General features: G+C 38.5%; 106 protein-coding genes and 1 pseudogene. 62 read left to right on the forward strand and 45 right to left on the reverse strand.

The features are described from left to right. Positions 1 to 293 precede the first annotated feature (293 nt). The 5 genes from F580_RS0119695 to F580_RS25710 all read right to left on the reverse strand — a co-directional run bounded on the left by F580_RS0119695 (position 294) and on the right by F580_RS25710 (position 5,238). A complete protein-coding gene (locus F580_RS0119695; protein ID WP_019029474.1) occupies positions 294 to 1,163 on the reverse strand; it encodes a hypothetical protein in 870 nt (289 codons plus the stop codon). A 2-nt stretch (positions 1,164 to 1,165) separates the two neighbouring features. Beyond that, positions 1,166 to 1,777, reverse strand: a complete 612-nt coding sequence (locus F580_RS0119700; RefSeq protein ID WP_019029475.1) for a hypothetical protein — start codon at positions 1,775 to 1,777, stop codon at positions 1,166 to 1,168. A gap of 12 nt (positions 1,778 to 1,789) precedes the next feature. Further along, positions 1,790 to 2,659: a TIGR04255 family protein gene (locus F580_RS0119705; protein ID WP_019029476.1), complete on the reverse strand. Its 870-nt coding sequence runs from the start codon at positions 2,657 to 2,659 to the stop codon at positions 1,790 to 1,792. 429 nt (positions 2,660 to 3,088) lie between these two features. Continuing rightward, positions 3,089 to 4,228 (reverse strand): hypothetical protein, encoded by a 1,140-nt coding sequence (locus F580_RS0119710; protein WP_019029477.1) that lies wholly within the window; start codon positions 4,226 to 4,228, stop codon positions 3,089 to 3,091. A 170-nt stretch (positions 4,229 to 4,398) separates the two neighbouring features. Further along, a complete protein-coding gene (locus F580_RS25710; RefSeq protein WP_019029478.1) occupies positions 4,399 to 5,238 on the reverse strand; it encodes a restriction endonuclease in 840 nt (279 codons plus the stop codon). A 409-nt stretch (positions 5,239 to 5,647) separates the two neighbouring features. Between F580_RS25710 and F580_RS0119720 the strand changes: the two genes are divergently transcribed. The 3 genes from F580_RS0119720 (at position 5,648) to F580_RS27165 (ending at position 7,587) form a co-directional block, all read left to right on the forward strand. Next, complete coding sequence (locus tag F580_RS0119720; protein WP_019029479.1) at positions 5,648 to 6,034, forward strand: hypothetical protein; 387 nt, start codon at positions 5,648 to 5,650, stop codon at positions 6,032 to 6,034. A gap of 512 nt (positions 6,035 to 6,546) precedes the next feature. Further along, positions 6,547 to 6,753 (forward strand): hypothetical protein, encoded by a 207-nt coding sequence (locus tag F580_RS0119730; RefSeq protein WP_019029480.1) that lies wholly within the window; start codon positions 6,547 to 6,549, stop codon positions 6,751 to 6,753. A 708-nt stretch (positions 6,754 to 7,461) separates the two neighbouring features. Beyond that, positions 7,462 to 7,587 (forward strand): hypothetical protein, encoded by a 126-nt coding sequence (locus tag F580_RS27165; RefSeq protein WP_281167232.1) that lies wholly within the window; start codon positions 7,462 to 7,464, stop codon positions 7,585 to 7,587. A 273-nt stretch (positions 7,588 to 7,860) separates the two neighbouring features. Here the strand turns inward: F580_RS27165 and F580_RS0119740 are convergent, their stop codons facing one another. Then, positions 7,861 to 8,244 (reverse strand): hypothetical protein, encoded by a 384-nt coding sequence (locus tag F580_RS0119740; protein ID WP_019029482.1) that lies wholly within the window; start codon positions 8,242 to 8,244, stop codon positions 7,861 to 7,863. A 210-nt stretch (positions 8,245 to 8,454) separates the two neighbouring features. Here F580_RS0119740 and F580_RS0119745 point away from each other — a divergent pair, with 210 nt between their 5' ends. The 10 genes from F580_RS0119745 (at position 8,455) to F580_RS0119790 (ending at position 18,269) form a co-directional block, all read left to right on the forward strand. Next, on the forward strand, positions 8,455 to 8,592 hold the full coding sequence (locus F580_RS0119745) for a hypothetical protein (protein WP_157443189.1): 138 nt from the start codon (positions 8,455 to 8,457) through the stop codon (positions 8,590 to 8,592). Positions 8,593 to 8,690: 98 nt separating this feature from the next. Further along, complete coding sequence (locus tag F580_RS26485; RefSeq protein ID WP_019029484.1) at positions 8,691 to 8,843, forward strand: hypothetical protein; 153 nt, start codon at positions 8,691 to 8,693, stop codon at positions 8,841 to 8,843. 456 nt (positions 8,844 to 9,299) lie between these two features. Continuing rightward, positions 9,300 to 10,517 carry a serine hydrolase domain-containing protein gene (locus F580_RS0119755; protein ID WP_019029485.1) on the forward strand — a complete coding sequence of 406 codons (1,218 nt, stop codon included), beginning with the start codon at positions 9,300 to 9,302 and terminating at the stop codon, positions 10,515 to 10,517. 298 nt (positions 10,518 to 10,815) lie between these two features. Then, entirely contained in the window at positions 10,816 to 11,172 is a 357-nt protein-coding gene (locus F580_RS0119760) for a nucleoside triphosphate pyrophosphohydrolase family protein (protein WP_019029486.1), read from the forward strand. Positions 11,173 to 11,813: 641 nt separating this feature from the next. Continuing rightward, positions 11,814 to 12,671, forward strand: coding sequence for a TolB-like translocation protein (locus tag F580_RS0119765; RefSeq protein WP_019029487.1), 858 nt, complete (start codon positions 11,814 to 11,816; stop codon positions 12,669 to 12,671). A gap of 340 nt (positions 12,672 to 13,011) precedes the next feature. After that, the gene (locus tag F580_RS0119770; protein WP_019029488.1) at positions 13,012 to 13,560 is read left to right on the forward strand and encodes an RNA polymerase sigma factor; all 549 of its coding nucleotides are present in this window, start codon (positions 13,012 to 13,014) and stop codon (positions 13,558 to 13,560) included. Continuing rightward, positions 13,560 to 14,411, forward strand: coding sequence for a HEAT repeat domain-containing protein (locus F580_RS0119775; protein WP_019029489.1), 852 nt, complete (start codon positions 13,560 to 13,562; stop codon positions 14,409 to 14,411). The genes F580_RS0119770 and F580_RS0119775 overlap by 1 nt, the downstream gene beginning before the upstream one ends. Positions 14,412 to 14,443: 32 nt before the next feature. Continuing rightward, positions 14,444 to 15,307 (forward strand): DUF4097 family beta strand repeat-containing protein, encoded by an 864-nt coding sequence (locus tag F580_RS0119780; RefSeq protein WP_019029490.1) that lies wholly within the window; start codon positions 14,444 to 14,446, stop codon positions 15,305 to 15,307. Between the two features lie 373 nt (positions 15,308 to 15,680). Then, entirely contained in the window at positions 15,681 to 17,150 is a 1,470-nt protein-coding gene (locus F580_RS0119785; protein WP_211215639.1) for a serine hydrolase domain-containing protein, read from the forward strand. 195 nt (positions 17,151 to 17,345) lie between these two features. Continuing rightward, the gene (locus F580_RS0119790; protein ID WP_019029492.1) at positions 17,346 to 18,269 is read left to right on the forward strand and encodes a hypothetical protein; all 924 of its coding nucleotides are present in this window, start codon (positions 17,346 to 17,348) and stop codon (positions 18,267 to 18,269) included. A 260-nt stretch (positions 18,270 to 18,529) separates the two neighbouring features. On the opposite strand, the gene F580_RS0119795 is transcribed toward F580_RS0119790, so the two are convergent. The 4 genes and pseudogenes from F580_RS0119795 to F580_RS25715 all read right to left on the reverse strand — a co-directional run bounded on the left by F580_RS0119795 (position 18,530) and on the right by F580_RS25715 (position 22,364). Beyond that, the gene (locus F580_RS0119795; RefSeq protein WP_019029493.1) at positions 18,530 to 19,504 is read right to left on the reverse strand and encodes a transposase; all 975 of its coding nucleotides are present in this window, start codon (positions 19,502 to 19,504) and stop codon (positions 18,530 to 18,532) included. A gap of 129 nt (positions 19,505 to 19,633) precedes the next feature. Then, positions 19,634 to 19,834, reverse strand: a pseudogene (locus F580_RS0119800) (Type I secretion system protein TolC); the annotation flags it as partial. 265 nt (positions 19,835 to 20,099) lie between these two features. After that, positions 20,100 to 21,083 (reverse strand): sensor domain-containing diguanylate cyclase, encoded by a 984-nt coding sequence (locus tag F580_RS0119805; RefSeq protein ID WP_019029495.1) that lies wholly within the window; start codon positions 21,081 to 21,083, stop codon positions 20,100 to 20,102. Between the two features lie 567 nt (positions 21,084 to 21,650). Further along, positions 21,651 to 22,364: a helix-turn-helix domain-containing protein gene (locus F580_RS25715; RefSeq protein ID WP_019029496.1), complete on the reverse strand. Its 714-nt coding sequence runs from the start codon at positions 22,362 to 22,364 to the stop codon at positions 21,651 to 21,653. A gap of 1,063 nt (positions 22,365 to 23,427) precedes the next feature. On the opposite strand from F580_RS25715, the gene F580_RS27170 reads away from it, so the two are divergent. Both F580_RS27170 and F580_RS0119820 read left to right on the forward strand, forming a co-directional pair. Beyond that, positions 23,428 to 23,988 (forward strand): type II secretion system protein, encoded by a 561-nt coding sequence (locus F580_RS27170; protein WP_019029497.1) that lies wholly within the window; start codon positions 23,428 to 23,430, stop codon positions 23,986 to 23,988. Between the two features lie 249 nt (positions 23,989 to 24,237). After that, the gene (locus F580_RS0119820; protein WP_019029498.1) at positions 24,238 to 25,161 is read left to right on the forward strand and encodes a manganese-dependent inorganic pyrophosphatase; all 924 of its coding nucleotides are present in this window, start codon (positions 24,238 to 24,240) and stop codon (positions 25,159 to 25,161) included. 83 nt (positions 25,162 to 25,244) lie between these two features. On the opposite strand, the gene fadA is transcribed toward F580_RS0119820, so the two are convergent. The 3 genes from fadA to F580_RS0119835 all read right to left on the reverse strand — a co-directional run bounded on the left by fadA (position 25,245) and on the right by F580_RS0119835 (position 31,100). After that, positions 25,245 to 26,405 carry an acetyl-CoA C-acyltransferase FadA gene (gene fadA, locus F580_RS0119825; protein WP_019029499.1) on the reverse strand — a complete coding sequence of 387 codons (1,161 nt, stop codon included), beginning with the start codon at positions 26,403 to 26,405 and terminating at the stop codon, positions 25,245 to 25,247. A gap of 15 nt (positions 26,406 to 26,420) precedes the next feature. Continuing rightward, a complete protein-coding gene (gene fadB, locus F580_RS0119830) occupies positions 26,421 to 28,589 on the reverse strand; it encodes a fatty acid oxidation complex subunit alpha FadB (protein WP_019029500.1) in 2,169 nt (722 codons plus the stop codon). A gap of 288 nt (positions 28,590 to 28,877) precedes the next feature. Then, positions 28,878 to 31,100: a bifunctional diguanylate cyclase/phosphodiesterase gene (locus tag F580_RS0119835; RefSeq protein ID WP_019029501.1), complete on the reverse strand. Its 2,223-nt coding sequence runs from the start codon at positions 31,098 to 31,100 to the stop codon at positions 28,878 to 28,880. Between the two features lie 299 nt (positions 31,101 to 31,399). On the opposite strand from F580_RS0119835, the gene F580_RS0119840 reads away from it, so the two are divergent. Both F580_RS0119840 and F580_RS0119845 read left to right on the forward strand, forming a co-directional pair. Beyond that, positions 31,400 to 32,302 (forward strand): TIGR03899 family protein, encoded by a 903-nt coding sequence (locus F580_RS0119840; RefSeq protein ID WP_019029502.1) that lies wholly within the window; start codon positions 31,400 to 31,402, stop codon positions 32,300 to 32,302. A 164-nt stretch (positions 32,303 to 32,466) separates the two neighbouring features. Continuing rightward, on the forward strand, positions 32,467 to 32,847 hold the full coding sequence (locus F580_RS0119845) for a MerC domain-containing protein (protein ID WP_019029503.1): 381 nt from the start codon (positions 32,467 to 32,469) through the stop codon (positions 32,845 to 32,847). 18 nt (positions 32,848 to 32,865) lie between these two features. On the opposite strand, the gene glnG is transcribed toward F580_RS0119845, so the two are convergent. From glnG to glnA, 4 genes are all read right to left on the reverse strand, one after another. Then, on the reverse strand, positions 32,866 to 34,263 hold the full coding sequence (glnG, locus tag F580_RS0119850; RefSeq protein WP_019029504.1) for a nitrogen regulation protein NR(I): 1,398 nt from the start codon (positions 34,261 to 34,263) through the stop codon (positions 32,866 to 32,868). Beyond that, a complete protein-coding gene (glnL, locus tag F580_RS0119855; protein WP_019029505.1) occupies positions 34,260 to 35,375 on the reverse strand; it encodes a nitrogen regulation protein NR(II) in 1,116 nt (371 codons plus the stop codon). The genes glnG and glnL overlap by 4 nt, the downstream gene beginning before the upstream one ends. 159 nt (positions 35,376 to 35,534) lie before the next feature. Then, a complete protein-coding gene (locus F580_RS0119860; RefSeq protein WP_019029506.1) occupies positions 35,535 to 36,053 on the reverse strand; it encodes a DUF4124 domain-containing protein in 519 nt (172 codons plus the stop codon). 258 nt (positions 36,054 to 36,311) lie between these two features. Then, entirely contained in the window at positions 36,312 to 37,718 is a 1,407-nt protein-coding gene (gene glnA, locus F580_RS0119865; protein WP_019029507.1) for a glutamate--ammonia ligase, read from the reverse strand. A gap of 422 nt (positions 37,719 to 38,140) precedes the next feature. On the opposite strand from glnA, the gene F580_RS0119870 reads away from it, so the two are divergent. Both F580_RS0119870 and F580_RS0119875 read left to right on the forward strand, forming a co-directional pair. Continuing rightward, the gene (locus tag F580_RS0119870) at positions 38,141 to 39,265 is read left to right on the forward strand and encodes a DUF481 domain-containing protein (RefSeq protein WP_019029508.1); all 1,125 of its coding nucleotides are present in this window, start codon (positions 38,141 to 38,143) and stop codon (positions 39,263 to 39,265) included. Positions 39,266 to 39,334: 69 nt separating this feature from the next. After that, positions 39,335 to 40,429, forward strand: a complete 1,095-nt coding sequence (locus tag F580_RS0119875) for a DUF5777 family beta-barrel protein (protein WP_245560656.1) — start codon at positions 39,335 to 39,337, stop codon at positions 40,427 to 40,429. A 26-nt stretch (positions 40,430 to 40,455) separates the two neighbouring features. Here the strand turns inward: F580_RS0119875 and F580_RS0119880 are convergent, their stop codons facing one another. Beyond that, positions 40,456 to 41,613, reverse strand: coding sequence for an FAD-binding oxidoreductase (locus tag F580_RS0119880; RefSeq protein WP_019029510.1), 1,158 nt, complete (start codon positions 41,611 to 41,613; stop codon positions 40,456 to 40,458). 109 nt (positions 41,614 to 41,722) lie between these two features. On the opposite strand from F580_RS0119880, the gene mpl reads away from it, so the two are divergent. From mpl to F580_RS0119895, 3 genes are read left to right on the forward strand one after another with little or no spacing between them, the layout of a single operon-like run. After that, complete coding sequence (gene mpl, locus F580_RS0119885) at positions 41,723 to 43,138, forward strand: UDP-N-acetylmuramate:L-alanyl-gamma-D-glutamyl-meso-diaminopimelate ligase (protein ID WP_083927027.1); 1,416 nt, start codon at positions 41,723 to 41,725, stop codon at positions 43,136 to 43,138. 45 nt (positions 43,139 to 43,183) lie between these two features. Next, positions 43,184 to 43,684, forward strand: a complete 501-nt coding sequence (gene def / locus F580_RS0119890) for a peptide deformylase (protein ID WP_019029512.1) — start codon at positions 43,184 to 43,186, stop codon at positions 43,682 to 43,684. A 35-nt stretch (positions 43,685 to 43,719) separates the two neighbouring features. Beyond that, on the forward strand, positions 43,720 to 44,367 hold the full coding sequence (locus F580_RS0119895) for a flavin prenyltransferase UbiX (RefSeq protein WP_019029513.1): 648 nt from the start codon (positions 43,720 to 43,722) through the stop codon (positions 44,365 to 44,367). Positions 44,368 to 44,478: 111 nt separating this feature from the next. On the opposite strand, the gene F580_RS0119900 is transcribed toward F580_RS0119895, so the two are convergent. The 4 genes from F580_RS0119900 to F580_RS0119915 all read right to left on the reverse strand — a co-directional run bounded on the left by F580_RS0119900 (position 44,479) and on the right by F580_RS0119915 (position 48,630). Next, positions 44,479 to 44,943, reverse strand: a complete 465-nt coding sequence (locus F580_RS0119900) for a chemotaxis protein CheX (RefSeq protein WP_019029514.1) — start codon at positions 44,941 to 44,943, stop codon at positions 44,479 to 44,481. A 105-nt stretch (positions 44,944 to 45,048) separates the two neighbouring features. Then, the gene (locus F580_RS0119905; protein ID WP_019029515.1) at positions 45,049 to 45,594 is read right to left on the reverse strand and encodes a DUF6702 family protein; all 546 of its coding nucleotides are present in this window, start codon (positions 45,592 to 45,594) and stop codon (positions 45,049 to 45,051) included. Then, positions 45,594 to 47,972 (reverse strand): M1 family metallopeptidase, encoded by a 2,379-nt coding sequence (locus F580_RS0119910; RefSeq protein WP_019029516.1) that lies wholly within the window; start codon positions 47,970 to 47,972, stop codon positions 45,594 to 45,596. The genes F580_RS0119905 and F580_RS0119910 overlap by 1 nt, the downstream gene beginning before the upstream one ends. A gap of 217 nt (positions 47,973 to 48,189) precedes the next feature. After that, positions 48,190 to 48,630 (reverse strand): transcriptional repressor, encoded by a 441-nt coding sequence (locus F580_RS0119915; protein ID WP_019029517.1) that lies wholly within the window; start codon positions 48,628 to 48,630, stop codon positions 48,190 to 48,192. Positions 48,631 to 48,890: 260 nt separating this feature from the next. On the opposite strand from F580_RS0119915, the gene F580_RS0119920 reads away from it, so the two are divergent. From F580_RS0119920 to rplI, 6 genes are all read left to right on the forward strand, one after another. Next, a complete protein-coding gene (locus tag F580_RS0119920; protein WP_019029518.1) occupies positions 48,891 to 49,967 on the forward strand; it encodes an acyltransferase family protein in 1,077 nt (358 codons plus the stop codon). A 137-nt stretch (positions 49,968 to 50,104) separates the two neighbouring features. After that, on the forward strand, positions 50,105 to 51,460 hold the full coding sequence (locus F580_RS0119925; RefSeq protein ID WP_019029519.1) for a hypothetical protein: 1,356 nt from the start codon (positions 50,105 to 50,107) through the stop codon (positions 51,458 to 51,460). A gap of 193 nt (positions 51,461 to 51,653) precedes the next feature. Beyond that, positions 51,654 to 52,091 carry a 30S ribosomal protein S6 gene (rpsF, locus tag F580_RS0119930; RefSeq protein WP_019029520.1) on the forward strand — a complete coding sequence of 146 codons (438 nt, stop codon included), beginning with the start codon at positions 51,654 to 51,656 and terminating at the stop codon, positions 52,089 to 52,091. Positions 52,092 to 52,098: 7 nt separating this feature from the next. Beyond that, positions 52,099 to 52,431, forward strand: coding sequence for a primosomal replication protein N (gene priB, locus F580_RS0119935; protein WP_245560657.1), 333 nt, complete (start codon positions 52,099 to 52,101; stop codon positions 52,429 to 52,431). Between the two features lie 55 nt (positions 52,432 to 52,486). Beyond that, the gene (gene rpsR / locus F580_RS0119940; protein ID WP_019029522.1) at positions 52,487 to 52,714 is read left to right on the forward strand and encodes a 30S ribosomal protein S18; all 228 of its coding nucleotides are present in this window, start codon (positions 52,487 to 52,489) and stop codon (positions 52,712 to 52,714) included. Between the two features lie 18 nt (positions 52,715 to 52,732). Beyond that, positions 52,733 to 53,185, forward strand: a complete 453-nt coding sequence (gene rplI, locus F580_RS0119945; protein WP_019029523.1) for a 50S ribosomal protein L9 — start codon at positions 52,733 to 52,735, stop codon at positions 53,183 to 53,185. A gap of 455 nt (positions 53,186 to 53,640) precedes the next feature. Here the strand turns inward: rplI and F580_RS0119950 are convergent, their stop codons facing one another. Together F580_RS0119950 and F580_RS0119955 are read right to left on the reverse strand one after the other, a co-directional pair. Beyond that, positions 53,641 to 54,837: a BamA/TamA family outer membrane protein gene (locus F580_RS0119950; RefSeq protein ID WP_019029524.1), complete on the reverse strand. Its 1,197-nt coding sequence runs from the start codon at positions 54,835 to 54,837 to the stop codon at positions 53,641 to 53,643. 104 nt (positions 54,838 to 54,941) lie between these two features. Continuing rightward, positions 54,942 to 55,871: a LysR family transcriptional regulator gene (locus F580_RS0119955; protein WP_019029525.1), complete on the reverse strand. Its 930-nt coding sequence runs from the start codon at positions 55,869 to 55,871 to the stop codon at positions 54,942 to 54,944. Positions 55,872 to 56,035: 164 nt separating this feature from the next. Between F580_RS0119955 and F580_RS0119960 the strand changes: the two genes are divergently transcribed. From F580_RS0119960 to F580_RS0119970, 3 genes are all read left to right on the forward strand, one after another. After that, positions 56,036 to 56,638 carry a DUF4136 domain-containing protein gene (locus F580_RS0119960; RefSeq protein WP_019029526.1) on the forward strand — a complete coding sequence of 201 codons (603 nt, stop codon included), beginning with the start codon at positions 56,036 to 56,038 and terminating at the stop codon, positions 56,636 to 56,638. A gap of 201 nt (positions 56,639 to 56,839) precedes the next feature. Further along, positions 56,840 to 58,456, forward strand: coding sequence for a DUF1254 domain-containing protein (locus F580_RS0119965; RefSeq protein ID WP_019029527.1), 1,617 nt, complete (start codon positions 56,840 to 56,842; stop codon positions 58,454 to 58,456). A gap of 412 nt (positions 58,457 to 58,868) precedes the next feature. Further along, positions 58,869 to 59,837: a phospholipase A gene (locus F580_RS0119970; RefSeq protein ID WP_019029528.1), complete on the forward strand. Its 969-nt coding sequence runs from the start codon at positions 58,869 to 58,871 to the stop codon at positions 59,835 to 59,837. A gap of 73 nt (positions 59,838 to 59,910) precedes the next feature. Here the strand turns inward: F580_RS0119970 and F580_RS0119975 are convergent, their stop codons facing one another. The 3 genes from F580_RS0119975 to F580_RS0119985 form a co-directional block, all read right to left on the reverse strand. Continuing rightward, on the reverse strand, positions 59,911 to 60,270 hold the full coding sequence (locus F580_RS0119975; protein WP_019029529.1) for a hypothetical protein: 360 nt from the start codon (positions 60,268 to 60,270) through the stop codon (positions 59,911 to 59,913). Between the two features lie 517 nt (positions 60,271 to 60,787). Further along, on the reverse strand, positions 60,788 to 62,086 hold the full coding sequence (locus F580_RS0119980) for an SO2930 family diheme c-type cytochrome (RefSeq protein WP_019029530.1): 1,299 nt from the start codon (positions 62,084 to 62,086) through the stop codon (positions 60,788 to 60,790). Between the two features lie 81 nt (positions 62,087 to 62,167). Then, a complete protein-coding gene (locus F580_RS0119985) occupies positions 62,168 to 63,772 on the reverse strand; it encodes a parallel beta-helix domain-containing protein (RefSeq protein ID WP_019029531.1) in 1,605 nt (534 codons plus the stop codon). A 260-nt stretch (positions 63,773 to 64,032) separates the two neighbouring features. Between F580_RS0119985 and F580_RS0119990 the strand changes: the two genes are divergently transcribed. Then, positions 64,033 to 65,049, forward strand: a complete 1,017-nt coding sequence (locus tag F580_RS0119990; protein WP_019029532.1) for an AraC family transcriptional regulator — start codon at positions 64,033 to 64,035, stop codon at positions 65,047 to 65,049. A gap of 196 nt (positions 65,050 to 65,245) precedes the next feature. Here F580_RS0119990 and yrfG read toward each other — a convergent pair whose 3' ends face one another. Then, positions 65,246 to 65,926 (reverse strand): GMP/IMP nucleotidase, encoded by a 681-nt coding sequence (gene yrfG, locus F580_RS0119995; protein WP_019029533.1) that lies wholly within the window; start codon positions 65,924 to 65,926, stop codon positions 65,246 to 65,248. 129 nt (positions 65,927 to 66,055) lie between these two features. Here yrfG and nudE point away from each other — a divergent pair, with 129 nt between their 5' ends. From nudE to F580_RS0120010, 3 genes are all read left to right on the forward strand, one after another. Next, positions 66,056 to 66,607 carry an ADP compounds hydrolase NudE gene (nudE, locus tag F580_RS0120000; RefSeq protein ID WP_019029534.1) on the forward strand — a complete coding sequence of 184 codons (552 nt, stop codon included), beginning with the start codon at positions 66,056 to 66,058 and terminating at the stop codon, positions 66,605 to 66,607. 56 nt (positions 66,608 to 66,663) lie between these two features. Beyond that, positions 66,664 to 67,485: a 3'(2'),5'-bisphosphate nucleotidase CysQ gene (gene cysQ / locus F580_RS0120005; RefSeq protein WP_019029535.1), complete on the forward strand. Its 822-nt coding sequence runs from the start codon at positions 66,664 to 66,666 to the stop codon at positions 67,483 to 67,485. Between the two features lie 474 nt (positions 67,486 to 67,959). Further along, on the forward strand, positions 67,960 to 68,760 hold the full coding sequence (locus F580_RS0120010; protein WP_019029536.1) for a DUF1338 domain-containing protein: 801 nt from the start codon (positions 67,960 to 67,962) through the stop codon (positions 68,758 to 68,760). Positions 68,761 to 68,997: 237 nt separating this feature from the next. Here F580_RS0120010 and F580_RS0120015 read toward each other — a convergent pair whose 3' ends face one another. From F580_RS0120015 to F580_RS0120040, 6 genes are all read right to left on the reverse strand, one after another. Beyond that, a complete protein-coding gene (locus F580_RS0120015) occupies positions 68,998 to 69,759 on the reverse strand; it encodes a substrate-binding periplasmic protein (protein WP_019029537.1) in 762 nt (253 codons plus the stop codon). An 86-nt stretch (positions 69,760 to 69,845) separates the two neighbouring features. Beyond that, positions 69,846 to 70,082 (reverse strand): YheU family protein, encoded by a 237-nt coding sequence (locus F580_RS0120020; protein ID WP_019029538.1) that lies wholly within the window; start codon positions 70,080 to 70,082, stop codon positions 69,846 to 69,848. Positions 70,083 to 70,156: 74 nt separating this feature from the next. Then, complete coding sequence (locus F580_RS0120025) at positions 70,157 to 70,843, reverse strand: flagellin (protein WP_019029539.1); 687 nt, start codon at positions 70,841 to 70,843, stop codon at positions 70,157 to 70,159. A gap of 105 nt (positions 70,844 to 70,948) precedes the next feature. Continuing rightward, entirely contained in the window at positions 70,949 to 71,086 is a 138-nt protein-coding gene (locus F580_RS26640) for a hypothetical protein (RefSeq protein ID WP_019029540.1), read from the reverse strand. Positions 71,087 to 71,164: 78 nt separating this feature from the next. Continuing rightward, positions 71,165 to 71,941 carry a tetratricopeptide repeat protein gene (locus tag F580_RS0120035; protein WP_019029541.1) on the reverse strand — a complete coding sequence of 259 codons (777 nt, stop codon included), beginning with the start codon at positions 71,939 to 71,941 and terminating at the stop codon, positions 71,165 to 71,167. 248 nt (positions 71,942 to 72,189) lie between these two features. Continuing rightward, the gene (locus F580_RS0120040) at positions 72,190 to 74,115 is read right to left on the reverse strand and encodes an ATP-binding cassette domain-containing protein (RefSeq protein ID WP_019029542.1); all 1,926 of its coding nucleotides are present in this window, start codon (positions 74,113 to 74,115) and stop codon (positions 72,190 to 72,192) included. Positions 74,116 to 74,259: 144 nt separating this feature from the next. Between F580_RS0120040 and F580_RS0120045 the strand changes: the two genes are divergently transcribed. Next, the gene (locus tag F580_RS0120045) at positions 74,260 to 74,463 is read left to right on the forward strand and encodes a YheV family putative zinc ribbon protein (protein WP_019029543.1); all 204 of its coding nucleotides are present in this window, start codon (positions 74,260 to 74,262) and stop codon (positions 74,461 to 74,463) included. 165 nt (positions 74,464 to 74,628) lie between these two features. Here F580_RS0120045 and F580_RS0120050 read toward each other — a convergent pair whose 3' ends face one another. Together F580_RS0120050 and F580_RS0120055 are read right to left on the reverse strand one after the other, a co-directional pair. Further along, a complete protein-coding gene (locus F580_RS0120050) occupies positions 74,629 to 74,892 on the reverse strand; it encodes a SlyX family protein (RefSeq protein ID WP_019029544.1) in 264 nt (87 codons plus the stop codon). Further along, positions 74,868 to 75,857, reverse strand: a complete 990-nt coding sequence (locus tag F580_RS0120055; RefSeq protein WP_019029545.1) for a WD40 repeat domain-containing protein — start codon at positions 75,855 to 75,857, stop codon at positions 74,868 to 74,870. The genes F580_RS0120050 and F580_RS0120055 overlap by 25 nt, the downstream gene beginning before the upstream one ends. 183 nt (positions 75,858 to 76,040) lie before the next feature. Between F580_RS0120055 and F580_RS0120060 the strand changes: the two genes are divergently transcribed. Both F580_RS0120060 and F580_RS25075 read left to right on the forward strand, forming a co-directional pair. Continuing rightward, complete coding sequence (locus tag F580_RS0120060) at positions 76,041 to 76,817, forward strand: FKBP-type peptidyl-prolyl cis-trans isomerase (protein ID WP_019029546.1); 777 nt, start codon at positions 76,041 to 76,043, stop codon at positions 76,815 to 76,817. Positions 76,818 to 77,081: 264 nt separating this feature from the next. Then, positions 77,082 to 78,350 (forward strand): glycosyltransferase, encoded by a 1,269-nt coding sequence (locus tag F580_RS25075; RefSeq protein ID WP_019029547.1) that lies wholly within the window; start codon positions 77,082 to 77,084, stop codon positions 78,348 to 78,350. A 230-nt stretch (positions 78,351 to 78,580) separates the two neighbouring features. Here F580_RS25075 and F580_RS0120070 read toward each other — a convergent pair whose 3' ends face one another. Further along, on the reverse strand, positions 78,581 to 79,057 hold the full coding sequence (locus tag F580_RS0120070) for an acyl-CoA thioesterase (protein WP_019029548.1): 477 nt from the start codon (positions 79,055 to 79,057) through the stop codon (positions 78,581 to 78,583). Positions 79,058 to 79,347: 290 nt separating this feature from the next. On the opposite strand from F580_RS0120070, the gene sodX reads away from it, so the two are divergent. After that, a complete protein-coding gene (sodX, locus tag F580_RS0120075) occupies positions 79,348 to 79,644 on the forward strand; it encodes a nickel-type superoxide dismutase maturation protease (RefSeq protein WP_040357753.1) in 297 nt (98 codons plus the stop codon). 125 nt (positions 79,645 to 79,769) lie between these two features. Here sodX and F580_RS0120080 read toward each other — a convergent pair whose 3' ends face one another. Beyond that, the gene (locus F580_RS0120080) at positions 79,770 to 80,315 is read right to left on the reverse strand and encodes a DUF2780 domain-containing protein (RefSeq protein ID WP_157443191.1); all 546 of its coding nucleotides are present in this window, start codon (positions 80,313 to 80,315) and stop codon (positions 79,770 to 79,772) included. Between the two features lie 653 nt (positions 80,316 to 80,968). Between F580_RS0120080 and hemE the strand changes: the two genes are divergently transcribed. The 4 genes from hemE (at position 80,969) to F580_RS0120100 (ending at position 84,594) form a co-directional block, all read left to right on the forward strand. Beyond that, the gene (hemE, locus tag F580_RS0120085; protein WP_019029551.1) at positions 80,969 to 82,036 is read left to right on the forward strand and encodes a uroporphyrinogen decarboxylase; all 1,068 of its coding nucleotides are present in this window, start codon (positions 80,969 to 80,971) and stop codon (positions 82,034 to 82,036) included. Between the two features lie 433 nt (positions 82,037 to 82,469). Continuing rightward, a complete protein-coding gene (locus F580_RS0120090; protein ID WP_019029552.1) occupies positions 82,470 to 82,829 on the forward strand; it encodes a GntR family transcriptional regulator in 360 nt (119 codons plus the stop codon). Further along, positions 82,829 to 83,689 (forward strand): ABC transporter ATP-binding protein, encoded by an 861-nt coding sequence (locus F580_RS0120095; RefSeq protein ID WP_019029553.1) that lies wholly within the window; start codon positions 82,829 to 82,831, stop codon positions 83,687 to 83,689. The genes F580_RS0120090 and F580_RS0120095 overlap by 1 nt, the downstream gene beginning before the upstream one ends. After that, the gene (locus F580_RS0120100) at positions 83,689 to 84,594 is read left to right on the forward strand and encodes a hypothetical protein (protein ID WP_019029554.1); all 906 of its coding nucleotides are present in this window, start codon (positions 83,689 to 83,691) and stop codon (positions 84,592 to 84,594) included. Before F580_RS0120095 ends, F580_RS0120100 begins: the two co-directional genes overlap by 1 nt. A gap of 113 nt (positions 84,595 to 84,707) precedes the next feature. Here the strand turns inward: F580_RS0120100 and F580_RS26490 are convergent, their stop codons facing one another. From F580_RS26490 to metJ, 3 genes are all read right to left on the reverse strand, one after another. After that, positions 84,708 to 84,875, reverse strand: a complete 168-nt coding sequence (locus F580_RS26490) for a nucleotidyl cyclase domain-containing protein (protein ID WP_157443192.1) — start codon at positions 84,873 to 84,875, stop codon at positions 84,708 to 84,710. A gap of 24 nt (positions 84,876 to 84,899) precedes the next feature. Next, positions 84,900 to 85,535, reverse strand: a complete 636-nt coding sequence (locus F580_RS25080) for a sensor domain-containing diguanylate cyclase (RefSeq protein ID WP_019029556.1) — start codon at positions 85,533 to 85,535, stop codon at positions 84,900 to 84,902. Between the two features lie 153 nt (positions 85,536 to 85,688). After that, positions 85,689 to 86,018 carry a met regulon transcriptional regulator MetJ gene (gene metJ, locus F580_RS0120110; RefSeq protein ID WP_019029557.1) on the reverse strand — a complete coding sequence of 110 codons (330 nt, stop codon included), beginning with the start codon at positions 86,016 to 86,018 and terminating at the stop codon, positions 85,689 to 85,691. A gap of 249 nt (positions 86,019 to 86,267) precedes the next feature. Here metJ and metB point away from each other — a divergent pair, with 249 nt between their 5' ends. From metB to F580_RS0120130, 4 genes are all read left to right on the forward strand, one after another. Beyond that, on the forward strand, positions 86,268 to 87,434 hold the full coding sequence (gene metB, locus F580_RS0120115) for a cystathionine gamma-synthase (RefSeq protein WP_019029558.1): 1,167 nt from the start codon (positions 86,268 to 86,270) through the stop codon (positions 87,432 to 87,434). Between the two features lie 38 nt (positions 87,435 to 87,472). Then, a complete protein-coding gene (gene metL / locus F580_RS0120120; RefSeq protein ID WP_019029559.1) occupies positions 87,473 to 90,019 on the forward strand; it encodes a bifunctional aspartate kinase/homoserine dehydrogenase II in 2,547 nt (848 codons plus the stop codon). A 234-nt stretch (positions 90,020 to 90,253) separates the two neighbouring features. Next, entirely contained in the window at positions 90,254 to 91,633 is a 1,380-nt protein-coding gene (locus tag F580_RS0120125; protein WP_019029560.1) for a hypothetical protein, read from the forward strand. Between the two features lie 38 nt (positions 91,634 to 91,671). Next, complete coding sequence (locus F580_RS0120130) at positions 91,672 to 92,799, forward strand: acetyltransferase domain-containing protein (RefSeq protein WP_019029561.1); 1,128 nt, start codon at positions 91,672 to 91,674, stop codon at positions 92,797 to 92,799. A gap of 140 nt (positions 92,800 to 92,939) precedes the next feature. Here F580_RS0120130 and argE read toward each other — a convergent pair whose 3' ends face one another. Next, on the reverse strand, positions 92,940 to 94,088 hold the full coding sequence (gene argE, locus F580_RS0120135; RefSeq protein WP_019029562.1) for an acetylornithine deacetylase: 1,149 nt from the start codon (positions 94,086 to 94,088) through the stop codon (positions 92,940 to 92,942). 123 nt (positions 94,089 to 94,211) lie between these two features. On the opposite strand from argE, the gene argC reads away from it, so the two are divergent. The 6 genes from argC to argA all read left to right on the forward strand — a co-directional run bounded on the left by argC (position 94,212) and on the right by argA (position 101,904). After that, positions 94,212 to 95,264, forward strand: coding sequence for an N-acetyl-gamma-glutamyl-phosphate reductase (argC, locus tag F580_RS0120140; RefSeq protein ID WP_019029563.1), 1,053 nt, complete (start codon positions 94,212 to 94,214; stop codon positions 95,262 to 95,264). A 43-nt stretch (positions 95,265 to 95,307) separates the two neighbouring features. Continuing rightward, the gene (gene argB / locus F580_RS0120145; RefSeq protein ID WP_019029564.1) at positions 95,308 to 96,114 is read left to right on the forward strand and encodes an acetylglutamate kinase; all 807 of its coding nucleotides are present in this window, start codon (positions 95,308 to 95,310) and stop codon (positions 96,112 to 96,114) included. 47 nt (positions 96,115 to 96,161) lie between these two features. Continuing rightward, the gene (locus F580_RS0120150) at positions 96,162 to 97,103 is read left to right on the forward strand and encodes an ornithine carbamoyltransferase (RefSeq protein WP_019029565.1); all 942 of its coding nucleotides are present in this window, start codon (positions 96,162 to 96,164) and stop codon (positions 97,101 to 97,103) included. 207 nt (positions 97,104 to 97,310) lie between these two features. Continuing rightward, positions 97,311 to 98,573 (forward strand): argininosuccinate synthase, encoded by a 1,263-nt coding sequence (locus F580_RS0120155; RefSeq protein ID WP_019029566.1) that lies wholly within the window; start codon positions 97,311 to 97,313, stop codon positions 98,571 to 98,573. A 2-nt stretch (positions 98,574 to 98,575) separates the two neighbouring features. Further along, positions 98,576 to 100,522, forward strand: coding sequence for an argininosuccinate lyase (gene argH, locus F580_RS0120160; protein WP_019029567.1), 1,947 nt, complete (start codon positions 98,576 to 98,578; stop codon positions 100,520 to 100,522). A gap of 71 nt (positions 100,523 to 100,593) precedes the next feature. After that, positions 100,594 to 101,904: an amino-acid N-acetyltransferase gene (gene argA / locus F580_RS0120165; protein WP_019029568.1), complete on the forward strand. Its 1,311-nt coding sequence runs from the start codon at positions 100,594 to 100,596 to the stop codon at positions 101,902 to 101,904. A gap of 79 nt (positions 101,905 to 101,983) precedes the next feature. Here the strand turns inward: argA and F580_RS0120170 are convergent, their stop codons facing one another. Then, positions 101,984 to 104,617, reverse strand: coding sequence for a penicillin-binding protein 1A (locus F580_RS0120170; protein WP_019029569.1), 2,634 nt, complete (start codon positions 104,615 to 104,617; stop codon positions 101,984 to 101,986). Between the two features lie 126 nt (positions 104,618 to 104,743). Between F580_RS0120170 and F580_RS0120175 the strand changes: the two genes are divergently transcribed. The 9 genes from F580_RS0120175 (at position 104,744) to F580_RS0120215 (ending at position 113,907) form a co-directional block, all read left to right on the forward strand. Then, on the forward strand, positions 104,744 to 105,823 hold the full coding sequence (locus tag F580_RS0120175; RefSeq protein WP_026301565.1) for a pilus assembly protein PilM: 1,080 nt from the start codon (positions 104,744 to 104,746) through the stop codon (positions 105,821 to 105,823). Then, on the forward strand, positions 105,811 to 106,386 hold the full coding sequence (locus F580_RS0120180) for a PilN domain-containing protein (protein WP_019029571.1): 576 nt from the start codon (positions 105,811 to 105,813) through the stop codon (positions 106,384 to 106,386). The genes F580_RS0120175 and F580_RS0120180 overlap by 13 nt, the downstream gene beginning before the upstream one ends. After that, positions 106,386 to 106,982 carry a type IV pilus inner membrane component PilO gene (locus F580_RS0120185; protein ID WP_019029572.1) on the forward strand — a complete coding sequence of 199 codons (597 nt, stop codon included), beginning with the start codon at positions 106,386 to 106,388 and terminating at the stop codon, positions 106,980 to 106,982. Before F580_RS0120180 ends, F580_RS0120185 begins: the two co-directional genes overlap by 1 nt. Continuing rightward, positions 106,979 to 107,536, forward strand: a complete 558-nt coding sequence (locus tag F580_RS0120190; RefSeq protein ID WP_019029573.1) for a pilus assembly protein PilP — start codon at positions 106,979 to 106,981, stop codon at positions 107,534 to 107,536. The genes F580_RS0120185 and F580_RS0120190 overlap by 4 nt, the downstream gene beginning before the upstream one ends. An 11-nt stretch (positions 107,537 to 107,547) precedes the next feature. Then, positions 107,548 to 109,641, forward strand: coding sequence for a type IV pilus secretin PilQ (locus F580_RS0120195; protein ID WP_019029574.1), 2,094 nt, complete (start codon positions 107,548 to 107,550; stop codon positions 109,639 to 109,641). Between the two features lie 242 nt (positions 109,642 to 109,883). Then, entirely contained in the window at positions 109,884 to 110,402 is a 519-nt protein-coding gene (aroK, locus tag F580_RS0120200) for a shikimate kinase AroK (RefSeq protein ID WP_019029575.1), read from the forward strand. 33 nt (positions 110,403 to 110,435) lie between these two features. Then, positions 110,436 to 111,500: a 3-dehydroquinate synthase gene (gene aroB, locus F580_RS0120205; RefSeq protein WP_019029576.1), complete on the forward strand. Its 1,065-nt coding sequence runs from the start codon at positions 110,436 to 110,438 to the stop codon at positions 111,498 to 111,500. A gap of 63 nt (positions 111,501 to 111,563) precedes the next feature. After that, entirely contained in the window at positions 111,564 to 113,030 is a 1,467-nt protein-coding gene (locus F580_RS0120210) for an SPOR domain-containing protein (RefSeq protein ID WP_019029577.1), read from the forward strand. A gap of 58 nt (positions 113,031 to 113,088) precedes the next feature. Continuing rightward, on the forward strand, positions 113,089 to 113,907 hold the full coding sequence (locus F580_RS0120215; RefSeq protein WP_019029578.1) for a Dam family site-specific DNA-(adenine-N6)-methyltransferase: 819 nt from the start codon (positions 113,089 to 113,091) through the stop codon (positions 113,905 to 113,907). 24 nt (positions 113,908 to 113,931) lie between these two features. Here F580_RS0120215 and F580_RS26120 read toward each other — a convergent pair whose 3' ends face one another. Together F580_RS26120 and F580_RS0120225 are read right to left on the reverse strand one after the other, a co-directional pair. Further along, positions 113,932 to 114,105 (reverse strand): DUF2970 domain-containing protein, encoded by a 174-nt coding sequence (locus F580_RS26120; RefSeq protein ID WP_019029579.1) that lies wholly within the window; start codon positions 114,103 to 114,105, stop codon positions 113,932 to 113,934. Between the two features lie 442 nt (positions 114,106 to 114,547). Beyond that, complete coding sequence (locus F580_RS0120225) at positions 114,548 to 115,207, reverse strand: TorF family putative porin (protein WP_019029580.1); 660 nt, start codon at positions 115,205 to 115,207, stop codon at positions 114,548 to 114,550. Between the last annotated feature and the right edge of the window lie 136 nt (positions 115,208 to 115,343).

Below are 115,343 nucleotides of genomic sequence, written 5' to 3' on the forward strand. Positions count from 1 at the left end.
GACGGACATAACGGTTGATCGTTCCTGATTGATTTGTTCTTGGATCGATAGGCTTTCTACGTTTATCCCGTCGACACTGAATGACAACAGTATGCTCATTATCAAGTGTTATTGATTCAATACACTGTCCTGGAAGTTGAAAAAGTGTTGAAGAGATAGTTGGCATGACTTGATCATTATTCAATTGGGTGAAAAAATAATATTAAATCAATATGATAGATTAGCCAGAAGATACAATTATTTGCATCAAAGCGGAGAAGAGCCGATTTTGTATGGACAGAATATGCACTTTATTATAACTGGGGGCCTGTATCATCATCATTTTTTGCAAGGGATACATAGTCTAAATTAATGGACACAAACCTCGTTAAATAAGATACAAAAGTTGCAGAATCTCTGCCTGCATATATAGAATCATCACTTTCTCTATATCCCGCTCGTTCAACAAGCTCTAAAGTAATATTTTCAATAGAATCTTGAATTTCAGACAAAGTATCATCTGGCGTATCTTCTGTAGTCAATGCGAAGAACTCAAAATTATACTGTTCAACTTCTTCTAAAGTATCCAACCATATGTACAAACTTCGTATATAGCTTCCATTTATCTCTTTACGCGAAATTGATTCTAACTCAGATAAAAGATCATTTAAAATAGGAATTAGGGCATTATTGAATGCATCAGGTAAAGCGGTGCGTAAGTATCTATTGGCGCGCCATAGAGGAATTGACTTTCTATAAACGTCTGGCAATAGAAAAACTTCAGGATTTGTATTTAGTAATTCGTATAAGCTGGATTTTGAAATAGTAATGATATATTCAACTTTGGCTTCAAACCACTCTCCTTCAAGTTGAATTTGTAATTTACGAACGCTTTTTACAAATTGGTTACCAGCAAAAACTTGCTTGTTTTTTATAGGTTTAAATATAGCTAATTCAACTGTAGTGTCTAGATCATCATTACTACAAGCTATATCACAATCTTGTGAAGTTACAACCAACAAAGAAGACTCGACAATCTTTGTCTTTTTGTTAACGTCCCTAAAATTAGCTTGAGTCCGAGAATCAATCCAAGTATTTCTTATATCTTCAGGGATCAAGGATGCTTTTATATAGCTTCCTTGTCGTATACCCAACTCTCGAAAAAGTTTCTGACCTGCTGACATATTTATGTATGTCTTGTTAGTTCAGCTAAAGTGACATCACTATCCATAGCATTTGAACTTAAATTGTTTTCTGCCATTCGTTTTGAAAGTTGATAAGCGAAAGATGATATTTGATCAATATTTAAGTCACTCTTTGAAAGCAAGTTAAGCAGTGACTCACCTTGAATAGTAAAGTTCTTTGCCATTGCTCCTGGGCTTTTTTCAAATATGGTCGATAGCTTCTGAAATATCTCATTTAGGAACTGTGTACGCTCTAATGTATCAGCATTTACAGCATGATTAATTGATGACTGCTTCATATAATTATGGACTGTCTGTCGAGTAACGCCAAATATCTGGGCAACATCTTTATTTGGCAATCCTAAAGCTACTTTAACCACTTTTATTACGTCAGAAACACCTATTACTTCTTGAGCTTTTTTATCCGCAGGTTGTTTTGTAAAAGCATTAGTTGATCGCCAAATCGCTCCATGTAAGTTATTAACTTCCAATGTGACTTCATCAGAATCAAATACAGGGAATTCGTCTGTGGCTATACACGTATTAAAAGCCATAGCTCCAGCTACAATAATAGCAGCATGGATTTTAGGGGTAGTAGTAGTAGTCCAATACATTAGTAATTTCCTTTACGCATTTTTAATTTTCCAAGCCTGTTTAGCGGTGTCGGTAATAGTGCCCCAAAAGACTTGATTGGCATACATATATAGGTTTTCAATAGTCGCATTTAAAAAACTGATATCAAATACAGGACTGCCTACAAATGAGTATTGATGATCAATATCTAAAATGCCATAAGTGGGGCAATCTAATTCTAGCCACCATTGATGTCCTTGAATTCTTAGTCCTCCTCGAGGATCAGCTTCTATTAGATTATCCGGTAACACTTTATGAACTCGCCCTTGTTCACTAGGTATTTCTTCAAAATTCACACTCATAACCTGACTTTCATTTAACTGTGCTTGTGTAAAGGTTTTTCCATAACGCTTTACAGGTGTATCAAGCATAGATAATGACATTGGAAGCACTTCGCTTGAAACATAGTCAGACAATGATGAACCCCGTTTCGGCGCAATTAAATCAACATAACGTAATCCAACACTTTTTAATAGAACTTTATCAAAATTTGGAACAACATCGATACATGCTTGCAAAGCACTAACAAATTTCTTATGAAATTTTTCAAAACACTGATAATCAGTCGTTTTAATAATTAAAGCATGATCAGAAACTTGAACTACATCCATTTCACCAGAAGCACGAAACAAAGTACGATGAACATTAGTGATTTTCTGCTTAGGGGGCTGATTATGACCACTAAAAACAAACTCTACTACTTCTTGTTGGCTATCAATTCGCTCAGGAAAACCCTCTTCAATCATACGTTGGTGTAGAGAGTTGGATATTTCTTGAGTCATTGCCGATAGAGCAGGGTTCTTTGAAAATTCTAGGTGAATCACAGCATGAACTAGCGGAGCCTCTTCTAAAAACTTCTTCATTACTTATATTCCTAAATATAAATTAGTTGTCACTTTTAGTAACGTTTTACACTTTTTTTGTCATTTTACACTTTTTTTGACATTCATAAAGAAGTTTAGTTCAACATCAGTTTTATTACATTATTTATTGAGTACCTCGATACATAATAAACACTATGTTTAGAGGCTAGATAAAATAAGATATGTGAACGTGGTATCTCAGTGATGTGCGATACATTAGCCAAATGTATGGTAAAAAATTTAACCATAATGTCTCCAAAGCGCACCAACTTGTCGTTAGAATATTTTTGAAATGTTGAATTTCTAAAATAAAACTAAAAGTGTATGTACCGGACTGCTCAAAAGGCAAGCCACAAAGAAGACATTAGATAATGTGTCTTCAAATTCTATTCGGATTAGTTTTTATATCTCTAATACCATAGTCTTTTGTTATGTTTTTTTCACCGACTCTAAATAGACATGAATTGTTTTACCTACCTCAACTTGATAGCTAACTACAGTGTTCAACCAGGATAATGTCTTAACTTCAATATCTAATTGACCACTTGAGAAATAATCTCTTCCGAGAAACCTATGAGGCTGACCGCTTTCCAAGCAGTCTCTTGTATATTGGGCTGAGTAATATAGAGGTAAATCGTTTATCTCAATATGACCCAAACCTACATAAATTTTTTCAAGCTCTATAGCTGACGTAGAATGAATTAAGTCGTTTCTAAATTGAATCAACTCAGGTAGATCTTCAAAAGTAGACTGCAACTGAGTAATATCTGCAATAAATTTAGCAGATAAAAACTTAGGAGTGATTCTTTTTACTTCATGGTGCTGTTTATCTCTCGCCCCTTTGAAAGTTAAGTCTTCAAGTTTAATTGAATTAATATATTGAATTAACTTTGCTGATAAATCCAAAGAAGAGCACAGTGATATCACTAAAGCAGTTATTTCTGTTGCTACCTGATATGAATTTTTTCCACTGTGGACAATTTCAGAAACACCCAATTGAGACAATGCTGTATAGGACTCATTAATACAATCTCGTTGTGCAATTAATAGGTTCGAATATCCTGTCATAGCTCGATTCAATAATGACATTATGTCACTACAAATTCTTGAAACTTGGTTTGTTGTTAGATAAACAATTAATTCTTTTTCGCTGACAGGCGAATCATTTCTAGAACAGAATTCTTTGAACTGATTATGAATTAATTCAAGAGTTTGTTTAGATCCTTCACCGTAACCACAATCACTATAAGCTATAGGAAATATTCCCATTACTGATTGAAAGCGATCTTTTTCCGATTGCTCTAAAAGAGAATTTAAAAATGAGTAATGAATATGAGCTACGTAATAATACTCGAGGTTTTCCCAGTTAAAGTCAGAAAGATCAGGAAATTTATAGGTAACACCTAATGATACTAGCTTCTGGACATTAGCAATTTTTTTTAAATTTTCATCTAATTTATCTATACTTGAATTGAAAGGTATAGAACAAGTACCAAAAATATCTTCAATCACATATCTATCATTACTGATACTTTTAACGAACAATCCTTTTGATGTAAAATAATGCATTCTTTTTTCTTATTTTAATTACTTAGACCTAAAAATACTTAACACTTTGATGAGCCAAATTAGTTGATCACTACAATCACTTAAGCGGACAAAAATTGTTAGCTATAACTAGTGTGGCGGAGCGAAACCGCCAACTGTATTTAGCCCAGCATGAACGGCTTATGTCCAAACTATTCCTCTTGCATGAATGCTAATCTTTGTTCACTACTTAACGAATATCTATGGTTGTTAGATTCAGAAGAAATGAATTTCTCTATACTTTCCTGTCCTCTTAGCCAATTACATACTCGATGACGATCTATTTGATTTGGGAAAACTTCGATTAAATCCATGTCGTGACAAGGTACTGTAAATGTTTCAAAACGATTTTGAGTTAAATTTACAAAGAAATAGGTGCCTCGATAATAGTTTACATTTTTATGAAGTTGATTTTTGTAATCAGGAATCTTTCCTAGCATTAGCTCATAGTGCGTATCAATTTCATCATCAAAGCATAAGTCTAAGTTAAACAACTTTGATACTGCATGACCTAGAGTTAAGTTATCAGCAAAATACTTACTATAATAACGATAGTAAACATTGTAGTTTTTTTCGTCTTTTAGTGTCTCTTCGATATCATTCCAAAATTTAACTTCAACAATAAAATTCAGGTTATTAGACGTATTAATATCACGAACAATTTCCTGAACTTTTACATCACGATCGCAGGTTGTGTAAATAAATAGCGTAGTGATAGCGGGGTTAAACCCTTCGGCTTTACTAACTTCAGTTTGGATATCTGCTTTTGTTAGTTGTTTTCCTGTAGCTCTACACTTGCATTGAATGCCTATCCAATCACCAGATGCCTTTATCCTAGCAAACACATCAACACCTTGCTGAGTCTGCCCACGCCTTCCATTTAATTCGACAAGCTCATAGGTTACATCGTTTCTGTAAATATCACGGCACAAATACTCAAACTTTTCTCCATCAGTAATCTTAGGAATACTGATCGTCCTTAAATCATTCAATAACTACTCCTGTGCTATAAGTTTGCACTTGTACATAATGCTTATTATGGATATTTATCAGTATTATGACACGAATAATTCATTAGAAAATATATAGCAAAAAAATTATTGTTAAAGTAATGCGCACCAAGTTGTCATAAAACCTACGGCGATTTGTACCCCAAGCCGAAATAGGCTTAATCGTCACAAGCGGCGACAATCAGACAGCTTTTGTTGTTCAAATCCTACCTCCAATGCCTAAACTAAACCGCTCCGTAGTATTTGTGTACTTGCCTAGCATAGTGGATGTAAATGGATGGACAGTAGAGATATTTTGCCATGAGCAACTCCAGAATCAATGGGTTGTCATATATGATAACAAGCCCCAACGTGTTATCATATTTGATAACACGACATTCAAGGAGTTATTATGGATAGCAGTGAAATTGAAAATATTAAAATTAAATCAAAGAATATGTATAAAGAAGTCTGTGACCCTACTTCTTTAATTTATATGAATCTCGAAGAAAGCACTTTAAAAGCTATTATTAATAAGTTTTTAGATAGTAAAACGAGTAAAACAGATTTAAATGTTTTAATTAATCTAATGGATTTTTGGGACAAAGAAACAAGTTTTATTTATGTTGAATCTTTTGATTTATTTCGATTAAAAACAGGTGTTCTATTAACTAACGGGAACCTATCAAGAGCAATTAAAAGCTTAGAAGAAAAAGGGTTTATTATTAAGGCCGACACTCATAATAAATTACAGTATTTATTTAATATCCCACTTCAATTATTAAAAGAAAACCTTTGATGATTGAGTGGAACGTCACAAATAATAAACTGAGGCTAAGGGCGTGAAGCGAGTTAGCGCGGGGATAGCTATGTCAGCTTTATGATTAGGAAGTTGACCTTCGTATTCAGACTAAAAGGACTATAATGCGCACAAAGTTAGCATTAATAATTTGATGATGAATGACCGCTGTGATGGCTTAGTTGCTTGTCAGGATAAAGGCTGAACTATGTCTTTTGAACGTTCTAAACAGCCCAGAAAGCAATTGGTTGTGGCGATAACAGGTCGAATTCGACCTGTTTGAAAAAACGAATTCGGGAGGATTAAACTTTGAGGTCACATTTTATTATTTCAAACTTGAGATATCAACTTCCGCTCCTAGTAAGTCAGAAAAATGTCTATACACTAGTTGTCGTAATTTGTGCAAGAGTCTGTTGCAAAATTAAGTCGGCCACAGGAGGTTATTGCACACAGCAGTCGATAATAATTTATAATATAAATGAAGTTTTATTAATGCTAGGCACGATATCGTTATGAAAATACTGCACGTTCAATCAGATGAAGAATTACAGCTTGCGCTCTCGCGAATCAACGAAATTTGGGAGGTAGCTGTAGAAGGCACTCCAGAATTTTCCGAGCTTGATCATTTAGCAACTTTAGTTAATGATTATGAAGATAAATTAATTATCGAAGAGCGGAAAAACCAACCAGAAATCAAGGTCAGTATTAACGATTTATAACAGCACAAAGTCATGCTAAGACAATTACGTGAACGACCGCTGTGGTGGCTTAGTTGTCTGTCAGAATGAAGGTAGATCTACGTCTTCTATATTGGTGTTAACGTCGTATCAGAGGAGACCGTTTTAGTGCTGATTTAGGGTGTTAGAAAAGGTCTCGAATGTGGCTTGAGTTGACTCACAGATTCCACTAGACAGTTTGTAGTTCAGAAATAGCTTTTTCAAAAATCACTCGTGACTCATATTATGTACATGAAAAAGATTCACACATTGTTGCATAAAACAGCCTTTCCTTACTTACAAAACAAGCTTTCGAAAGACTATTAATACTTTACCCCTCAAGAAAAGGTGCCTTTAGCAAGGGATGTGCCGCAAGCTCATAACAATATTTATTTTGCATTTTAAGATATTAAAGGATAGTTTAGATTATTCACGACCCACTAGGGGGACTAAATAGGGGAACTAGATAGTCATCGTGTTTTTAACGTTTTGTATTTAAAGGGTTTCGGCTACAGCTTTGTCACAATCTAGCATAGGCGCAACGCTTAGCCTATGATCTATTGTAGAGCTTGGTGTATATGGGCTTGAGTCAGTAATTATGGTCATCTGGTAATACTCTAAGTCGCCTTGAATCGCCTTACTTTCGTTGGAATTCCGTTTAAGGTGTTCCAAATGCATCCCATTTTTAGTAGGACGATTAAGGATAATACAATGGCATCAGTAACAATTGATAAACGCCAAAAGGCTAACGGAGACTTTAGCTACCGTTACCCACTTCGCGTAAAAAAGAATGGTGTAATTATACATAGAGAATCTAAAACATTCAGTAAAAAATAATTTGCTAAGACTTGGGGGAAGATACGTAAAGAGGCTGTACCCGTACTCATTGAAATGAAGTTAATAGGCAAAAGCTAAAAACGAACAGCTAGACCTACAGAAGATGAACTGGAAAAATTAACAACCGCATTAACTGAAAGCCAGAACAAGCAAGGAAGTAATATTCCTTTTGTTGATATTCTTAACTTTTCAATACTTACCTGCATGATAAATTTGCGAGTAATGACTCATTAGGAAAGGTAAAATAGCGAGGTATCATAAACAGCTAAAGAGTTACTCTGCATTATGAGCACAGGCCTCTTTTTTTACTTGTTTCGCCTTAGCACTATTGTCTCCCATAGCAGCAAATATGGCATCATTACACAACTTGTCAGCTCTAGAGCTGGTCGGTTTCTTAACCTTTTTAAATTGAATCTTTGATGTTGTAGGGGAGGAGGGCTGAATTGGTATCTGAACAGTCACCGTCTCTCCTCCATCTTTTAATATTGGCCTTCGGGAATCTGAAAATTCACCTGGGGATCCCTCTATTATAAACTGTCTTTCATGCTCAGGAAGTGAATTAAAAGACTCCATATCATACCCCCTCAAAATCATAGGTATAAGCCAACATAAAAAAGTAGCAACAACGATAATTGATATCCATTTTATAGCATTCATAAATCAATCCTTTTTGAATACATTTATTCTATATAAAAGAGCAATTACCTACAAGGTTACATGTTTTGGTGGAATCTACCCCGTAGTTCATAACGAGGGGGTTCCGCTCTCCACTCTTCCTCGTTGCTCAGGCTTCGCTACCAAAACCAATAATAAATGAACAAACAAAAACAACCAAAAATTAAAAAAAGGTTCCAAAGAGCTTCAAGCATGAATACTACACCTGAGCTAGACCGCACTGAGATTGAAAAAGAATTTCAAGAGCTAATGAATGAGACTAGAACAATAGTCGCGAAAGCAAAAGCAGCTAACGAAGCTGATGCAATAAAAAGGATGTCGTTAAAGTAGAAAGAGTAGGTCTGTACTTAACTTTCACTGAAAAGAGAGAGACTCTCTACCGCCAATTGTCAGCACTTTAACTAAAGGCCGAATGAAAGGAATTAACCATGTTAATCAAAATCAATGAAAGTGACCCTGAGTTTGTCGAGTTCGTTGACGAACTCAAGCAATACTACAGCGAAGCAACGGCATCAACAAAGAAACCGATCGTTAATCACGTCTCGGGTGTTAATGATTTAAGGAAAAAAAAAAGAAGCTAGAGCGGCTAGAGGACATACTTGCTGAAAGGAAAAACATTAAGCAACAGCAAAAAGGATTACAACAAAACCGACCAAATTTAGACTCGTATTTATCACAATAAATAGTCTGCTTCGCAACCATAGCTGTCGTTCAATGTTCAACTTGTAACGATCACTTTGTTGCACAGAAGACATTAGCCTCATCGTTTTTGTCAGATATTTTATAATGAATCACTTTTATCATATTACTGATACGTACCCATAATAAGCGTTATATGCATCTAATAAGTTGATTATCGCCGTCAGAAAAAAATCATCTAGAAGTCATAAGGACGTCAGGTATTTTAAATCCGGTTAGCTTAAATTGACTCTTGTTCAATTACATTTAAGCGAAGTTAAATAATTCGTTGATTTTAAAATTAAAAATAAAGATAAATAGCGCAATTTATTGTTTTATACCTAGAGGATAGGATACCTATGAGCATCAATTTAAGTTTCAAAAACTTACTCTCTGTCGTTTTTTTAAGCGGATTTTGCGGTTTTGCAGTTGCCGCCGCTGGAAAAATAGTCGGAGGAAATAATGACCTCGCACCAGAGGCCACAGCCGCCGAAGCCAAGATCTCAGTGCGGGATCTTCCTTATCTGGAAAAAGCCTTTATCGATACAACGCCAGCGGACAGAAAAGACACTGTTCCTGTGGGTGAATTGGGTGTAGACGGTGGCAATAGAAACATGATTGTCAAGCTAGCCGAGGAGATAGCCGAAAGTAAGCACGCTCCCTACGACAGCCTGCTTATCACCTACAAGGGCAAGTTATTGTTTGAATCTTATTACCGACGCGGCCGCGTCAACCTACCACACGGCCAAGCATCAGCCGTTAAAGCCTACACCAGCTTGATACTGGGTCGCGCTATTCAGTTGGGCTATCTGACAATGGCCGATCTGGACAAGCCTTTAGTCAGCTTTCTTAAGGATTTAGATCCAACAAAGTTTGTTGAGGGCGCAGAAAAAATCACCCTCCATAAGGCTTTGACCATGCGCGGGGGGCTTCGCATCAGTGAAGCACAGAGCAAAGAATTACATAAGCCTTCTAGCAAGCTAAAAGGCCAAGGGTTCGTCCAATCCCTTCTTGAGCATAGTAAACCTATTACCTCAGACTCTCAGATCTATAAATATGGCAACTACAACCCTGGCTTGGTAATGCAAGTTATTGACGCCGTTGTACCTGGTTCCGCTCAGGAATTCATCAAGAACGAATTTCTCGACAAAATGGGTATTGTAAATTATCACTGGAAGGATCATGCCGTGACTGGTCAGCCTGAATCAGGTTGGCGCGTGAGTATGACATCGAGGGATATGGTTAAGTTGGGCAGGTTGGTCCTCAACAAAGGCAAATGGCAGGGCGAACAGCTTATTTCAGCAGATTATTTAGCTAAGGCCACAAGTAGCATTACTAAGCCTACTGGATATGATTGGATGCCCAAAGATTTTTTTTATGGCTACTTTTTTTATCAAACGGATATAACAGTCGGAGATAAAAGCTATAGTGCCAGTTGGGCTTGGGGTGGTGGCGGACAATTCATCATTACGGTTGAAGAGCTTGACTTAAGTATTGTGATTACTGGTCATGATAGGGATGAAGAAGTCTTTTTGGCCACGGTTTATAAAAGAATTCTACCGGCTTTTTCCCAATAAAGTAACAACACGATGTAAGCTAAGTACATCGTGTTGCAGAATGTTCGCCCAGCAAAAAAAAACTCTGGGTTGGACGCAGTTAAAGTCGCCAGAACGACGCCATATTTGTAGAGAATATGTCAGGTTCAACAAAAAAACATAACAATAAATTCTTGCGGAGCGCCTTACGCTTCGCTTCAGTCACCCGCAAATTTGGGCGTTAGGAATAACGGTGGTGTAACTTCTCCTTTGCGCACTAATGGCACATTGGCATTAATAAATATCAGAGCTTAAACAGACCTTGAGGGGATTTATAACAATGAAAGAATCAATAAATAAAACGGTTGAATGTTGTCATTCAGCGGCAACTAACGCGGGATGGTGGAATGGTGTAGATGTTATGGCTCCTAATGTTGTCCCTGCGAAACTGTGCTTAATTCATTCAGAGATTAGTGAAGCGATGGAGGGTGACAGAAAAAACTTAATGGATAACCATTTACCAAATAGAAAAATGATTGAAGTTGAGTTAGCTGATGCGGTAATTCGTATTTGTGATCTGGCGGGTGCACTTGGGTTAGATTTGGGCGGAGCAATGGTTGAAAAAATGGAATACAACGCCAATCGTCCCGACCATAAGTCTGAAAATAGAAATAAAACCAACGGTAAAAAATATTAAAGTTGTTGAATACTTAAAAAAATAGGTAATGACATTAACCAATGTATAAACGTTGAAGGAGGTGTAGGTCAGCGAGATATCACTATTCACGCACTAACTGAGCAATAGTAAAAGTTCGTGTTCTACCACAAAGCAATCTTAATTTTGATATGTATTTATCACAGCCCATAGTCCGCTTCGCCACCAAAGCCGCCACTCACGAAGTCGCATTGGCATGACCCCTTGTTCAATAAATGGTCGCTTTTCAATCCTACAAAGCTTTAAAAATCATCACCCAAACATTAAGAATACATCTAATACCTGACAGTCCGCTCCATAATCAACCGTAAATAATTTAAATATAAACAAGGCGTTAATGTGAAGTATACCAACCTTTAGAGCCATTTGAACAAATACGGCAGCACCAGAAAAAGTAAGCGTATTTAGGGAATAGTCAGGTACAAACAATTAAAATCAGAAAAAAATCAGCTTGCCGTCAGGACTTTGAGGAATAATTGCTTAATACTGAGCAACAATATTATTGATAAGCGCCACTAAATTGAACTATATTTCTTGCTCAAATGCTGATCTATTACTTTGATTTAGGCAACGCTTTAATTCGATTGTGTAACCTAAAAATCTTTAATGTAATAGGAAAAAATATGAAGTTAGTACTTAATATCACACTACTTTTTACAGCGTTACTTGTTAGCGATAAAAGCTTTTCAAAGGACGAGCTTAGTCCGCTGGAAGGTCCTTACATGGGACAAAACCCTCCAAATATTGTAGCGGTTCCGTTTGCTCCAGGAGTCATATCTAAAGAAGGCTGGGATGGTGAAGGGGTGTTTTCGCCTGAAATGAAAGAGTTTTATTATGCTACAGATGTCGGCAAAAATAATAGAAAAATTATTGGATATCGACAAGAAGATAACGTATGGACTAAGTATATTGAACTTACACGTACAGGTGAAATTGGATTCTCCTCTGACGGGCAGCGGATGTATATGGCTAAGAGTTACAAAGAACGAGTCGGTGATGGCTGGTCAGAAAGTAAAAGCCTCGGACCGATGTTTGACAGTAAAGACCTAGGGATTATGCGCTTATCCGCATCCAATAAAAGCACTTACGTCTTCGACGATTACCTAAGCGGTGCAATCAGGATATCACCCATAAAAGACGGCCAACGCCAAGCACCGAAAAAGATGGCGGAAGAAATAAATACAGGCAAATGGACTGCCCATCCTTTCATCGCTCCAGACGAAAGTTATCTAATTTGGGACAGCGAACGGGAAGAAGGGTATGGAGAAACTGACTTGTACATAAGCTTCAGACAAAAGGATGACTCTTGGGGCCCAGCCATTAATATGGGCGATGCAGTTAACACCGAAAATGATGAATCTTTTGCAAGTGTAACCCCTAATGGAAAATACATACTCTTTAATAGAAAGATAGATGACAAGAATACGGATGTATATTGGGTGGATGCAAAAATAATAGATCGACTTAGGCCAAAAAAATAAAGGCGACAAGAAGAACTAATCTGAACTAGTAAAAGTTTCTCAGCGGTAATATAGGCGCTGAGAAACGGTATTAAATTTTTCAGATTCAAATATGGGTATCGCGATGCTCGGTATTAAATTGAAAAAGTCCAGATAAGATCTTACATTCCTATTTAAAAAACGACACACTCCCTACGTTTTTTCCATCAAGATCACCATCAAATAATCAATAAAACACTTTAATTCAAAATAAATAAATTATTGATCAACCTTTTGCTATAAATCACGTATAGATAACTATCAACACAATAATTAGCAGTGAAACTCAACGTTAAAGCTGAATTATAGGATTAACAACTCAATGTTCGATGAAAAAGAACTTATGTTTCAAGTAAAGGCTGGGCAGTTAGATAAACTTGCCACTCTTTTTGAAAATAATAAGTTACAACTTTTTAATTACTTTTTACGTAGAGGTAATAACCGTGCGTTAAGTGAAGACTTAGTGCAAGAAACTTTTATGAGAATACTTGCCTATCGCACCAACTTTACCGGTAGCAGTACCTTTAAGTCGTGGATGTATGGTATTGCCAGAAACACGGTTGCTGAACATTACCGTAAGAATAAGAACCAAGCACTGAACTGTGATATGGAGGATGAAGAACTAACTAATGGACAAACCTTAGGTGAAGAATTTGAAGTTGAGCAGCAAAATGCAATTTTTAATAAATCCTTAGCCAGTATTTCACCCGAAGACAGAGAAATCATACTGCTCAGTCGATTTCAGCAATTGAATTATAAAGAAATATCGACCTTATTAGATTGTAATTTAAATACCTTAAAGTCTCGTATGCGAAATGCGATAGGTAAATTACAGATGAGTTATCAACAATTAGTGGGAGAGAATAGCTAATGAAAAATCAAAAAATTATCGACTGGAAAATTGCTTCATTAGCCAATAATGACAACAGTGAGCTAAGCGAAGAAATGCAAAGCTATCTTAAGGGAAATAAGCAACTGCAAGAAGAATTGTTGTTTATTGAACAGTTCTGGACAAATGATGTAAAGCCGCTGGTTATGCCGTCAGATAAGTTAGACGCTAACTTTTATCAAATGTTATCTAGAGCGCAGAGTGTGCAACAGTATAGCACTCAACAAGAAACAGCCCAGCCACTCAATGACTATCGCTCTTCTTCAAAAGAGCCGTCGCACTCTTTGATGGATAAAGTTAAAAGCTGGTTTATGCCCACAGCTATTGCCCAGTTTGCCACGTTAGCTTTGGTTTTCGTGCTTGGGTTCAATTTAAACCAAACACCGAATAATGACAGAAATAGTGAAAGCTACAGTGGGTTACAGCAAGACATATCATCGTTAACGACAGTACTTGCTATGTCTATGTTGCAAAAAGACTCTGCCAGTGCACGTCTTTCCGGTGTTGCTTATAGTCGACAAACAGATTTATCAAATCCGTTACTCGTTGAACAACTTATTAAGTTATTAGCGCGAGATAAATCAACTTCGGTACGACTGGCAATAATCAATAGTTTAGGCGAGTTAGCGTCTTTTGGTTCATCAGAACAGCAACTTTTTACTTTGGCTATAAAAGAAGAAAACCTACTAGTACAAATAGAATTATGCCGTTTGTTGCTTAACTATGGCTCAGTAGAGATTAAAAATTTATTAACCGAACAAGGTAATCAACAACATTTAAAACCAGAAGTACAAGAATTTATTAAAGCGCAATCAATCGCTTCATATATTTAGTTTATCTTTAGTTTCATATTTAGGAGTAACCCATGAAAAAATTATCAACAACCTTATCTTTCGTCTTAGTCGCTATGCTTGCGGGCAGCATTCAATTAGCGAGCGCAGCTGAAAAAAACTATAGCTTAGCTTTATCTAAGCCTGGAGAGCCGGTTTCAATTGATATTGAAGTCTATCGAGGAAGTATTACTCTTGTTGGTTATAAAGGAGATACCATTGAAATAAGTGCAAAAACATCAGTTTTTTCAGGTAAAGATAACGATAAAGGCCTTAAAAAAGTGAAGGGTCAAATAAATAATAATAACCCAGCAAGATCTAGCAAAGGTTTGAAGAGTGTTAAAATCCAGTCGATGCGATTAGAAATTGAAGAAAAAAATAATAAGGTGGAAATTAGCAGTGAACTGCTAAATCAACATGTTGATTTAGTGATTAAAGTGCCGCAACGTGCATCGATAGTAGTGGAGTTATATAAAGGTGGCGATATCAATGTTGATGGCATAAGTGGCGGATTAGAGCTTGAGGCGTATCAAGGTATGATCATAGCAAAAAACATTTCAGGCCCAATTGTTGCTGAAACGGTGCGAACTGATATTGTGGTGAGTTTTTCTAATTTTTCCAAGACCAGCCCTTCGTCATTAACAAGCCATATGGGTAATATTGATATAACTTTAGCAAAAAAAGTTGTAGCTAACGTAAATGTACAAACCTACCAAGGTGAAATATTTTCAGGTCTAGATAAAGACTTTGTTGTGATTGATGAAATCAAGAAAAACAAAAAAGGTCAAAAACAAACGATTATACTTGGTGGCATAATGCAGGCGAAAGTTAATGGTGGCGGACAAACGTTATCATTAACTAGTTATAGCGGTAACTTGTATATTCGAAAAGGGCAATAGAAGTGTTAACGATATAAGACATTTCCTCATTAAAAGAAGCTTTATAGCTTCTTTTTTTTCGCTTGGCGCTCAACCAAGTGCGGCGTTCTATGCCTAAGCTATAAAACCGTTGAAATACTGCTCATCTTTTTTTAATTTTATTTCGTCGCAAGCTCCATCAAATAATCAATAAAATATTTTAAATATATATATAAATATTTATCAACCTTCGGCGAAAAACTACGTATTAGTAACTATCAAAAGAAAAAACTTTTCACTCAGAGTAAGTCGCCTCTTAAGAATATAACTGGAGCGCTACTTGAATAAAGTGGCTATTCATACACCTTTACTCATAACCAGAGAACTACAAACTGCTATGAAAATTTACAATATAATGCTTTTAACATTTTTATGTCTACATAGTGCTGTCGCTAACAGCCAAGAAAATAAAGGAAAATATGAGGATGTATCCACACTCATTAATGTGTGGCTAGAGGCACAAAAAGACTATCAAGACATCCCGTTTATGTCGGGTGTCGTGGTAAAGGACCAGCAAATTTTGTGGAGTGGCGCCTTTGGTAATGCTAATCGCGAAGGTGCGGTGCCAAGTAATGTCAATACGATGAGCAGTATCTGCTCTATTTCAAAAATATTCACGGCAACGGCTGTTATGAAACTAGTCGACCAAGGTAAACTCAGCTTAGATGATAAGGTGAAAGATATTTTACCTAAATATTCTGTAATTCAGAAATTTACAGAAGGTGGCTCAGTCACTGTTCGTTCGTTACTTAATCATACTTCTGGACTGCCACGCGATACTAATCATGGCTACTATAGTGCACCTGAACATCCATTCCCAACGGAAGACGAAATGTTTGAGAGTTTATCAATTCAAGCAACAGAGAGTCCCGTTGGTACGGATATATCCTACAGTAATATTGGCTACGCTTTGTTAGGCTTAATTATCGAAGAAGTAACGGGTGTAACCTATAAAAACTACATTGAAGCCAGCATTTTTCAACCGCTCAATATGTCTAATTCAGTGGTAGAAATGCAATCATCTCTCTATGGAAATAAACATGCGAGAGCTTACACCGCGATCAATAGAAACGGAAAGCGTAAGGTTGCTAATTTTTATCAGACCAAAGCTATGCAGTCAGCCATGGGCATATCCACTACCGCTCTGGATATGGCTAAATTTGCCAAGTGGCAGTTTCGATTAGCTGATGCATCCCAAGCCGAGATATTGCAACCATCTACCCTTAAAAGTATGCATCACACTCAAGCGACTAGTCAAAGTGATAACGAGTATGACCGCGGCTTTGGCTACGAAGTGACTACCGATGATAAAGGTATTAAGTGGGCAATGCATGGTGGTACATGCCCAGGCTACGTAAGCTTTTATAAAATGGACGTGACCAACAAGGTGGCCTATACCATTCTTGTCAATGCAAACAAGGTATATACACCGTCGTATGTGAAAGGCCTAATTTATATTTTAAATCTCGCTGAATCAATCGAGACTGAAGTAAAAGAAGAAGAGAAAGAAGCCCTTGAACTTGCTCAATATACCGGGTTTTATAACTTGAACCCTTGGAATAGTGAATATTATGTTGGCAGTTGGGGGCGTGGTTTGATGTTATTGTACTTACCGGCACAGTCGCTTAAGTATGCGCTGCAATACTATCAACATGTAGAAGGTGATACTTTCCAATTAGTAGAAAATGGTAAGTTGAGTAATGATAAAATTTATTTTTCCCGCGATGAACAAAACAGAGTGATAAAAATTAAAAATGAAGGCAATACTCATACCCGAATAACGTATCCCGAAAAACAAATAACATCACGTGTGATGTTATTGTAGGAAGCCCTAGATTAATTAACGATGCTTTATTATTTGGCAGCTTTATAGCTGCCTTTTTCTATTTTGTATTTCACACATAATTCACTTTCCTCAAAATAAACTCATTATTTAGACAACCTTTTCAGTTTTATTACGTCGTTATAATTAACAGTTTTAACAATATTTCCTCGAAATAAACAAACATAAGGTTTTAATATGAACATTCACTTTTGGACAAAAATAAAAGCGATAACACCTTCTTTAACACCAAGCGCTGTTATAGGAAGTATGTTATTTATCGGAAATATAGCGGGTGTAAATGCAAACGAATACGACCGTGATCAAATGATCAGTCATCATGGTGTGACAGCTGAATTTATTGAGTCCATAGCTAACCTTGGTTTTGGCCATATAAGCTACTCAGAACTCATTGCATTTAAGGAGTATGATATCAACGCTTCTTATATTGAGGAAATTCAAAAAATTGGCTTAATAAATATGAATGCTGGAGAATTAATTGGATTTTCCGCTCATGATATTGATGCCAAATATGTTGCTGAAATCAGACAGCTAGGATTCTCAAACATAAATGCTGGTGAAGTAATCGCTTTTAAAGCCCAGGAAGTTGACCCGAAATACATTCACGAAATCCAAGCGTTAGGATTCGATTCAATTTCATTAGGAGAGATAATAGCTTTCGATGAACATAATATTGATACGATTAAAGTTAATGAGGTTCATCAACTAGGATTCACCGACATAGATTCAGGTGAAATGCTCGCGTTTAGCATGCTCGATATTAACCAAAAATTTGTTGATAAAATGGCAAGCTTAGGTTTAACAGAAATTAACAAAAATGAAATATTGCGGCTTAAGCAATACAATGTAGATCAGGCCGAAATCAATAAGATTAAACACTATGGTTTATATAACCAACAAGCTAACACTGTTATCGTTTTAGCTATTCTAAAGTTAGATGATAGCTTAATCAGAGAAGTTAAAGCGTTGGATATCGATAACTATTCAATGGGTGATTTTTTAGAGGCAAGAACGGGGAAAAAGCATAGCTCATATCATGATGTTGCAATGTATGATGAATTAGCCAAAGTTATTTCAACAATTCACTATCTAGAAATATAATCTGGCTATCGTTTAGGGACATAATGTAAGGGTGTTCTTGTATTGGAATACCCTTGTTATTTTCATTTAAAAATAATCACCATAGATCATCACAAGCCATTTAGTTTTCATCATTAAAATTACCTGTTATTGAGGGTTTTCACGTTAAAAAAAATAAATTGTTGGCTGTAGAGGATAAATTAGCTACTGGGTAAATTTCAGTCATGCTTAATACTCAAAAATCAGCTTAATTCATTATGATTTTTTGTGATGAAGTAACGCTAAGCGAATAGTTTTTGGCAAACAGAGACTGCCGCACGTTTTTTAAGGTGTTGATGCTGACAAAACTCAGTTAACGCTTCGGGATTACCCACCGCGCCATGAAATAATGTTCTAAATTGCGTGGTTAATACTAACCAGTTTTCAGTACTGATGTTTAATCGCAATAGTATGTGGGGTAGATTATTGTCAATGTAGCCGCATTTGTCTTCTCTAATGCAACGACCTGTTAAATCAACTAATTCAATATACTCTTTTAGCTCAAACGCTAAGCCTTTAGGCGCGTTTTGTCTTGGATTACCAATAAAAGGGAAAAGCACTTTCGGTTGTTTTTCTTTTTTGGCTGAATGAATACGTTGTTGAATACTGGTGTGGTTAGATGTTTCAGGGGTTGTAGCTATGTTGGCTCTTATTGGGTTTAAATCAACATACGCCATACAGGCGATAACAGCGGCTTCATCTAATAAGGCTTGGGATTTAAAACGACCTTCCCAGAATCTGCCGGTGCATTTATCTTCTTTGTTGGCTTGTACGGCAATGCTTTCATTTAGAATGCGCATAAACCAGCTGATATCAATTAACCTTGCTCGATACACCTCTGCGGTTTCTTCAACTATTTGTTGCAGAGGTTTAATCAGTTTTTCGCCGCGTAAGTATTGTTGCGTGATTAATGTGCCTTTAAATAATTGATGCCAACGGCTAACAACTTCATGCATTGACCATGCTTTGGCTTGCTCAACATCAACATGTAACACAATATGAGTATGATTGCTCATTACCGCGTAAGCACATACATCAATAGCAAAGGTTTGGCTTAACGCTAATAGTTTATCTTCAACCCAACCGCGCCTGTGCTCAAAGCTTTGCCCTGTGACTTTATCTTCGCCACATAAAAAAGCACGACGAACACAGCGGGAAATACAGTGATAATAACAGGTATCAATTAAACTGACTTGCTGTTTTCTTGCCGTTGCCATAGTGACCTCAACTGGTTTTATTGCTGATTAAACAAGCATAGTTGAGGTTTTTGTTTAGTTCCATTAAGAGGGGTGTCTGTTATATTTTATCAACATGTAAAACAATATGATTACTCACTCTCACATAGGCAGGGCGTAAGCACATACATCAATAGCAAAGGTTTTGCTTAACGCTAATAGTTTATCCTTAACCCAACTGCGTCTATGCTCATAACTTTGCCCGGTGACTTTATCTTCGCCACAGAGAAAAGCACGACGAACACAACGAGAAATACAGTGATAGTAACAGGTATCAATTAAACTAACTTGCTGTTTTCTTGCCGTTGCCATAGTGACCTTAACTGGTTTTATTGCTGATTAAATGCGCATGGTTGAGTTTTTTGTTTAGTTCCATTGAGAGGGGGGGTCTGCTATATTTTTAGACTAAAATTGTTGCCAACAAAGTCTACGATATTTTTAATTAAGCAATTATGACTATCTAAGGCTAACTATTACCACAAAACGGTCATAGAGACTTTAAAGAAAAATGGCAAGAGATCTGAAAAAAATTATCCTTTGTTAGACGATTCGAAATTTACCATACTTGGCAAAGCTATTATTTTTCACAACACATATACCTGTTTCGGCCATTATTTTTGGCTTCATACATAGCCGAGTCTGCATATTCGAACAGCTGCTCGAAATTTGAATCGGTTGACGATACTCCAATACTCACAGTCAATATTTCGTTGGTTTTAGAATAAGAATGTTCAATGTTTTCATTGATTACTGCCTGAATAATCTTCTGAGCTGCTTTGACTGCACCCTCTAAATGTGTGTACGGCAAAATAGCAACCATTTCCTCACCACCATATCGAGCGACAAAATCCGTTTTTCTTGGTAGCTGATTTTTAATGACTTGGGCGACTTTAAATAAGACCTCATCACCTTTTTCGTGTCCATAATTATCATTGAATTCTTTGAAATGATCGATATCTATCATAAGGATAGATAATGGTTTGTTAGCCCTCTTAGCAACAACAATCTCCTCGGCTAGTTTTGCTTCATATGCTCTTCGATTTGGTATTTCGGTTAATGAGTCAAGGTAACTCAATTTCAGTAATTTTTTGTTCGCGTCATCAAGTTTCGCTAGAGACACTTTTTTCTCAGTAATATCTAAATGGGTTCCAATCATTCTTTTGGGTACACCATCGCTTTCCCATTCAATGACCTGTCCAGTATCATAAACCCAAATCCAGTGGCCATTTTTATGCTTCATGCGTGATTCAAAAAGATAATAATCAGTTTTTCCTGCCCAGTGCTCTTTTAATAAACGCTCTGACTTTTCGAGGTCATCTGGGTGTGCGTACTTTATCCATGTTTCGATACTTATGGGAGATAATTCGTTTAATGTGTATCCAATAATATTAGCCCAACGCTCATTAAATATTGTCCTCCCTGATTGCACATGCCAGTCCCATATTCCAACGCCTGTACTTTTAATTACCAGTTCAAGTTGAGCCTCATGTTTTATAAGAGAAGAAACCTGCAACTTTAGATCTTGGATTTCAGATTTCAATGATTCTATAATGCCTGTCATATTGCCCTCGCTCTAGAATGGTAATTTTTGCTTCCGTTAACAAGTCAATACCAACTCAGTCGGTGATTTTCTATTTTATTCATCATATAAGCCAACTTATTGCCATATAGTTAACTTTACTCATTAAATAGTAGCACTAATGTCAAACTACAACTTAAAATAGTTCATGAACTTATTGTGCTGAATTGTTTTTGGGGCAAAATAAGTTAGTAACGAATGTCAGCTCGAGGCTCAAAGGTAACATCAAACGATGGAAGGTCACGGCAGCTTAGAGCTTGATAGCGGACGTTAGGGATAACGGAAGTGCCTAGGGGTGATCACAAATATTCCGCTTCTCGCTAAAAGTAGACGTTTATTGGTTTGGTTAAAGAGATAACTACGGTCACAAATCTGACCAAATATATTAACTGAAAATACTCAATGTTGAGTACATCCTCAAACATAAACAAAGAGAAAAAGTTATGCTCAACTTTACTTATTATAGGTGACTTTATCGTTTGCTTCTTTATAGAAATATTAGCAATAGAATACTGGAGTGCTGTAACTAATTTCAGGTTTGTGAACTGACTAAAATTTTTGTAGAAATCTGGCCATGTTGTTTTTTTGGTAGTCTTCCATGTTCAGGTATATACCAACAACTGATATTAGTACGATTATGCTAGATATGATTAACGGTTTAGCCAAGAACTTGCCATATGCTATAATCACTTGTTGCGTCTTATCGTATGATCGCGGTATCGATAATTTACCTGATTGTATGTAGTATTTTATATAGTGGTAAACCCCCTCATCTCTAATAGCATCGAATAAAACACCTATAAGTGTTGCCATAGTAAGGGTAAGTAGTATTACTATGCTAGTACTAATCATATTGAGAATAGAAGCAGATAATTGATTACTAAATATTGCACTTCTCAATTCATTTATCCAAGCTGGAGGAATATTCGTCCATAACATAAACAAAAATACCAGCGTACTTAATATAAACACTGTTGTTGTCAGAATTTTGGCTGGGAGGCTGAGAAAACAAAAATTCACCATAATCGGCTGGGTGTTATCTGGCAGGCTTACCTCATCAGAGTTTATGATACGAAGATCCGTAATATGTAAAGAGTAGACCGAAGCTAACGCTTTGACAGATTCTAACGATGCTTTGCCATTTTTTTCAATACGTTGAATTGTTCTCAAACTTAGCCCAGATATCTCAGCTAATTGAGTTTGACTCCAAGCTCGTTGTTGGCGTTCAGTTATCAGTCTATGTTTATCTAGTAGCATTTTCATTTTCAATTTCCCTCATCATTAGTCAATACAATATGATGAGATATAATCGCCTGGTTGTATATGTCGTAACGGCGTCACCAATGTGACAGTAATGTGCCAATTCTTAAGTCGTGGGGGGGAACAAGTAGGAAGCAGTGATGTTGTCCGAAAAAAAGAAATCTTAGTAGATGTCTTGCAAGAAGTACAGCAAGAATATTTAACAAAATATTCTTATTGATATCGCTAGCTTCCGCTTAGTAACTAACCAGTTCTAAGGTTGAATTCCTAAAATTTCAGCTTTCGTATTTTAGTGAACATCAGATTGGGTGATTTTTAACAACAAAAAACGACAGCTTTAGGCTGATAGTTAGCGTTCTTAGATGGACTACGACTGCCGGCAATAAGCTTGAAGCGGCCGTTAGGATTAACGATGTTGTAATTTCCGCTTAGCACGTTCGAGACATTAAATTCAAAGTACAAAGTTATTACTGTAAGCGTTAAGTATTTTAACTAATAAGTACCAGGAACTTCTCCTGGCAACTGTTCCAGGAGAATGAATTAGTACCCAAATAAGCCTGCCGGTTGAGCCTGGTTAAACAAGTTTGGTACTAAAACTTGTTACTCCATGCTACGCGTATCAAATCAACTTTATTTTTCCAGCACTTGAATCCCCCATTTCGTTAAAAGCCTCATTAGGCCTGGTTGGCTCACAATAAATATAATTACTATGTTTATTTGACCTTAATTCAAGCAAGCAATCAGACTCATAAAAAATCCTATAGCCCATTGAAGTAAGTGAATCAGAGCCAACGTTGAGTACATTGAAAAAATAGAAAGTGGGATATCAAAGGGTCTATCAGCAGTAGAGCAGATATTAAGTAAATAAAAAAAATCATCCAAGGACTCTACATGGTCTTTAGAATAGCTATCCAAATTCGTTATCGGCTTTTTATTAATTAACAGCCGAAACCATATAACTTAAAGTCGCGAAGTGATACTTAAAATGCTGAAACACCAATGGTGTGCTGAAAAGCTTTCTGATAAAATTACATTTAATTAACATATTAGGTGTGCGATTTACTAAATGAAAAATACTGGGTTTACTTTGATTGAGCTGGTCGTGGTAATTGTTATATTAGGAATTTTGGCTGTGGTTGCAGCCCCTAAATTTATAAATCTTCAAGACGACGCTAAGTTAGCTAATATGATGGCTATGAAAGGAGCCCTTGAATCAGCAGAAGCCATGGTGGCTATGAAAGTTATCGTTGATCCGGAAGGTTTAAATCAAAATCAAAATAGATTTACACTCAGTAGTAGTCAAAACATTAGAGTTCGCGGGAAATTACCTGACGGTCGATGGAACAATACTTTTAGACATTTAGTAGACTTTCAAAACATTGAACAAATTAGTTCAAACAATTGCACTGATATGGAATTGCAATGGTGTGTTCGTCAACGAGGACAAAATTGGTTTAATAGTCGAGGCTATGCTTCGCTAGGTACTGGTCGAGGCTTTGTTATTTTTCCTCCTGGAAATAATGTCAATCAAGATCGATGTTATGTTTATTATATGAATCAAAATGACACGCCCATACCAACTATTGTGCAACCTTCACTTGTTGATGTGGATTTTAGCGGCTGTTGAGAGTGATCGTTATATCAGGATTGATTGCGCTCTATTAGGGGGTCCTAACTAGCCCCCCGTTATTCTATTCTTCAGATAAAGTGAGCACGATAGACCAGTCGTTGCTCATACTAGCTCGAGCCTAAACGATTAAGTGACTTGCATTATTCTAGGCTGTTTAGCTATTCCGCAAGGTTAAGAGTAAATCAGGACATACACAATGTAAGCTAACTTTGGTAGAATAAGTACAAATCCAAGGAGAGCACTTTCATGCCAAATTACGTTGTAGGTCACAAAATACCTGATTCAGACTCTATCTGCTCAGCAATCGCATTATCATATTTAAAAACCACCTTAGGTGAGGAAACTGTTCCTGCACGTTTAGGTGAGCTTACCCCAGAAACACTGTTCATCTTAGATAAGTTTGGCTTCGAACAGCCAGAACTAAAAACGAGTTATGCTGGCGAAGCAGTATATATTGTTGATCACAGTGATCTTGAACTTGCTCCTGATGATATCGACAAAGCTACAATCTTAGGCATCATAGATCACCACAAACTTGGTGATTTGACCACGACTTCACCACTTGAAATCTGGGTACGTCCGGTAGGTTGTACCAATACCATCATCAAGATGATGTATGATTTTCACAATATTGAGATCCCAAAAAATATTGCTGGCGCCATGATGTGCGCCATTTTGAGTGACACTGTTATTTTTAAATCGCCAACCTGTACCACGGCAGATATAAAATGTGTCGAAGCATTAGCTGAGATTGCTGGCATCGAAGACTTCAAAGAACTTGGCATGGATATGTTCCGAGTAAAATCTGCTGTTGCAGGAACCCCTATTCGAACCTTAGTCAAACGTGATTTTAAAGACTTTAATATGAATGGTCATAAGGTTGGCATTGGTCAACTTGAAGTCATTGATTTGTCAGTTTTTGATGAAATCAAAGATGAGCTGTACGCTGATATAGCAAAGCTTAAAGCGGAAGGTGGCCGTCATAGTGTCTTTTTACTGTTGACTGATATTATGAAAGAAGGCTCTGAGCTACTAATTGCCAGTGATAGTGATACCTTAGCTGAACAAGCCTTTGGTGTAGCACCAAAAGATGGCAAAGCTTGGTTAGAGGGTGTGTTAAGCCGGAAAAAACAAGTTGTTCCGCCGCTGCAGGAATTTTTTCTAAAGTAAGTCTTAAGTAGCGCTTAATTATTCTCAATAAAAAACCCAGCAATAGCTGGGTTTTTTTATGTCAGTTATTTGAGCTTTTCAAATTAGACTCGTTCGAATACCGTTGCTATACCTTGACCTAAACCGATACACATAGTGGCTAAACCAAGATTGACATCTTGGCCTTCCATTAAGTTAATCAAGGTGCCTGAGATACGTGTACCCGAACAACCTAAAGGATGACCAAGGGCAATAGCGCCGCCATTTAAGTTAATTTGATCCATTTTATCTTCAACTTTTAATGCTCTTACACAAGAAAGTGCTTGGGCAGCAAAAGCTTCGTTAAATTCAAATAACTCAATATCTGCAATTGATAGACCGGCACGTTTTAACGCTTTATTCGTCGCAGGAACAGGGCCATAACCCATAGTCGCAGGATCGCAACCAGCAACGGCCATACCACGAACTTTAACGCGTGCGGTTAAACCGAGTTCTTTTGCTTTCTTAGCAGACATAATTAACATTGCTGAAGCGCCGTCAGAAAGAGCAGAAGACGTTCCCGCAGTAACGGTACCATTCACTGGATCAAACACTGGACGCAATGCTGATAAACTTTCAGCCGTTGTATCAGGACGAATGACTTCATCATGCTCAACTAACGTTAGTGCACCTGTTGCGTCATGACCTTCTGTGGCAACAATTTCATTGTCCCAACGACCAGCCAAGTGTGCTTCATGGGCTTTTTGATGCGAACGTGCACCAAAAGCATCTTGCATTTCACGGGTAATACCGTGTTGCTTACCCAATAATTCAGCAGTTAAGCCCATATTTCCAGAGGCTAAGGCAATATGTTTATTGAGTGCAGGATCAAAATCAACATCATACATCATAGGTACGTGACCCATGTGTTCAACACCGCCAATTAGGAATACATCACCTTGACCCGCCATGATACTGGTAGTCGCTTGATGCAACGCTTCCATAGAAGAACCACATAAGCGGTTAACCGTAACGCCAGCAATAGATTTTGGTAAACCAGCAAGTAATGATGCATTACGTGCAATATTAAAACCTTGTTCTTTAGTTTGTTTTACACAGCCCCAAATAACATCTTCAATGTCTTCTGGGTTTAATGCTGGGTTACGTACTAAAATTTGTTTCATTAGGTGTGCTGATAATGCTTCAGCACGTACATTGCGAAAAACGCCGGCCTTAGAGCGACCCATTGGAGTTCGTATGCAGTCTACAATTACAACTTCGTTCATTTTATTCTCCTCGGCTTAAGCTGATTTAACATCGGTAGTGAAGTAAGATTTACCTGATTTTGCCATTTCACGTAGGCCATCAGTTACTTGATAAATTTCACCTAAATCAGCATATTTATCCGCCATTTCGATGAAGTTATTTAAACCAAGTGTTTCTAAATAGCGAATTGCACCACCTCTAAATGGTGGAAAACCAACACCATAGATTAAGCCCATATCAGCTTCTGCTGCTGTATCAACAACACCTTCTTCTAAACAACGTACCACTTCATTAACCATAGGAATCATCATGCGAGCAATAATTTCTTCGCTGCTGAAGTCTTTTTTATCAGCACAATGTTGGCCAAGTAATTCGTATGCAATAGGAGCAGCTACTTTCATTGGACGACCACGTTTATCTTTCATGTGGTCATAAAAGCCTTTGCCATTCTTCTGACCAAAACGCTCATTAGCATAAAGCGTACTAACTGGGTCATTGGCAATTTTCTTCATGCGCGTAGGGAAACCAGCTGACATAACACCTGTACAGTGATCAGCGGTATCAACACCAACAACATCAAGCAAATATGCTGGACCCATTGGCCAACCAAATTGTTTTTCCATTACTTTATCGATAGCGCTAAAGTCAGCACCTTCAAGTACTAATTGACTAAAGCCAGCAAAGTATGGGAACAAGACACGGTTTACATAAAAACCTGGGCAATCATTAACAACAATCGGCGATTTACCCATTTTAGCGGCATATGCTACGACCGCAGCTATGGTTTCATCCGAGGTATCTTTACCGCGAATTACTTCAACTAAGGGCATTTTATTCACCGGATTGAAGAAATGCATGCCACAAAAGTTTTGCGGACGTTTTATGCTTTGTGCTAACAAATCAATGGAGATAGTTGAGGTATTAGAAGTAAGAATCGCATCGTCACTGATTACGCTTTCAACTTCAGCTAGCACCATGCCTTTTATTTTAGGGTTTTCAACAACGGCTTCAACAACAATATCTACATCTTTAACGCTGTCGTAACTTAAGCTTGGCGTGATGTTATTCAATACACCGGCCATTTTCTTAGCATCCATACGACCACGTTCAACTTGCTTAGTTAATATGCCCGTTGCTGTAGTTAAACCTAAATCGAGTGCTTGGTCATTAATATCTTTCATAATGATAGGCGTGCCTTTATAGGCTGATTGATAGGCAATACCACCACCCATAATACCTGCACCTAATACGGCGGCCTTTTTGACAATTTTAGTTGCCAGTTTACCCGCTTTTTTAGCTTTACCTTTAATAACTTGGTCTGCCATAAACAAACCAATTTGTGCTGTTGCTGCATCAGTTTTTGCTAATTTGGCAAAACCGGCATTCTCAGCAGCCATTGCACCAGTGCGATCTAAGTTAGCACTAGTTATCAATGTATTTATCATCACCATTGGTGCAGGGTAATGTTTACCAGCTTTCGCGGCAATCATACCTTTGCAGGTTGTCGATGACATGATTAATTCTGTTTTAGATAAGTTTAATGCTTCAAGTTTAGGCTGACGTTTAGCACGCCAATCTAGCTTGCCATTAATGGCTAATTTAAGCATGCTTATAGCAGCACTGCGTAAATTTTCTGGCTCAACAACTGCGTCAAGAACGCCTTGTGCAAGTGCCGCCGCCGGTTTAAATGCTTTACCAGTAGACATCCACGTTGCTGCATTATCAAAACCGATAAGTCGAGGTAGTCTTACAGTGCCACCAAAACCAGGCATAAGGCCGAGCTTAACTTCGGGTAAGCCAATGCTTACGGTAGTATCTGCAACACGGTAATCACAGGCAAGCGACATTTCACAACCACCACCTAATGCAACACCATTAATGGCGGCAATGGTAGGTAATTGAATATCTTCAAAGGAATCGAAAACATCAGATGCCTTCTTTGCCCAAGAGGCTAATTCGTCTTCTGGCTGACTAAATGATGTTAAAAACTCAGTGATATCCGCGCCAACAATAAATGTTGATTTACCTGAGGTAACCATAACGCCTTTAGCATCACCGCAGTTGTTAATGGCGGCAACTACTGCAATATATTCTTCAAAAGTTGCTTTATCAAATTTGTTTACTGATCCTTGAGCATCGAACTTAAGTTCGACAATGCCGTCTTCGAGTAATTGGGCTGAAAGGCTGTTGCCTTGATATATCATGCTTGGTCTCCTTCACCTAAAAGTGGTGTTGATTTTTGATGATTGATCTAGATTTTTTAGCGATTTTTTACTTTATAAAAAACTTAGAACACTAATAATAGCTGACTGAGTGTGCCTTGAATAAAAGTTAAATGCAATGAAATTAAAACAGCTGTTTAAATTGGATGTATTACTTCCTTCAAAAAGTAAGTATTAAAGACAAAAAAAACCCAACTAAAATATGGTTGGGCATTTTATCGACTAGTTTCATGGTAATGACGTTGGAAAGTTAACGCTTACTTATACGCATTAACTTTGTTGCTGAAGAAAGTTGATGAACTCGTCTGATGGCATTGGCTTAGCGTAATAGAAGCCTTGAACTTCATCACAACCTAGTTCAATTAGCCGTTCTTGTTGCTCAATTTCTTCAATACCTTCTGCTATGACTTTCAGGTTCATTTTCTTACCTAAGTTTATGATGGTTTCAGCAATCACAGACTGACCTTCTTTATTAATATCGGTGACAAAAGCGCGATCAACTTTTAGTCGGTCAAGTGGAAGTTTTTGTAGGTAACTTAAAGATGAATACCCGGTACCAAAATCATCTAACGCTATGCTGATGCCTTGCGCTTTTAACTTAGTTAAGGCATCAATGATGATTTGTGGCTCATCCATTAAAATATTCTCAGTAATTTCTAATTCAAGTTTATTTGGCTTAATTTTATACTGAGTTATTGTATTAATAATATTATCGACAAAGTTATCTTGCCTAAACTGTGGAATAGAGACATTGACAGAGATACTGATGTCGGAGAAGTTTTTCTCTAGTACTTTAAGTTGCTGACAGGCTTGGCTAATTACCCAATCACCAATTTCAATAATCAACCCTGAATATTCGGCTAAAGGAATAAAGACTGCAGGGGAGACAAATTTTCCATTGGCTGTACGCCAACGCAGCAGAGCTTCAGCGCCTATCACTTTACCGGTACTTAATGATAGTTGCGGTTGATACCAAAGCTCTAGGCAGTTATTTGAAAAATCATTACGTAGCTGACGGATCATATTTAGTCGCCACTGCATCTGATCTTCTATATCTGAATGATAATAGGCAAAGTGTTCTAAACGATTTTTCTTGGCTATATTCAAAGCAATATTAATTTGATTTAACACTTGTACACCGCTGCTTTGTGCATGTTCTTTAGTACATAAGCCAAAGCAGGCATTAATGGGTAGGTGTTGCTCACCCGCAGTAAAAGGTTGGTGGAATAAATCCATTAAATTTTCGGGGGTCACCTGGTCAGCAGGACCAATTATACCAAAGACATCTGCTCCAACACGTGCGAATTGGCATTCTGGATTCATATATTGCATACGCTGACCTACAGCAGAGAGCAATTTGTTACCAATATCTTGTCCTAATGCATCGTTGATATCACTAAAGTGATTGATATCAATTAAAGCCGCAACTTGACCTTGCTGACCACTCTGCGCAAAACGGTCAAGTAAACGGACGAATTCTAATCGGTTAGGTAAATTCGTTAGCCGATCTTTATAGGCAGCATTAGTGAGTTTTTGAAATAAGTGAACATTTTCATAACCTACAGCAACGCCAGTTAAAAATACGTTCAGTAACTGAGTTTGAATTTCAGTTAATGGGCAAGAAATCTTGACATGAATGACGGCACGATGGTCGCCTTTGGCAACATATAAGTTTAAACAATCATCAAGGTATTGGTGTTTCTGTTGTAGAAAACAGGCTTTTACTTGTGTGCTTATTTGCTCATTTTTTAAATTATCAAGCTTTTGATTAATTAAGCTCTCATCAAAACCTATTTGCGCTAAAACATAAAAGCTTAAATCATCAATATTATCTATGATACCTTGGCCTCGAGCACAAAATACTCCAGATATATCATCACTTATTAAAGACTGTAATTGTGTCAGAACACCTTGACTATACGTTGATAAGGAATGCTTAGATGATAACTCTGTAGTGCCTGTGACAATTCTTTCTAGACCTAAGCGGGTTTCATTAACCGTTGCTATCTGTTGAAAAGAGCGGATAGCCGCAAACACAGTGGTTACTAACTTACGGCGAGTTAATTCAGTTTTGGTTTTATAGTCATTAATATCATATTCTTTAATGACACTTTCTTCGGGGGCATAGCCTGGTTGACCGGTACGTAAAACAATACGTATATCTTTGCGTTGCAATGTTTCTCTTATATATTTAACAACATTTAATCCGGCATCATCTGTTTCCATCACTACATCGAGCAGCACCAATACAATATCACTATGCTCATCAATAAGTTGACAAGCGTCCTTACCCGAATAGGCATGTAAATACTCGAGCCGGCGGCCTAATACAATTAAATCGGATAATGCTAATTGAGTAACAGAATGAATTTCGGGATCATCGTCAACAATTAAAACTTGCCAAGTCTCATCACTACCAAACGCTAGAATCTCGTCTTCATCACTATCATCGATAAATAAAAAATCATCGTTTGAATTTTCAGATGCTTGCATACTGCCCTCATAACTAAGTATATTTATTGCAAATAAACGGAGTTAACATTGAAATGTAGTTTATTAGTCTAACTATAACCTAATACCATTTTTTTACACTATTGAACTTAACAATAAAAGCTTGTTTAGCGATATTTAATTTATTTCGGTTTATTTTGATGAATTATAATAAATTTGATTAAATATTGTTAAGGTCAGGTGACCTGTCCGTGCCGCGCTATGATTTATATAGCTTAATAACACGCATCAAGTAAAATATTTTGTGATCTTTTAGAATATATGCAAGAAGGAGTTAGCACGTGAGTAAAGAAAAATCAGAGGTGTCAGTATCTGAGGTTCCACCTAAGCAAGAGGGGGCTGACACGGTCATTTCAACAGGTAGTACTTTTCGACAAAGTTCACCTGAGGCTGGTGCCTCTCAACAGTTTCTAAAGCTAGCCAAGAAGTTTGCCATCGATGGCGCTTTAGTAGCGGCCGATAAACAGTTACTTATTGAAGATAGAACCGCTAAACGGGTCCGGTTATCACAATTGCGTAAGCAGCAAAATATTGAACATATTATGCAGAAAACCTTAGGCTATTGCGCTGGTTTTGAAATAGGGCAAAGAATAGATCTTGATTGGTTTAGTCGCTATATTGCTTTATCTGAAGAAGTAAGTAACCCAACGATGCAAGATTTATGGGCAAAAATTTTAGCGGGTGAACTGACTAAGCCAGGGTCCTTTTCATTTAAAGCTTTACAAGTTTTTCGGGACCTGAGTATCTATGATGCGAAATTATTAGCAAAAGCTTGCTCACTTGCCATAAAAGATACCAATAAAAAAAATATTCGTTTAATTAGCGGTGCCTACCAACAACCAGGCTTATTTAATTTTTTTTCTAAGCAACGACAGCAATATTGTAACTTAAGTCACTACGGGTTGAATTATGCGGATCTATTAGCGTTAGCTGAAAACCACCTTATTTATATCCAAGAAAGTGAGTCAAGCTTAATGGGGAAGGGAGAGGAACTACAATTTACTTATAATGGCTTAGCGTTAAAATTAAAGGCTAAAAAGTCGAATGTCAGTATACAATTTTATAAGTTTACCCCCATAGGCGCTGAGCTAGCACACTTGATAACGGATAAAGTGAATGACGAATTCTTTGAACATTTAAAGAGTAAATTAAGCCATTATTTTTCTGTAAATAGTGATTTGTAACAGCACCTATGGTTTTTTTATCTAGCGAATTAAACGGTATTGAAGCGGTGGTTGCGATCATAATTTTTATTTAATAATGTTATATTATCTCAATTGTGATATTATCTCATTTTAAAGATCAAACTGATCATTAAGCTTCATTCATTTAGACTTTCGGAATATTCATGTTAGATAGATTAGGTATTACAGCAACTTCTTTATGTGCATTACACTGCATTTTATTACCTATTCTATTGCCGATGTTACCTTTAGTTGGTTTAAGCTTTTTAGCAGATCATGCTTGGGAACACGTATTTCTGCTTATGACAGCAGCATTAGGCAGTATCGCACTTTTTTCTGGTTTTAAGCGTTATCATAAACGTTTATATCCTTTCTATTTGCTTTACTTAGGTGTGGCTCTTTATTGGATAAAACACGACTTTTCGCAAGCACTTGAGCCGTATTTTATTATAGGAGGCGCTAGCCTCATTATTGCGGCTCACTTTATTAACATTAAATTATGTAATAGCTGCAAGAAATGTGATGATGAAGCTTGTAATAGCTAATACCTTCTTAAGTACTAGCTAGCCAAACTCTTTTAATTTTCTTGTTAAAGTATTCCTACCCCAGCCCAATTTTCTTGCTGCATCTTGCTTATGACCTTGGGTAAAAGCAAGCGCACGTTCTAGCATTATCTTTTCAAACTCTACTTGTGCGTAATCGAGTATTGCTTCTTTGCCTTGCGCTAACTCTTGATCGATCCACGAGCTGAGCACATCTTGCCAAAGCGTAATGTTTTGGCTTGCAGGTGCGGATGTTTCGGTTAATTCATTGGGTAAATCTTCAATCAATATTTCTTGGCCACTTGCCATTACCGTTAAAAATCGACAAATGTTTTCTAATTGCCTCACGTTACCGGGCCATTGACAATTATTAAGAAAGATACTCGCTTTTTTACTTAAGGTTTTAACTTCTACACTAAGTTCGTTTGCTGCCTGTGTTAGAAAGTGCTGGCTAAGTTGTGGGATATCTTCTTTTCGTTCTCTAAGACTAGGTAAGTGTATTCTAATGACATTGAGGCGATGGAATAAATCTTCTCTAAACTCTCCTTTTTTTACTCGCTCTTCAAGGTGTTGATGAGTCGCTGCAATGATACGTACATCAACTTGTACCGGGGAATGACCACCCACACGGTAGAATTGGCCATCTGAAAGTACACGTAGCAGGCGGGTTTGAATATCTAATGGCATATCGCCAATTTCATCTAAAAAGAGAGTGCCGCCATGGGCTTGTTCAAATCGACCTTGTCGGACAGCATGAGCGCCAGTAAATGCACCCTTCTCATGGCCAAATAATTCAGACTCGATGAGATCTTTTGGAATAGCGGCCATATTTAAAGGTATAAAAGGGGCGTTAACTCTAGGGCTATGGGAATGAAGTGCGTGTGCAACTAGCTCTTTACCTGTACCCGACTCACCATTAATTAAAACACTAATACTTGAGCGGGAAAGACGACCTATCGCTCGAAATACTTCTTGCATGGCGGGTGCTTCACCAATTAATCCCGAAGCTAATGGTGGGTTTGTTTGTTGCTTATTTTTTTCATTTTGTTCTTTTGCATGGGTCATTGCACGTTTAGTTAAGTTGATAGCCTCATCAATATCAAAGGGTTTAGGGAGATATTCAAAGGCTCCGCCTTGATATGCATTCACCGCACTATCTAAATCAGAGTGGGCAGTCATAATAATTACCGGGATATTACCATGCTGTTTATTTATTATTTTAAGCAACTCCATACCATCAATATTTGGCATGCGAATATCGGAAATAATGACTTGTGGTTGGTCATGATCTAAAGCAATTAATAAATTTTCAGCACTTTCAAAGGCCGCGCAACTGATATTTGCTTTGGCGAAGGCTTTTTCTAATACCCACCTGATTGAGCTATCATCGTCAACGATCCAGACTTGTTCGGTGTTCATAATGTGCCCTCTTGAGATATAGATGATTGATTTAAAGTTTGTTGGTTCAATGGCAGTAAGATGGTGAATTCAGTGTGCCCAGGGCGGCTATGACATGATAGTTTTCCTTGGTGCTGATTGATTAAGGTTTGAGAAATAGATAAACCTAAACCAGTACCATTTGAGCGTCCCGAGACCATTGGATAAAAAAGAGTATCTTGAATTTTGTTCGGAATGCCTGGGCCATTATCAATAATACTTATTTGTACTGCTAATTTTATCCGCTTACCATGAATTGTCTTATTGCTGGCAATACGTGTTTTTAGAGTAATATCATGAACTTCATCAATGGCCTGAATGGCATTGTTAACAATATTCAACACGGCTTGCTGTAGTTTTTCTTGATCACATTCAACGGCAGGCAATGAGGGATCGTAATCACGTAATAAATTAATTTTTTGCCCGTTTGAATAACTAACCAATTGGCATACTTTTTCGAGGATGCCATGGACATTTTGTACTTGCATTTGGGGTAATTGGTTTGGACCAAGTAAACGGTCAACTAAGTTCGTTAGCCGGTCTGCTTGCTCGATAATCATGTTGGTATATTCTTGCTGTTCGGTATTTATTTCCATACTGAGCAGTTGCGCTGCACCGCGTAAGCCGCCAAGTGGATTTTTAATTTCGTGAGCTAACCCTTTGATTAAATCACGTGCGGCAAGCCACTGCTGATGCTGAAAGACCTCTAAACTTATTTGCTTTTGTTGGTCTATTTGTTTGAACTCAAGTAAAACATGGGGAGCTTTTTCAAACTCGATTGAAGAAGCGGTCACTTCTGCAGTGAAGCGGTGGCTCTCACTTAGTTCGACCACAATATCGCTATCGGTAAACTCTTGGCCAGTGGTCAAGAGTTGCTTTAAGCGTGTGTTACAAATACTGGTGTTAGCAAAAATCGTTTCAATACTTACTTCGTATAAACGATAGAGGCTTTTATTTAATATCGCTTCAGCTGCTGGATTAACATAAACAATGGTGAGTTCTTGATTAAGAATTATAACAGCAGTTACCAACTGACTCGCGAGTGCTTGCTGGTAAGACAATTTTTGCTCTTGTATGTAACTACGGCTACGCATATAAAACCTTAGGAAAAATTCATTTCTTGCACTTTATTGGTGCGTGTAATTTTAGTTTACTAAAGTAAGGTTTTAATTGCAGGGTTATTTAAATTAGTTATAACGCATTAAGTCTTCTGTAGCCCTCTGTTATATTGAGGTTAGGTTAATGGTATTAATTTAGTTGTTTGAAGCTCTATGCATATAAAACGTTACTGATGTTGATGATGCAATAACCTTGCCTTTTTCATCAAGTAGTAACATTTTAATTTTATGCTCGCCCCTATCAATATTTCGCAAAGAAAACATCGAATGTGTTTGTGGCTTTTGATGCGGTTTTCCATCGAGAAATAACTGTACTTCCAGTCCTCGCTTAAACCGTGGTTTTATACCTCCGGCGATATAGATAGAGCCGGTATTATCACGAATAGTGGCATTGTTTTTGGGGGTATCAATAGCAATTTCGTATTCTTCAACCGTTACTTGAGGAGTAATGTCGAGGACTGCCGTATCGACTGAGGTACTTGATTGGATCACATTTCCTGGCTTAGTCTTTACTTCTACTGCGCCGGCTTTGGGGGAATCAGAAAACACCAGTACACCATTCTCATTACGCCAGACATAAATTTTAGCTGTGCTTGGGTGCACAGGAGCTGCTATGGTAATTATCAATAGTGTGAATAGTAATAACTTGATCATAATCGCTATAGGTTTCCTATGCTTGGTGGCTCAAATTCCGTCTCAACCAATAATGTACGCTATTTTAAGTATATATCCATAATTTAGACAAAAAAATGTTTTTCACTGTTTTATCTGTCAATAGGTGATCTTTTTGTTATTTACGGTGAGTTTTACTATTATGTGCTGTTTTTTTCATAAAAAAAGCTCACCAAGGTGAGCTTTTTAGACACTGAATATTTAAGTTCGGCGTTAAGTTAACGTGAAACCTAAATCAGATTAAACGCTGTAGTACATATCAAACTCAACCGGGTGAGTCGTTGCATTTAATAGCTCGATCTCTTTACGCTTAAGGCCAATATAAGCATTAATCATATCGATATCCATAACACCACCTATGGTTAAGAAGTCGTTATCAGCTTCTAATGCATCAAGCGCTTCTCCAAATGAAGAACATACTTGTGGAATTTCTGCTGCTTCTTCAGGAGGTAAGTCGTATAAATCTTTATCCATAGCGTCGCCAGGATGGATTTTGTTTTTGATACCGTCAAGGCCAGCCATTAACATTGCAGTGAAGCCTAAATAAGGGTTCATCGTTGGATCAGGGAAACGAACTTCAATGCGCATTGCTTTAGGTGAAGGTACCATAGGAATACGGATTGACGCCGAGCGGTTACGTGCTGAATAAGCAAGCATAACCGGTGCTTCAAAACCAGGAACTAAACGTTTGTATGAGTTAGTTGAAGCGTTAGTGAAAGCATTTAATGCTTTAGCATGCTTGATGATACCGCCAATATAGAAAATGGCCATTTCAGACAAGCCGCCGTACTTATCACCTGAGAATAAGTTAACACCATCTTTAGCTAAAGATTGGTGAACATGCATACCAGTACCATTATCACCCACTAATGGCTTAGGCATGAAAGTCGCTGTTTTACCGTATGCGTGGGCAACGTTATGAACAACATACTTATAAATTTGTACTTCATCAGCTTTCAATACCATAGTATTAAAACGACAAGCGATTTCGTTTTGACCACAAGTAGCGACTTCATGATGATGCGCTTCAACAACTAAGCCCATATCTTCCATAACTAAACACATAGCTGAACGTAAATCTTGTGAAGAATCTACTGGTGCTGTTGGGAAGTACCCACCTTTAACGCCAGGACGGTGACCCATGTTACCTTCTTCGTATTTGGTACCTGAATTCCAAGCAGCTTCTTTATCATCAATTTTGTAGAAAGAACCACTCATATCAGTGTGGAAACGAACATCATCAAAAACGAAGAATTCTGGCTCAGGACCAATTAATACCGTATCGGCAATACCAGTGCTACGTAAATATTCTTCAGCGCGATGGGCAACAGAACGTGGGTCACGGCTGTAACCTTGCATAGTAGCAGGCTCTAAAATATCACAACGAATATTTAAAGTAACAGCTTCAGTAAACGGGTCTAGGACAGCGGTTGATGCATCAGGCATCATAACCATGTCAGATTCATCAATGCCTTTCCAACCTTCAATTGAAGAGCCATCGAACATTTTACCGTCTTCAAAGAAGTCTTCAGTCACTTGGTGATGAGGAATTGAAATGTGTTGTTCTTTACCTTTTGAATCAGTAAAACGAAGGTCAACAAATTTGACATCGTGTTCTTTAATTAAGTCGAATACTGCTTGTGACATTTTGTCTCTCCAGTGAGGTTAATTTTATAAATTGTTATAAATAATCGAGTAAGTTTTAAAAAGGATGAAGTTATAAAAGTTCGTTATTATGATTATTCATCTATTATTGCTCATTAATTAGCTAAAATCATGCCAAGGTTAAGTTCATTGATTAATAAGGGTTTTTATTAATTACAGCTCAATGTGTGCACTACCGTGGTGCTTGCTGTGCACCGTTGCGGTGCTCTCGTGGCTATTCTAAGGAAGTTACTATAGTGTATATTGATCACCTTGCCCTAAATAATTTATATTTTTTCTAGGTTTATGTTTAAAATGCATTAAAAATACCACGCACTCGATTATAGATATTAATGCTATCGCTATAGCATTATTTATTATTTTCAACTTTTTATTAAAAAGCACCTTATTAGGGATGGGTTTTTATGAGCCAACGGATAACCACTTTAGTCGCTAAAATTTTTATGGTCGCCTTTTCATTCTTGTTGTCGATGGGTAGCTCTGCGAATCAAGAAGCCAGTAAGTGGCAAAAGCCGACACCTATTTTTAAGCAGGAGTTTGATTGGGTAAAACTCACCTCTGACGAATGGCTGAAAGGCGATATTGTCTCTATGTATGATGAGCAGTTAGAGTTCGATAGTGAAGAACTCGATATGCAAACAATCGACTGGGAGGATGTCGCAGAATTACGCAGTAAAGACTGGCAAAGTATTCGTATGTTTGATGGCACTATTGCTGAAGGTTATTTAGTGGTAAAAGATGGCCAATTATCGCTTGTTAAAGGCGGTGTTACTACGCATTACCAATTGAGTAATTTATTATCCATTGCCTCTTCAGGTAAAAATGAAAGGGATTTATGGGATGGTTATGTGAATTTGGGCATCAATTTACGTGATGGTAATACCGTACAAGTGGATTATACTTTTTCTGCGGGTATGCAACGCAGGAGCTCAAGTAGTCGGTTCAAAACGGATTATACGGCTGATTACAGTCGCTATGAAGACCAAGAAACAGAAGTAAGCACGGTTACTGCCGATAGTGAACGCTTAACAGGCTCTTATGATTGGTTTTTTAATCCAAAAGTTTACTTCCGGGCCGCTGATATTGAATATATCGCGGACGAGTTCTTAAACCTTGATTATCGTGTTCATTACGGTATCGCTCTGGGTTATCACCTTATCGATAATAGCCGAACAACTTGGGATGTTAATGCGGGTCCCAGTTATCAAAAAAGTAAATTCCTCGATGTACAAAACGATGATAGTGATACCGAAAGTTCTTATGGTTTAACACTTGGTACTGATTTCACTTTTGAAATCACCAGTGATATTGATTACGATGCTTCATATAGTGTGCAAATGGTTAATGAAGCTTCTGGTGGTAATATTCACCACTTTCAAACCGGCTTAGAAATTGAGCTGACGAATGACTTTGATTTAGATTTAACTTTTTATGCAGATCGCACTGATAATCCTAAACAAAATAGTAATGGTGATATACCGGATAAAAATGATTACCGTTTAGTGGTTAGTTTTGGTTATGATTTCTAACTAGCTAAGATTAATGCTTATTTTTAACATAAGCATTAAGCAAATGAAAGCTATGTGGCAAGTACTATTTTGAATAAATTTTTAATGTTGGCTCTTACCTTTATTAGCTTTTTAAGTCACAGCCAACAAGAGCTGGTGCCTACCAATATCTGGGTTCCGCCAACGCCCGTTTTTTCACCACAGTTTGATTGGCTTAAGTTACGCTCAGGAGAATGGTTAAAGGGCGATATTATCTCCATGTATGATGATGAACTTGAGTTTGACAGCAAAAAATTAAATAACATTATTTTAGATTGGCAAGATGTAACGGAGCTGCGCAGTCGATACGACCAACAAATACGTTTTGCTAATGGCGATGTTAAGCAAGGTTTTCTTATAGTAAAAGAGGGCCACTTGATTTTAATCAGTGGCGGAAGTGAGCAACATTTTCCATTGTCTGAACTATTATCGATAACGTCTTCCTCCGATGACAGAGAGGGGTTATGGGATGGTAAGGTCAATTTAGGGATTGATGTTAATACCGGTAATGTTAATCAATTAGATTATTTAGCAAGCGTTAGGATTGAACGAAGAACACCTTTTACTCGTTTTCGAGTCGATTTTATTTATAACTACAGTAAATCAACAGTTGACGAAAATGAGCAAGTTATTACCGATACGAGTCGCTTAACTTCATATCTTGACTGGTTTTATAGCCGTAAGCTCTTTCTACGGGCGTTTGACTATGAGCACTTCACTGATCTTCAACAAAATATTAAATCTCGAGATACCATAGGGCTTAGCTTGGGTTATCATTTAATTCAAAATAAACGCTTACAATGGGATGTGACCTTAGGGCCTAGTTATCAACAAACAGCTTATGTAAATACCACCAACGAGAGTGACCAAAAAAGTGGTGTAGTTGCGATGGGCACATCATTAGAATATAACTTTTCAAGCCGAATAGATTTTCTGTTCGATTATCAGTTGCAATTTGTTGAAGAAAATTCAGGTAAGCGAAATGCGCATTTAAAAACAGGTTTTGAATTTGAGTTTAGTGATCATTTCGAACTAGATTTGAGCTTCTATTTAGATCGTGTCGCGCATCCGGTTGCGCCCGAAGGCGCGATAGTGCCAAAGTCGAATGACTATAGACTTGCGCTAAGCCTTGGTTATGATTTTTAAATCAATTTAACTTAGATAGCGTGATTTTATTCATGGCTAATCTCAACATCAGAGAGAGGCTTACAACTACAAAGCAAAATATAACCTTGTTTCTGCTCGCGAGTAGATAAACCATTGGTTGAGTATTGCTGCACTTGACCACTTATTAATTTTGCTTTGCAACGGCCACAACAACCGGCCCGACATGAATAAGGCAAAATCAACCCCGCAGACTCCCCTTGTTCAAGCAATGACATAGATTGATTGCCCGGGTACGATTTATTCCAACGGCTAAAGTGAATCGACACGTTAGTTTTATTATTTGGCATCGTTATAGACGGCTCTTTTTTCGGCGTATTCGTTGGCGTACTTATTGCGGTATTAATTGAGGTGTTAAGCGGTCTAAGCGTTTGATTGCCTTGCTTAATGCTACTCATACTTTCTTTTGAGTATTCATGCTCACCAAAACTTTCAAAATGGTAATTACTCGCGGGTAAACCGAGATTTTGTAATAGTTTTTGGACGGTCTTTCGAAATGATTTTGGCCCACAAACAAAGGCGTTATAGTGACTTAATTGCTCAATGTTATCTAACATGTGTTCATTTAAGCGACCTTGAAAGCCGTACCATCTTAGGTTTGCTTTCTGGGTGAGGGTGTAAATTATTTGGCAATTACCATGCTGCCTGGCAAGGTTTTCTAATTCAGCTTTAGCAATTAAATCAGACTCACTTTTCGCACTATGAATAAAGAGTACTTCATTTTCACACTGCTTCGCGACCATAAAACGCAACATAGAAAGCATTGGGGTGATCCCACTACCGGCACTTATCAGTAAAATCTTTTCAGGTATAACATCTGGTAGGTGAAAGTTGCCCGCTACTTTTAGGGCTGAAATCGACTGACCTACTTGAAAGTGGTCATGGAAATAATTTGAGACTCTCCCCTGTGGCAACCGTTTAACTGTGATACTGATGTAATCGGTTGTTGTCGGGGAGGAGGATAAGGTATAGCAGCACGGTTGGATTATACCAGCCATATTTACAGTGAAATTGAGGTGTTGACCGGCGTTAAAACGAAAAGTTAATGGTGCCTGTGATTTAGGTACAGAGAAAATAAAGGTTTTTACATCACGTGTCTCAGTTTCGATTGATTGACAAACTAATTCGAATGTTTGCTTAGTGGCAATAGCGCTAGATAGTGTCATGTTCTACTTCACTCAACTAAGTTTAAGGCGCTTGTTTACAGCTAAAGCTTAGTAATTAAGGTATGATATCGCCCATTATAGCGCTTCTTTATCTTTAATTATTATACCTATGAACAATAAAATACAACACCTTCATATATTGGGTATCTGTGGCACCTTCATGGGAGGAATTGCTGCTATAGCCAAAGAGCTAGGTTTTAGAGTCAGTGGCTCTGATGCCAATGTATATCCACCAATGAGTACTCAATTAGAGCAATTAGGCATTGAATTATCATCAGGTTATCAAGTAGAAAATTTTACTGATGATATTGATATGGTGATTGTTGGCAACGCTATGTCGCGGGGAAATACTATGGTGGAATATATGCTAGATCGCAATATTCCTTATACATCCGGTCCGCAGTGGTTGCTTGATAATGTGTTAAAAGATCGCTGGGTTCTCGCCGTCTCTGGCACACATGGTAAAACAACTACCACTAGTATGATCGCGTGGATTTTAGAGTATGCCCATTTATCCCCAGGTTTTCTGATTGGAGGTGTACCACAGAACTTTTCTAGTTCAGCTCGCTTAGGCGATGCGCCGTTTTTTGTCATTGAAGCGGATGAATACGATAGTGCTTTTTTCGATAAACGATCTAAGTTTGTTCATTACCGGCCGCGTACCTTAGTGATTAATAACTTAGAGTTTGATCATGGCGATATCTTTAATGATCTGAGTGATATTCAAAAACAATTTCATCATCTTATTCGTATGGTGCCCAGTAATGGCTTAATTTTGTCTCCAGCCGGCGAAAGTGCAATCAGTGAAACGTTAGCAATGGGCTGTTGGACTGATACTGAGTTTTCTCACCATGATACAGATGTCGACTCTGCCCTTAACTCTGGCTGGCAAGTTGAAAAATTAAATGCGCAGGGAAGTGAGTTTATTGTTAAGTTTGACGATAAAGTACAGGGCGTAGTTAAGTGGGATCTTATCGGTGACTTCAATATTGATAATGGCGTTATGGCTATCGCTGCAGCTCGTCATGCCGGGGTGCCGAGCTCTATCGCTATTGAAGCATTAGCCGAATTTATTAACACGAAACGCCGTTTTGAACTGCGTGGCACAATTAATAACATTAGTGTCTATGATGATTTTGCTCATCATCCAACGGCTATTGCAAAAACATTAGCTGGCGTTCGTGCTAAAATATCGGAGCAAGTGACTCCTGCGCGTATTATTGCGGTATTGGAGCTTAGATCTAATACCATGAAATCAGGGGTACATAAAGAAACACTACCGCAATCGCTCAATGATGCAGATAAGGTTTTTATCTATCAAGGAGAGCAAGTCGGCTGGTCGTTAAATGATTTGAGCCAACAATGCCTTGCCCCTTGTCAAATTGAAGATAATATTGAAACCCTTGTTGACGAAATAGCTCAACAGGCACAAGTAGGTGATATTATCGTGGTCATGAGTAACGGTGGCTTTGCCAACATACATGAGAAATTATTAAACCGCTTAGCTAAAATATCTGTGACATAGCAATATAAGTAATCAACCAAATTAGTAAAAAGAGAATCCAACAACATGACCGTATTAACGATCCTTACCGCGCCAAATGATAAACTACTAAAGCCTGCAATACCGGTAACTGATATCAGTAAAATCCAGGGTTTAATCGATGACTTACTTGATACCATGTACGATACCGAAGATGGTATTGGCTTGGCGGCAACACAAGTGGGCAGTAGTTCGGCTGTGGTAGTGATTGATATTTCAGACAATCGCGATGAGCCGCTAATTTTAGTAAACCCAGAAATAGTCCATGCTGAAGAGACAGTGAAAGGTCAAGAAGGTTGTTTATCATTACCGGGCTATTATGCTGATGTCGAGCGCTTTGCTAAAGTGACCGTTGAAGCATTAGACAGAGAAGGAAAAGCTCTGACGATTACTAGTGATGACTTTCTTGCGATTGCCATGCAGCATGAGATAGACCATTTGAAAGGTAAGTTATTCATTGAATATTTATCGCCACTTAAGCAACAAATGGCATTAAAAAAAGTTAAAAAAATGATTAAAAATGGCTAAGTTGCTTAAGTTAAAAGAAATAAAGTGAATAGATAATGATAAATAAAGCAATAAAAACTGTTATGGCGCCCAGTGACTTTAATGGCACAATTACCCTCGCTATTACCGGTGCATCTGGCGCGGGTTATGCCCTTCGCTTAATTGAATGCTTAATTGCCGCAAATTATCAGCTTTATATTTTATGTTCTAGTGCCGGGCGCATTGTCTTAGATACTGAAGTAGGTATTAAAATACCAAGTTCACCTGATGCTGCTACTAAGTTTTTTACTGAAAAATACCATGCCAAGGCACAGCAAATAACGGTGTTTGGTAAAGAGCAATGGTTCTCACCTGTTGCGTCTGGCTCTGCAGCACCAAAACAAATGGTGGTGTGTCCTTGCTCGACAGGGACTATGGCGGCCATTTGTCATGGCATGAGTGATAACTTAATAGAACGAGCAGCCGACGTGGTTATAAAAGAGCGTGGTCAGTTAATTCTAATGGTAAGAGAAACACCCTTTTCAACCTTGCATTTGCAGAATATGCTCAGTCTTTCTCAACAAGGCGTCACCATTATGCCGGCCGCACCTGGTTTTTATCATAAGGCTGAGACCATTGAAGATCTTATTGATTTTATGGTGGCTAGAGTGTTGGACCATCTGGGAATTGAACAAGAAATTATGCCGCGTTGGGGTTATAACTAGGATTATTGATAGAGGTATTAAGTTAAACTTAAACCATTAGACCTAAAAAAAGCGACCTAAGTCGCTTTTTTTATTGGTATAAGCAGATGAAAACATCTTCTTAGTGGCTTATTACTCATCAAAACTAAATTCAATATAAGCTTTACCCAATGCATTTTTTAGCGGAATAATAATAACCGGTCCTTTCGCTTTGTGATGAATTGAATGGTTTGGACCAGATACTACTATTGGGGTGGCCATATCAAACTCAATACCTTTCTCACTGAGCATTCGCTTGGCTCCGCCGGTAACCATATTTGTTATTTCACCGATTAAATCGATAATCTCTTCATTTACTACATCCGGAGCTTCACCGACCATATTTTTCATAGTCGCTAATGCCAAACCACCTTCAAAGGTGATAGATAATGAGCCTTTTGCTTGCTTGCTAACCATACCAATTAAGCCAGAAACGTCACCCATCGCCACTTCATTTTTTTTAAGTCGTGGTTTTTCTGGGATTAATTCCATTTGGGCCATAGTGGACATGACATTGAGCATTGAGGATAAAAATGGATTGATAAACTCTACATTCATGAAGATTCCGTATCTGAACTGTTTAAATAAAGTGCTTAATTTGATTTTGCATGCTTATGTTACAAATGTAAATCAAATAGCGTAATAGTTTTATTGTTTATGGTGTTAATCGTTCGCCGGTTTAGCTAGGGTTCTCTGTGCGAAGGTGATTATCGCTTCTTTGCTTCTATAATCGAAAGTTAAGCTGCCAAATAACGCAACACCTTGAAGATCTTTACCTTGAAAATTAACTGTATTTACTTGCTTAGGGTAAGTATCGATGAGTATTGCATTTTTTACCACTAATAGTGGTAAAAAACTTTGCTGTCTACTTTCTTGGTAGGCGATGATTTTACCTGAGTTTATTTCAAAACCAAGCCAATTTAGGCGTATTTTTATTTTATTTTGTGTTAAAGAAAATTTTTGTTCAAAATACTGTTGGATGTATAAATCGTAATGTTTATGCTCTGCTGAAAAGTGAATTTGTTTACCTTCAGCAATGGCATTTTCAATGTCATGGGTGGTAAATTGATGGATTATTTCCAAATGCTTAGTTTTGGGGTTAACATTTAGGTCAGTCACCCCAAAGAAATAGGTGTGACCTGTAGCCGAAGCTACAAGTCCTATATAAAAGCTGATAGCAATGACGCACTTGCTAAACACTTTAGCCATTATTGCTCTTCTTCCTTATCTTCTTTCTCATCTTCGATTTTTTCATCCGAGATATCTTTAAGCTTCTTATTATAATCACGCATCATATCTTTTTTCTTGGCTTTATATAGGTCAAAGCGTGATTGAATAGGACGAGCTGGCCAGTAGTTATTATTTATGTTTACGTCAGCCGTTTGCCATTTAGCATCTAAAGCAATTTCGGTAATTTCCTTATCACGAATTAATAGCTTAGAGACTTTTTTGCTGTTTCTACGCCAGATTTCAGCGGGAATATAAACATGCTCAGTGGTGCCGTCAGCATAAGTAATATCCAGTAAAATTGGCATCACTAAACCGCCGTGATTCGAAAAGTCGATAACATAGAATTTACTATCATTAACTAATAACTCTTGTTGCCAAGGCTCTAGCGCTTTATGAGCTTTATTGTATTTATTACGATCGGCATTGGTGGCTGTGAACTTGTCATGCTCATTGTAAAAGTCTAATAACTCAGGCTTGTCTTGAGTACGGACCCTTTGGCCTTTATTACGTAAATCACTGATGAATTCAGGTTGCTCGTTTGCTAGTGCACGTTCCCAAGCTTCTTCCACATCAGGGTTTTGACTGTTCGGACGATATAAATAAACATTATCGATAGATAAATCAACGTGATCTGTGGTGTAGAACCAACCACGCCAAAACCAATCTAAGTCAACAGCGGAAGCGTCTTCCATCGTACGGAAAAAATCAGCCGGTGTTGGGCGTTTGAACTTCCAGCGTTGAGCATATTCTTTAAAAGCAAAGTCAAATAATTCACGACCCATAATGGTTTCGCGCAAAATGTTTAATGCCGTTGCCGGCTTGCCATAAGCGTTATTACCAAACTGTAAAATAGACTCTGAGTTGGTCATAATTGGCACTTGATTGGTGCTTTTCATGTAGCTCGTTATTTTATGAGCATAACCACGACGAGATGGATAACCTTCTTCCCATGCTTGTTGCGCTAAAAATTGCAAGAAGGTATTTAAGCCTTCATCCATCCAAGTCCATTGACGTTCATCTGAATTGACAATCATTGGAAAGTAGTTGTGACCTACTTCATGAATAATAACGCCAATTAAACCGTATTTAGTTCGTCGAGAATAAGTCTTTATACCGGTTTTTTTATCTAAAGTAGGACGAGGACCATTGAAGGTGATCATCGGATATTCCATGCCACCGACAGGGCCGTTTACTGAAATAGAAACTGGATATGGGTAATCAAAGGTGTATTTATTGTATTGCTCCATCGTATGGATAATAGCTTCGGTTGAATATTTTTCCCACAGTGGATTACCTTCGTTAGGGTAAAATGACATCGCCATGGTATCGCTGTTACCTTGTTGGTAACCTTGGGCATCCCAGATAAACTTTCGGCTAGAGGCAAAAGCAAAATCACGAATGTTTTTGGCTTTAAAGTGCCATGTTTTTGTTTTATTGCTACGTGATTTTTCGTTGGCTAACGCTTCTGCAGGCGTAATGATCAATACTGGCTTGTTCGCTGTTTTAGCTTGTTTTAAACGTTTGCGTTGAGTACTAGTTAAGACTTTACTTTCATTTTGTAAAACACCGGTCGCCGCAACGACATGATCAGCAGGTACGGTGATTTTTACATCATAGTCACCAAATTCTAAAGTAAATTCTCCACTGCCTAAAAATTGTTTGTTTTGCCAGCCCATCGCATCGTAATAAGCAGCGGCCCTTGGGAACCAACTAGCAATCTCATAAAGGTAGTTATCATCTTCTTTAAAGTATTCATAACCTGAACGACCACCCAGTACTTTTTGCTCGTGCAATTGGTAGTGCCAGTTAATGTTTATCTCGACGCTTTTACCTGATCTCAATGGTTTAGGCAGATCAATACGCATCATAGTGCCATTGATAATATAATGTAGTGGCTTACCATTACTTGCACTTACTTTGGTAATTTCATAACCGCCATCGAACTCAGGTGCTGCTACCAGAGAACGAAAGCCTTTAAAGCTAACTTTCTTTTTACTGGGAGCTGTACTGGTCAATTTGTTAGCAGAATCACGTTTCATGCGATTTTGGTCTAGCTGTAACCACAAATAGCGCAAAGTATCAGGAGAGTTATTCTGATACTCCATGGTTTGCGCGCCAGTTAAACGCTGGGTTTTGTCATCTAAGGTAATGGCAATGTCGTAATCGACTTGCTGCTGCCAATATTTATGGCCTGGCGCTCCTGAAGCGGTACGGTAAATGTTAGGAGTAGGTAATACCTGCTCTAATTGGCGGAATTTATCTTCGAAAGGCGTTTTACTTGCTTGGCTATTTGCTGACAGTAGGCCAGAAAATACCAGTACTAGGCCTATTAAGGCAGTAGAGGTTGAATATTTCATAGTTTTCCATTGTAGAAGGGGGCACACGATTTTTATATTGTATAAGCGATATTGAATGCAATTCAGGGATTTATAGCACACTCAGAAATATCTTGTTACTTCCAAGACAGAAATTTGCGATAAAAAGTAGCATTAATAAGATTAACGGTGAGGAGGCTTGTACCAATTCATATTAAGAAAGCATTAATTTCTTAATACAAAAGGGTAGGAAGTGGTATTAAACGTTAGTGCAGTTTTTACAGCTGCCGTGTGCCTCAACAATTTGATGACTAATGGTAAAGCCGTTAGTCTCGGCCATAGTGCGCAAAGCTAGATCAAAGTTATTTGATTGAATTTCTTCAACATGGCCACATTGATCGCAAATTAACAGTTGCACAGGGTGATTACACTCACCAAAATGGTGACACATTATAAAAGCATTAATGGATTCGATTTTATGGACAAAACCCTGTTTAGATAAAAAATCTAACGCACGGTAAATGGTAGCGGGTTTTGCCGCCGCTTCTAACTCTTTTAACTCTGCCAATAAATCATAGGCGCCAACTGCCCCGTGGTGATTCGCTAATAGTAAAAAAACCTGTTCTCTTACTTTAGTAAAACGAGCGCCTTTTTGTTGGCAAACGAGTTGTGCTTGTTGTAATAAAGATTCTGCGTTCATGGTGCTATTAGGATATATTTTGTCTAAGAGGTGATGTTTTTCCAGTGTAACATAGCTATTAATCAGGGCGTAAATATTTTTAATTAATGCTATAAGCTTAAGTAATCATATAACTAGAATGTATTCTTGAGCGAGTTTTAATATCTCGTTATAAAGCATTCGCCATTTAATTAGGCTTACTTTACAATGCCATTAAACTCGTAAAAAGACAGCGCTGTCTTTTTGCTATTATATAACAATAAATTCGCTAGGGAATTAACATGACACGTTATCTTGCGCTCGATGCCTTTAGAGGTATTACCATAGCTTTAATGATTTTAGTCAATACACCGGGAACATGGTCTCATGTGTATGCACCTTTATTACATGCAGACTGGCATGGCGCTACACCAACAGATTTAGTTTTCCCATTTTTCTTATTTATCATTGGTTCAGCAATGTTCTTCTCCTTCAAAAAGAGTAACTTTGCTGCCAGCCCTGAACAATTTAAGCGAATTATTAAGCGTGGTTTTATCATGTTTTTCATTGGCTTTATGTTAAATGTTATTCCATTTACTACGAATATTGATGAATGGCGCATCATGGGCGTTTTGCAACGTATCGGAATAGCTTATGCAGTAGCGGCATGTTTAGTTTTAATACTCAACCGTACAGGCATATATATAGTATCAGCGATCATTTTATTAGCTTACTGGGCGTTACTGTTAAGTGTAGGGGAGGGAGCTTTAACGCTTGAAGGTAATATTATACGTCAGCTTGATTTGGCTGTATTGGGTGCTAATCATATGTACAGCATGCGCGGCATTGCTTTTGAGCCGGAAGGTTTATTAAGTACTATTCCCGCCATCGTTAATATGCTGCTTGGCTTTGAATTAACACGTTACCTAACCAGTATTACCGATAAACGAACTAGCGTTATTAAGTTAACCCTAATTGGCGGCTTAGCGATAGGATTTGGGCTGTTATGGGGCTTAGTACTGCCCATTAATAAATCTTTATGGACGTCTTCTTATGTTATTTATACTACGGGCTTTGCTTGTCTCCTACTGGCCGCCTTTATCTGGCTAATTGATATAATGAAGCAGGTTAAACTTGCTGAGCCTTTGTTAGTGTATGGTACAAATCCACTATTTGTTTATGTGTTGTCATTTTTAGTGGTAACGGTCTACCTAAATATAAATATTGGTGACAGCTCCATGTATGGCTGGTTGTATCAGCAACTTAGTAACGTATTTGCACCTAAGTTGGCATCATTCATCTTTGCTTTTTCTCATGTAGTATTTTTCTGGTACGTGTCATTAAAGCTCTATCAACGTAAAATATTCATCAAAATTTAATGATGAATTTCAGACCTTAACTTTTAAATTATAGTTAAAACTAAGGTCTGAAAAGACTACCAAAAAGCCTTGTTTTTGTTATGATATCTAATGATTTATTAGGTAAGTAAAGTAAAACTAAGGAGTCTTTTCTGCGAGTGAATAAAGCTAACCTCAGCCAAGATGAAAACTTGTCTTTCAAAGTCAGTCATCAGTTATTGCCGCAAGATTACCAACGTATCGACCTCTATTTCTCACTTCCGGTTGAAATGGGTATAAACCCTAGTACCCTTAACGAAGAAGAGTTTTTCTACTCGAATATTAAAAGTCATAGTGCTTATTATGCTGATCAGTTACACCTGCCGTTAGTCAGAAGTCGTTTTATTAGCCAAAATAAAGGTGAAAAAAGTGATTACCGCTTAAATCTTAATTTGTATTCTTATCAGGTTAAAAAAGCACTTGATGCTGATATTAAACTAACATTGAAGTTAAAAAACGCTGAAGAGTTTTATCCGGCGGCAATTGAGTTGGCAGAGCAAACACAATCATTGACCAAAAAATTAAGGCGTTATACCCCTTCAGATAATAAGCTGACTTCATTTTTTGAGAATGCCGACAACTATTTAAGTTGGCATATCGAGCAATCATTTTTAAAGCTACTGACTTTGGGGCCAAAAAGTTCTGACTTTACCTCCGAGCGTGAGTTGCTGTTGAACTTATGTAAAAATGAAAGTAGCTATCGCGATGATAACAAATATAATTCTCAAGTGACCTTAGATGACGCTAATCGTATCACCAATAAAATGCGCTTATTACAACGGTTGATAGAATACGGTGTGGTCTTTAAACGTCAAACTCGCTATTTGAATGTTAACTTAAAGCGTTTAGTGCGAGGTGTCATTACGGCAGTGATCATGACTTTTGTCATGGTACTGGTGTTAAATGCTCGCTCTAACTTTACCGAAGTAACCGTTGCCTTAGTGGCATTTCTGGGGCTTATTTATGGTTTACGAGAAACCTTTAAAGAAGACTTAACCCGTTTAATATGGCGTAAAATCCAAAAAGGCCGACCCAAGTGGCAAAATCTATTTACTCATAGCGTCACCAAAAAACGGATTTTGAGTCAAATTTTGTGGTTAGAATTTATCAACAGTAAAGATTTACCTAAGACAGTGAATAAATTGTTCCAGCAGCGTAGGCAACAAAATAAACAAGATGCGCAATTATTACACTTTCGTTGTGATAATAAGGTCATGGCGAAAGAGTTTTTACCTGGTTATGATGAAATTCAGCAACAAACCTTTTTTAATTTAACACCTTTTGTGCGCTTCTTAAAAAAAGGTGCCGGTCGATTATATAGCTTAGATGGACAAAAAATTTCTAGCCAAGGAGTTGAGCGGCGTTATCAAATAAATCTTATTTTACGTCATTTTAGTCATGGTGAAGAATCTCTACAGCGCTTTAAAATCACTTTAAATCGTTCAGCAATAGTCAATATAGAACCCATAGGCTAATCCTAACCTCAGCTGAGCAAAGAGAAAATTAAGCTGTTATTACTGGTTAGTAGGCGTTACTTAGTTATGTCTTGCTTTTGTTGCTTATTTTCCCTACAATACGCCTCCTTAATTCAGCCTGAACTTTTTGTTCCTTGCCTCAACTGGTGTTGGCTGAGCCAGATAATGAGGCTACAACCGTAAGGAGCTCGTAATGCGTCATTACGAAATCATTTTTATGGTTCACCCTGATCAGAGTGAACAAGTACCTGGTATGATTCAACGTTATACCGATTTGATCGATGCTGCTGAAGGCAAAATCCACCGTCTTGAAGACTGGGGCCGTCGTCAATTAGCATACCCAATCAATAAATTACACAAAGCACACTATGTTCTTATGAACATTGAAGCGCCACAGTCAGTTATTGATGAACTAGAAACAGCTTTCCGTTATAACGAGATTGTTATTCGTAACATGATCATGCGTACTAAAGACGCGGTAACTGTAGCATCGCCAATGGCCGTTGCTAAAGATGACCGTCGTGATGATCGTCGTGATGATCGTCGTGAAGTTAAGAAAGAAGTTGCTGCGCCAGTTGAAGCTAAAGAAGTCTCTACAGAAGAGAAGTCTGAAGAAGCTACTAGCGAATAAGTAATTTGTGACTTTCTTGCAAGAAAACTCGCAAGAGAATTGCCTAGTGTTGACCGGTTCGGTGGTGAAAGCCCCAAGACAGTCAACTAGCCCAGCAGGTATTGTTCATAGCCAATTTTCCATAGACCATAAGTCTATACAAAATGAAGCGGGTTTGAACCGACAAGCATTTGTCAGAATACAAGTTGTTGCTACAGGTAAACTATCACACTTAACGCGTGAATTAGTTGCTGGACAATGTGTAAAAGTGAGTGGTTTTATTAACCGTCACGAATCTAGAAATGGTAACCCACTTTTAGTATTACATGCTCAGCAAATACAAATGATTAATTTAGACTGATTTTCTTTCACTCTTTTTAAAGAGAGAATTTTGAGAATTAAGTCAGGAGAATATTATGTCTCGTTTTTTTAGACGTCGTAAGTTTTGCCGCTTCACAGCGGAAGGCGCAACCTCTATCGATTATAAAGATGTTGCAACCTTAAAAAATTATATCACTGAAAGTGGTAAAATTGTTCCTAGCCGTATCACTGGTACTGCTGCTAAATATCAACGTCAATTAACTCGTGCGATCAAACGCGCTCGTTACTTGTCATTGTTACCATACACTGACTTACACAAGTAAGCTTAAAAGGGGTTTATTATGGAAGTAATTCTTCTAGACAAAATCGCCAAATTAGGCGGCCTTGGTGACAAGGTATCTGTTAAATCAGGTTATGCACGTAACTACTTATTACCACAAGGTAAAGCAGTATTTGCATCTGAAGCTAACGTTGAGCACTTTGAAGCTCGTCGTGCTGATATCGAAGCTAAATTAGCTGGCGTATTAGCAGCAGCAGAAGCTCGTGCAGCGAAAGTTGTTGAGTTAGCTGAAGTTACAATCGCATCAAAATCTGGTGACGAAGGTAAATTATTCGGTTCTATTGGTACTCGTGATATCGCTGATGCGATCACTGAAGCTGGCGTTGAAATTGCTAAAGCTGAAGTACGTTTACCATTAGGTGCTATCCGCGAAACAGGTGAATTCGAAATCGCTATTCACTTACATCATGATGTTGATACTAGCATCAAAGTTGTTGTTATCGCTGAAGCATAATAACTTTGCTGTAGCGTTAAGCTATAGCGATTAAGTTATTGATAAAAACACCGCACTCTCTTTGAGATTGCGGTGTTTTTTTATGTGTTTTTAGCGCGAATCAACGCGAAAAAAAAATGCACGAATAAATTCCCAAAGAAATGCGCGAATAAATTCCCAACGAAATGCGCGAATAAATTCCCGCCTACAGTAAGTGTAAGGGAATTACGCTGCTAATGAGAGGGAATTACATAGAGAATAAGAACAAGAGCAAGGCGCTTGATTGAGCAATAGCGTGCTATTACAATTGAAAGCAATACCATGGATGTTTAGCTTTGGTAAATATAGATTGTGTTGTTTGTTAAGCGGCAGGGAATTACGTAGGGAAAATAATCAAATGCAAGGCGCTTGATTGAGTAATAGCGTGCTATTACAATTGAAAGCAACGAAGTCAGTTGGCTATTTTACCAAGTAATTTACCAGGCAGAGCCTGCTTGAATGTAAAAAACTGTATCCTCAGGTCCTTTAGCGATATCTATGCCCATATTAAAATCGTAACGTCTAGCAATTAAATACCGAAATCCAGCGCCCTTGCTGATCCGGCTACTACTGTCTGAGAAATCAGAAAAACTATCACTGGCTTTACCAATGCCGGCAAATGCACTCACTTCCCAACGAAAATTGATTTTGTAAGCCACTTCAAGCTCTGACATAGCAACTGATTTCCCCTGGTAGCGGGCTGCAGGAATACCACGCATTGAAATAAACGGTGTCGCGTAAGGTGGTAATACCTGCGCAGAGTCAACATAGTTAACTTCAACTCTGATGGCTGTGCGCCATTGTTCATTGATTTTAAAGTAGTTCAGTGCGGTTAATTCCGTTAAGGTGTAGTCAACGTCTGAGCCGATAACATCATCAAACCAAAGATAATTCAACTCATACTTGAGTCCATCTGTAGGTGAAAAAAAGTTATCTCTTGAGTCATATTCCAGTGTTAGACCTGCGCCAGAAGTCACTATGTTAGTAGAAAGTATATTGTTAAAGCCAGGGGGTAAATCGCCCGGTAAATCCGTAGGCTTGCCAATATTGACGATACTAACCTGGGCATCGATATAGCGATGTAATGGACCAAAATAAAAGGCACTATCACCGAGTTTAAATTTTAGCGTTTGCATGATTGCGGTGGCTTGAGTATTGATTGTCAAAGGCTTTGGTAGCTGAAGATCACCAAAGCCATAAAAATCTATATTTATATCACCATAACCACCACCGCCCATATAACGAATTCGCCCTTTGTTAAAGAAACCAAGGTGACCTCCGCCTAGAAAGTATGAGTCATTACCTGTATAGGCACCAAATGCCGCTGATATACTTGGCGGCATTAAACTGTGGGCTGCCTTGTTATTGTTTTCATCTTGCATAGCCGCTAAACGGGCAGCTTGTTCTTCTTTGCTTTCATGAAAAAATAAACCCATCATACCAAGGCCGCCATCTACTGCAGGGTCGGTAATGATTACGGGGACAGGTAAGAAGCCGTAAGCATTCTCTGAAAGGTAACGAGAAGCATCGAATTTTCCATCGAACTTATCGGTAAAAATATCTGCAGCGGCAAAGACATTGGTTGAGAGGAATGATAACAAGGTAAGTGCGGTGATATTTTTTAAAAAGGTCATGTTTCACTCTAAAGTCTGGGGGCGCTATCGTTTGCGGTTATACAGTGGAAGCGCTGATGTTGTGACAATTTTCCACTAGAAGTTACTTATTGGCAAGTATTCTGTTACAGAATTTGCAGTAATATCTTATCTTTCAGCCATTGATGAGCAGCGCTATTTACCGTGCGTTGATGTTGCAGTAGGAACAGCTCGATCATATTACTCTGGGTTTGCTCAAACTGATAAACACTGACCAATTCTTCTTTATAAGGTGAGGCATTGGCGAAGAAACTAGGGGCGATAAGTAAGGTATCTGTTGATTTTAATAACTCTACTAATATGCTTATCTGGCTAGTTTGTAGTTGAATATCTCGCTTAAAACCTTGTTTGAGCAGAATGCTATCAATAGGGTGGGTAAAATTGACACCGATATCTTCTCGTATATTAAGATCAAGAAACCGATAAGCTAAACAATCCGCTAATTCAAGTTTATTTCGCATGGCTAGCGGGTGTTTTTTTCGCGCAAAAATGGCCAATGAAACCTTTCCTAATGACGTGGCAATAAAAGCCGGATCGATTGATTTCTCAACTTGAATAGCAAAATCTAAAAAGCCTGATTCAAGTGACTTATTTGAGCTGGGTTTAAGGGGGTATTCCAAAAGTTGTACCGCGGGTGCTTCAATGCTTACTGCTTTGAATAAGGGTAAAAAAATAGCATGGCTAGTTAAAGCGGGCAGTGAAATAGAGAAGCTCTTCTCGCATGTTTTTGCTGAGAAGTTATCATCGTGAAGTATAGACTCAAGTTTTTGTAATAAATCAGGTAATAAAATTTCAATGCTTTGTGCTTTTTCCGTTGGCACTATACCGGTTGAGGTGCGATGAAAAAGCGGGTCGTCAAAAAGTTCTCTCAAGCGTTGCAAAGTTCTACTCATTGCCGACTGCGATAAATACAAACGTTCAGCGGCTCTGCTGACATTCCTTTCTTTTAATAACACACTCAATGATACTAATAAATTAAGGTCGATTCGCGCTAATTTTTGTTCTAATAAAGCCATATTATTTTACCGGTGTAGTGTGCAAGTAATAAATTCAGTATATATGAATATGCACTATACGCATATCTATCATGACTATAAGTCGCTGTATTGCATAGTGTCACGGGCATATACTCATTTCATTGTTATTAATAAGTCATCCCGGTAATAAAAGAGAGGTTAATATGAAAACTCTAACAGCAGGTAAAACACCAGTTAACATGTTGAAAATACAGAATAAAGTCACTACGTTAGTCGCCTTTTCATCAATATTACTACTTGGCGCTTGTGCAACTAACTATGTACCAGAGACAGATAAAAGCAGTTCATATGATTTTTCCAAGATCGAGACCTATAGCGTTATTGGAGATGAACAACTTAAAAATCCGATGTTTAGTGACATTGACCGAGAGCGCTTTGATGCCGCAATAGATATCTCAATGCAGCGCTACAATATTGAAGAGGTTAGCGCTGAAGAAGCCGATGTCTTAGTGAGTTATTTTGTCGTCACTAAAGATAAAATAAAAGTCAGCGCTAGTTATAGCGGTGGTTATGCCAACAGTTGTTATCGTTGTGGTTACGGCTATGGCGGCGGAGTAACTCACTTCAATACCCGTAACTATGTTGAAGGTACACTAGTGGTTGATATTATTGATAGTGAAAGTAAGCTAAGTGTCTATCGTAGCATGTTAACTAAACCATTAAAGTCTTATGAAAATACACAAGAACGAGAGCAAGCTATAAATAAAATTGTCAGCGATATGATGCAGAAATTACCGCTGGGTTAGTAAGCAAACCTTAGCAGTATTAACCGCTTCATCACAATGACAATACTCGCCCGTTAATGGATTCATCGAGCCTAGTTAAAAAAAAAATGGCTAGGTACAAGCTAAGTACTTAATTAACTTGTGCTTTGTCTAAGAGTCGCGTTTAATAACTTAAATTTTTTACAAAATACCAATTGGTTTTATATCCTGGAGAACTTACCAATGAATACATTTCCCAAAGTAGTTACCGCGGTAGTAACAACGCTAATACTGGCGAGTATGCAGAGTGTCTGGGCTGTTGATAAAGAAGTAACACCGGGTTTTAATCATAAAATCCCTGAGCAAATCATGACGCCTAATAAAGTACAAACTCGCATTGGCGAATTGACTTTTTATGATGGCATGCCTACCGATGCAACCCTTAAAAAAGTGTATGACAACCTAGATTTTATTCGTGGCGTTGATGTGTTTCTTAATTTTATTCCGGCAACGTCTATTGAAGGTATCCGTTTAGGAATGAAGCAACTTGGCGTTGATAATTATAATGAAGTACTTGTTTTTGATAACTTAATGGACTCAAATCCTTTATTTTTAACGGGTAATACCGATACTGTCTATGCGACAGTAATGCTTGATCTTGAAAAAGATGGCGTGACTGTTGTTGAAATTCCTGCCGGTGCTGGCCCCGGTACAGTAAATGATGCTTTCTTCCGTTTTGTTGTTGATATGGGGGCGCCAGGTCCAGACGCTCAAAAAGGCGGTACTTACATTATTTTACCACCAGACTATAAAGGCGAACTAAAACCCACCTTAAATGGCATGCAGTACAGAGGTAAAGATACTCGAATTACTACTATGGTTGCGGGTAAAGAAACTAAAGCTTGGGTAGCACAATCCACAAGTTACACTAACTGGTTAATATTACGTGGCTTTTTAAAAGATGGTAAACCAGAACATGCTGCCAATATGTGGCGAACTGGCTTAAAAATATACCCATTGAAAGAGGCTAACAGCCCGAAAAAAATGAAATTTACCAATGGCTCAGGAAAATATTTCAATACAGTGCACGCTAATAATTTTGAATTCTATGAAGAGTTATGGCATGTCTTACAAAAAGAACCTATTTCTTTCTTAGATCCTGAACTTCGTGGTCAAGCAGCAGCCATTGGTATTCAAAAAGGTAAACCTTTTGCCCCAGATGCTCGCATGAAAGCGATATTAAAAGATGCTGTCGCGGTGGGTAATGCCACAGCGCGAGGTATTTCATTAAGACCTCGTGATGAAAACGCTTACTTATTTGAAGGTAAGCAATGGTATACCGGTTTTGTCGGTAAAGATTACCAATGGTTAAAAGACAAAGGCATGGGCGGTCGTAACTTAGATGCGCGTACGTTATTCTTTTATTCAGCGACCGTAAATACGCCAGCAATGGCACTGGAAATTCCAGGTGTAGGTTCAAATTATGCTTTTGCTACAGCAGATGAAAATGGTGATATTTTATATGGCGAAAAAAATTACCGGGTAAATATACCTAAAAATGTACCCGCAAAAGATTTTTGGTCGGTAGTGGTTTATGACCCACAAACACGTTCAGAATTACAAGTACCAGGCGGCTCCATTTATCCGAGTAAGAATAATAAGCGTGATGCCTTAGTTTATAATGATGATGGCAGTGTTGATCTGTACTTTGGTCCTAGCTTGCCCAAAGGTGCACCTAAAGCTAACTGGACACAAACAACACCAGATAAAGCGTGGTTTGTCTTGCTGCGTTTATATGGCCCATTACAACCTTGGTTTGATAAAGCATGGCAACCGGGTGATTTTAAATTAATCGACTAGTTAGTTTATTTGCTATAAGTAGTCCTTATGATGATTTCAATAAGGGCTACGGATTCGAAATATCTCGGCATTATAGCTATATAGTGCGTCTTCATTACCCGAACGAGTATAATCGATACAAAATCTATTGGTGCGCTGCGAGTAACAATAACATCTGAGCCATAATCCCTAGCTATTAACGCGGCACTAAGCGGTACTATGGCTCAGGTGTTATAAGCGACCTCTGTAAAAACCACTAGCCCCAAATCATGTATCATGGCAATTCGCTAGGTATTGAAAAGCCTGGTAATGATAATTATGTATGGTGAAGTATTTTACTCGACGGCTTATAAATATGATGCCATGAGTCGTATAATTGTTTAAAATTGTTATTAATGTTACCCGACCCTGAAGCTTATATTTAAGCCTTTCTATGAAAAAACGCCTAATCATTAAAATTTTATCCTTATGTTTATTAGTATTTAGTTGCTTGAGCTATGCGACTGATAATATTCATGATCTCAAAGAAATAACTAAAAATAACCCACAAGCGTCTGTTAAGTCAGAAGAAAAAGCAGAGTCAGAATCAAAGTCTGCTTACTTTGATCGCCTTTCCTCTCAAAAAAAAGCGTCATTTGATCCCTATATTATAACGCCTCATAAAATGACCTATCTTTTACCCTTTAGTATTTCAGATAATATGAACAGGGAAATCTATGACGGTATTGGTCAATGGGGTGAAGAAATACAGAGTCTTGAGGCAAAGTTTCAATTTAGTTTGAAGATTCCTTTAACGCGAGATGCTATTTTTACTGAAGGTGATAGCTTGGACTTTGGCTTCACTTTGCAATCTTGGTGGCAGCTTTATAACCAAGAATTATCACGTCCGTTTAGAGAGACCAACTACCAACCTGAACTGTTTTATACCGCACCGCTTGATTGGCACCCCCTTGGTGGTCAAACCAATATGGTGCTTGGTTTTGAACATCAATCCAATGGCCGAACGCAAATGTTATCGCGTAGTTGGAATCGTTTGTACTATACCTTTACGTTTGCCAAAGATAATTATGCTGTGTCATTTCGTCCTTGGTGGAAGATTCCAGAAGGTGATAAACCGACAACACCCGATGAGTCTGCCAATGATAATGTTGATATTTCGGATTATATGGGGCATTTTGATTTAACTATTCTTTATCAGTGGCATAACCTTGAGTTTTCGTTCGTTGGTCGTCAAAACTTTAAAGAACATAAGGGTGGTATGGAGATAGGTATGACTTTTCCATTATCGGGTAAGTTGAGAGGTTACTTTCAATACACCAGTGGTTACGGTGAGAGTTTGATTGATTATAACCACTCACAACAGACTTTCGGTATTGGTATCGCGCTAACTGAAATGTTTTAATTCAATGAAATTGTAAAAAGAAAAAGGGCTTACTTATTGAGTAGGCCCTTTTGCATTTGTATAGGGGGATCTGTCAGCCGGTTTCTTTTAAGAAGCGGTAGTTACCTTTAATGTCATTTTGATATTGTGGGCAAAACTGACCCAGTGGTGCTTCAATTTTTAGCACGCCATAACCTTGATGTGCTTTCCGTTTTACTCGATCCCAGCTAATACCCTCTATGGTCATATAGCCGTCACTAAAAGCTTTTAATCGAGCAAGTTCTTTGAATTTATTTTTGTCTATAGGTTGGTTACAATCTCGTTCAAGGTAAATTAACTTACTAGCAGCTTCAGCCAATAATAATTCTATTTCACCTTTTTCTGACTTGGTCAGAGTCTCAGTGGCTAAGCTAGCATTGCTAATGAGTAATAAAGTTATCAGGAGTTTTTTCATCAGTTACCCTTACTATTCCATGTTCGAAGATGAGAACCTTAAGCATTCAATTGAAAGCTCAAGTCCATCTTTGTTGTATAAGCACACGGTGTGGCTTGTGCTTATACAATAGGGAAATGGGGTAATTAAGTACAATGACTTCAATGCACAAATGATATGCGTGTTCAGCATACTCTTTGAATTTTGAGGGCTTTACTTTATTCGCTCTCGTTATTCACCGGTCGATTAACTTCATTGCTAAGGGACTAACATTGCTAATTTTTACTATCGGGGTAGAGAATATTGACTTGAATAGACCAAATTAAAGTCTATTTATAAGGTGGGACAATTTTCAGCGGGAAAGCTTATTTTACTAGCAGATAGACATTTTAATCATCGACTCTTATATCGACAAAAATATAACTGTCAATAAATCATCAAGTGTATTGGCAATAATGACGATACTAAAAAGCAGAGCGATTATAGTCGCTCTGCTTAAGATTTAAGATTTAAGATTTAAGGTTGATGTTAGTAATTATTAAGATTTAGAGCAATCAGCACTAGGAAGATTATTTATCCAATAATTAATTAAAGCTACGCCTTCTCCATGCACAGTACTTCTGCCAAGCTCTGGCATACGGTGTCGCTGATCATTAGTACTCATTCTGAATAATAAGTAAGAATCATCTGGGCTGCCAGGGATAACATCAGCAGGGTAATCTGCGTGACCACCCGCTACCGCCACTTTACAAACACCAAAGCGTTGCGGATTTTCTGCATAATCACGGTTATATTCTAGTTGTAAACCGCTACCACCAGCAGGACCTGCATAATTCTCTTCTGGAATGGTTAACTCAGAACGATGGCAATGCGCACAGTTAACATCAAGATATGCTCTCGCTGTGTCCATTACTTGCTCATGAGGCAGCGCTGTAATATCAAGTTCATCGTTAAAAATATCAACTTTATCTATGGTTGAAATATCCGTAGGTAGGCCAACTAATACCTGATTGTCCGCTAAGTACTGTAGCTGATTAGCGGTAGTATCAAGGTAAACATGTTCAATGTTAAGATTTCGCGCCTTTGGACCTATTGGTTTAAATATCGGCTGCCTAGTATCATCGGGCCCTTGGCTTAGCGGAACTACCGAGTGACAACTGGTACAAGCAGAGGCTTTAGGTACTGAGTAGCTAAAAGTTTTCACTTCGCCTTTGTGAGTGGTAGTCATGTTTTCAATGGTTTTACCTGTGATGGCAATTTTTGCATCGGTGACATCCGCCCAATAATAAGGGCGCGCTACCCAGCCATTCTCACGGTGGATTAATAATCTGGTTTCAATAAGCAGCTCTTCGCCATCACGATTGGCGGTATCTGCTGGCATAGTAAATGTTTTTACCAAGACGCTACCAACAGGAAACTCAAGTACTTCATCTTGACTGTATTTAATTTGTTTTCCTTCGGGAATGAAAGCAAAGCGATATTTTGTGGCGTAATCGGTAAACAGTGGTACCGCTAAATTGAAGGCTACACCACCATTGCTTGGATTTTCAGTAGGGTTCATGCTGTCTTGAAACAGATTATAATCAGATAAGTTACGACAAGTCTCTGTCATTAACGCATTCCAGTTAACGCCTTCTGTGGTGGCATCACAGTCACCTTTATTTTCATCAGGACCACCCGCATTCGCATTGATTAAATTAACAGGCGGCGTTGTTTCAACAGGTGGCGTTTCAACCTGATCAGTGCTTTCGTCACCGCCACAGGCAGTGAGTAATAACGAGGTTATAGCCACTAGCATTAAGCTACGTGACGTCTGATATTTAATTGTTTTTATCATACTATTTACCACTACATATAAAGCTGGCGAAGTTTTAATTTCGCCAGCAAGTTTAATATTGAATGCTAGGATTAGCTGTTGCTATAAAGCACAAGCCAAGGTGGCGATATCATCACCTAGGCAACCATATTTTTTACCTCTGAAGGTAACCACTGCCGGTGCAAGTCTCGGTTGCGTACAACTAAGTAAATTAGAGTTTCCTTGCATAGTCTCATAGGCAAGTGCCGGGCTAGCAGGGTTTGCGGTATAAACAACGCCGATATTTACCTCGGGAAATTCGAGTGAAGATGCGGCAGAGTTATTATCGATATTACCACTGGCACAGACTAAGTCTTCTGCTAGGTAAGGGTCGTAATTAACGCCGTCGGCAAGTGCATCTGCGCCTACTAAAGCATTAAATCCGGCAATAACGCCTGCATTGGAAAGTGACTCACCAACGCCACCGTAAAGGATCGCCGGCATCGTTTGGCCCAGCATCAAGGTATAACCTGCAACAATATCGGTAACTAAATCACCTCGTGGGTCAGCGCCAGAGCGTGAAATGCTGTTACCGTGAATATTAATGTTCTTAATTAGTGGTGACCAGCCATCGGTCATTGTTGCACCGTAGGTGGTGGGGTATGCTGAAACATCATCGTTGGCTAAGAAATAACTGGCGATTTCAATGGAAGAGGTTTCGTTATCGGTGAAGTTGTTATTATAAATTTCAACATCACTGACTGAAAATATTAACATACCAGTGCCTGGTGGTACGATACCAACCGCCCCTGAGCCGACATTCTCTGCATTATTTGCGATAACTTCATTATTGAAAATACGGATGTTGCCGCCATATGCTTGTGTTAAACCAGGAAGGTCAAACGCTAGAATGCCACCGGTGTTTCCTATCGCGACATTGTTATAAACATCGGCCATGGTAGAGTTTTCAATTTCAATGCCAGCGACATTATTTTTTGCGACGTTATCTCGAATAACTATATTGTTTGACTGCCCTACATAAACCCCCGCATCTGCTGAGCCATAAGCATAATTATGCTCTATAAGTATGTTTTGACTTTGTAGTGGGTAAAGTCCATAAGCGCCATTGTCCTCTTCCAAAGGGCCATTCCAGATAGTGCCGGTATAAGCGATATAAACGCCATTAGCACTGACTACTTTAATGCCATTTTTATTGGCTTCAAGCACGCTAAAGTCTCTGATAGCTATGTTAATACCACCTTCGAAGCGAATACCATCATCTCCTGTTGAATTGGTAAAGTCTAAAGTGGTTTCATTGATGCCATAACCTGTGAGGGTAAAATTATCTGCTGCAGCAATGGCAATAGTTTCAGATACGGTAAAATTCCCTTTTGGCAATACCACGGTAGCGCCTGCGGGTACTTCAAATAACGCTAAGACCAGTTCGTCGGTTATATCTTCGCCATCAACTGCAAAGGGTTGAACAAATATCGCATCGGCTGGAAAGGCGAAGCCAGAGCTAGTAACCATAGATGGATCGGCGGTGGCATTTTTACCATCTGCACCATCTGCACCATTTGCCCCATCTATGCCCTGAATTCCATCGATGCCATTAGCCCCGTCAATTGCATCGTCAGCGCAGCCTGATATCGTTAGAGTTGCCAATATGGCGGAAACGAGCAACGATTTTTTCCAATGTTGTTTATTAAAAATACAGCTATTAATCATATTTTGCTCTCTTGTTAATGGTTTTTTATTGGCAAAGTAAATACAGGATTAACGAAATAATAAAAGTGGACAGGAGAAGAAACCTGCTCGCTTTACTGTTATCTCTATTGATTCAAACTTCATTCACCCTTGATTGAATCCACAATAGCTCTAATAATGAACTAAGAAAATGATTGATAATTACAAATGTATGATTGTTTACACTTACAATACACATTTAAACATTTATAGTAGACTCATGTGATAACAAAGGATGACGGATGAAATTAGGTGAGATTTCGGTTTCATATATCGAGGTAATAGCCAAAACAATGGCTAAATTAGAGTGTGATGTGAGGGAAATATTCGGGTTATACTCGATAACTCCTGCCGTTATAGCATCTCCAGATGCGCGTATCAGTATCCCAAAACTTCTACTGCTTGGTCATGCCTGCATTGAGAAAACAGGGGTTCCCTGGCTAGGGCTGGAAATGGGGCGAATGACTACAGCCACTAATTTAGGCATGCCTGGTTTAATCGCTTTGACCGCAGGAGACCTTAGGCAGATATGCACTGCGATCGCTCACTACGAAATATTAAATAGCTTCAACGTTCGTGGTCAATCCAAGTTTTATTTAGATCAAAATGAAGGGACTCGAGATGGCATCCTCGAATTCTATTCGCTCAATCCTTATAATGAATATAACTATTTTGTCGTTGATTCAGTATTGTTGGGCTGGTTGAATGTTATCGAGGAACTTGTCGGCTCTGCCGATGCAGTTAAGAGAGTGTGTTTTGAATTTCCACCCCCTAGCTATGCCGATAAATATTACCAGTTTTTTGATTGTGAGGTAATGTTTAATCAGCCGGCTAACCAATTAGTGATCGATGCTGCTTCACTTAATCTTCCGTGCATAAGTTCATGTCAGTCATTGTATCGGTTATTAAAACGAGAAGCTGATAGTGAGCTTGCCAGTGTGCAATTAGGCTTAAGTTTTACCGAGAAAGTTTCACGTTCGATTACTCCTTTACTTAACGTATCTACACCGACCCTTGATCAGGTCGCTGAACAGCTAAATATTGCGCCCTGGACAATTAGGCGAAATCTAATTAACGAGGGAGGTAGTTTTCAAAAGGTGCTTAATGATACTCGGTGCGATTTGGCTATTAGTTATGTTAGTAGTACGCACTTATCTTTAGGTGAAATCGCTTACTTGTTGGGTTTTGGTTCAGCAACCGCGTTCCAACACGCGTTTAAACGCTGGACAGGTAAAGCACCGGGTAGTTATAGACGTTAAATTGTTATCATAGCTTTCAAAAGAAAGCTTATTTTGAGTCTTTTAAATTAGCCCTTCGGGAGTTTTTCAGCGATTCGATAATGGCACCTAATTTCTTTCCTATAGAATAACGATAGGCAAAAAAATTCTATTTTTTCTCAAATCGCGGCCAAACTCTGAGTGTGAACTAACTTAATGGATTTGGTATCAATTTTGTTTATATGGTGTGAAGCCTATTGAGCTCTGTTGTTAATGGTTGGTAGTTGGTTATCGCAGGGAAGTCTTCGACGATACTTGCTGCCTTCTTACTATCAGGATTGGCGATAGCCAGTAAATGTTTAATACCGTACTGCTGGGCAGATTTTAGTATTTCGATACTGTCATCAATAAATAGCGTTTTATCACAATCAAAGCCATGCTTTTTTTGCAGACGTTGCCACAATAACTGTGACTCTTTGCTGACGCCAAATTCATGGGTAGAGTAAAGTGTATCAAAGTATTGATCTAATTGAGTGCGTTCAATTTTTAATGATAATGCTTCAGGGTGAGCATTGGTCACCATAACAATATCTTTACCACTCGCTCTTAACGCTAATAAAAAATCTTTAGCATCACTACGCAAATGAATTAAATGTTGAATCTCTCGCTTCAATTCTTTAATGGGCATTTGGGTTTGCTGTGACCAGTAATCGAGGCAGTACCATTCAATAGTACCGACAACGGCTAGGTAATCCGCTTTTAGTTTTGCTTTAGCAGCTTCGAGAGATATCGACATTTTTTCACTGTAACGTAACGGCAAGTGCTCTTGCCAAAAATGGTTATCGAAGTGCAAATCTAAAATAGTGCCATCCATATCAATTAACACGGTAGAAATTTCTGACCAATTAATGTTTGTCATTTCAGTCAATCCTCAAAAAAAATTTTTAATGTGATAAATATTAGCATTTTGCTATTCCAAAAGTATTGTTTATCGTGTCATTATAGTGATATCTAAAGAGAATTTAATTTAAGTAATGTAGCTAGAACTATGGCTGATAAAAACCAATTACCAACGATAACACATCGCCAACAAGTGGCGAAAAGTGGCTTATTTGCCATTGAGCAAATCGACTTGACCTTTAGCAATGGTGAGCAACGGCAATATGAGCGTATGATGAGCTCTGGTCGTGGCGCAGTGATGATAGTACCTATGCTTGATGATGATACGTTATTATTAGTGCGTGAATATTGTGCCGGTACGCATAGTTATTTATTAGGTTTTCCAAAAGGTCTTATTGATGAAGGTGAACTAGCCGAACAAGCGGCCAATAGAGAGCTGCAAGAAGAGATTGGTTATGGCAGTGGCCAGTTAATTAGAGTTAGTGAACTGATGATGGCCCCGGCATTTTTTAACGCCAAAATGACTATTTTTTTAGCTAAACAGCTTTATAGTGCCAAGCTTGAAGGTGATGAGCCTGAGCCTTTGCAAGTGGTATCTTGGCCGATAAAAGACTATAAAAAATTATTACAGCAAACAGATTTTACCGAAGCACGCAGTATTGCCGCATTAATGTTAGTACGAGATCTACTTGAAAATTAACTCTCCATGAATTGAAAAGTGAAAATGTACTTAGGCAAAGATGAAGGGGTATAACGATGAACCAAGATAAATTACTAAACATTGCTTTAGAAAGTGCAAAAAAAGCTGGCGTAGAAGTAATGAAATATTATCGTCAGGGAAACTATACCGCAGAAATGAAAGCCGATGAAAGTCCGGTGACTAGTGCCGATATTGCCGCCAATGATATCCTGATGGACCAACTTAAAACACTGACACCTGATATTCCTATTATTTCAGAAGAAGTGGGTGCCGTTTCATTCAGTGAGCGAAAAAATTGGTCTCGTTATTGGTTACTTGATCCTATAGATGGCACGGGTGAGTTTATTATTGGCAGTGGTGATTTTGCCGTAAATATTGCCTTGGTGGAAAATGGCTGGCCAACCCTTGGAGTTATTCATGCTCCCGATCATTGTCTCACCTATTATGGGCAAAAACATCTTGGCGCTTTTAAAGATAACCAAGCAGCCAGCCATGCAATTAAAGTGGCTGAATATGAAGAAAATCGCCGTATTAAAGTGGCGATTAGCCGACGTCAGCAGCTCGAGCTCATGGGGCAGTATTTAAATAGCGATTATGATTATGATTATATTTCCCTGGGCAGTTGTTCATTGAAAAACTGTCTTATCGCGGAAGGTGGTGCCGATTGTTATTTGCGCATTGGTGTCACAGGTGAGTGGGATACCGGGGCTAGTCAGTGTATTTTAGAGCAAGCCGGTGGCGATATTCTCGACAGCGAATTCAATCCGTTAACTTACAATAAACGGGAAAGTTTGCTTAATCCCGATTTTGTTAGTTTAGGTGCTAGAGATTTTTCTTGGCAAAAGATTATTAAAGCGCATCGAAAAGTTTATGAATAACAGCGTACTGCACTGGGTCTATTGAGGCTCAATAATACTTGAGCTTTTATTCTGAATTTTAGTAAAGCGAAGTTGTTCGTTTTGACCAAGATTTATGCTAAATTAGCGCTATTAGTTGAAGCGAACAGATAATGCTAACTTCTCTTACTACTTTTTAGGTCATTTTATTTTAGCTATGTTATCAAGCGAATTAAAAACACATACATCTCATCATCAAGCAGGGCACCGTCCTTGCTTCTTTAAAAGTATCGATCAAATCTAATTTTTGGCGGATAGCTTATGCTGTCAGCCAAAATATCACTGTGCTATTTTTCCGACCATTTTGCTATCTGCTACTTTTAAGCGATTAATTTTCCTGTATCAATATCTGTATAGGTAAAGTTAATCGTTAGAGCTATCAATCATAAATATTCAATTAATATTATTTAATGAATACTAGTTCATTAAACTACTCAATAAGTAAGAGGACAAACCATGGCAGCGCAAGTAACGGCACTTTTTAATGAGATCTGGCAACAATATCTTAGTGTGACTCCGTCAGCAAAAAAAATTCACCAATTGTTAGGTAATGGCAGTGATGTAATCAATGATCATGTGGCTTACCGTACTTTTAATCACCCTAAAATTAACTTGGTACAGTTAGCTAAAGGCCTACTGAAACTTGGTTATACCGAATGTGGTCAATATGATTTCTCGGCCAAAAAATTGGATGCCAAACATTTTGAACATCCAGACACTACCATGCCAAAAGTTTTTATCAGTGAACTACGCGTAGAAGAGTTCTCAAGCGAAGTACAAGAGATTATCACCGGTTTAATTGCTCAGTTACCAGATGATGTTAGTGACCGAGCTGATTTTCTTTATTCAGGCCGTCTTTGGGAAATTAGTTCAAAAGACTATGCAACCTTGTTAGACGTTAGTGAATATGCCGCCTGGTTAGCTGCATGGGGATATCGTGCTAATCACTTTACCGTTAGCATTAACCACTTAGCTAACTACCAAGATATTGAAGTAGTCAATGCTACGCTTAAAGATGCGGGCTATGCACTCAATACTAATGGTGGTGAAATTAAGGGTGATAAAGAAGTGATGTTAGAGCAATCATCAACTCTGGCTGATAAAGCGCCGGTAGACTTTTCCGATAAAACCATGGAAATTCCAAGCTGTTTCTATGAGTTTGCTAAACGTTATGCAATGGCTAATGGTGAATTGTATACGGGTTTTGTCGCTGCCTCAGCAGATAAAATCTTTGATAGTACAAATGTTAAAGGCTAGAGCTGCCATCTTCTGTTGATAATTTCAGATAATATTTCCTGATAATCATCAGCAGAAATAAAGAGTTATAAATAAAAAAGTCAGTGCTAAAACACTGGCTTTTTTTTATTATGAGTAAGTGATAATACTAATGGGTATTGCTAACGGCTAGTCGGAATAACCATTATCTACAAGCAATGTCTTGCCTCTAAAACTGTTAACTCTCGGTGAGTGGGAAGAAACTTATTGGAAATGGTATTATTCATCAAGGTGATATTTTTTCAAAATCGCGGCAATAACACCTTGGTCTTTTAGCTTTTTTAATGCTTGATTGAATTGGCTGAGGGTAATGGGGGCGTTTGGAGATAAAGCCGCTTGAATATTTTGTTGATTGATATTTAAGGGTAATACCTTAAATAACTGACTATTATCGCTCTGTTTTAATTGATAATTAATTAAGATGTTGGCATCAATAAGTGCATCAATTCTGCCAAGCTCTAAACGAAGAAAGTTCACATTTAGGTTACTAACATCATATCGAACAAAATGTTTTTTATCAAAATAAGGCTGTAAGTTAGGATATGTATAACCGCGGATAGTGCCAATAATCATCCCTGAAAAGTCGATTAGCTGTTGATATTGATTGGTATTATCAGCCCTAATGACCATAACATCTTTTTCTATAAAGATTGTTTCGCTCCATTGTAGTTTGTCACTATTAGCAAGCCAGTTAGAATTACTGATTAACACAAGGTGGATAGTATTATTTTCTATATCACGCTCGGTACGTTTTCGAGGGGTTTTGACAAAAGTGACGGTGATATCTAATTCACCAGCAAGCTCGGTAGCAATATCTTTGATAATACCTCCTGATAACTGTTCAGTTTTCTCAATGGCATAAGGGGCTGAATTATGATCGCCATAGCCAATAATTAACGTCACTTTATTATCAGCAAAAGCTGATAGAGAAATAAAGAAGGAATAAAATATAAGTTGTTTAAGATTTTTTAGGAACGTCATAATTAAGTGTATAGTTTGTCATTGCTAGCCAAGGCTTGCATTAAGTATAGACGAATGAGGTCAAATACTTTTTAGTGACTCTACAATTAAATTTTCTCTTCCATGCCGGCTTGGAACTGATCACTGGGCAATATATTGACACTTTCATGAAGTTCTGAATAAACTAATACGGCATTTCCTTGCTCAAGTTGCTTTTTAACTTGTACTATTTTAGCTGCTTTACTGACATCTTCAGCACCATACTCAGTACCCTCACGTAAAATGAAGTCTTCAATAATCGCGGCTAAGGTTTCGTTTGATAGTTGTTCTAGAGGAATAATCATAAGGTAAGCTATTTTCAAGTAATTAAAGCAATTAGGCCATATTGTACTCTTGCATGACGCTATTTCAACACAAGCTAGATTAATTTATTAAACAGTAACCCTTTGCGTTCTTCTTCATTTTTCTTAGTGATAATAGCGCTTTGTAAAAGCACTTCATTTTTAGCTTGTTCGCTCGTGGCTTCGGCGAAATCAGTATCTTCAATACGTGCGCGAGAAGCGCTAACATTGATAACACTGGTTTGGTAGGTGGCTACTTGGCTAGCGAGGGCATTAGTTTCAGCGCCCAAAGCACTGGCACTATCATTCACTAGGTTTGAGGTATCTTGAAGGATGGTTTGCGTAGCCGCAGGGTTGCTGGCATCGAGGCCACTAATGAAGTTATCTTGCCCTAAGACGTCACGGGCTAAGGTATTTATTTGTTCGGTAATTTGATTTAACTCACCTTGAATAACATCACTATCATAAAGTGGATTGCCTGATTGAATAGATAAGGTTTCCGCACGTAATAAACCCTCATTAATGGCCGACAAAGCGCCCGCCTCAATATCGTTTATATTGGCTTGGTCTTGAGCGTTAAAGCTCAGTTGCTTATTTTGGTTGATTTGACTGGTAAGTCGATTAGCAATCTGTAAACCTGCGGCATCATCTGCTGCTTTATTGATACGCTTGCCTGAAGCGAGCTTTTCGGCTTGCTGCTCGCGTTGCTGATTAAGCTTTTCAATAAAGCTAAAGTTGGCTGGTGATTGCTTGACCGACAACATAAAGTTCCCCTGTAAACTAATAACTCTTTGCTACTTAATAGTATAGCAAGGCTATTGGATTTAGGCTGTTAAGGGATTAGTGTTGTCGTTTTAATGAAAACTAGCTTAGTGGCTTTTACTATCGTCTTGAATCTGTTTGAGAAAGTAATAAACATAAAAGGCGGCAATAGCGAGCAGAATAGCTAAACCGCCAAACGAAAACATAACAACCGGATCATTGGTTAACATTGATAATAAGTTCATAGTGGACTCCATAATTTACTAAGTAATTCTTGATGTACTTAGTGTAATCACTTTGCCCAATAACTAAGCTGATTTAGATCAATAGAAGTTCTGCTTTTCTGCCATTTTCGCTTTCAATTTTTGTTGCTCTCTGATTTGAGTAAAAATTTTATTGGCTTTTTCTATACTTTCCTCAACTTGCCTTTTAGATAAGTCACGCTCATCCATTACACGGCTTTTTTCTGCATCGGGATAACCATTCCATGAGGCAATAGTATTCCAGACAAAAGACAATTCAGTACTTTTTTCTACTCCCTTGCCTTCGCTATAAAGCAAAGCTAAATTATATTGGGCGAGGGCATAATTTTGATTAGCGGCATTTCGATACCAGCGAGACGCTTTAAAGTTATCTTGTTTAATGCCATCGCCGTTAGCATACATTACCGCTAAGTTAAATTGTGCACTGGCTAAGTCTTTTTTCGCTGCTTTGTTGGTTAATGCAAACGCTTTCTTTAGGTCTTGCTTGACTAATTTACCGGCAGAATAGATTAAAGCCAGTTCGAATTGTGCGTCGGGGTAGTTTTGTGCAGCAGATAGTTCAAATAACTCGAGTGCTTTCATGCCATCTTTAGGAACGGAATAACCGTGTTGATAAACCAAGGCCATTTGATACTGTGCCGGCGCATAGCCCTCACTAACTAAAGGACGAAATTGAGCAATGGCCGCTTGGAATTTACCACGGTTGAATTCATAAATACCCTGCTCGAGATCATAACCATGACTAAAAGCAGAAAAGCTCGCTAATAGCAGCATGGCTGGCAGGGTTACCTTGATGTTAAAAGATTTTTTAAGGTTCGGGTTGTTTTTGATGAGCATAATTTTCCTTAGTCGGCTTTATTGCTATGAATAAGTGTAGCTTAGAACTTATATGAGTAACATTAAATAACTGTTTTTCCAAGAATATAATTTTTGCTGTGGTAATAATTTATGTGTTTGCATCGATGGAAAAATTATCAATGAAGGGATTATGACAAGGATTTAAATCCTCTTGAATTAACGATTAACGGTAGGAAAAGTGCTCTGTGGCCGAAGAGCACTTTATAAGTAGTTTATTGGTTAGAAAATTAATTCTGCACCGACATCATTTCTTCAATCTGTTCAGCCAATTCTAGCCACTCCATCTCGTTTTCTTCAATATCGTTTTTTAAACGGGCTTGTTTTTTCAGTAAATCAGTCAATTCAACTTTTCGGTCTGCTTGATAAATATCACTGTCACTTAATAAAGCTTCTATCTTAGTTAACTCTTCTTGCCATAGATGGATTTTTTTCTCTAACTTATCCGCTTCTTTACGCAATGGTGCCGATTTTTTGCGTAAGTCGGCTTGTTGCTGGCGCAGTTGTTTTTTGTCTAAGCCTTTATCTGCGTTTTGTTGGCTACTTTTTGTAGATTTTATCGCTTGTTTTTTATCATCATTCAGCCATTGCTGATAATCATCAATATCACCGCTAAAATCACTGACCTGACCATTGGCAACTAGATAAAATTCATCAACACAGGATTCTAATAAAAATCTATCATGGGCAATTAATATAATCGCGCCTTCAAAGTCCTGCAATGCCATCACTAAGGCTTGACGCATTTCTAAATCAAGGTGGTTGGTTGGCTCATCAAGTAGTAATAATTGTGGCTTTTCTAAGACAATTAAGGCCAGTACTAAACGGGCTTTTTCACCACCAGACATATTGGTAACGGGAGCAAGCGCTTGATCGCCGCTAAAGCCAAATTTACCCAGAAAAGTACGGGCTTGCGGTTCGCCTAAAATAGGCTTGGCGCGTAAAATATGATCAACAGGGCTCGATGTAATATGCAATTGCTCTAATTGGTGCTGAGAAAAATAACCAATTTTTAGCTCTTGTGCACAATATCGCTCGCCGCTAAGTAAAGCTAGGTCTCCGGCCAGGGATTTTATCAGAGTCGATTTACCGGCACCGTTACGGCCTAATAAACCAATGCGACTGCCCGGCACTAACGTCAAGCCAACACTGTCTAGAATGATTTTTTGTTCACTATGATCAGATTTTGGGTAACCACATTGGCTTTCTTTGAGCGAAAGTAGTGGGTAGGGTAGGCTCTCTGGTTTTTCAAAACTAAAGGTAAATTGACTATCGACATGGGCAGGTGCTAGATCTGGCAGCTTCTCTAAACGTTTTAAGCGACTTTGTGCTTGCTTGGCTTTACTGGCTTTAGCACGGAAACGATCAACAAAAGCGGTCAGATGGGCGGCTTCTTTTTGCTGCTTTTGATATTGTGCGTCTTGTTGCGCTAAATGTTCGCGGCGTTGACGCTCAAAAGAGGTATAGTTGCCGCTGTATAATTTTGCCCGCTGGTGTTCAATATGTAAAATTTGACCAATAACAGTATCAAGAAAATCACGATCATGTGAAATCAGTACTAGCGTACCGGTAAAACGCTTTAACCAACGTTGTAGCCATATAACTGCATCTAAATCTAGATGATTGGTTGGCTCATCGAGCAATAATAAATCAGCACGAGAGATTAGCGCCTGCGCTAAGTTTAAGCGCATACGCCAACCACCAGAAAAATCTTTCACTGGGTTAGCAAGTTGTGATTGTAAAAAACCTAAACCATGTAATAACTCACCAGCACGAGCCGGCAAGCTGTAACCGTTAATAACATCTATTTTATTAATAATGGTGGCTTCAAGGTTACCATTATCCATAATACGAGCCTGTTCAAGATCATGCTCTAACTGACGAAATTCTTTATCACCATCCATAACGTAATCAAGGGCGCTTTGCTCTAAAGATGGCGTTTCTTGCTTTACGGTCGCAATATCCCAACTTGTTGGCATAGATAAATCACCAGCGTCGGGCGTTAACTCACCTAACAACGCGGCAAATAGAGACGATTTCCCACAGCCATTACTGCCTACTAAGCCAACTTTATGGTTAGGGTGAATAGTAAAGCTAGATGATTTAATTAGGTTTTTAGCCCCTCTATCTAAACTTAGGTCGGTGGCAATAATCAATGGTAATTCCTCGATAAAATGGCATAGTGCTGTTAGGAGAATACAGACTAAAAAAATGCTTGTGCATTGTCGCTGTTCCTATGACCACAATTCAAGGTAAAATAGCGATAATTAACTATTTAGTTGTAGAAGAAGTGGATAAAAATGAACAAAGCCCTAAAAAAGAGATTTATCGCTGGCGCAGTCTGTCCGAAATGTAAAGCTATGGATACCCTGGCACTGACCAAAGAAAACGGTGTCGAAAAAGTGACTTGTGTCAGTTGTGGTGAGCAAATGGTGCAAACCGAAGCTCATATTGATAAGGCTGTGCGTGAACATGAACAGGTTATAGGTGTATTTAAACCTTGATAACATGCATTTTATTGCGGTTTGCCTTAATTAGCACATCAAAAGTACTCATTGATAGTCATCAACTCCGTGCTCTATTTTTAATTAAAAGTTTATAAGTAAAGCTTTCTAATTAAAGCATAGCGCTTCAAATAACATTGTTAGCTATTTAAGGCTAGTATCGAATTAATAATGCGGTGGTGGTGGTTCAACGTCTTCGGCATCACCCGATAAGCTACCGCTATCTTTTAAACGATTAGCGATCAACTGAAGTTGATGTTTCAGATCTGCAATTTCCTGCTGATGGGCAGCTAGCTCTACACTTAACTGATCAATAACATCATCTTGAAAAACATTACGTGATTCTAGGTCGTCAACACGTTCTTCGAGTTGTTGAACATGGTTAACATTCGGGTTATGAGTACTTAGGGTAATTTCGGCATTGGCCATGATTCAACATATCCTGATGAGCTTATCGTTAATAGGTTGTTATTATCGCCAAATGCGACGCTATACACAACCGCACCGGTAGGTCTTTTTGCTTCTTTAGGGGTAACAAACCAATATGCACGGCGTTTGCCCGTGGCAATATCCCAAACACTGACCTTTTTGGAGGCCGCACCCGTGATCATAGTTTTACCATCGGGTGAAAAACGTATGGTACTAAAAACTTCATGGCGCTTTGTCCCTTGTAAAGTGCTAATCCGTTTACCTGTTTTTAAATCCCAAATATAAGCAGATTTCATACTATCGGCAGAAAAGGCATATCGACCCTTAGCATCTAAGGCTACTTTTGATACGCGAGAGCTATGATTAAACTGATAAACAACTTGCCCTGATTGGGTATCCCACACATAAGCAGTAAAATCATTTCCACCTGATATAGCCACTCTGCCATTGGGCAGCATATCTACTGAATTGATCTTTTCCTTGTGACCTAAAAATTCTAATCTTCTACCGGTATTAAGGGTAATGTGTACGACGGTACCGTTACTTTTTCCAATCAGTAAGTAATCACCATTGTTACTGATAGCAATATCTCTAATGTTGGACTCTCGTACTTGCCAGTAACCTTCCGATTTACCTGATTGTAGGTTCCACAAGGCAAAGTTCTTTCTATTGGCCGTCAATACATGGCTAGCGTTGTCACTAATATCAATGGTGAGCACTAAGTTATCACTGGTGTTTTGTTCTTGCGACCAGTTAAAAAGTCGCTCATTTGTGCTTAAATCCCAAACACTCAAACCGTGATGGATAGATGAAACTACCGAGAACTTGGCATCACTAGAGAGTTGGCCAGCATAAGCACCTTCAACAGATTGCTGCCAACGCTGTAATGGCGCTTGCGTAACCGGCTTACAAGCCGCTAGTGTCGTCAATAAGGTGACTAGAAAAATCCAATTACATTTTAACAAGATATAAATACTTTTTTATTTGCGCATTTATCGTTAGTATAAGTTCTTTTTTGAATTTGTTTAGTGTTATCTTTTTAGTTTTGACTTTAATTCCGTCTTTATCAAGCTATAAAAGATAAGTTGAACAATGAATAGCCGTAAATTGGGGAATTCTCCAATTGTATTGTATAAATGGAGATATAAATGAAATTGTTTAAACCTACCCTTATAGCACTAGCGTTAGTGGCCGTTGTTGGTTGTAATGAAAAACCTGTTGAAGAAGTGAAAGCACCGGTATTAGATACTGAAGTGCAAAAACAAGCCTACGGCTTAGGTGCCTCAATTGGTATGTACATGCAACGTAACCTGGAAGAGCATGACAAACTAGGTTTAACCTTAGAAAAAGAACTTATCATTCGTGGTTTCACCGACAGCATTGATGGTAAATCTGTCATCGAAAAAGAAGAAATCCAAGCCTTATTGATGAACCTTGATGCAAGCATGAAAGAAAAGCAACAAGCTGCATTGGTTGCGGCTTCTGAAGCTAGCTTAGCTGAAGGTGTTAAATTCTTAGAAGATAACGCTAAAAAAGAAGGCGTACAGGTAACTGAATCAGGCATTCAATACGTAGTATTAACCGCTGGTGAAGGTGATAAGCCGCTAGCTGCTGATACCGTTACAGTACATTACACCGGTACTTTCCTAAACGGTGATACGTTTGATAGCTCATATAACGGAGCAGGTGAGCCGGTAGTATTTGCACTTAATCGTGTAATTAAGGGCTGGACTGAAGGCGTACAGTTAATGAATGTAGGCGCTAAGTACAAATTCACAATCCCTTCAGATTTAGCATACGGCCCTAACGGTAACCCACCAAGTATTCCGGGTAACTCAGTACTAGAATTTGAAATTGAATTATTAGAAATTAAAAAAGCAGCAGAAGCTCCAAAAGCTGATGGTCACGACCACGCGGCTCACTAGTTAACGTTTATGTGAATTAAGCTTGCTTAGCTATTCACAGACTTACTAGTAAAAAATATAAAACCATCAGTAATGATTTACTGGTGGTTTTTTTGTTTCCTGAGTACCTTATTGAAAATAAGATTTTGTAGTTTTTTTATAAGTAAGAATTCAATTAGAATAAATGTTCAAGAACAAGGCGCTTGATTGAGCAATAGCTTGCTATTGTGATTGAAAGCAACGATGTTATTGGATATTTAGTTCATTGAAATATAATATAGCTCAATGAAAAAACTTCTTATCATTGGCTATGTATGGCCTGAGCCTAACTCTTCTGCGGCAGGTAGCCGTATGATGCAGTTAATCCATTTTTTCCAAGCGCAAAGCTATGACATTACCTTTGCCAGTCCAGCACAACAAACTGAGCATATGGTTGATTTACGTGCCTTAAATATTACTGTTGAAAATATTACGCTCAATTGCACTAGTTTCGATGTCTTTATCAAAGCATTGCAGCCAACTACCGTAATGTTTGACCGCTTTATGATGGAAGAGCAATTTGGCTGGCGTGTAAGTGAACAGTGCCCACAGGCGCTGAGAATTTTAGATACCGAAGATTTGTTTTGCCTACGCAATGCTCGTCATCAAGCCTATAAACAAAGACGTAATATCACCGATGCAGACCTACTCAGCAGTGACATGGCTAAACGTGAAGTTGCGTCGATATTTCGCTCTGATATCAGCTTAATGATTTCTAGTGTGGAAGTGGAATTACTACAACGATTATTTAAAGTCGATGGCAGTTTAATTCACTATTGCCCCTTTATGTTAAGCCAAACTCAGTTAACACAAGAAAATCCAAGTTTTCAACAGCGGGAAGGTTTTATGGCGATTGGAAATTTTCGCCATGCGCCCAACTGGGACTCAGTACTATGGCTCAAACAGCAAATATGGCCATTAATACGCAAACAACTGCCTAACGCCAAACTGAACATCTATGGCGCATATCCACCGCCGAAAGCAACTGACTTACATGATGAAAAGTCAGGTTTTTTGGTTAAAGGCTGGGTAGATGACGCCGTACTGGCTATGCAAAGCGCCAAAGTCTGTTTAGCACCGCTGCGTTTTGGTGCGGGCATTAAAGGCAAGCTTGCTGAGGCGATGTATTGTCAAACGCCTTCGGTTACCACTGATATTGGCATCGAGAGCATGCAAACTGAGTTCGCTTGGCCTGGCGCGATAGCCAATGAGCCACAAGCTATCGCTAATGCTGCAGTAAAGCTTTATCAAGATGAACTTGCATGGCAAGCTGCTAGTGATTTAGGGCCGAAAAATGCCCTGTTAATGTATCAACAAGAGCGTATTTTAGCTGAGCTAGCGGCTTGTTTAGCTAAACTAGAGGTTAATCTCGAACAGCATAGAAAGGTAAACTTTATTGGCAGTATGCTCAATCATCATCACCATAAAAGTACTCAATATATGGCGCAATGGATTGATGTTAAAAGCCAATTGAAAGTTTTGGCTGAAAGCGATAGCTCAAAAGAAGAAGGATAAAGAGGGAGAGTGACTGGCTTTGAATTAATCAGCTAGCCACTATTTCCGTCATCGCTGTTGCTACTTAGGCCGGCATCCAATGTTTAGTGGCTGATAGGCTGAGTAGGTAAAGACGGCTTCAGACTAAGTATATAATGGCAAGACTTACAAAGGCATTAGCTTGGTTTGAGCTTTTTTATTAGCCACTAAAATGCCGTCAAAGCATAACAGCCTTGAGATGTTTTTAGGTATTAATCAATAAAAATCTGCATTTCTTCACCTATTTGCTTGCGCATTTCCATCAATTTCACCGCGGAAGCATGTTGTTTCTTATCGGCTTCTGTTGTTGGTTGCCATTTCGGTACGGTTTCAGATTGACCATTTTGGTCAACGGCGACCATGATAACAATACAATGCGTTGTTAAGCGTCGGTTTAATGACTTAGGGTCACAAGCATTTACTTCAAGGGCAATATGCATTGAAGAATTACCGGTAAAGATAACTTTGGCTTCAACCTCCACTAAGCTGCCAACATGTATCGGGGCAATAAAGCGAATACCGCCAGCATAAGCGGTAACACAGTAACGGCCACTCCAGCCGGCAGCGCAGGCATAGGCGGCCAAATCAATCCATTTCATTACGGCACCACCGTGCACTTTACCACCAAAATTTACATCTTGTGGCTCCGCTAAAAATCGTAAGGTAATATCACGTTGTGGTGCATTCATAAGTGGCGCTCTTTATCGTTAATGAGTTGAGTAGGTGGATCAGAAGAAGATTGCTCAAACTATAGTGTTCATCGTTAATTAGCAAATAATATCTTTACAGCATGCACCAAATAACTAATAATGAGAATCGTTATCATTTGCGTTTATTGTTGGACTTTAATGCAAAACGTGCCAAGGCAATAACATATCGTAATAATTGGCATGGTCTATCTAAGCTATAGATACCCAAGGAACTTTGCTAATAAAAGTTCGAACGTGACGGTTAGCTGATTTTTAATGTGAGAGTAATTATGTTTGGTTTTCATTTTTGTAAGGTTTCAGGCATGAGCATGTCACCACGTATTCCAGAAAATAGTTACGTCTTTGTGGTGCCTTGGCTGAAAATATTAAGCTTAAAAGAGGGCTGCTTGTTACAAGTTTTTCACCCAAAATATGGCTATATAGTAAAGTCGTTGGCAACAATTGACAGAAACGGTCTGTTTTGGCTGAAAGGTCATCATAAAAGCAGTATACCTATTGAGCAGTTAGGCCCCGTAGGTAAGTCACAAATACAAGGTAAAGTTTTGTGGGTTTTTCCACCCAAATAGGTACTAGATCTAATTAGAGGTTATACCAAGTTGATTGAGTACAGCTCTGCATTGGGAAGAAATTTAATCAAATTGGTATTATAACCAGCAATCGGAAAATCGTGGCTATAAACCGTAAAGCCTAATTAAAATAAGTCTAAACCCTGTTTTAATATTGTTGCAGCTTCTTTATAACCACTCTTGTCTAAATAACCACTAAAGCTGTTGATTAGCTCAGGTACTTTTTCTTTAGAAATGCCTAATTTTTCAAAGGCAGAGTTTAAGTAATCGACACTTTCGGCTTTTTTACCGACATCACCGGCACTTGATAAAAATGAACTGAAAGATGATTTTTCTACTTTAGGCGCCTTGTCTAAATAGCTTTGCGCATCAGGCACCGCTTTACTGATTAATGCAAAGTTTTCTTGGCTTAAATTGTCTTTAGCTACTTTAAGTAGTGAGCCAAAACTTGCCGCGACAGTACTTTCTGATAAATTTAGTTGCTTAGCTGCATATTCAATCATCGCATTAGTCTGTAACGGTACGTCTAAGTCTTTAGCTGCACTTTTAAGTTGTTCTGTCGAGGTTTTGCTAATAGAGCCGAAGTCGACCGCAGTGGCTGAAAATGAGCTTAAGCCGGTTAAACTAATTAGGGTAATCGAGGTAGAAAGGCAAATAGTTGAAAATTTCACAGGAAAGTCCATGTTAATAAGATGTAATTAAATACCTTAACATGTTTGTGAAAAATAATAGGGGAGGCACAAATAAAAAAGCCTTTCTCATAGAGAAAGGCTTGAAATGCTCGCATTTTGGTCTTGTTAATCAAGATTCTTATTATTTATTTCTAGCTAGTATTTTTTTATTATTATTAATTTTTAGCTAATATATCTTTCTAGTTCTTTTTATTATTGTTTTTCTGTAGCGCAGGCATTTTATAGCAAAGCATTTTTACCACCGCAACAACTTTAGTAGAGCATAAACTCCACGATTTTCTTCGTAGTGAACTGATTGAACAAGTCAATATCGCTAAGCTATTGATTCAATATTCATTGGTAAAAATCAAGTGCAATTATAACGTTTAAAAAAAAAGTTAAATAAATTGAACTTCTATCCTGTTAGCGCATTTCTCCCTTGATTCAGTGACAGGGTGTTTTTTAAAGAGTGTTGATTTAGTTCATAGATCAAAAGGCTGGTCGGTGTTAAACTGCGCCCCTAAAATATATTAGCAAAATGCTTATTAAGCTGTAGTCGCTAAGTAACTAAATTAATTGAATCGTGCTGTCATTATTACTCAAGAGTAATATTTCAATGTGATTGTAAATAAGAAGATTAAGAGGAAGTATTGGTGACAGAATTAAAAAATGATACCTATTTACGTGCGTTATTAAAGCAACCAGTAGATTACACGCCAGTATGGATGATGCGTCAAGCAGGTCGTTATTTACCTGAATATCGCGAAGTACGTAAAAATGCAGGTGACTTTATGTCAGTCTGCAAAAATGCTGAACTGGCATGTGAAGTCACTATTCAACCATTACGTCGTTTCCCATTAGATGCGGCAATTTTGTTTAGTGATATTTTAACGATTCCAGATGCCATGGGCCTAGGTTTATATTTTGAAACCGGTGAAGGACCAAAATTCGAGCGTCCTATTACCTGTAAAGCCGATGTGGTGAAAATTGCCGTACCTGATCCAGAAGATGAGTTAGGTTATGTCATGAATGCGGTACGTACTATTCGCAAAGAATTAAAAGGCGAAGTACCACTCATCGGTTTTTCTGGTAGCCCTTGGACATTAGCCACCTACATGATCGAAGGCGGCAGTTCTAAAGCATTCACAAAAATTAAAAAAATGATGTTTGCTGAACCACAAACCTTACATTTATTACTGGATAAATTAGCTGACTCCGTTATTAGTTACTTAAATGCGCAAATTGCTGCTGGTGCGCAATCAGTGATGGTCTTTGATACATGGGGCGGAGTATTGTCACCACGTGATTATAATGACTTCTCTTTACAGTATATGGCGAAAATTGTTGACGGATTAACCCGTCACAATGAAGGCCGTCAAGTGCCAGTGACGTTATTCACTAAAAATAGCGGTATGTGGCTAGAATCTATCGCCGCGACAGGTTGTGATGCCGTTGGCCTTGATTGGACTATTGATATTGAGAATGCCAAAGCACGCATTGGTGATAAAGTGGCTTTACAAGGTAATATGGATCCCTCCATGTTATATGCGCCATTGCCACGTATTGAACAAGAAGTTTCAAAAATATTAGCCGGCTTTGGTGAAGGCGGAACTGGTCATGTATTTAACTTAGGCCATGGTATTCACCCTGATGTGAACCCAGATCACGCCGGCCATTTCATTGAGTCTGTACACCGTTTAAGTAAGCCTTATCATAAGTAGATTACTACCAGTAATATGATAGACAGCTATCGCTAGTGTAAGCCTAGCTTACTCTAGCCTTAATAAAAACAGTAAAGCCGCGGTTAATTTATCAAAAAGATAAAGTAACCGCGGCTTTTTTATTGGCTAAGTTTTATCAATTGTTTAGTTCATGCCAGTCACTCTCTTCAGCGCTGTGAAACTTCATACCAATTCGGCTTGGGTGTTAAGTGTTTTGCAATTCAGACCGATTACATACTCTGTTACATTCTTGAACTAATAAGAGTTACAGGACTCTTTAAGACTTAAAATCAATGACTTAATGATGGTATTTCTGTTGTTTTAATCCCCTCGCGCTGTCATTTGTATAAAATAACAGTCGACTGTACTTGTGTTCTGGTGTGTTGGTGGTGTATAACACTACTATCTTTTGGTATTATTCAAGGAACAGGGCATGGCACCTCAATGGGATTCAGAAAAACCGATATATCTCCAACTGTATCAGCAAGTCATCACTCGCATATTAGATGGTTATATCAAGGAAGGCGAAGCTTTACCTTCAGTCAGAAAAGTAGCCGCTGAGTACCAACTTAATCCAATGACTATTTCAAAGGCGTATCTGATGTTACAGGACGAAGCAGTTGTAGAGAAACAACGTGGAAAAGGGTTATTTGTTATACCAGGCGCACAAAAATTAATGTTAGATAGAGAGCGTGATAATTTTTTGTCACACCAGTGGCCAGAAATACTAAAGCAAATCACCCGACTTAAACTTTCGCCAGAGCAACTATTAACCAACATTGTAGGGGGATAATGATGAGCTCATTAATTTCAGTAAAGAATGTCAGTAAATCATTTGGATCAAAACAGGTACTTTCATCGGTGAACTTATCTGTTAGTGCCGGACAAATTGTTGGCTTGGTTGGCCCAAACGGCGCCGGTAAAACTACTTGTTTACAGGCTGTATTGGGACTAACCGATTATGAAGGTGATATCAGTGTTTTAGGGCATCACCCAAGAAAAGATCGCGTAAATATGCTTAAAGATGTCGCTTATATTGCTGATGTGGCTATTTTACCTAAATGGTTAAAGGTCTCGCAAGCATTAAGTTATATGCAAGATATTCATGAAAACTTTGATATTGACAAGGCAGAAAAGTTTCTCGCTAAAACCAATATTGAGGTGAATGATAAAGTAAAAACGTTATCTAAAGGCATGGTGGCGCAATTACATTTAGCCTTGATTCTTGCGATTGACGCTAAGGTATTAATTTTAGATGAACCAACTTTAGGTTTAGATATTTTGACTCGTCGCCAGTTTTACAGCCACTTGTTGGAAGATTTTTATACTGAAGAAAAGTGTATTGTTATTACCACGCATCAAATTGAAGAAATTGAACATATCTTAACGGATGTTGCTTTTATACAAGATGGTAAAATTGTGCTTGCTCAAAGTACTGATGAAATAAAAGAACGCTTTAATTTAGTTTCTGTTACCAATGAGCAACTACCACAAGCAGATGAGCTAAAGCCGTTATTTAAAAATAGCATGATGGGACTAACAACAATGTTATTTGATAATCAAGATAAAGCTGCGTTACAAAGCTTAGGTCAAGTAACAGTGCCTAGTTTAGCTGATATTTTTGTCGGTGTGATGAATAAGGAGACTTGCTAATGAATACGTCAATTATGAAAGCGTCTATTAAAAAAGAGCTATGGGAATTTAATGGTATGCTCAAATGGGTGCCTATTACGTTAGCCGGTGTGTTTATTTTAATTCCGCTACTAAGTTTGTTACTCAATGATATTGAATTCTCAGGGTGGCTAGAAGGCCTTAAGCACTTAAGTGAATCACAAGGTGATAGGGGCTTAACCAAGGTGTTTTTTGTTGCTACCGCAGCATTATTTGCTCCTTTTGTTTTGGTGGGCTTTATTGTTCAGCTATATTATTTGGTCACTTGTTTATATGATGAGAGGCGAGATATGTCGGTAATGTTTTGGCGCTCGCTACCGGTGTCTGATGGCGTTACTATAACCAGTAAGCTATTAACCGGTGCTATCATTATTCCTGCTATTTTTTACTCGGCAGCAACAATGTTGTTTGTAATTGGTCTAGTACTGGCATTTATCGGCTCAGTGATATTATCAGTTGGTTTTGATATTTCATTATGGGGTTTATGGTCAAGCGCTCAGGTTTTGAGTACCCTAGGTTCATTTTGGTTGACCTTAATACCGTTAGCAATATGGCTATTACCTTTATACTCTTGGTTAATGTTAACTTCAATTTATGCGAAGAAAGCCCCATTTTTATGGGCGGTGCTACCGATTGTTGCCCTGCTAATTATTGAAGCTATTGTGGTACATTATTTACAATTATCACAACCATTTTTTGGCCACTTTATTGGCGATTACTTTTCTCTTGCAACTGACAAGGTAGCTGTGAATTCTGATGATATCAGCTCTTTACGTTGGGCGCCTTTACAAGCGGTGCTAGCACAAATCGATTACCGAACCTTCTTGGTTTCAGCGGGATTATTATCTGCTACTTATTGGTTTAGAGTGAATAAACAAGAGTCATAACTAATGCGAACTCATTGACTTGTAGAGTGAATATACAATTACATTAGCCGTAAATGCCAATATGAAGATATTGGCATTTTTATAGGTGAAAAACCTTATTCCTCCCGGAATTTTTAGCTTGGTATAGCGCTGTCAGCACGAGAAAATAAAGCATCAAAAGAGGTATCACTGGCCAAAAAGCTAGAAACACCAATACTGACAGAAAGCTTGATAATACCTGGCCAGTCTCCGACTATTTTCAGTTCACTTTGTTTCTTGCAAATACGCTCTGCCAATATCAAAGCGGATTCGATAGCGGTTTCAGGTCAAATAATAGAGAACTCCTCACCACCAATACGCGCAAGAATATCGGTTTGCCTTAGGCTCCCTTGCAGCTGCTTGGCAACCTCAATTAATACTTGATCGCTAGCGGGGTGACCGTATTGGTCATTAATACTTTTAAAATGATCTATATCAATGGAAATAAGTGTCATCGGCTTTGTGTAGCGCTTGGCTAGCTTATACTCTTTTTCTGCTTGCTCAATGAAGTAACGTTGATTATACAAGTAGGTTAATGGGTCCGTATTAGCCAGTTTTTTACATTCTTCTTTGAGTTTGAATAACTCGGTCACATCAGTTGAAAAACCAATCATTGCCGGTAATTTATCCGGTTGCAATAAGGGCACTTTGGTACTGATATAGCGATGAATATTTCCCTCATCGTCGGTGGTGGTTTCTTCAATAACCTGCTTTTTATTCGTCGCAAAGACCTGTAAGTCTGACTGGTAAAAATGATCGGCCATCGCTTTAGGTAACACCTCCGTATCTTTCTTACCGAGAATGTTTTTTGCTGTATCACCAAACAATTTCGATACTTTAGCATTCACATAGAGGAAAGTTCTTTGAGAGTCTTTCATATAAACATAGGCATTGATGTTATTCAAAATGCTATGGCGTAGCATAAAACTATCACGGATTAATGAGTTAACCCCTGATAGCGGAATTATCGAGGTTCGCTAAACAGATAATTGTAAATTTTAATGGCTGACTATCGAGGTAATAAAAAAGGCACTGAATCAGTACCTTTTTTTTAGTGCTTAATTGAGTACTAAAAGCTATTCATCATCGACTTCATAAGCACTAAAGTCGGTAATACCTTTCGCTTCAAGTAATCGCCTAACACTGGCAGGTAACTTCTCGTTGTTATCTTTCGCTAGATCTTCATCATCGGGCAACGGCTGACCACTGAATGCATGCAAAAAGGCTTCACATAACAATTCACTGTTGGTGGCATGTCGTAGGTTGTTCACTTGACGTCTGGTGCGTTCATCGGTTAAAACTTTTAACACGCGCAAAGGAATAGAAACGGTAATTTTCTTTACTTGCTCGCTTTTTTTACCGTGTTCGGCATAGGGATTTATGTACTCGTCATTCCACTGAGCCATGGATATTCCTCTGTTTTACTTTAAAAGTTGCGGATAGGTTAAGGGGGTAATTTTACCTATTGCGATAAAGCAGTCAAGTAGAAGTTTAGATGTCTAAAATTACTTGACCCAAATATACAAAGTGTTTAGAGTTATAGACGTCCAAACATCCAAACGAAAACGTAGCTAATAAGTTAGCACAAAGACGGTAAAAACAGGTGAATTCAATCTTGCTTGTGACCACCCAGCTTAATTAATGGAGATAAATAAATGTCGATTACTAACAAAAGTAATATTACTACTTCGGCAGTAAGAGCCGGTATTAATACCGATCAGCATCATGGCGCGGTGGTTGCTCCTATCCATTTATCCAGCACGTACTCATTAAAAGGTTTTAATGATAAACGTCGATTTGATTATTCTCGTACTGGTAACCCTACGCGCGCTACGTTTGCTGAAGTGATTGCCGATTTAGAGCAAGGCAGTGTCGGTATTGTTACCAGCACCGGTATGGCGGCAGTGCATTTAATTTGTCAGCTGTTATCCACTGAAGATACCGTGGTTATTCCACATGACTGTTACGGTGGTAGTTTTAGATTATTTACCCATTTAGCTAAACGAGGTCAGTTTAAGCTGATTGTTGTTGATCAAAATGACCAACAAGCGCTCAATAATGCCTTAGCGCACAAACCTAAGTTAGTATTACTTGAAAGTCCAAGCAATCCACTATTACGCATAGTGGATATTGAGGCAGTCACCAAAGTATGCCATAATGCGGGTGCATTAGTGGCAGTAGATAATACCTTTTTATCGCCAGCCTTACAGCAGCCCTTAACATTAGGTGCTGATATTGTTTTCCACTCAACTACTAAATACATTAATGGCCATAGTGATGTCGTTGGCGGTGTTTTAGTGACCAAAACTGCCGAGCTTGGTGAAAAGTTAGCATGGTGGGCAAACTGTATTGGTATTACCGGCAGTGCTTTTGATAGCTTCTTAGCGTTGCGTGGTTTAAAAACATTACCGGTAAGAATGAAACAACATCAAGAAAATGCCTTACAAGTCGCTGATTTTTTGAAAACACATGATGCGATTGATGCCGTGTACTTTCCAGGTTTTACTGATCATCCAGGACATGATATAGCCAAAAAACAGCAGTCAGGTTATGGTGCTATGTTAAGTTTTGAGGTTAGGGGGGGCGTTGAGGCAGTTAAAAAATTATTTGAACACCTTGAATTATTCACTTTAGCGCAATCCTTAGGTGGTGTGGAAAGTCTTATCAGCCATCCATCAACGATGACGCATGCAGGTATGGAAATAGCAGATCAGTTAGCGGCGGGCATTACCCAGTCTTTAGTACGTATATCGGTAGGAATTGAAGATATCGAAGATATTTTGGCCGATTTAGCCCAGGGGTTAGCCCAAAGTCAGCAGTAATAATTAAATAGACAATTAGCAGTTGAGCAGGCAGAGAGATGACACAAGAAAATATTAACCTAAATAAGATTAACAAAGATAAAGCCGAGCCGCGCCGAGAAATTGCCGAGTCTGACTTTACTACTGACGTACCCTCGGAAAATAAACTTGCAAAACATGCGATCCAAGTACACAAATTTGGTGGTAGTTCTTTAGCCACAGCTGAATGTATTAAACGTGTTCTTGAAATTATCCGGGCGAATTGTCAACTAAACGATATTGTTGTGGTTTCAGCAAACGGTAAAACAACGGATAGCTTATTCGCACTACATGATCTAGTTGAACGCACAATCGCTGAGCAAAAAATACAAACGAGTGATGAAATAACTCAACTTATTACTGCGTTAGCGAAAGCGCAAGAAAAACTCATTACTGACTTATTAAATGCTAATAATACCAAACAGTTATTACTAAGATTGTCTAAAGATATTGAGCAATTAAGCCACTGGTTAGCGGGTGATATTGTTAAGTATCGCAATGATATTCTCGCTTTTGGTGAAGTGTGGTCAGCAAGGTTGTTGTCAGCGTTACTTAATGAGCAAGTTTGCCCAAGTAATAGTATTGATTCCCGTGACTTTCTTGTTATCGATAATGAACAAAGTTGTGTGGTCGATACGGCTAAAAGTGCCGCACAATTAAGGCAAAGGCGTCAGTTTGGCAAGTTAGCGGTTATCACCGGTTATATCAGTAAAGATAGTCGTGGTAATAGTTGCACTTTAGGGCGAAATGGCAGTGATTACTCTGCTACTATTATTGCCTCATTAGTTGCAGCAGGTAATGTAACTTTATGGACAGACGTTGATGGTATTTATAGTGCTGATCCTCGTGTGGTGCCTAATGCTAGAAAATTACACCGATTACCCAATGGTGTAGCCAAAGAGTTAGGTCGTCTAGGTAACCCCGTGTTACATGCTAAAACCTTACTACCACTGATTAATCCATTAAGTGAACATCATACACATTTACATGTTGCTAGTAGTTTTGATCCTAAGGTTATCGGTACTGAAATAGGTAAATTTGGCCAAATCGCCAAACAAGAGTTATCAGTAACTTACCTTAACGATTTACTGTTAGCGCAATCGGTAAGTTTTACCGGAAAAACCGCGGAGAGAGCAAAAGCTGAGTTTTCGCCTCTTTGCATGGATAACCAAAAAGGCTTTATGGTTATCACTCAAGAGCAACAAAAATCATTAAGTCAGTGGCTAGCTAGTCATGATGTTGAAATCACCTTCAAACCCGTGTCGATTATTGCCACGGTTGGCCATCGTGTCGCAGAACGTGGTGATATTAAAGCCCGCTTTAAACGCTCATTAAAAACAGCCAAGCCCATAGATATCTTGGGCAGTGATAACGATCATAGTGTTATTGCAATTTTACCAGAGACTTGCTCAATTGAATTATTAAATAGCGTGCACCATGAGATGACTAAAGATGTCCGTCATATTGGGCTAGTTGTTGCGGGTATGGGCAATATTGGCGAACGCTTCTTAGAGTTATTGCCCGCGCAGCTGAATAAAGTATATGCTTTAGAAAATTTGCATTTAGTTGGTTTACTCTCTTCAAAAAAAGCGTTAATAAATAATGATGGTATTGATGTAGCTCAAGCAAGTAAATTATTTGCACAGGAAGCGCAAAACTATGATACTGAACAGCTTATTTCTTGGTTGACCCAAAACCCTTATGATGAGTTAATTGTGGTCGATATCACCCCAAGTGAAGATTTTAGTTTACTGTATGAACAGATGTTTTCTTTAGGTATCCATGTCATTGGTGCTAATAAATGGGCAGCTTCGAGTAGCACAAAGCATTTTAATAATTTAGTAAATACTGCGGATAAAAATAACAGCTTATGGTTAGGAAACACTACAGTTGGAGCAGGTTTACCTATCAATTATGCTATTGAGGACTTACGTCAAAGTGGTGATAGCATTAGCGAGTTATCAGGAATCTTCTCCGGCACCCTGAGTTGGTTATTTGAAACCTATGACGGTACTACAAAATTTTCAGAGCTGTTATTAAATGCCTTAGCACAAGGGATTACCGAGCCAGATCCGCGTGAAGATTTATCGGGTCGTGACGTACAACGAAAGTTATTAATTTTAGCTCGAAAAGCTGGATTTGAACTAGCCTTAGAAGATATTGACTGTCAAAATTTAGTGCCAGAAGCATTACAATCATTATCAACCCATGACTTTTTAGCCCGAGCTAATGAGTTAGATGAATATTTTTCCTCAGCGTTAAGTGATGCCAAGAGTAAAGGTGCTTGTATTCGTTATGTAGCACGTTTTCAATATGACGATGCCACCGGCGTTACTGCTAAAGTGAGTTTAGAAGTATTGCCGCAAACTGATGCCTTTGCCAATTTAACCCCCTGTGACAACATTTTCCAAATCAGTAGCCATTGGTATCAAGACAACCCATTAATTATTCGTGGACCGGGTGCCGGACGAGATGTCACTGCAGGTGGGTTACATTCTGATTTAGTTAAAATATGTCAGCAACTGGCCCATAAACAACATCAAGTGAGAATAAAGGGCATTAATTAATTACCGCTATTTCATGGCAGCAATATCCCTCTGCCATATATCGAAATAAAAATACCTATGCTAGGAAATAAAGCATAGGTATTTTTTTTGGAAAAAATAAATGGTGATGACTTTGATGAGAATAATTAATAACTTAGTTATATCGCTCTTTAAAGTAATAGCCACTTGTCTTACTATTGCATTTAGCTATGATTACTAGCATGATAGATATTATTTATTCGCATTCGCGCAGCAATGGCTAAAGACTCTCCTCACCAAACACATTACACCCGACAAATTCATCATTTGTTAGCTATGGTCTATGGGCGTAGCTCAGTTAAAGACTCTTTGTTAGATCGTGCTATTGGTTATTTTGAGCAAGAAGAGTTTCGTCCTTCAGATGAGAAAAAATCGTTGCAAGAATCCTCTGTTGAACAAATGCAACGCACAGAACGTCATTCTAATTTACTGTCTATTTCATTGACTATTCTTGAGTTAGCGGAAGGCGAAAACTACGCTGACAATAACCGAAAGTCAGCACAGTTTCTTGGTACTATTCAGTTAATTAGACCTAGCGAAGGAAAACACGTAGCCACAAACAATGAACAAAGAAAATCAGTTTATAAAGCCGTTTTAGCGCTACGTTTACTTGACCGCTTAATTCTTGATGGTCAAATGCTCGAACCCTATGTTAATAAGTTTTTAACTGATATATCACCAGAGCAGTACTTAGATTTTGCTGATCACGACAGTGAAGCTTACCAGCGATTTACCGCCCAAGTAAAAATTCCGCTTATTATGGCGTCTATCATAGAAGATATCGGGCTCTACCATCCAAAATCACAAAGTATACTTCTGGGTGGCGATGGTAAGCTAGACCCTTTTCGTACCTTAGAAGTGAAGCAGCGAAAAGAGCTACTGCAAATCAATTATCGTCAAACATTGAAATACGTTAGTGAGGGCGTTGGTATGCCAATTTTTGTCGGTAATACCAAAGCGGAACGCGAGCAGTTTATTGTTGACGAGCAGGATAAACACGCGTTTATAAAACTGTTATTAAAAGCCAGTATCAACCCTAAAAACACTATTGGTAACGTTTTAAAAGTACCGCAAATTTATACTTCAATAATCTTTTCAACCAAAGCTAGTTATAACTACAAATTGCTACCACAAGTCTTTCAGGTACTGAATAAAAATGCAGAATTAGGCGCCTGTGCACAGCTGGTGGTTGATGCTCTATATAAAATTACTGGTATGTTCCCGCAAGGTTTTGGTGTTGTCTATATGCCTTTAGGAGAGTTAAGCGGCACAGGTGATTGTTATGAATACGCTATCGTTAACGGCCTTTACCCTGCCAAAGCAGAACAGCCAAATTGTCGAATGACCACCCGTAAACTCACTTTTATCGGTTATGGTCAAAATACGGTTATCGCAATTAATAGTAATCTATATTTCACTAACACGGCAAAGAAGCTAGCAACCTTGAGTAAAGACCGTTTAAATGAAATATTAGAGCTTTTAAGCTCAAACTCTAAAGAGCGTAAAAAGTTAGATTTACTGCCTCGCTGCTGGTATGGCAACGAATTTTTTTCAGTAAAAGCAAATCAAAACCTTTGGAATAAAGTGGATCCATAAGTTCTCAACATAAAGCCGTTACAAAAGGAAGAGAATCAATGACAAGTCAGGTAAAAAGTAAACGTATTGCTGCCATCGATTGGATGCGTGGTTTTGTCATGATCATTATGGTGTTAGATCATGTATCAATGGTTTATAACAGAGATCATTTGTCGACAGACTCCGCAGTCAATTATGTTCTTGGCACGCCGTTACCCGCCTTTGAATTTTTCAGTCGTTGGATAAGCCATATTTGTGCCCCCGTTTTTGTGTTTTTAGCAGGGACGGCCTTAGCTATTAGCGTTGAGCGCAAGTTATCTCGAGGGTTTGATAGCAAAGGTATTGATAAAGATATTTTGATTCGCGGCGCTTTTATTGCTTTATTAGATCCAACCATCACCTCATTTTTCGGCGGTAAGCTGACCTTCCAAGTACTTTATGCTATTGGTATTGCTATGATGTGCATGGCTTTCTTTAGACGATTATCCAGTAAGCAATTAGTTATTATTGCTATGGCTTGGATATTAGGTGGTGAACTCGTTACTGCGCAGTTTTGGTTTGCCGGTGGTCAAGAGCAATCAATTATTGTTGGTTTGTTAATAGGTAAGTATTCATCTCCAGACTTAAGTATTTCTTATGCCGCGGTGCCTTGGCTGTCGGTGATGATTATTGGCTGGGTGTTTGGTCGATATATTCTCGATTACGGTGATGGCAGGGTGACGGTTAGCCCGGCTAAATTACTGTTTCGTTTAGGCTTTGCAGCATTAGCTGCTTATGTTGCCATCCGTTACTTCAATGATTACGGCAATATGTTTTTATTAAAAGAAGATAATAGTTGGCAACAATGGTTACATGTTAGTAAATACCCACCTTCAGCGAGCTTCATCATGCTTGAATTAGGACTTATGGCGGTTATTCTCGCCTCAATGATTAAAGTTGAGCAGCGTATAGGAGTAAGACCAAATGGGGTATTACTGGTATTTGGTCAAACGTCAATGATGTTTTATTTGGTACATAGAATCTTCTTAACGGGTACTGGTACTTTTGGCGGTATGAGGGATATAACAGACTTGCCAGGAAGTTACCTCATTACTGGGCTGATACTGCTGTTATTGTATCCTTTTTGTTTATGGTATCGAGGCTTTAAGGCTAAACATCCAGAGTCGATTTGGTTAAAATACCTGTAAAGTATGTCAACGCACAGGTTAACTCAAAAAGGTTGTCATATACCCAAGCTACTTCAATATAGTTCTATGACTGCCTTTTTATTACTGTTTTGGTTATTACTGTTTTAGTTATGACTACTAGCCATAACAAACATCTCGAACTATAGGCAGTAATACTCAATCATTTTTGTTAACAAGCGTTCAGTTTTATCTATTTCACTGTGGGCAAGAAATTCATTTGGTTGATGAGCCTGATCAATAGAACCAGGGCCCAACACTATCGTTTGACAACCTAGCTGCTGAATATAAGGGGCTTCAGTGGCGTAATTAACGGCACAGCAACTATGACCACTAATTTCCTCGGCAATATCTATTAGTGTACTGGGTTTCTTTTGCTCAAAGCTAGGTGAACTCGGGTGCATTTCAGCAAAACTGATTCTACCGGGATAAAGTTCAGCCAATGGCTTTAATGCCTCACTTAGCCAATTAATCAATTCATCATCGCTCATACCGGGCAATGAACGTAAATCAATATCCAAATGACAATGACCACAAATCCTATTGGCATTATCTCCGCCAGAAATAGCACCTAAGTTTAACGTTGGTGCAGGTACATCAAAGGCTTCATTGTGGTAATTGAGCTGGAACTTTTCTTTTAAGTCTAACAATTGGCCAATGACTTTATAGATAATTTCTATGGCATTAACACCAAGTGCAGGCTTACTTGAATGACCCGACTTACCTTCGACACTAATACGGTGTGACATATGACCTTTATGCATAACTACAGGGACTAAATTAGTTGGCTCACCAATAATGGCAACATCAGGTTTTATTGTTTGGCTATTTGCAAAAAAACGGGCGCCAGCCATAGTCGTTTCTTCATCCGCAGTGGCAAGAATATATAAAGGTTTTTTTAACTGTTTAGCGGTTAAGTTCTGACAGACCTGCAATATAAAAGCGAAGAAACCTTTCATATCACAAGTACCTAATCCAAAGAACTTATCATCTTGATTGACTACTTTATGTGGGTCTGACTGCCAACGGTTTTCATCAAAAGGTACAGTGTCACTGTGGCCTGCCAACAATAACCCCCCCTCACCACTACCTAACTTAGCCAGTAAGTTAAATTTATTGTTGGTAGTAGGTACCGCTTGAATTTCAATACTAAAACCAAGTTGTTCAAACCAAGTAGCTAATAGTTGGATAACTTCATTGTTACCCTGATCCCAGCTCGGTTGTGTGGAGCTAATAGAAGAGCAAGCGATTAACTGGCTCAAGCTTTGGCTGAAATTAGGCAGCTTTGTCATAAATAACCTATAAAATTCGAATAATTACTTAAATAGTTATGCTGATAAGTTGCATAACTACCCATGCGGTGTTACCTTAGTTCTATAGTGTAAATAACCTGCTTTGATAAGGCTACTGCAAAAATGACAAAGGCTATACTCGATTCGAATAACAGTGTGCAAAAAGTGGCGGTTATCGGCGCCAGTGGTTATGCCGGAGCAGAGCTGGTTGGCTTATTATGCAAGCATAACCAAGCACAAATTGAGCATTTAGTTGTTTCTGAAAATAGCCGATCTGAAGGTAAGCTTTTTAGTGACTTACATGGTCGTTTTAACGGGATATGTGATCTGCCCTTGCAAGCCTTCTCTCCAGCATGGTTTGAGCAGCATGCGTCAGGTTTAGATGTGGTTTTCTTCGCCACCCCCCATGAATTCAGTGCTGACTGGGCACAAGCCTTTGTCGAAGCTGGCGTGAAAGTGTTTGATCTTTCCGGTGGCTTTAGATTAAAAGACGCCAATGATTACCCTAAATATTACGGCTTTGAGCATGCCAACACAGACGCATTGGCATCTGCTAAGTATGGCTTAGCCGAATGGCAGCAAGATGATATTGCCGATACCAACTTAGTCGCAGTACCTGGTTGTTATCCAACGGCAAGCTTACTTTGTTTAAAACCACTGACAACTAACCATTTAGTGCTAGAAAATTCATTGGTTGTCGTTAATGGTATTAGTGGCGTCACCGGTGCTGGACGAAATGCCTCGTTAGCAACTAATTTTAATGAAGTGAGCTTAAAAGCTTATAACGTATTGCAGCATAGACATCAGCCTGAAATATCTCAAGAAGCGGCAATAGAGGTGATATTTAACCCGCATTTAGCGCCTTACAAAAGAGGCCTGTTAGCAACGGTAACCTTGCAACTTAAAACTGGCGTTACTAATGCTCAAGTACAGCAAGCTTTTGCACAGGCTTATAGCGATAAACCTTTAGTCAGGTTAGTAGCCAGTTGGCCCGAAATTGGCAATGTTGCTTATACACCATTTGCTGATGTGCATTGGCAACTCGATGAAGAAAAGCAGGTGGTAGTGGTCAGTTGTGCCATAGATAACTTACTTAAAGGCGCAGCTTCGCAAGCTGTGCAATGTTTTAATATTTCACTTGGCTTGGTCAGTGAGTTCTCATTAATAAATGCTTAGAAAATTAGAAAAGAACCGTATTAAAGTATAGCAAGGAATAAAGATGAACAAGCCTGAACTAAAGCCACAAGTTAAACCAAAGCTAAAGCCCTTAGTCATTAAAATTGGCGGCACCATTCTTGAAAAAGAATCAGCACTCAGTGCTTTATTCAGTGTGATTGCCCAGTTGAAAAACAAACAAGTAGTTTTGGTACATGGTGGTGGCTGTGTGGTTGATGAAATGTTAGCGCAAGCTGGCTTTACTACCGAGAAAAAACATGGCTTACGGGTCACACCAAAAGAGCAGATAGCCTTAATTAGTGGCGTTCTTGCGGGTACGGTTAATAAAGCTATTGTTGCTACCGCCAATAGTATGGGGTTAGCGGCGGTCGGTTTATCATTAAACGATGGCGATATGATCAGTTGTACTTTATCTACTCAAGAGTTAGGTCAAGTTGGTGTGCCACATAGTAATAACAGTAAGTTATTAGACACGCTATTAACAAGCAAGTTCTTACCGGTAATCTCTTCAATTGGTGCCCTAGAGAATGGCGACTTAGTTAATGTGAATGCCGATGATGCCGCGGTAGCTATTTGCCAACTACTTAATGCGGAATTATTGTTACTGACCGATGTAAATGGCGTTAAAGGCGCTGATGGTGAGTATTTATCGTCACTTAATGGCGAACAAGCTGAACATTTGATCGAGCAGGGCGTTATTGCTGGTGGTATGACCGCAAAAGTTAATGCGGCGCTATTGGCAGCAAAACAATTACGACGAACTATCGCGGTTGCCAGTTGGCAATCGCCGGAGCAAATCACCCAATTACTTGATGGTCAGGGCATTGGCACGCAAATTCAGCCAAATTAGTTTATCTGCTATCAAAAGCTTTAAAGAAATATTGAGAGAAAAACCTTATGTCGAGCACATTACCACTAACATCATTAGTTAATTTTTTAGCCGATGATCAGCTGAACAAAGCGCAATTATTAGCATTAATCGAATTGGCGATTAACATCAAAAAACATCCTAATGACTATAGCCAAGCATTGGCGGGAAAATCTGTAGCGATGATTTTCGAGAAACCTTCACTAAGAACGCATGTCAGTTTCGATATGGGCATTAATAAGTTAGGTGGTCATGCATTATATTTGGGTCAGCAAAATGGCAAGTTAGGTGAACGTGAGCGGGTTAGTGATTACGCGAAAAATTTATCGTGTTTTGCTGATCTTATTGTTGCCCGTGTCTTTAGTCATGATTCTATTCAAGGTTTAGCTGAACATGCCAGTATTCCGGTGATTAATGCTTTATGTGACGTTTATCATCCGTGCCAAGCACTGGCAGATTTTGTCACGCTATCAGAAACCTATGCTGATTTAAGCCAGGTAAAATTAGCCTATGTTGGCGATGGCAATAATGTCTCTAATTCATTAATGCTAATGGCGGCAACCTTAGGTGTAGATTTTACTTTGATTTGCCCAGCAGGTCATGAAGCACAACAAGATATCATTGAAAAAACCAAGTTACTTGCACAAGAGTCAGGCAGTAAGTTAACACTTACTAATGATATAAACGCCATTGGTAAACAAGATGTCATTTATACCGATACTTGGATTTCAATGGGTGATGAAGATAGCAGTAAAAAGGCAGAAATTCTCGCTAAGTTTGCCCCGTATCAAGTGAATCACGCGCTAATGGCAAAAGCACAGGCGAGCATGGTCCTACACTGTCAGCCAGCACATTTGGAAGAAGAAATAACGACGGAATTATTTGATAGTGAATTATCGAAAGTATTTCAGCAAGCAGAAAATAGAATGTGGGCGCAAAACGCCGTTCTAGTAACATTGCTTGCTAATTAACCATTGTGCAAACTATTTATTGCTATAGCTACGGTATAAGTACTCAGATACAAGAGTATGCTCCGGGCTTTTTTCTTGCTCTAGCAGCAAATAGCATAACGAACATTGATTAATTTAAAAGTTTATAAAAATTAGTAATGAAAGAATATGAGTTAAGTTAGTAATGATACTAGCTAGCAACATTTAAAAAATTTAAGAGAGAAAATCATGGCTTTAGCAAAGAAACAAATTAAAAAAGTAGTATTAGCATATTCTGGTGGCTTAGATACCTCGGCTATCATTCCGTGGTTAAAAGAAAACTATGAAGGCTGTGAAGTCATCGCCTTTTGTGCCGATGTTGGTCAGGGTGATGAAGAACTTGAGGGGGTGAAAGAAAAAGCCCTAGCCTCAGGTGCATCAGAATGTTATATAGTTGATCTTAAAGAAGAATACGTAAAGGAATATATTTACCCAATTTTGAAAACAGGCTCAGTGTACGAAGGTCAGTATTTATTAGGCACGTCAATGGCACGTCCTATCATTGCTAAAGCACACGTAGAGCTTGCCCTTAAAGTTGGTGCTGATGCCCTTTGTCATGGTTGTACCGGTAAAGGTAATGACCAAGTACGTTTTGAGTCTTGTTTTGCTGCTCTAGCGCCCGAGTTGACGGTAATTGCGCCATGGCGTGAGTGGGATATGGTTTCTCGTGAAGACTTACTTGATTACCTAGCTGAGCGTGATATTCCTTGTTCATCGTCATTAACTAAAATCTATAGCCGTGATGCTAACGCTTGGCATATTTCTCATGAAGGCGGTGAGTTAGAAGACCCATGGTGTGAGCCATCAAAAGAAGTATGGACCATGACGGTTGATCCAATGGATGCGCCCGATGTGCCAGAAAAAGTACAATTAAGCTTTCTTGCAGGTGAATTAGTTGCTATTGACGGTAAAGACTTCTCTGGTAGTGAAAAGGGTGCCGGCGCTTATGACGCCTTAATGTATCTTAACGATAAAGGCGCGGCACACGGTGTTGGTAGAATTGATATTGTTGAAAACCGTTTAGTAGGCATGAAGTCTCGTGGTTGTTATGAAACACCCGGTGGCACTATCTTAATGGCGGCATATAAAGGTTTAGAAACATTGATTCTCGATAAAGAATCTCTTAAATATCGTGAGTCTGTTGGTCTTGAGTTCTCACATGTTATTTATGATGGTCGTTGGTTTACGCCACTGGCTAAAGCACAGCTTGCCTCAGCAGCATCATTTGCTGAAAAATTAACCGGTGATGTAGTGGTTAAGTTATATAAGGGCATGGCGCAAGTGATTCAACGTCGCTCTCCTAACAGTTTATATTCTGAAGAGTTTGCCACCTTTGGTGCTGATGATGTTTACGACCAAAAACATGCTGAAGGTTTTATCCGTTTATTCAGTTTATCAAGCAGAATTACCGCACTAAGCCAAAAAGGCAGTTTAAAAGATCAGGAGAAATAGTTATGGCTTTATGGGGTGGAAGATTTAAAGGCAAGGCGAGTTTACAATTTAAGAAATTTAATGACTCACTGCCGATAGATTATCGTATGGCGGTGCAAGATATTGTCGGCTCAATTGCTTGGGCGCAAGCTATTCATGAAGTTGGCGTATTAAACGATGATGAATTAACACGTTTAACGGCCGCACTTGAAGAACTAAAAGCCTCGGTAGAAGAAAATCCTAAACAGATTTTACTATCTGATGCTGAAGATATTCATAGCTGGGTAGAAATTCAGTTAATTGAAAAAACCGGTGATTTAGGTAAGAAACTCCATACTGGTCGTAGTCGTAACGACCAAGTCGCGACCGATTTAAAACTTTGGTGTAAAGAGACCGGCGGCGATTTATTATTTGCGCTAGTTAATTTACAACAAGCGATGATGAATCTAGCTGAGCGTGAAAAAGATACCGTGCTACCGGGTTATACCCATTTACAAAGAGCACAGCCTATTACTTTCGGTCATTGGTGTTTAGCCTATGTAGAAATGTTTAACCGTGATATTGGTCGCTTAAAAGATGCCCTTTATCGTTTAGATGTTTCACCATTAGGCTCTGGCGCTCTTGCGGGTACTGCCTACCCAATTGACAGAAATGCCCTTGCTAATCGTTTAGGTTTTAGAACCGCAACCCTAAACAGTCTTGATGCCGTTTCTGATAGAGATCACGTCATTGAACTATTAGCTTCAGCCAGTATTTCCATGATGCATCTATCACGTTTTGCCGAAGACTTAATTTTCTATAATTCAGGTGAAGCGGGTTTTGTCGAAATGAGCGATTTAGTTAGCTCTGGTTCGTCGTTAATGCCGCAAAAGAAAAACCCTGATGCTTGTGAATTAATTCGTGGTAAAGCCGGGCGTGTTTTTGGTGCATTAACCGGTATGTTAACCACAATGAAAGCCTTAGCGCTTGCTTATAACAAGGATATGCAAGAGGACAAAGAAGGTTTGTTTGACGCCCTCGATACGTGGCAAGAATGTATGGAAATGGCGGTATTAGTGGCCGATGGCTTAAAGGTTAATCGCTCACGTACCCTTGCCGCAGCACAGCAAGGTTACGCCAATGCTACGGAACTGGCTGATTATTTAGTCGGCAAAGATATTCCGTTCCGCGAAGCGCACCATATTGTTGGTGAAGTGGTACTCGCCGCTATCGATAAAGCTGTGCCGTTAGAAGATTTAACCATCACGCAACTGCAAGAGTTCAGTGATAAAATTGAGCAAGATGTCTATCAACACCTTACCATTGAATCGACCCTTAATAAGCGTGAAGTGCTGGGTGGTACTTCTCGTGCACAGGTTGAAAAAGCGTTAGCGACTACACAGTCTGGCAATGAAGCTATTTTGAACGAGCAAGTCGTTGGTGCGCCAGGTAAGCAAAGAATTCAAGGGGCACTTAAACAGGTTAAACAACGGTTAAATGCTCAGCGTGCAGCTGCTATGTCAGTTCGTCGTGCGAGAATGTCTGATGTGGATAGTATTCATCTACTTGCTAATTTCTGGGCCGATAAGGGCGAGATATTACCTCGAACTCGTGACAATATCATTCATGACATCCAGAATTTTGTTGTTGCCGAGCTAGATGGTAAAGTTGTTGGTACCGCTTCACTTTATATTTATCAAACAGGGCTTGCTGAGATTCGCTCGGTAGTTGTAGATGTAAGTGCTCAGCAGCAAGGTCAGGGTGAAGCGTTGGTACAATATTTGTTAGAGTTCGCTTATCAAATGGAATTAGAACAAATTATAGTGTTGACTTATATTCCACAATATTTTGAGAAGCTTGGTTTTAACTTAATTGATAAAAGCTCATTAGCGGAAAATATCATTGAAGACAGTGAACCGAGTCCACATAAAGACCCGGCTGATGAAGTGGCGATGGAATATATACTCAATCAACCTCAAAAGGCATCTTGATACTGATTAGAGATAATGTCGGTCAGGTTACATAGTCAAAACACAGTAAATCGAATTGAAGAATGGAAAGCATGAATAATAGCGATCAAAATTACGTAAAATGGTTTAGAAATGCCGCGCCTTACATAAATGCCCATCGAGGAAAAACGGTGGTGCTAATGTTTGGTGGCGAAGCTGTTACTCACCCAAATTTTGGCAATATTATTCATGATATTTCTTTACTACGAAGTCTTGGGGTTAAATTGGTGGTGGTGCACGGTGCACGGCCACAAATTGAAGAACGCATGAAACAACGTGGTCTTGAAGGCAAGGTGGTTAGTAATATTCGGATCACTGATGCACAAACTTTAGTTGCGGTGAAAGACGCTACCGGCTCATTACGTCTGCACATCGAAGCATTACTCTCTACCGGTGTAGTTAATTCACCTATGCACGGCTCACAAATTAGAGTCAGTACCGGTAATTTTGTTATAGCCAAACCTATGGGTGTTCGTCATGGCGTGGACTATAAATACACTGGCAGTGTCAGGAGAATAGACTCTGACGGCATCAATATGCAGTTAGATTACGGCTCAATTGTTTTGCTGTCACCCATTGGTTACTCACCAACAGGTGAAGTGTTCAACCTGGCTTTAGAAGATGTGGCAACGCAAACTGCGATTGCACTTAAAGCCGATAAGCTGATAGCCCTTACTGAAGACGAAGGGCTTATCGATAAATCGGGTGAGCTCATTCGCAGTTGTAGCGTGCGTACCGTTAAAACCTTGCTTGATGAAAAAGATTGCCATGTTCGCCAATTATTACTGCGCTCTATCATTCAAAGTGGTGAAAATGGCGTTGAGCGTTGTCATTGCGTCAGCTATCAAAGTGACAGTGCCTTGTTACAAGAGCTGTTCACGCGTGATGGTGCTGGTACTTTAATTGCCAAAGATCATAAAGAATTAATTTCTACCGCTACGATTGATGATGTCGCTGGGATTTTAGAGCTGATTCAACCACTGGAGGAAGAGGGCGTATTGGTTAAACGCTCTCGTGAATTACTCGAGATGGAAATTGGCTGTTTCACCGTCCTTAAAAAAGAAGATGTCATTATCGCTTGCGCGGCGTTATATCCATACCCTGAAGCTAAAACTGGTGAGGTTGCCTGTGTTGTTATTGACCCGGACTATCGTAAAGGTAATCGAGGTGAAAGGATCATTAGTGCTTTAGAAGAGAGTGCTAAGAAAAAAGGGTTAACCTCGTTATTTTTATTAACTACTGTCAGTGGTCATTGGTTTCGAGAACAGGGCTTTATTGAAACTTCATTAGAGCGCTTACCTGAAGGTAAACAGCAAATGTATAATTTTCAGCGTAACTCTCAGGTGTTTGTTAAAGACATCTAGCTTAGCAGTCGCTAATTTAATAAAAAAGCAGCTAGTAGGAAGTACTAGCTGCTTTTTTTGTTTTTTAAAATTGATTGCCTTAAAACAATTCTTCTTCCTCTTCTTCTTTTTCTTTTTTACCTGAGATTATGTCGCTACTATTATCTTGAGTGGCATACTCTGTCGGCACATTTCCTAAACGAAAGTATTCAAATTGGCTTGTTCTATCTGTTTTTGTGGTTAACTTCCCTGTTGTTTTATCTATGCGTACATAGACAATGTCAACAGGGGGTTGAAATGCTTCAACTTCCACATCGGCCAATGCTATTTTCATAAAGTCAATCCAGGCAGGTTGCGCCGATTTAGCACCGAACTCATTACCTGTGGTTTGGTTCTTACCTAGGTTGTTGTTATATACCGTTCGGCCAAGCATATGGCTAGGATCATCAAAGCCTATCCAAGACGTGGTAATTAAACGGCGGCTAAAGCCTGAAAACCAAGCGTCTTTAGCTTCGTTAGTGGTGCCCGTTTTACCGGCAATATCACGGCGTTTCAATGTTCTAGCTCGCCAACCAGTACCTTGCCAGCCATTCTCAATTGAATAGTCTGCCCCCCAAATGGCAGTATTAAGTGCTTGGGTGATCAAAAATGCATTCTGTGGGCTAATTACACGCGGAGCCTGCTTCACTTCAGCAATTACTTCAGCAGTTACTTCCGTCGGTAATTCACTGGTTGGCTCAGCTGGTGCAGTCGCTAATTTATCAGCTTTAATTGGTTGTTCGTCTTCATTAGTTGTTTGGGCTATATCTGATGCGAGAGCTAATTCAGCACTGTCAATATCGCTAGCTGGAATGCATGGATCGCAAGCTAAGGCAGGGTTAGCCTGGTAAATAACTTCCCCATCACTGTTTTCTATCCGATCAATTAAGTAAGGCTCTACTAAAAATCCGCCATTGGCAAATACGGCAAAGCCTGTCGCTACTTCTAGTGGTGTTAACGCAGCGGAGCCAAGTGCTAAGGTCTCACTACGAGGTAAGTCACTAGCATTAAAGCCAAAGTTAGTTAAATGATCTATGGTATTGCGAACACCGACACTTTTGAGTAATCGTACAGCGATAACGTTTTTTGATTGCGCCAACGCTAGGCGAACTCGTAATGGACCAACGTAGGTTTCAGGTGAGTTTCTAGGGCGCCAAACTACACCTGAGCTACTATCCCATTGATTTATTGGCGCATCATTGACTAATGAAGCAAGGGTAAAACCATGCTCAAGAGCGGCAGAGTATATAAAGGGCTTTATATTAGAGCCTACTTGACGCCTAGCTTGGGTAACTCGATTAAATTGACTTTGATTGAAGCTAAAACCACCAACGGCGGCCTTAATCGCGCCATCATCTGGAGAAAGTGAGACGATAGCTGCACTTGCTTGCGGTAGCTGCCCCAAGCGGTAACTATTATCGGACATTTTATTGACTAGTATGACATCTCCATACTTAAGGATTTCACTTGCTACTTTAGGGGGCCTACCTTGCTTTTGATCATTAATATAAGGTCGTGCCCAAGCTAGCCCTTGCCAATTAATAACAGATGTCTGCTCTTCGCGGAGTTGAATGGTCACCGACTTGTCTTCAACAGACGTAACAACTGCTGGGACTAACATTTGGTAATAGTTGGCTGCGGAAAGGGCTTTATTTATTTCCTCTGGCGATAATAAGGACAGCTGTGGAGTATGCTCACCGCTTGAAGGCCCGGTCACTTCAGGTCGAAGTGAGGTTAAAGGTCCACGAAAACCATGACGTTGGTCATAATTCATTAAGTTATTAACCAGTGCTTGTTCCGCTGCCGTTTGCAGCTTTGCCGTCACCGTGGTAAATACCCTGTATCCTTCTGAGTAGGCTTTTTCTTTTCCGTAGCGCTTTAATATTTCATTATGCGCCATTTCAGCTACATAGGGGGCGTCCAATTCTATTTCAGCGCCGTGTTTCTTGCCTGTTATAGGCGCATTTTTCGCTGCTTGATATTCTTGCTCTGAAATATAACCACTCACTAGCATACGTTTTAATACAACGCCTCTGCGAGCTTTTGCACGCGTTGGCGAGCGTATAGGGTTTAATGTGGAAGGGGCTTTAGGTAGTCCGGCTAAAACAGCAATTTGAGCAAGATTAAGTTCGTTAATTTCTTTGCCATAATAGACTTGAGCAGCAGCGCCAAAACCAAATGCTCTATGCCCTAGTTCAATTTTGTTGATGTATAGCATTAATATCTCATCTTTACTGAGTAAGCTCTCAATATGAAAGGATAAAAATATTTCTCGAATTTTTCGTATGTAGGTTACTTCTCTGGTTAGGAAAAAGTTACGGGCTACTTGCATAGTGATGGTACTCGCACCACCTTTGTCTTGTCCCATTAACTTGCCTAGGACAGCGCGGCCCATGCCTATGGGATCTACACCGAAATGCATATAAAAACGATCGTCTTCTGTCGCTAATAATGCATCAATAAGTTGTTGTGGAACTTGCTCAAATATTAAAGGTGTGCGTTTTTTCTCTCCAAATTGGGAAATAAGTAAACCGTTTCGGCTATAAATTTGTAATGGCGTTTGCCAGTGTATATTTTTTAAAGAGTCAACGTTTGGCAAGTCAGAACGTATTGATAAATATAAACTATATACACCAATGGAGATAACAATAAACAGTATCAGACTGGCTTTAAATAAATTTTTGATTGAGAACACAGCAAAAGACCAATTAGTGGATAAAAATGTAAGATAGTACTAGTATATCGTGTAAAGACATGTAATAAATGTATTTATACGTATTTTACGTCTAAAATAATTACAAAATTAAAATTGTAGGTGGTTATGCTAGACAAACTATGGAAAAAGAAAAACTCAATGATGGTAGGAATCGATATTGGTTCCCATTCGGCTAAGGCGGTATTGTTGAGTCAGGGAAGTGAAGGCTTTATAATTGAAGATTTCGCTATAGAACCAATGCCTAGAGGCTCAGTGGTTGATCGTGAAATTCAAGATATCGAAGCAGTAGGTGCTGTTATTGCCAAGCTTAGAAAAAAAATCTCAGCAAAGGCCATTGATGCGGCTGCTGCAGTATCAGGGCAAACTGTTATCACTAAATTGATATATATGGATGTAGCGTTAACAGAAGATGAACTCGCTAGCCAGATAGAGATTGAAGCCGATAGCTTAATTCCATTCCCACTTGATGAAGTTAGTCTGGATTTTGAAACCCTTGATGTTAACGAGTCAGATCCGAGTAAAGTAAATGTCTTGTTAAGTGCTGCTCGTACTGAGTCAATCGAAGCCCGTGTTGCTGCCCTCGATGCCGGGCAGTTCAATGCCAAAGTTATTGATGTTGAATCTTATGCCGTCGGACGAGCTTATGATCTTTGTTTATCTCAACTACCTGAAGATGCAAAAGATAAGGTTGTCGCAATAGTAGATATCGGCTCGACAGTAACCCTTTTCTCGGCAACAGAAGCGGGTAAGCATATTTATAGCCGTGACCAAATGTTTGGCGGTGAACAATATACCCGCTCAATTGTCTCTTATTACAATAAATCATTTGAACAGGCTGAAGAAGCCAAGACAACCAACGACCTTCCACCCAACTATACCTTTGAAGTATTAGCGCCTTTCCATACTATTTTAATGCAACAAATACGCCGCGCTATTCAAATGTTTTTGACAACCAGTGGCCAAGATAAAGTTGATTATTTATTGATTTCTGGTGGTACTGCTGCTCTGGAAGGACTTGAAGATTTACTTACGGATGAATTGGGAATCCATACGGTTATTGCCAATCCCTTCCACGATATGTCATCTAGTGATTCTGTCGACCAGAGTGAGCTTGATAGAGTGGCACCGCAACTAATGGTAGCAACTGGTTTAGCGTTAAGGAGCTTTACTCCATGGCATATATAAATCTACTTCCTTGGCGTGAGGCAGCTCTCAAGGCAAAGCAAAAAGAATATTTTACCATTCTTTTTGCTGTCGGCTCGATTGTACTCGCATTCGTGTTAACGTTTAATTTTTATTATCAAGCTCGTATTGATGGACAAAATACTAAAAATCAATATTTGAGAAATGAAATTACTCAGCTTGATATTCAAATTGCCGAAATTAAAACCCTAAATGATAAAAAGAAGGCACTTCAGCAGCTCATTGCTGTCGTTGAGCAATTACAACGTAGTCGTAATGTCGGTACGCAAGTTCTTGATGAGATAGCTAAAATCATTCCTAATGGTATTTATATCATTGAGCTGGAAAAACGAGGTAATATTTTACAGCTTACCGGTAAGAGTGAATCTAATAATCATTTAGCTAATATGATACGTGCGGTAGAGTCATCAGATTTATTTGTTGATGCGACGCCAGAATCTATTACTGCGGATGAAAGTGGCTCTAAGTTGCTCAGTAGTTTTAAGATGAAAGTTACAATAAAAGGTTTGGTGGATGACCTTTCTGCTAATAAAGGGAGCAAATGATGAAGTTTGATGCATCCCAGTTTGACAACCTTGATCTTGAAAATATTGGTCAGTGGCCCGCAGCACCAAAGTTAGTGTTAGGTGTGTTTCTAGCGGTTATAGTCGGCTCTTTAGGTTATGTAGGCTTAATTAGTGATCAAATGGAAAAGCTTGATCGTGTTGTGGCTGAAGAGGTAGTTTTAAAGGAATCCTTTCGCGCTAAATACCATATTGCAGCTAATTTATCTTTGTTCCGCGACCAAATGAAAGAGGCTGAAGATTCCTTTGCTAAGCAGCTTAAAAGTCTCCCAAACAGCCATGAAATTCCAGGATTGTTAGATGATATTACTTTTGTGGGTACCACCAGTGGTCTGGATTTTGTAAAATTGGAATGGCAGCCTGAGATTAGTAAAGAGGTCTATATAGAGTTACCTATTGATATTGAAGTCATAGGGTCGTATCACTCATTTGGGCAATTTGTTAGTAAAATTGCTGGTTTGCCACGAATTGTGACCTTGCATGACTTTAAAATTAAGATTGAGCAAAATGATAACGATACGCTTAATTTAAAACTCCAAGCTAAAACTTATCGTTATCAACAGGAGGCAGCTCAATGACAACAAATAGTTTAACCTGTAACACTACGAAAATTGTCAGTGTGATAGCGCTGACCTTGTTATCTGGGTGTTTTGACGATACAGCAGAGATAAAGGCACACATGGCTCAGGTCAGAGCAACGACAACAAGTTATATAGACCCTATGCCAGAAGTGCATCCATTTATTCATATTGCATATTCTGCGGACGATTTACGTAGTCCATTTGTATTGCCTAGACCCGAAGCAATGCAACAAAAAATGCAGCAAATGGCGGGTTGTTTAAGCCCCAATACCAATCGTCGTAAGCAACCGTTAGAAAAATATGCCTTGAGTGATTTGAGAATGCGCGGCACTTTAGGTGATGCAAGTAAGCTCTGGGCCTTATTAGAAGCCTCAGATTTGAGTTTACATAGGGTTGCTGTCGGAAATTATCTTGGCTTATATAGTGGCCGAATCATACAAGTGAGTGCAAAAACAGTGAAAATAATAGAATTAGCTCCAGATGGTGCTGGGTGTTGGGTCGAACGTGAAGCGAAATTAGATATCGTGCAATCTGAAGAGTCAAATAAGTAAAGGAATCAATGATGCTATTTAATCAAATAAAAAACTATAAAAGTTTCACTGCTATTAATGAACTATGGCTTACGGCAATATTTTTGTTATCTACTTTACTACTGTCATTTTCTGTAAGTGCGGCTGATAGTCTTGCTTCGTCAAATAAAAATGAGTTAGTTGCTATCTCATATAACACTATTCAAAACGACCAAATAACTTTAGTTTTTAGTTTTTCTGAAAACATTACCGCCTTACCCGAGGTTAAAACATCAATGACTCCTGCTTATGTTGAAGTGATTTTTGATGCTAATGCGTTTGGTAACGATATAAAAGAAACGTTAATAAATCATGCCGGTATTAAAAAAATTAGTTTAGATGCTGCAACAGGCAAAGTGGTTGCGTTAATTCAACTAGAAAAGTTAGCTGTGTTTGATGTAGCCTTAAATAATGATAAAGAATTTTCTATCACCTTTAATTATGGAAATTCAGCTGAAATTGTCTCAACGTTAAGCCCTGCAGGTGATAACTTCATTAACCGAATAGAATCAATTGACTTTAGACTTAATAGTAACAATGAAGGTCAAGTTCTTATTTACTTAACAGATAATATGTTGGCTGCGGATGTTAATGATAAATTAGGTAGATTAAATATTGAATTCCATAATACTGAAATCCTTGAAGATTTACTCTATAAGCTTGATGTTACAGATTTCGGCACCTTAGTTACAAGCATTGAAACGTTTAAAGAAGGCAGGAATGCTAGGCTTGTTATCGACGTTGACGGTGGTTTTATTTTTAGCCAGAAACAAGAAGACAATTTATTTATCTTAACGGTAAAAGCAAAACCTAAAAAAGAACCTACTTATCTTGGTGAAACGGAAGACTTTAATGGCCGTAGTATCTCATTAAGTTTTCAAGATATCCCTGTTCGGACTGTTTTACAGATTATTGCGGATTATAATGACTTCAATTTAATCATTAGTGATACTGTGACCGGTAATATTACGTTGCGTCTCGATGGGGTACCTTGGGATCAAGCCTTAAATATTATTTTGAAGGTTAAAGGTTTAGATAAAAGAATGCAGGGTAACATCTTAATGGTCGCGCCTAGTGACGAGTTAGCTGCTCGAGAAGCGCAATCATTACAAGCTAAACAGCAAGTCGAAGAGCTCGCCCCCCTATATTCAGAGTATGTTCAAATTAACTATGCCAAAGCTGCTGAGTTTGCTGAGTTAATTAAAAATGAAGATACCAGTATTTTATCTGCTCGCGGTAGTGTCTCGGTTCATAAACCGACTAACACCTTATTGATTCGCGATACAGCAAAGAGCATCGAAGATATTAAACGTATGGTTTCCATTCTAGATGTGCCAATACGTCAGGTTGTTATTGAAGCGAGAATGGTAACCGTAAAAGATAACATGCAGGAAGAGCTTGGCATTCGCTGGGGCGTTACCGATACCGATGGTGAAAATACCTTTTCCGGTAGCTTAGAAGGTGTAGATACTGCCCGTGGTGGCTCGGTTCCTGAACTTAGTGATAGGTTGAATGTCAACTTACCGGTTGCATCGCCTGCAGGTACCATTGCTTTTCAAGTGGCTAGACTAGCTAATGGTACAATTTTAGATCTTGAATTATCAGCGCTTGAAAAAGAAAATAAAGGTGAAGTCATTGCAAGCCCGCGTATTACTACAGCAAATCAAAAAGAAGCCTATATAGAACAAGGTGTGGAGATTCCTTACCAAGAGGCGGCTTCAAGTGGCGCAACAGCGACACAATTTAAAAAGGCAGTGTTAAGCTTGACAGTTACACCTCACATAACTCCTGATGATAAAATAATTTTGGATCTGGTTGTTACTCAAGACACGGTATCTGAAGTGAAGAGTGGCTTAGCACCTGCTATTGATACTCAGCGTATCGGCACCCAAGTTCTAGTGAATAACGGCGAAACCATAGTGCTAGGTGGAATTTATCAGCAAGCGATTATAAGTACCGTCTCTAAAGTTCCGGTATTGGGCGATATTCCATATTTAGGGTGGTTATTTAGAACGTCAAGCCAGCTAAATGAGAAAAAAGAACTGCTAATCTTTGTTACGCCAAGAATTGTAACTGAACAATTTTAAGGTGAATTGAGGAGTGAAATGCATTTGAATTCGTGTATATACGACATTTTATGTTTATTTTATTCCTAAAAGGCAGTTTTTAACTAAGTTAGTACTATTGTTGCTTGCATTTTATGGCTAACACTTGCGATAATTACGCCCTTGAATTTCCGAGGGAGACCTCTTTTGCGTCAAAAGCTCAATTTCGATGAAATATAAATTTTTGACTGTTCTGTAAACACAACGAGTATTAAGTAAATCTAATGGCAGAAAAACGAAATATATTCCTTATAGGCCCTATGGGTGCTGGTAAAAGCACTATCGGTAGAGAAATTGCCGATCGATTACATCTTGAGTTTTTTGACTCTGATCAAGAGATAGAGCGCCGTACAGGAGCAGACATTGCTTGGGTTTTTGATCTTGAAGGTGAAGAAGGGTTCCGCATAAGAGAAGAAAGTGTGATTGAAGACTTAAGCGAAAAGCAAGGTATTGTCTTAGCTACAGGTGGTGGTTCTGTTATCAGCACTAATGTTCGGAATCGCTTATCTGCTCGCGGCATTGTTGTTTATCTTGAAACAACAATCGACAAGCAAGTTGCCCGAACTCAAAGAGATAGACGACGCCCTCTTCTACAAACATCAGAAGAACCACGCACAGTGTTAGAAAATCTTGCTATTGAACGTAATCCTCTTTATGAAGATATCGCCGATATTATCGTACAGACTGATGATCAAAGTGCAAAAGTGGTTGCTCATAAAATTATAGAAAGACTCGACTTTTAAAGTAAATCTGCGTGGAATTAGCTAGTACCTCTTATGGCAATACTTAATCTTGATTTAGGCGCACGCAGTTACCCCATTTATATTGATTCAGGTCTGTTAAATAAAACAGAGCTGCTTTCGTCGCACATACGCGCTAAACGTGTTTGTATTGTCTCAAATGATCTTGTTGCCCCATTATATTTAGAGGCTTTAAAAGCGAAACTAACAGCTTTCACCGTTGATGAGGTTATTCTGCCTGATGGTGAAGCTGAGAAAAGCTTAGCTAATTTTGATGTCATCATGTCTCATCTATTGACTCATGAACATGGTAGAGATACGACATTGATTGCGCTTGGTGGCGGTGTCATTGGTGACATCACTGGCTTTGCCGCTGCATGTTATCAGCGCGGTATTGATTTCATTCAAATCCCAACAACGCTTCTGTCTCAAGTAGATTCGTCAGTGGGCGGGAAAACTGCCATAAACCATCCTTTAGGGAAAAATATGGTTGGTGCTTTTCATCAACCTAAAGCCGTTTTCATCGATATTGACAGTTTAAGCACCTTACCTGTACGTGAGTTTAGTGCCGGCATGGCTGAAGTTATTAAGTATGGCATTTTAGGTGATAAAGATTTTTTTGAATGGCTCGAAGAAAACATCAAAGAGATAAAATCAGGCAATAAACAGCTACTCGCCCAAATGATTGAAAAATGTTGTCAATGTAAAGCAGATATTGTCGCGAGCGATGAAACTGAAACAGGTGTTCGTGCATTACTTAATCTCGGTCATACCTTTGGCCATGCTATAGAAGCAGAACAAGGTTATGGTAACTGGTTACATGGTGAGGCTGTCGCTACTGGCATGGTACTTGCTGCTAAGTTAGCAGTCGCAATGAATTTGCTTGAAGTGTCAGAATTACGACGAATAGAACGATTAATAACAGCATTTGATTTACCTATTATTGCTCCAAAGAATATGGGCTTCGCTGAATTTATTCGCCATATGCGTCGAGACAAAAAGAATATTGCCGGTAAGCTAAGGTTTATCGTACCAACAGCAATAGGGCAGTCTGAAATTCGTGACGATGTCACACAGGATATGCTTCAAGAAATTCTATAATTATTTTCTACATAAGCCGCGTTGGCTTATTAAGTAGAATATACAGCATAGAAAGGATTAAGCATGTCTGCATTAGCAAACTCTTCATCAAACCTTAAAAAACCACAATTATTCATAGAAAATAATCTTTTGCAATCAAGTGAAAATTCAGACGTTAGTGTCACGACTCGTATAGCTTATAATTTACGTTTTACTAAGCAAGCGATATTAATAGTAGCCAGTACCAATGAACAATACACGCGATTAGCTAGCGATTTTCTTGTCAGTCTTTCAGATACTAAACTAGGGGGAAATGCTAAACAAATTAATGTTGCGTTTGTCTCTGCTTCAGAACAACTTAACGATATCCAGATACGTTGCCGATTAATAGAGCAACTATTCGTCAATACTCTATTTGATCCTGAAGAATCATTAGCCGTAAGTATTTTAGACCTTGCTAAGCGGCATGGCGACGTAGTGTCTATCGTTATAGACCATGCACACTCCCTTTCATTACAAGTTAAGTATGAATTATCTCAATTAGTAAATTTAGCTAAAAAGAATAACTTAACCATCAATGTCGTACTCTTTGGCTTAACAGAAGCGGCTCACCAACTGACTATAAATAAAAGCCTATTTAAAAACAAGATGGTGGTGATTGACGCTGAAACTGGGCAAGTTCTCAGTTTAGATGACAAAAAACTAGTCGCTCAGCATCGGAATATTTCGGTAACCGCTTTACAAAAATTTGCTCTACTTGCCGCCACACTAATATTGGTGGCCATCCTTATTTGGGGGTATCAGCTAATAAGGTACAATGTCGATGCTAAACCCCAGAATAATGCTCAAGCATCAATTAACTTAAAAAATGACAGTGATACACCTTTACAGAAAGTTTCTGGTTTACCTAGCTCTACAGAGAACGTTGTTAGAGCAATGAAAAAGAAAGAGAAACCTTTAAATGCTACTAACGTTGCTAACGGTGCCCCTGTTTTAGCCGCTACAAGTATTGAAATTAATAATGCAATTTTAGCCTTTTCGATACATAGTCAAGATATTGTTGAGCCAGCTAACTCCAAAGATGTTCTCAAAGCACTTGAGTTCAGCGAAAATAAGTTCGTTGCAAAACCGAAGTTTAATAATGAGGGATATGAGGATCAGGATAAAGTTACTGACTTATCTGATAGGGAAGGCTTAATTCAAGAAAATACTGCTGATAAGATAGCATTTAATAAAGCTGTAATTTTCGACCCTCATTTTTATTACAATCAAGTTATAGTCCATGAGCAAGGTTATGTAATCCAAGTAGCAGGATTTTCAAAACCACTCGTTTGGCAGCACTTCATCAAAAACAACCCGAATGAAATATTATATAGCTATCAAAAAAAACTCAATGGGCAGGATTTTATAGTGGTGACATCAAGGGTTTACTCCAATAAAACCGCGGCTCAAATAGCGATTAAATTAATGCCGGCTAACTTAAGTAAACGTAGACCCTGGCTTAAGGATATTTCTTCAGTAATCAAGGAAATTAATACCTTTAAAGGGTAATACAAGCTACAATCCGCCTTTAATTTTATTAAGTGAAGTTGCGAGTTTAGTCGGTAGCATGAATAATAAACATCGAGCATTTTTGAAGTGGGCTGGCGGGAAATATAGCCTATGTGATGTTATCTCAAAAATACTCCCTAATTCACGACGTCTAATCGAGCCTTTTGTTGGCGCAGGGTCGGTATTTTTAAACACTGATTATGACGAATATATTCTTAATGATATCAATCAAGATTTAATAAATCTCTATAAGTTTGTCCAAGATAAACCTGATTGTTTTATCGCTGATGTACGAAAGTTTTTTAATGCTGAGCATAACCAAGCTGAGCGTTATTACCAATTACGTAGTGACTTCAATGCGAGTAAAGATCCTTACTTTCGTTCACTGGTGTTTTTGTATATGAATCGCCATGGTTATAATGGTTTATGTCGTTATAACAAAAAAGGTGGCTACAATGTCCCTTTTGGCAAATATAAACGCCCTTATTTCCCTGAAGTAGAGCTAAACTATTTCGCTGAAAAGTCTCAAAAAGCAACTTTTGTCTGTGAAGGTTACCGGAAAACATTTGAGCGAGCAGTGAATGGCGATGTTATTTATTGTGATCCACCTTATGTACCACTCAGCAAAACAGCGAGCTTTACCAGTTATGCTGGTAATGGTTTTGGTTTAGATGACCAAGCTGACCTTGCTAATGCTGCAGAGGAAGTCAGCGAAAGTGGTGCGATATCAGTAGTCATTTCCAATCACGATACTATATGGACGCGTAAAATATACGAGCATGCTGCGAAAATAAAGTCGTTCAAGGTCGCTAGAACCATCAGTCAAAGTGCAACAAATCGGAAAAAGGTTGCGGAGTTACTCGCTTTATATAAGTAAGTGGTATTGTGCAGTAGCCTTTAGCTATGTAGGTATAACTAAACTGACAGTGGTAATTAAAACGCCGATAAAAATAAGTAACATAACAATTCCAACGATAATAAAATGAAGCAGCTTTCCTTGAGAAAAGTCTCGTTTACTATTCCTTTCACTTTGCACGCCAAAAAATGCCGCAGCCACGCTTTTAAAAGTATCCATTAAGTTACTTCTCATAACTAAGGTGACATTAATTAAAGTTATAATTGATTAGCTCGATCAGATCTAAAAAGTGTACATGTGTTGATTTGGTGTCACCGGATAACCAAGAGAGCCAATTATTATTTGACTGGTGATTTCCCCGACAAGGATGGTTCACATGGTTCATTGGCAGCTTAGACTCAAGGGTCATACATGAGCTCAGTAGTTGTATGTGAACGTTTTTCTGCTCAGTATATTTAGTGACACAAATCAATGTAATGAAAGTAAAAGTGAGGGTGAAAATCAATGCCTTAAGCTTTGATAAAATAGTGGCTGTCATCATCCGTTTTGACATCATATTTAAACTATTATTGAAAAAGAGGTGAACCAGTATAAACTATGTTCACCCCTCTGTCATTGCTTGTTTTTTAAACTGTTTATCAAGGCCGTCAGTTATAAAGGCTTATAGGTCAATATCAACAGAGTAAGAAACGTAGAATTTCATATCATCACTACTGCCACCATCATCGTAATCAGTTTTTGAAACACCGAAAGTGAAATTATCTTTGCTTATTGAAACCCCAAAGTCAGTTGAGTCAGTCGAGAAATCACCACTGTAATTACCAACGTGAAAATTAACTTCAGCTTCATTACCAAGGGCTAAAGCATAATCGGCATTAACGTAGACAGAATCACCCGCATCAATATTATCAGGAGCAGCAGAGGTTAATACAGCAACTCCTACCGTTAGGCCAGTAAAAGTGAAACTACCGTAGATTTCAGAAAAATCTGCATCATCAGCATCCGGGTAAGCATAGTAAATAAAACCAACATCATATGACATGTTCTCATTGATATCAGCACCAAAACCACCGTACAAATCTAATTCTGTACCACCCCATGCATTTGATACCCAGGTGCCGGCATAAAAACCTGAATTATTAGCATAATCAATACCACCAGAAACGGCAGCATCGCCACCTGTTTGCTCAAGACCACGCCATAAGTAATTAGAGGTAGCAGCTACGTTAGCTGATAAGCCTTCTGTAGCTGATGCTTGAAAAGAAATGCCTGAACTAGCAAATAATGATGCTAGAGCGATAGTTGTTATTGCTTTTTTCATAATAAGTCTCGTTATTAGTTGTTATAATTATTGTCTGTTAATGGCAATGCAATCTTGATGCCTGTATCGATAACGTTAGGTGATATTTTTAGGTTTATACTTTAATGCTTAATAATCAGTAGATTAGTTGAGTCTG

Source organism: Colwellia piezophila ATCC BAA-637 (genome assembly GCF_000378625.1).
Lineage (GTDB): Bacteria > Pseudomonadota > Gammaproteobacteria > Enterobacterales > Alteromonadaceae > Colwellia > Colwellia piezophila.

Excerpts from the sequence above, each read along its gene's own strand:
- F580_RS0119710 (WP_019029477.1), bottom strand. The coding sequence starts at position 4,228 with ATGCATTATTTTACATCAAAAGGATTGTTCGTTAAAAGTATCAGTAAT.
- F580_RS0119920 (WP_019029518.1), top strand. The coding sequence starts at position 48,891 with ATGACACGTTATCTTGCGCTCGATGCCTTTAGAGGTATTACCATAGCT.
- F580_RS0120225 (WP_019029580.1), bottom strand. The coding sequence starts at position 115,207 with ATGAAAAAAGCAATAACAACTATCGCTCTAGCATCATTATTTGCTAGT.
- aroK (WP_019029575.1), top strand. The coding sequence starts at position 109,884 with ATGGCAGAAAAACGAAATATATTCCTTATAGGCCCTATGGGTGCTGGT.
- F580_RS0119720 (WP_019029479.1), top strand. The coding sequence starts at position 5,648 with ATGGATAGCAGTGAAATTGAAAATATTAAAATTAAATCAAAGAATATG.
- F580_RS0119950 (WP_019029524.1), bottom strand. The coding sequence starts at position 54,837 with ATGACCTTTTTAAAAAATATCACCGCACTTACCTTGTTATCATTCCTC.
- F580_RS27165 (WP_281167232.1), top strand. The coding sequence starts at position 7,462 with ATGGCATCAGTAACAATTGATAAACGCCAAAAGGCTAACGGAGACTTT.
- metB (WP_019029558.1), top strand. The coding sequence starts at position 86,268 with ATGTCGATTACTAACAAAAGTAATATTACTACTTCGGCAGTAAGAGCC.
- F580_RS0120015 (WP_019029537.1), bottom strand. The coding sequence starts at position 69,759 with ATGACGTTCCTAAAAAATCTTAAACAACTTATATTTTATTCCTTCTTT.
- F580_RS0119785 (WP_211215639.1), top strand. The coding sequence starts at position 15,681 with ATGCTTTTAACATTTTTATGTCTACATAGTGCTGTCGCTAACAGCCAA.
- F580_RS0120195 (WP_019029574.1), top strand. The coding sequence starts at position 107,548 with ATGCTATTTAATCAAATAAAAAACTATAAAAGTTTCACTGCTATTAAT.
- fadA (WP_019029499.1), bottom strand. The coding sequence starts at position 26,405 with ATGAACGAAGTTGTAATTGTAGACTGCATACGAACTCCAATGGGTCGC.
- F580_RS0119760 (WP_019029486.1), top strand. The coding sequence starts at position 10,816 with ATGAAAGAATCAATAAATAAAACGGTTGAATGTTGTCATTCAGCGGCA.
- F580_RS0120095 (WP_019029553.1), top strand. The coding sequence starts at position 82,829 with ATGATGAGCTCATTAATTTCAGTAAAGAATGTCAGTAAATCATTTGGA.
- F580_RS0120155 (WP_019029566.1), top strand. The coding sequence starts at position 97,311 with ATGGCTTTAGCAAAGAAACAAATTAAAAAAGTAGTATTAGCATATTCT.
- F580_RS0120045 (WP_019029543.1), top strand. The coding sequence starts at position 74,260 with ATGAACAAAGCCCTAAAAAAGAGATTTATCGCTGGCGCAGTCTGTCCG.
- F580_RS0120130 (WP_019029561.1), top strand. The coding sequence starts at position 91,672 with ATGACAAGTCAGGTAAAAAGTAAACGTATTGCTGCCATCGATTGGATG.
- F580_RS0119965 (WP_019029527.1), top strand. The coding sequence starts at position 56,840 with ATGAATACATTTCCCAAAGTAGTTACCGCGGTAGTAACAACGCTAATA.
- F580_RS0119835 (WP_019029501.1), bottom strand. The coding sequence starts at position 31,100 with ATGCAAGCATCTGAAAATTCAAACGATGATTTTTTATTTATCGATGAT.
- F580_RS0120125 (WP_019029560.1), top strand. The coding sequence starts at position 90,254 with ATGGCTAAAGACTCTCCTCACCAAACACATTACACCCGACAAATTCAT.
- F580_RS0120060 (WP_019029546.1), top strand. The coding sequence starts at position 76,041 with ATGAAATTGTTTAAACCTACCCTTATAGCACTAGCGTTAGTGGCCGTT.
- metL (WP_019029559.1), top strand. The coding sequence starts at position 87,473 with ATGACACAAGAAAATATTAACCTAAATAAGATTAACAAAGATAAAGCC.
- F580_RS0119970 (WP_019029528.1), top strand. The coding sequence starts at position 58,869 with ATGAAAAAACGCCTAATCATTAAAATTTTATCCTTATGTTTATTAGTA.
- F580_RS0119955 (WP_019029525.1), bottom strand. The coding sequence starts at position 55,871 with ATGGCTTTATTAGAACAAAAATTAGCGCGAATCGACCTTAATTTATTA.
- glnG (WP_019029504.1), bottom strand. The coding sequence starts at position 34,263 with ATGAACACCGAACAAGTCTGGATCGTTGACGATGATAGCTCAATCAGG.
- F580_RS0120020 (WP_019029538.1), bottom strand. The coding sequence starts at position 70,082 with ATGATTATTCCTCTAGAACAACTATCAAACGAAACCTTAGCCGCGATT.
- F580_RS0119870 (WP_019029508.1), top strand. The coding sequence starts at position 38,141 with ATGAGCCAACGGATAACCACTTTAGTCGCTAAAATTTTTATGGTCGCC.
- F580_RS0119985 (WP_019029531.1), bottom strand. The coding sequence starts at position 63,772 with ATGATTAATAGCTGTATTTTTAATAAACAACATTGGAAAAAATCGTTG.
- F580_RS25075 (WP_019029547.1), top strand. The coding sequence starts at position 77,082 with ATGAAAAAACTTCTTATCATTGGCTATGTATGGCCTGAGCCTAACTCT.
- F580_RS0119775 (WP_019029489.1), top strand. The coding sequence starts at position 13,560 with ATGAAAAATCAAAAAATTATCGACTGGAAAATTGCTTCATTAGCCAAT.
- yrfG (WP_019029533.1), bottom strand. The coding sequence starts at position 65,926 with ATGACAAACATTAATTGGTCAGAAATTTCTACCGTGTTAATTGATATG.
- rplI (WP_019029523.1), top strand. The coding sequence starts at position 52,733 with ATGGAAGTAATTCTTCTAGACAAAATCGCCAAATTAGGCGGCCTTGGT.
- F580_RS0119700 (WP_019029475.1), bottom strand. The coding sequence starts at position 1,777 with ATGTATTGGACTACTACTACTACCCCTAAAATCCATGCTGCTATTATT.
- F580_RS0119895 (WP_019029513.1), top strand. The coding sequence starts at position 43,720 with ATGATAAATAAAGCAATAAAAACTGTTATGGCGCCCAGTGACTTTAAT.
- rpsR (WP_019029522.1), top strand. The coding sequence starts at position 52,487 with ATGTCTCGTTTTTTTAGACGTCGTAAGTTTTGCCGCTTCACAGCGGAA.
- metJ (WP_019029557.1), bottom strand. The coding sequence starts at position 86,018 with ATGGCTCAGTGGAATGACGAGTACATAAATCCCTATGCCGAACACGGT.
- F580_RS0119770 (WP_019029488.1), top strand. The coding sequence starts at position 13,012 with ATGTTCGATGAAAAAGAACTTATGTTTCAAGTAAAGGCTGGGCAGTTA.
- glnA (WP_019029507.1), bottom strand. The coding sequence starts at position 37,718 with ATGTCACAAGCAGTATTCGACTTAATTAAAGAACACGATGTCAAATTT.
- F580_RS25715 (WP_019029496.1), bottom strand. The coding sequence starts at position 22,364 with ATGAAAATGCTACTAGATAAACATAGACTGATAACTGAACGCCAACAA.
- argB (WP_019029564.1), top strand. The coding sequence starts at position 95,308 with ATGAACAAGCCTGAACTAAAGCCACAAGTTAAACCAAAGCTAAAGCCC.
- F580_RS0119880 (WP_019029510.1), bottom strand. The coding sequence starts at position 41,613 with ATGACACTATCTAGCGCTATTGCCACTAAGCAAACATTCGAATTAGTT.
- F580_RS0119805 (WP_019029495.1), bottom strand. The coding sequence starts at position 21,083 with ATGACAGGCATTATAGAATCATTGAAATCTGAAATCCAAGATCTAAAG.
- F580_RS0119790 (WP_019029492.1), top strand. The coding sequence starts at position 17,346 with ATGAACATTCACTTTTGGACAAAAATAAAAGCGATAACACCTTCTTTA.
- F580_RS0120010 (WP_019029536.1), top strand. The coding sequence starts at position 67,960 with ATGGCAGCGCAAGTAACGGCACTTTTTAATGAGATCTGGCAACAATAT.
- F580_RS0120210 (WP_019029577.1), top strand. The coding sequence starts at position 111,564 with ATGTCTGCATTAGCAAACTCTTCATCAAACCTTAAAAAACCACAATTA.
- F580_RS27170 (WP_019029497.1), top strand. The coding sequence starts at position 23,428 with ATGAAAAATACTGGGTTTACTTTGATTGAGCTGGTCGTGGTAATTGTT.
- F580_RS0120050 (WP_019029544.1), bottom strand. The coding sequence starts at position 74,892 with ATGGCCAATGCCGAAATTACCCTAAGTACTCATAACCCGAATGTTAAC.
- F580_RS26640 (WP_019029540.1), bottom strand. The coding sequence starts at position 71,086 with ATGAACTTATTATCAATGTTAACCAATGATCCGGTTGTTATGTTTTCG.
- F580_RS0119900 (WP_019029514.1), bottom strand. The coding sequence starts at position 44,943 with ATGAATGTAGAGTTTATCAATCCATTTTTATCCTCAATGCTCAATGTC.
- F580_RS0119975 (WP_019029529.1), bottom strand. The coding sequence starts at position 60,270 with ATGAAAAAACTCCTGATAACTTTATTACTCATTAGCAATGCTAGCTTA.
- F580_RS0119745 (WP_157443189.1), top strand. The coding sequence starts at position 8,455 with ATGAATACTACACCTGAGCTAGACCGCACTGAGATTGAAAAAGAATTT.
- F580_RS0119740 (WP_019029482.1), bottom strand. The coding sequence starts at position 8,244 with ATGAATGCTATAAAATGGATATCAATTATCGTTGTTGCTACTTTTTTA.
- F580_RS0119780 (WP_019029490.1), top strand. The coding sequence starts at position 14,444 with ATGAAAAAATTATCAACAACCTTATCTTTCGTCTTAGTCGCTATGCTT.
- F580_RS0120150 (WP_019029565.1), top strand. The coding sequence starts at position 96,162 with ATGTCGAGCACATTACCACTAACATCATTAGTTAATTTTTTAGCCGAT.
- nudE (WP_019029534.1), top strand. The coding sequence starts at position 66,056 with ATGGCTGATAAAAACCAATTACCAACGATAACACATCGCCAACAAGTG.
- fadB (WP_019029500.1), bottom strand. The coding sequence starts at position 28,589 with ATGATATATCAAGGCAACAGCCTTTCAGCCCAATTACTCGAAGACGGC.
- aroB (WP_019029576.1), top strand. The coding sequence starts at position 110,436 with ATGGCAATACTTAATCTTGATTTAGGCGCACGCAGTTACCCCATTTAT.
- F580_RS0119860 (WP_019029506.1), bottom strand. The coding sequence starts at position 36,053 with ATGATCAAGTTATTACTATTCACACTATTGATAATTACCATAGCAGCT.
- F580_RS0120090 (WP_019029552.1), top strand. The coding sequence starts at position 82,470 with ATGGCACCTCAATGGGATTCAGAAAAACCGATATATCTCCAACTGTAT.
- F580_RS0119960 (WP_019029526.1), top strand. The coding sequence starts at position 56,036 with ATGAAAACTCTAACAGCAGGTAAAACACCAGTTAACATGTTGAAAATA.
- F580_RS0119730 (WP_019029480.1), top strand. The coding sequence starts at position 6,547 with ATGAAAATACTGCACGTTCAATCAGATGAAGAATTACAGCTTGCGCTC.
- F580_RS0119820 (WP_019029498.1), top strand. The coding sequence starts at position 24,238 with ATGCCAAATTACGTTGTAGGTCACAAAATACCTGATTCAGACTCTATC.
- F580_RS25080 (WP_019029556.1), bottom strand. The coding sequence starts at position 85,535 with ATGCTACGCCATAGCATTTTGAATAACATCAATGCCTATGTTTATATG.
- F580_RS0120185 (WP_019029572.1), top strand. The coding sequence starts at position 106,386 with ATGAAGTTTGATGCATCCCAGTTTGACAACCTTGATCTTGAAAATATT.
- F580_RS0119695 (WP_019029474.1), bottom strand. The coding sequence starts at position 1,163 with ATGTCAGCAGGTCAGAAACTTTTTCGAGAGTTGGGTATACGACAAGGA.
- F580_RS0120070 (WP_019029548.1), bottom strand. The coding sequence starts at position 79,057 with ATGAATGCACCACAACGTGATATTACCTTACGATTTTTAGCGGAGCCA.
- sodX (WP_040357753.1), top strand. The coding sequence starts at position 79,348 with ATGTTTGGTTTTCATTTTTGTAAGGTTTCAGGCATGAGCATGTCACCA.
- F580_RS0120035 (WP_019029541.1), bottom strand. The coding sequence starts at position 71,941 with ATGCTCATCAAAAACAACCCGAACCTTAAAAAATCTTTTAACATCAAG.
- F580_RS0120100 (WP_019029554.1), top strand. The coding sequence starts at position 83,689 with ATGAATACGTCAATTATGAAAGCGTCTATTAAAAAAGAGCTATGGGAA.
- F580_RS0120190 (WP_019029573.1), top strand. The coding sequence starts at position 106,979 with ATGACAACAAATAGTTTAACCTGTAACACTACGAAAATTGTCAGTGTG.
- argH (WP_019029567.1), top strand. The coding sequence starts at position 98,576 with ATGGCTTTATGGGGTGGAAGATTTAAAGGCAAGGCGAGTTTACAATTT.
- glnL (WP_019029505.1), bottom strand. The coding sequence starts at position 35,375 with ATGCGTAGCCGTAGTTACATACAAGAGCAAAAATTGTCTTACCAGCAA.
- F580_RS0119705 (WP_019029476.1), bottom strand. The coding sequence starts at position 2,659 with ATGAAGAAGTTTTTAGAAGAGGCTCCGCTAGTTCATGCTGTGATTCAC.
- F580_RS0120180 (WP_019029571.1), top strand. The coding sequence starts at position 105,811 with ATGGCATATATAAATCTACTTCCTTGGCGTGAGGCAGCTCTCAAGGCA.
- argE (WP_019029562.1), bottom strand. The coding sequence starts at position 94,088 with ATGACAAAGCTGCCTAATTTCAGCCAAAGCTTGAGCCAGTTAATCGCT.
- F580_RS0119845 (WP_019029503.1), top strand. The coding sequence starts at position 32,467 with ATGTTAGATAGATTAGGTATTACAGCAACTTCTTTATGTGCATTACAC.
- F580_RS26120 (WP_019029579.1), bottom strand. The coding sequence starts at position 114,105 with ATGGATACTTTTAAAAGCGTGGCTGCGGCATTTTTTGGCGTGCAAAGT.
- F580_RS0120175 (WP_026301565.1), top strand. The coding sequence starts at position 104,744 with ATGCTAGACAAACTATGGAAAAAGAAAAACTCAATGATGGTAGGAATC.
- F580_RS0120215 (WP_019029578.1), top strand. The coding sequence starts at position 113,089 with ATGAATAATAAACATCGAGCATTTTTGAAGTGGGCTGGCGGGAAATAT.
- F580_RS0119910 (WP_019029516.1), bottom strand. The coding sequence starts at position 47,972 with ATGAAATATTCAACCTCTACTGCCTTAATAGGCCTAGTACTGGTATTT.
- F580_RS0120025 (WP_019029539.1), bottom strand. The coding sequence starts at position 70,843 with ATGTTGTCGGTCAAGCAATCACCAGCCAACTTTAGCTTTATTGAAAAG.
- def (WP_019029512.1), top strand. The coding sequence starts at position 43,184 with ATGACCGTATTAACGATCCTTACCGCGCCAAATGATAAACTACTAAAG.
- rpsF (WP_019029520.1), top strand. The coding sequence starts at position 51,654 with ATGCGTCATTACGAAATCATTTTTATGGTTCACCCTGATCAGAGTGAA.
- argC (WP_019029563.1), top strand. The coding sequence starts at position 94,212 with ATGACAAAGGCTATACTCGATTCGAATAACAGTGTGCAAAAAGTGGCG.
- F580_RS26485 (WP_019029484.1), top strand. The coding sequence starts at position 8,691 with ATGTTAATCAAAATCAATGAAAGTGACCCTGAGTTTGTCGAGTTCGTT.
- F580_RS0119905 (WP_019029515.1), bottom strand. The coding sequence starts at position 45,594 with ATGGCTAAAGTGTTTAGCAAGTGCGTCATTGCTATCAGCTTTTATATA.
- F580_RS0119795 (WP_019029493.1), bottom strand. The coding sequence starts at position 19,504 with ATGGCAACGGCAAGAAAACAGCAAGTCAGTTTAATTGATACCTGTTAT.
- F580_RS0119990 (WP_019029532.1), top strand. The coding sequence starts at position 64,033 with ATGAAATTAGGTGAGATTTCGGTTTCATATATCGAGGTAATAGCCAAA.
- cysQ (WP_019029535.1), top strand. The coding sequence starts at position 66,664 with ATGAACCAAGATAAATTACTAAACATTGCTTTAGAAAGTGCAAAAAAA.
- mpl (WP_083927027.1), top strand. The coding sequence starts at position 41,723 with ATGAACAATAAAATACAACACCTTCATATATTGGGTATCTGTGGCACC.
- argA (WP_019029568.1), top strand. The coding sequence starts at position 100,594 with ATGAATAATAGCGATCAAAATTACGTAAAATGGTTTAGAAATGCCGCG.
- F580_RS0119765 (WP_019029487.1), top strand. The coding sequence starts at position 11,814 with ATGAAGTTAGTACTTAATATCACACTACTTTTTACAGCGTTACTTGTT.
- F580_RS0119755 (WP_019029485.1), top strand. The coding sequence starts at position 9,300 with ATGAGCATCAATTTAAGTTTCAAAAACTTACTCTCTGTCGTTTTTTTA.
- F580_RS0119915 (WP_019029517.1), bottom strand. The coding sequence starts at position 48,630 with ATGAACGCAGAATCTTTATTACAACAAGCACAACTCGTTTGCCAACAA.
- F580_RS0119980 (WP_019029530.1), bottom strand. The coding sequence starts at position 62,086 with ATGATAAAAACAATTAAATATCAGACGTCACGTAGCTTAATGCTAGTG.